Source organism: Paenibacillus sp. 01T443 (genome assembly GCF_056398325.1).
In genome coordinates this window covers 1-115,343 of sequence record NZ_JBFTPE010000012.1, presented here as the reverse complement: position 1 = coordinate 115,343, position 115,343 = coordinate 1, and the positions used below count along the sequence as shown (strand labels likewise).

At 49.2% G+C, this 115,343-nt stretch carries 98 protein-coding genes and 1 pseudogene (1 of these 99 running past the window's edge); 79 read left to right on the top strand and 20 right to left on the bottom strand.

Features of this window, described 5'->3' with window-relative positions; genetic code table 11:
* From AC1DLI_RS22895 to AC1DLI_RS22855, 9 genes are all read left to right on the top strand, one after another.
* Window positions 1–584, top strand: the 3' end of a protein-coding gene (locus AC1DLI_RS22895; protein WP_477606768.1) for a plastocyanin/azurin family copper-binding protein. The gene continues 1,018 nt to the left of window position 1, outside the view; the window shows 584 of its 1,602 coding nt (coding positions 1,019–1,602); its start codon lies beyond the left edge, outside the window; it ends in the stop codon at window positions 582–584.
* 10 nt (window positions 585–594) lie between these two features.
* Window positions 595–1,260 carry a plastocyanin/azurin family copper-binding protein gene (locus tag AC1DLI_RS22890; protein WP_477606766.1) on the top strand — a complete coding sequence of 222 codons (666 nt, stop codon included), beginning with the start codon at window positions 595–597 and terminating at the stop codon, window positions 1,258–1,260.
* A 99-nt stretch (window positions 1,261–1,359) separates the two neighbouring features.
* A complete protein-coding gene (locus AC1DLI_RS22885; protein WP_477606764.1) occupies window positions 1,360–1,929 on the top strand; it encodes an RNA polymerase sigma factor in 570 nt (189 codons plus the stop codon).
* Complete coding sequence (locus AC1DLI_RS22880; protein WP_477606762.1) at window positions 1,930–2,691, top strand: anti-sigma factor; 762 nt, start codon at window positions 1,930–1,932, stop codon at window positions 2,689–2,691.
* 387 nt (window positions 2,692–3,078) lie between these two features.
* The gene (locus AC1DLI_RS22875; RefSeq protein WP_477606759.1) at window positions 3,079–4,140 is read left to right on the top strand and encodes an ABC transporter permease; all 1,062 of its coding nucleotides are present in this window, start codon (window positions 3,079–3,081) and stop codon (window positions 4,138–4,140) included.
* Between the two features lie 17 nt (window positions 4,141–4,157).
* A complete protein-coding gene (locus AC1DLI_RS22870) occupies window positions 4,158–5,066 on the top strand; it encodes a carbohydrate ABC transporter permease (RefSeq protein ID WP_477606757.1) in 909 nt (302 codons plus the stop codon).
* A gap of 139 nt (window positions 5,067–5,205) precedes the next feature.
* A complete protein-coding gene (locus tag AC1DLI_RS22865) occupies window positions 5,206–6,879 on the top strand; it encodes an extracellular solute-binding protein (RefSeq protein WP_477606755.1) in 1,674 nt (557 codons plus the stop codon).
* A 92-nt stretch (window positions 6,880–6,971) separates the two neighbouring features.
* Window positions 6,972–8,666, top strand: coding sequence for a right-handed parallel beta-helix repeat-containing protein (locus AC1DLI_RS22860; protein ID WP_477606753.1), 1,695 nt, complete (start codon window positions 6,972–6,974; stop codon window positions 8,664–8,666).
* Window positions 8,667–9,044: 378 nt separating this feature from the next.
* The gene (locus AC1DLI_RS22855; RefSeq protein WP_477606751.1) at window positions 9,045–13,883 is read left to right on the top strand and encodes a X2-like carbohydrate binding domain-containing protein; all 4,839 of its coding nucleotides are present in this window, start codon (window positions 9,045–9,047) and stop codon (window positions 13,881–13,883) included.
* A 215-nt stretch (window positions 13,884–14,098) separates the two neighbouring features.
* Here AC1DLI_RS22855 and AC1DLI_RS22850 read toward each other — a convergent pair whose 3' ends face one another.
* Entirely contained in the window at window positions 14,099–14,962 is an 864-nt protein-coding gene (locus tag AC1DLI_RS22850) for an AraC family transcriptional regulator (RefSeq protein WP_477606749.1), read from the bottom strand.
* Window positions 14,963–15,167: 205 nt separating this feature from the next.
* On the opposite strand from AC1DLI_RS22850, the gene AC1DLI_RS22845 reads away from it, so the two are divergent.
* From AC1DLI_RS22845 to AC1DLI_RS22810, 8 genes are all read left to right on the top strand, one after another.
* Window positions 15,168–15,947: an SDR family NAD(P)-dependent oxidoreductase gene (locus AC1DLI_RS22845; RefSeq protein WP_477606747.1), complete on the top strand. Its 780-nt coding sequence runs from the start codon at window positions 15,168–15,170 to the stop codon at window positions 15,945–15,947.
* A gap of 23 nt (window positions 15,948–15,970) precedes the next feature.
* On the top strand, window positions 15,971–17,068 hold the full coding sequence (locus AC1DLI_RS22840) for a mandelate racemase/muconate lactonizing enzyme family protein (protein WP_477606745.1): 1,098 nt from the start codon (window positions 15,971–15,973) through the stop codon (window positions 17,066–17,068).
* A gap of 19 nt (window positions 17,069–17,087) precedes the next feature.
* On the top strand, window positions 17,088–17,861 hold the full coding sequence (locus tag AC1DLI_RS22835) for an SDR family NAD(P)-dependent oxidoreductase (protein ID WP_477606743.1): 774 nt from the start codon (window positions 17,088–17,090) through the stop codon (window positions 17,859–17,861).
* A 32-nt stretch (window positions 17,862–17,893) separates the two neighbouring features.
* Window positions 17,894–18,808 carry a fumarylacetoacetate hydrolase family protein gene (locus AC1DLI_RS22830; protein ID WP_477606741.1) on the top strand — a complete coding sequence of 305 codons (915 nt, stop codon included), beginning with the start codon at window positions 17,894–17,896 and terminating at the stop codon, window positions 18,806–18,808.
* 21 nt (window positions 18,809–18,829) lie between these two features.
* Window positions 18,830–21,157, top strand: a complete 2,328-nt coding sequence (locus tag AC1DLI_RS22825; protein ID WP_477606739.1) for a glycoside hydrolase family 95 protein — start codon at window positions 18,830–18,832, stop codon at window positions 21,155–21,157.
* Window positions 21,158–21,314: 157 nt separating this feature from the next.
* Window positions 21,315–23,615, top strand: a complete 2,301-nt coding sequence (locus AC1DLI_RS22820) for a helix-turn-helix domain-containing protein (RefSeq protein WP_477606737.1) — start codon at window positions 21,315–21,317, stop codon at window positions 23,613–23,615.
* A gap of 36 nt (window positions 23,616–23,651) precedes the next feature.
* On the top strand, window positions 23,652–25,295 hold the full coding sequence (locus tag AC1DLI_RS22815) for an extracellular solute-binding protein (protein ID WP_477606735.1): 1,644 nt from the start codon (window positions 23,652–23,654) through the stop codon (window positions 25,293–25,295).
* Window positions 25,296–25,451: 156 nt separating this feature from the next.
* Window positions 25,452–26,597: an SGNH/GDSL hydrolase family protein gene (locus AC1DLI_RS22810; RefSeq protein ID WP_477606733.1), complete on the top strand. Its 1,146-nt coding sequence runs from the start codon at window positions 25,452–25,454 to the stop codon at window positions 26,595–26,597.
* An 80-nt stretch (window positions 26,598–26,677) separates the two neighbouring features.
* Here AC1DLI_RS22810 and AC1DLI_RS22805 read toward each other — a convergent pair whose 3' ends face one another.
* Window positions 26,678–28,654 (bottom strand): beta-galactosidase trimerization domain-containing protein, encoded by a 1,977-nt coding sequence (locus AC1DLI_RS22805; protein WP_477606731.1) that lies wholly within the window; start codon window positions 28,652–28,654, stop codon window positions 26,678–26,680.
* A gap of 137 nt (window positions 28,655–28,791) precedes the next feature.
* Between AC1DLI_RS22805 and AC1DLI_RS22800 the strand changes: the two genes are divergently transcribed.
* From AC1DLI_RS22800 to AC1DLI_RS22790, 3 genes are all read left to right on the top strand, one after another.
* Window positions 28,792–29,547: an AraC family ligand binding domain-containing protein gene (locus tag AC1DLI_RS22800; RefSeq protein ID WP_477606729.1), complete on the top strand. Its 756-nt coding sequence runs from the start codon at window positions 28,792–28,794 to the stop codon at window positions 29,545–29,547.
* Entirely contained in the window at window positions 29,478–29,699 is a 222-nt protein-coding gene (locus AC1DLI_RS22795) for a helix-turn-helix domain-containing protein (RefSeq protein ID WP_477606727.1), read from the top strand. Before AC1DLI_RS22800 ends, AC1DLI_RS22795 begins: the two co-directional genes overlap by 70 nt.
* Window positions 29,700–29,851: 152 nt before the next feature.
* Window positions 29,852–31,066: an MFS transporter gene (locus AC1DLI_RS22790; protein ID WP_477606725.1), complete on the top strand. Its 1,215-nt coding sequence runs from the start codon at window positions 29,852–29,854 to the stop codon at window positions 31,064–31,066.
* A gap of 169 nt (window positions 31,067–31,235) precedes the next feature.
* Here AC1DLI_RS22790 and AC1DLI_RS22785 read toward each other — a convergent pair whose 3' ends face one another.
* The 3 genes from AC1DLI_RS22785 to AC1DLI_RS22775 all read right to left on the bottom strand — a co-directional run bounded on the left by AC1DLI_RS22785 (window position 31,236) and on the right by AC1DLI_RS22775 (window position 33,656).
* A complete protein-coding gene (locus AC1DLI_RS22785) occupies window positions 31,236–32,465 on the bottom strand; it encodes an amidohydrolase family protein (RefSeq protein ID WP_477606858.1) in 1,230 nt (409 codons plus the stop codon).
* A gap of 203 nt (window positions 32,466–32,668) precedes the next feature.
* Entirely contained in the window at window positions 32,669–33,385 is a 717-nt protein-coding gene (tatC, locus tag AC1DLI_RS22780; protein WP_477606723.1) for a twin-arginine translocase subunit TatC, read from the bottom strand.
* Between the two features lie 13 nt (window positions 33,386–33,398).
* Complete coding sequence (locus AC1DLI_RS22775) at window positions 33,399–33,656, bottom strand: MerR family transcriptional regulator (protein WP_308995492.1); 258 nt, start codon at window positions 33,654–33,656, stop codon at window positions 33,399–33,401.
* Between the two features lie 314 nt (window positions 33,657–33,970).
* Between AC1DLI_RS22775 and AC1DLI_RS22770 the strand changes: the two genes are divergently transcribed.
* From AC1DLI_RS22770 to AC1DLI_RS22725, 10 genes are all read left to right on the top strand, one after another.
* Entirely contained in the window at window positions 33,971–34,156 is a 186-nt protein-coding gene (locus AC1DLI_RS22770) for a twin-arginine translocase TatA/TatE family subunit (RefSeq protein ID WP_477606720.1), read from the top strand.
* Between the two features lie 209 nt (window positions 34,157–34,365).
* The gene (locus AC1DLI_RS22765; RefSeq protein ID WP_477606857.1) at window positions 34,366–35,427 is read left to right on the top strand and encodes a LacI family DNA-binding transcriptional regulator; all 1,062 of its coding nucleotides are present in this window, start codon (window positions 34,366–34,368) and stop codon (window positions 35,425–35,427) included.
* A 287-nt stretch (window positions 35,428–35,714) separates the two neighbouring features.
* Window positions 35,715–38,519, top strand: a complete 2,805-nt coding sequence (locus AC1DLI_RS22760) for a beta-galactosidase (protein WP_477606718.1) — start codon at window positions 35,715–35,717, stop codon at window positions 38,517–38,519.
* A gap of 66 nt (window positions 38,520–38,585) precedes the next feature.
* Window positions 38,586–39,506, top strand: a complete 921-nt coding sequence (locus AC1DLI_RS22755) for an ABC transporter permease (RefSeq protein WP_308995573.1) — start codon at window positions 38,586–38,588, stop codon at window positions 39,504–39,506.
* Window positions 39,507–39,518: 12 nt separating this feature from the next.
* Window positions 39,519–40,430 (top strand): carbohydrate ABC transporter permease, encoded by a 912-nt coding sequence (locus tag AC1DLI_RS22750; RefSeq protein WP_477606716.1) that lies wholly within the window; start codon window positions 39,519–39,521, stop codon window positions 40,428–40,430.
* Window positions 40,431–40,507: 77 nt separating this feature from the next.
* A complete protein-coding gene (locus AC1DLI_RS22745; protein ID WP_477606714.1) occupies window positions 40,508–42,112 on the top strand; it encodes a DUF3502 domain-containing protein in 1,605 nt (534 codons plus the stop codon).
* Window positions 42,113–42,338: 226 nt separating this feature from the next.
* Window positions 42,339–43,100, top strand: coding sequence for a sugar phosphate isomerase/epimerase family protein (locus AC1DLI_RS22740; protein WP_477606712.1), 762 nt, complete (start codon window positions 42,339–42,341; stop codon window positions 43,098–43,100).
* A gap of 205 nt (window positions 43,101–43,305) precedes the next feature.
* Complete coding sequence (locus tag AC1DLI_RS22735; protein WP_477606710.1) at window positions 43,306–44,397, top strand: low temperature requirement protein A; 1,092 nt, start codon at window positions 43,306–43,308, stop codon at window positions 44,395–44,397.
* Between the two features lie 90 nt (window positions 44,398–44,487).
* Window positions 44,488–45,129, top strand: coding sequence for a ThuA domain-containing protein (locus AC1DLI_RS22730; RefSeq protein WP_477606708.1), 642 nt, complete (start codon window positions 44,488–44,490; stop codon window positions 45,127–45,129).
* A gap of 309 nt (window positions 45,130–45,438) precedes the next feature.
* Window positions 45,439–46,428, top strand: a complete 990-nt coding sequence (locus tag AC1DLI_RS22725; RefSeq protein WP_477606706.1) for a Gfo/Idh/MocA family protein — start codon at window positions 45,439–45,441, stop codon at window positions 46,426–46,428.
* A gap of 95 nt (window positions 46,429–46,523) precedes the next feature.
* Here AC1DLI_RS22725 and AC1DLI_RS22720 read toward each other — a convergent pair whose 3' ends face one another.
* Both AC1DLI_RS22720 and AC1DLI_RS22715 read right to left on the bottom strand, forming a co-directional pair.
* The gene (locus tag AC1DLI_RS22720; protein ID WP_477606704.1) at window positions 46,524–47,150 is read right to left on the bottom strand and encodes an SGNH/GDSL hydrolase family protein; all 627 of its coding nucleotides are present in this window, start codon (window positions 47,148–47,150) and stop codon (window positions 46,524–46,526) included.
* A 290-nt stretch (window positions 47,151–47,440) separates the two neighbouring features.
* Complete coding sequence (locus AC1DLI_RS22715; RefSeq protein ID WP_477606702.1) at window positions 47,441–47,614, bottom strand: hypothetical protein; 174 nt, start codon at window positions 47,612–47,614, stop codon at window positions 47,441–47,443.
* A 202-nt stretch (window positions 47,615–47,816) separates the two neighbouring features.
* Here AC1DLI_RS22715 and AC1DLI_RS22710 point away from each other — a divergent pair, with 202 nt between their 5' ends.
* The 5 genes and pseudogenes from AC1DLI_RS22710 (at window position 47,817) to AC1DLI_RS22690 (ending at window position 52,323) form a co-directional block, all read left to right on the top strand.
* Entirely contained in the window at window positions 47,817–48,011 is a 195-nt protein-coding gene (locus tag AC1DLI_RS22710; RefSeq protein WP_308995503.1) for a hypothetical protein, read from the top strand.
* Window positions 48,012–48,305: 294 nt separating this feature from the next.
* Window positions 48,306–48,390: pseudogene (locus AC1DLI_RS22705) on the top strand (DUF3934 family protein); the annotation flags it as partial.
* 471 nt (window positions 48,391–48,861) lie between these two features.
* Window positions 48,862–49,833 carry an acetylxylan esterase gene (locus AC1DLI_RS22700; RefSeq protein WP_477606699.1) on the top strand — a complete coding sequence of 324 codons (972 nt, stop codon included), beginning with the start codon at window positions 48,862–48,864 and terminating at the stop codon, window positions 49,831–49,833.
* Between the two features lie 512 nt (window positions 49,834–50,345).
* A complete protein-coding gene (locus AC1DLI_RS22695) occupies window positions 50,346–51,260 on the top strand; it encodes a GGDEF domain-containing protein (protein WP_477606697.1) in 915 nt (304 codons plus the stop codon).
* Window positions 51,232–52,323, top strand: a complete 1,092-nt coding sequence (locus tag AC1DLI_RS22690; protein ID WP_477606695.1) for a GGDEF domain-containing protein — start codon at window positions 51,232–51,234, stop codon at window positions 52,321–52,323. The genes AC1DLI_RS22695 and AC1DLI_RS22690 overlap by 29 nt, the downstream gene beginning before the upstream one ends.
* Window positions 52,324–52,470: 147 nt before the next feature.
* Here AC1DLI_RS22690 and AC1DLI_RS22685 read toward each other — a convergent pair whose 3' ends face one another.
* Window positions 52,471–53,463 (bottom strand): lipoate--protein ligase, encoded by a 993-nt coding sequence (locus AC1DLI_RS22685; protein ID WP_477606693.1) that lies wholly within the window; start codon window positions 53,461–53,463, stop codon window positions 52,471–52,473.
* 193 nt (window positions 53,464–53,656) lie between these two features.
* Between AC1DLI_RS22685 and AC1DLI_RS22680 the strand changes: the two genes are divergently transcribed.
* The gene (locus AC1DLI_RS22680) at window positions 53,657–54,214 is read left to right on the top strand and encodes an NUDIX domain-containing protein (protein WP_477606691.1); all 558 of its coding nucleotides are present in this window, start codon (window positions 53,657–53,659) and stop codon (window positions 54,212–54,214) included.
* Between the two features lie 114 nt (window positions 54,215–54,328).
* On the opposite strand, the gene AC1DLI_RS22675 is transcribed toward AC1DLI_RS22680, so the two are convergent.
* Window positions 54,329–55,246 carry a helix-turn-helix transcriptional regulator gene (locus AC1DLI_RS22675; protein ID WP_477606689.1) on the bottom strand — a complete coding sequence of 306 codons (918 nt, stop codon included), beginning with the start codon at window positions 55,244–55,246 and terminating at the stop codon, window positions 54,329–54,331.
* 133 nt (window positions 55,247–55,379) lie between these two features.
* On the opposite strand from AC1DLI_RS22675, the gene AC1DLI_RS22670 reads away from it, so the two are divergent.
* From AC1DLI_RS22670 to AC1DLI_RS22630, 9 genes are all read left to right on the top strand, one after another.
* Window positions 55,380–56,441 (top strand): Gfo/Idh/MocA family protein, encoded by a 1,062-nt coding sequence (locus AC1DLI_RS22670; protein WP_477606687.1) that lies wholly within the window; start codon window positions 55,380–55,382, stop codon window positions 56,439–56,441.
* Window positions 56,434–57,168 carry a ThuA domain-containing protein gene (locus tag AC1DLI_RS22665; RefSeq protein ID WP_477606685.1) on the top strand — a complete coding sequence of 245 codons (735 nt, stop codon included), beginning with the start codon at window positions 56,434–56,436 and terminating at the stop codon, window positions 57,166–57,168. The genes AC1DLI_RS22670 and AC1DLI_RS22665 overlap by 8 nt, the downstream gene beginning before the upstream one ends.
* A 267-nt stretch (window positions 57,169–57,435) precedes the next feature.
* Window positions 57,436–58,758 carry an extracellular solute-binding protein gene (locus AC1DLI_RS22660; RefSeq protein ID WP_477606683.1) on the top strand — a complete coding sequence of 441 codons (1,323 nt, stop codon included), beginning with the start codon at window positions 57,436–57,438 and terminating at the stop codon, window positions 58,756–58,758.
* Window positions 58,759–58,837: 79 nt separating this feature from the next.
* Window positions 58,838–59,797, top strand: a complete 960-nt coding sequence (locus AC1DLI_RS22655) for a carbohydrate ABC transporter permease (protein ID WP_308995522.1) — start codon at window positions 58,838–58,840, stop codon at window positions 59,795–59,797.
* A gap of 12 nt (window positions 59,798–59,809) precedes the next feature.
* On the top strand, window positions 59,810–60,643 hold the full coding sequence (locus AC1DLI_RS22650) for a carbohydrate ABC transporter permease (protein WP_308995523.1): 834 nt from the start codon (window positions 59,810–59,812) through the stop codon (window positions 60,641–60,643).
* 27 nt (window positions 60,644–60,670) lie between these two features.
* Window positions 60,671–62,452: a glycoside hydrolase family 66 protein gene (locus tag AC1DLI_RS22645; RefSeq protein WP_477606680.1), complete on the top strand. Its 1,782-nt coding sequence runs from the start codon at window positions 60,671–60,673 to the stop codon at window positions 62,450–62,452.
* A gap of 201 nt (window positions 62,453–62,653) precedes the next feature.
* Entirely contained in the window at window positions 62,654–64,423 is a 1,770-nt protein-coding gene (locus tag AC1DLI_RS22640) for a cache domain-containing sensor histidine kinase (RefSeq protein ID WP_477606678.1), read from the top strand.
* A gap of 48 nt (window positions 64,424–64,471) precedes the next feature.
* Window positions 64,472–66,019, top strand: a complete 1,548-nt coding sequence (locus AC1DLI_RS22635) for a response regulator transcription factor (RefSeq protein ID WP_477606676.1) — start codon at window positions 64,472–64,474, stop codon at window positions 66,017–66,019.
* A gap of 24 nt (window positions 66,020–66,043) precedes the next feature.
* Window positions 66,044–67,297, top strand: coding sequence for an extracellular solute-binding protein (locus AC1DLI_RS22630; RefSeq protein ID WP_477606674.1), 1,254 nt, complete (start codon window positions 66,044–66,046; stop codon window positions 67,295–67,297).
* A 65-nt stretch (window positions 67,298–67,362) separates the two neighbouring features.
* Here AC1DLI_RS22630 and AC1DLI_RS22625 read toward each other — a convergent pair whose 3' ends face one another.
* Window positions 67,363–68,382 carry a zinc-dependent alcohol dehydrogenase family protein gene (locus AC1DLI_RS22625; protein ID WP_477606672.1) on the bottom strand — a complete coding sequence of 340 codons (1,020 nt, stop codon included), beginning with the start codon at window positions 68,380–68,382 and terminating at the stop codon, window positions 67,363–67,365.
* 110 nt (window positions 68,383–68,492) lie between these two features.
* On the opposite strand from AC1DLI_RS22625, the gene AC1DLI_RS22620 reads away from it, so the two are divergent.
* Window positions 68,493–68,897 (top strand): winged helix-turn-helix transcriptional regulator, encoded by a 405-nt coding sequence (locus AC1DLI_RS22620; protein ID WP_477606670.1) that lies wholly within the window; start codon window positions 68,493–68,495, stop codon window positions 68,895–68,897.
* Window positions 68,898–68,971: 74 nt separating this feature from the next.
* On the opposite strand, the gene AC1DLI_RS22615 is transcribed toward AC1DLI_RS22620, so the two are convergent.
* Window positions 68,972–72,316, bottom strand: a complete 3,345-nt coding sequence (locus AC1DLI_RS22615) for a DEAD/DEAH box helicase (RefSeq protein WP_477606668.1) — start codon at window positions 72,314–72,316, stop codon at window positions 68,972–68,974.
* Window positions 72,317–72,787: 471 nt separating this feature from the next.
* Here AC1DLI_RS22615 and AC1DLI_RS22610 point away from each other — a divergent pair, with 471 nt between their 5' ends.
* The 3 genes from AC1DLI_RS22610 to AC1DLI_RS22600 all read left to right on the top strand — a co-directional run bounded on the left by AC1DLI_RS22610 (window position 72,788) and on the right by AC1DLI_RS22600 (window position 76,927).
* Window positions 72,788–74,791, top strand: coding sequence for a PrsW family glutamic-type intramembrane protease (locus AC1DLI_RS22610; protein ID WP_477606666.1), 2,004 nt, complete (start codon window positions 72,788–72,790; stop codon window positions 74,789–74,791).
* 1 nt (window position 74,792) lies between these two features.
* Window positions 74,793–75,122: a hypothetical protein gene (locus AC1DLI_RS22605; RefSeq protein WP_477606664.1), complete on the top strand. Its 330-nt coding sequence runs from the start codon at window positions 74,793–74,795 to the stop codon at window positions 75,120–75,122.
* Between the two features lie 827 nt (window positions 75,123–75,949).
* Window positions 75,950–76,927, top strand: a complete 978-nt coding sequence (locus AC1DLI_RS22600; RefSeq protein ID WP_477606662.1) for an aldo/keto reductase — start codon at window positions 75,950–75,952, stop codon at window positions 76,925–76,927.
* Here the strand turns inward: AC1DLI_RS22600 and AC1DLI_RS22595 are convergent.
* On the bottom strand, window positions 76,924–77,319 hold the full coding sequence (locus tag AC1DLI_RS22595) for a DUF2500 domain-containing protein (protein ID WP_477606660.1): 396 nt from the start codon (window positions 77,317–77,319) through the stop codon (window positions 76,924–76,926). The two genes, AC1DLI_RS22600 and AC1DLI_RS22595, sit on opposite strands and share 4 nt — an antisense overlap.
* Window positions 77,320–77,419: 100 nt before the next feature.
* Between AC1DLI_RS22595 and map the strand changes: the two genes are divergently transcribed.
* From map to AC1DLI_RS22570, 5 genes are all read left to right on the top strand, one after another.
* Window positions 77,420–78,163, top strand: a complete 744-nt coding sequence (gene map, locus AC1DLI_RS22590) for a type I methionyl aminopeptidase (RefSeq protein ID WP_477606658.1) — start codon at window positions 77,420–77,422, stop codon at window positions 78,161–78,163.
* Between the two features lie 128 nt (window positions 78,164–78,291).
* Window positions 78,292–79,878, top strand: a complete 1,587-nt coding sequence (locus AC1DLI_RS22585; RefSeq protein WP_477606656.1) for a spore germination protein — start codon at window positions 78,292–78,294, stop codon at window positions 79,876–79,878.
* A gap of 6 nt (window positions 79,879–79,884) precedes the next feature.
* Entirely contained in the window at window positions 79,885–81,030 is a 1,146-nt protein-coding gene (locus AC1DLI_RS22580; RefSeq protein ID WP_477606654.1) for a Ger(x)C family spore germination protein, read from the top strand.
* Between the two features lie 20 nt (window positions 81,031–81,050).
* Window positions 81,051–81,293 (top strand): hypothetical protein, encoded by a 243-nt coding sequence (locus tag AC1DLI_RS22575; RefSeq protein WP_477606652.1) that lies wholly within the window; start codon window positions 81,051–81,053, stop codon window positions 81,291–81,293.
* Between the two features lie 6 nt (window positions 81,294–81,299).
* Entirely contained in the window at window positions 81,300–82,409 is a 1,110-nt protein-coding gene (locus AC1DLI_RS22570) for a GerAB/ArcD/ProY family transporter (RefSeq protein WP_477606856.1), read from the top strand.
* A gap of 23 nt (window positions 82,410–82,432) precedes the next feature.
* Here AC1DLI_RS22570 and thpR read toward each other — a convergent pair whose 3' ends face one another.
* Window positions 82,433–83,011, bottom strand: a complete 579-nt coding sequence (gene thpR / locus AC1DLI_RS22565) for an RNA 2',3'-cyclic phosphodiesterase (protein WP_477606650.1) — start codon at window positions 83,009–83,011, stop codon at window positions 82,433–82,435.
* A gap of 86 nt (window positions 83,012–83,097) precedes the next feature.
* Window positions 83,098–84,885 carry an ABC transporter substrate-binding protein gene (locus AC1DLI_RS22560; RefSeq protein ID WP_477606648.1) on the bottom strand — a complete coding sequence of 596 codons (1,788 nt, stop codon included), beginning with the start codon at window positions 84,883–84,885 and terminating at the stop codon, window positions 83,098–83,100.
* Between the two features lie 124 nt (window positions 84,886–85,009).
* On the opposite strand from AC1DLI_RS22560, the gene AC1DLI_RS22555 reads away from it, so the two are divergent.
* The 6 genes from AC1DLI_RS22555 (at window position 85,010) to AC1DLI_RS22530 (ending at window position 90,577) form a co-directional block, all read left to right on the top strand.
* Entirely contained in the window at window positions 85,010–86,527 is a 1,518-nt protein-coding gene (locus AC1DLI_RS22555) for a DUF4153 domain-containing protein (protein WP_477606646.1), read from the top strand.
* Between the two features lie 117 nt (window positions 86,528–86,644).
* Complete coding sequence (locus tag AC1DLI_RS22550; RefSeq protein WP_477606854.1) at window positions 86,645–87,517, top strand: metallophosphoesterase; 873 nt, start codon at window positions 86,645–86,647, stop codon at window positions 87,515–87,517.
* 64 nt (window positions 87,518–87,581) lie between these two features.
* A complete protein-coding gene (locus AC1DLI_RS22545) occupies window positions 87,582–87,938 on the top strand; it encodes a nucleotide excision repair endonuclease (protein WP_308995576.1) in 357 nt (118 codons plus the stop codon).
* A 167-nt stretch (window positions 87,939–88,105) separates the two neighbouring features.
* Window positions 88,106–88,684, top strand: coding sequence for a signal peptidase I (lepB, locus tag AC1DLI_RS22540; protein ID WP_477606644.1), 579 nt, complete (start codon window positions 88,106–88,108; stop codon window positions 88,682–88,684).
* Between the two features lie 16 nt (window positions 88,685–88,700).
* Complete coding sequence (locus AC1DLI_RS22535) at window positions 88,701–89,123, top strand: GNAT family N-acetyltransferase (protein WP_477606852.1); 423 nt, start codon at window positions 88,701–88,703, stop codon at window positions 89,121–89,123.
* A 275-nt stretch (window positions 89,124–89,398) separates the two neighbouring features.
* The gene (locus AC1DLI_RS22530) at window positions 89,399–90,577 is read left to right on the top strand and encodes a metallophosphoesterase family protein (protein WP_477606642.1); all 1,179 of its coding nucleotides are present in this window, start codon (window positions 89,399–89,401) and stop codon (window positions 90,575–90,577) included.
* 82 nt (window positions 90,578–90,659) lie between these two features.
* On the opposite strand, the gene AC1DLI_RS22525 is transcribed toward AC1DLI_RS22530, so the two are convergent.
* Window positions 90,660–91,127, bottom strand: a complete 468-nt coding sequence (locus AC1DLI_RS22525; RefSeq protein WP_477606640.1) for a GyrI-like domain-containing protein — start codon at window positions 91,125–91,127, stop codon at window positions 90,660–90,662.
* A 197-nt stretch (window positions 91,128–91,324) separates the two neighbouring features.
* Between AC1DLI_RS22525 and AC1DLI_RS22520 the strand changes: the two genes are divergently transcribed.
* From AC1DLI_RS22520 to AC1DLI_RS22475, 10 genes are all read left to right on the top strand, one after another.
* Window positions 91,325–92,497, top strand: coding sequence for an epoxide hydrolase family protein (locus tag AC1DLI_RS22520; RefSeq protein ID WP_477606638.1), 1,173 nt, complete (start codon window positions 91,325–91,327; stop codon window positions 92,495–92,497).
* 84 nt (window positions 92,498–92,581) lie between these two features.
* Window positions 92,582–93,505 (top strand): helix-turn-helix transcriptional regulator, encoded by a 924-nt coding sequence (locus AC1DLI_RS22515; RefSeq protein ID WP_477606636.1) that lies wholly within the window; start codon window positions 92,582–92,584, stop codon window positions 93,503–93,505.
* A gap of 254 nt (window positions 93,506–93,759) precedes the next feature.
* Window positions 93,760–94,914: a type III polyketide synthase gene (locus AC1DLI_RS22510; protein ID WP_477606634.1), complete on the top strand. Its 1,155-nt coding sequence runs from the start codon at window positions 93,760–93,762 to the stop codon at window positions 94,912–94,914.
* Window positions 94,907–95,659, top strand: a complete 753-nt coding sequence (locus AC1DLI_RS22505) for a methyltransferase domain-containing protein (protein ID WP_477606849.1) — start codon at window positions 94,907–94,909, stop codon at window positions 95,657–95,659. Before AC1DLI_RS22510 ends, AC1DLI_RS22505 begins: the two co-directional genes overlap by 8 nt.
* Window positions 95,643–96,788 carry an NAD(P)/FAD-dependent oxidoreductase gene (locus tag AC1DLI_RS22500; RefSeq protein ID WP_477606632.1) on the top strand — a complete coding sequence of 382 codons (1,146 nt, stop codon included), beginning with the start codon at window positions 95,643–95,645 and terminating at the stop codon, window positions 96,786–96,788. Before AC1DLI_RS22505 ends, AC1DLI_RS22500 begins: the two co-directional genes overlap by 17 nt.
* Window positions 96,789–96,821: 33 nt before the next feature.
* Complete coding sequence (locus AC1DLI_RS22495; RefSeq protein WP_477606630.1) at window positions 96,822–98,972, top strand: MMPL family transporter; 2,151 nt, start codon at window positions 96,822–96,824, stop codon at window positions 98,970–98,972.
* A gap of 67 nt (window positions 98,973–99,039) precedes the next feature.
* Window positions 99,040–99,483 carry a hypothetical protein gene (locus tag AC1DLI_RS22490; RefSeq protein WP_477606628.1) on the top strand — a complete coding sequence of 148 codons (444 nt, stop codon included), beginning with the start codon at window positions 99,040–99,042 and terminating at the stop codon, window positions 99,481–99,483.
* Window positions 99,462–99,941, top strand: a complete 480-nt coding sequence (locus AC1DLI_RS22485) for a DUF4362 domain-containing protein (RefSeq protein WP_477606626.1) — start codon at window positions 99,462–99,464, stop codon at window positions 99,939–99,941. The genes AC1DLI_RS22490 and AC1DLI_RS22485 overlap by 22 nt, the downstream gene beginning before the upstream one ends.
* A gap of 30 nt (window positions 99,942–99,971) precedes the next feature.
* Window positions 99,972–100,637: an HAD family hydrolase gene (locus AC1DLI_RS22480; protein ID WP_477606847.1), complete on the top strand. Its 666-nt coding sequence runs from the start codon at window positions 99,972–99,974 to the stop codon at window positions 100,635–100,637.
* A 53-nt stretch (window positions 100,638–100,690) separates the two neighbouring features.
* Window positions 100,691–101,212 (top strand): GNAT family N-acetyltransferase, encoded by a 522-nt coding sequence (locus AC1DLI_RS22475; protein WP_477606624.1) that lies wholly within the window; start codon window positions 100,691–100,693, stop codon window positions 101,210–101,212.
* A gap of 319 nt (window positions 101,213–101,531) precedes the next feature.
* Here the strand turns inward: AC1DLI_RS22475 and AC1DLI_RS22470 are convergent, their stop codons facing one another.
* Complete coding sequence (locus tag AC1DLI_RS22470; protein ID WP_477606622.1) at window positions 101,532–102,581, bottom strand: ParB/RepB/Spo0J family partition protein; 1,050 nt, start codon at window positions 102,579–102,581, stop codon at window positions 101,532–101,534.
* 189 nt (window positions 102,582–102,770) lie between these two features.
* Here AC1DLI_RS22470 and AC1DLI_RS22465 point away from each other — a divergent pair, with 189 nt between their 5' ends.
* The 3 genes from AC1DLI_RS22465 to AC1DLI_RS22455 all read left to right on the top strand — a co-directional run bounded on the left by AC1DLI_RS22465 (window position 102,771) and on the right by AC1DLI_RS22455 (window position 105,641).
* Complete coding sequence (locus AC1DLI_RS22465; protein ID WP_477606620.1) at window positions 102,771–103,451, top strand: hypothetical protein; 681 nt, start codon at window positions 102,771–102,773, stop codon at window positions 103,449–103,451.
* Window positions 103,452–104,323: 872 nt separating this feature from the next.
* Entirely contained in the window at window positions 104,324–105,148 is an 825-nt protein-coding gene (locus AC1DLI_RS22460) for an AAC(3) family N-acetyltransferase (RefSeq protein WP_477606618.1), read from the top strand.
* On the top strand, window positions 105,141–105,641 hold the full coding sequence (locus AC1DLI_RS22455) for an N-acetyltransferase family protein (RefSeq protein ID WP_477606616.1): 501 nt from the start codon (window positions 105,141–105,143) through the stop codon (window positions 105,639–105,641). The genes AC1DLI_RS22460 and AC1DLI_RS22455 overlap by 8 nt, the downstream gene beginning before the upstream one ends.
* A gap of 63 nt (window positions 105,642–105,704) precedes the next feature.
* On the opposite strand, the gene AC1DLI_RS22450 is transcribed toward AC1DLI_RS22455, so the two are convergent.
* The gene (locus AC1DLI_RS22450) at window positions 105,705–106,373 is read right to left on the bottom strand and encodes an AlkZ-related protein (protein ID WP_477606614.1); all 669 of its coding nucleotides are present in this window, start codon (window positions 106,371–106,373) and stop codon (window positions 105,705–105,707) included.
* A 172-nt stretch (window positions 106,374–106,545) separates the two neighbouring features.
* Between AC1DLI_RS22450 and AC1DLI_RS22445 the strand changes: the two genes are divergently transcribed.
* The 4 genes from AC1DLI_RS22445 to AC1DLI_RS22430 are packed head-to-tail and all read left to right on the top strand — an operon-like array spanning window position 106,546 to window position 109,347.
* Window positions 106,546–107,145, top strand: a complete 600-nt coding sequence (locus AC1DLI_RS22445) for a YhfM domain-containing protein (RefSeq protein ID WP_477606612.1) — start codon at window positions 106,546–106,548, stop codon at window positions 107,143–107,145.
* A gap of 28 nt (window positions 107,146–107,173) precedes the next feature.
* Window positions 107,174–108,079 carry a copper amine oxidase N-terminal domain-containing protein gene (locus AC1DLI_RS22440; RefSeq protein ID WP_477606610.1) on the top strand — a complete coding sequence of 302 codons (906 nt, stop codon included), beginning with the start codon at window positions 107,174–107,176 and terminating at the stop codon, window positions 108,077–108,079.
* A 26-nt stretch (window positions 108,080–108,105) separates the two neighbouring features.
* Window positions 108,106–108,561 (top strand): GNAT family N-acetyltransferase, encoded by a 456-nt coding sequence (locus tag AC1DLI_RS22435; RefSeq protein ID WP_477606608.1) that lies wholly within the window; start codon window positions 108,106–108,108, stop codon window positions 108,559–108,561.
* 36 nt (window positions 108,562–108,597) lie between these two features.
* Window positions 108,598–109,347, top strand: a complete 750-nt coding sequence (locus AC1DLI_RS22430; RefSeq protein WP_477606606.1) for a spermidine synthase — start codon at window positions 108,598–108,600, stop codon at window positions 109,345–109,347.
* Window positions 109,348–109,367: 20 nt separating this feature from the next.
* Here the strand turns inward: AC1DLI_RS22430 and AC1DLI_RS22425 are convergent, their stop codons facing one another.
* The gene (locus tag AC1DLI_RS22425) at window positions 109,368–110,261 is read right to left on the bottom strand and encodes a helix-turn-helix domain-containing protein (RefSeq protein WP_477606604.1); all 894 of its coding nucleotides are present in this window, start codon (window positions 110,259–110,261) and stop codon (window positions 109,368–109,370) included.
* A gap of 147 nt (window positions 110,262–110,408) precedes the next feature.
* Here AC1DLI_RS22425 and AC1DLI_RS22420 point away from each other — a divergent pair, with 147 nt between their 5' ends.
* On the top strand, window positions 110,409–113,333 hold the full coding sequence (locus AC1DLI_RS22420; RefSeq protein ID WP_477606602.1) for a family 78 glycoside hydrolase catalytic domain: 2,925 nt from the start codon (window positions 110,409–110,411) through the stop codon (window positions 113,331–113,333).
* Window positions 113,334–113,448: 115 nt separating this feature from the next.
* Here AC1DLI_RS22420 and AC1DLI_RS22415 read toward each other — a convergent pair whose 3' ends face one another.
* Window positions 113,449–113,934: a DinB family protein gene (locus AC1DLI_RS22415; RefSeq protein WP_477606600.1), complete on the bottom strand. Its 486-nt coding sequence runs from the start codon at window positions 113,932–113,934 to the stop codon at window positions 113,449–113,451.
* Window positions 113,935–114,055: 121 nt separating this feature from the next.
* On the opposite strand from AC1DLI_RS22415, the gene AC1DLI_RS22410 reads away from it, so the two are divergent.
* Window positions 114,056–115,003, top strand: coding sequence for a helix-turn-helix transcriptional regulator (locus tag AC1DLI_RS22410; RefSeq protein WP_477606598.1), 948 nt, complete (start codon window positions 114,056–114,058; stop codon window positions 115,001–115,003).
* Window positions 115,004–115,048: 45 nt separating this feature from the next.
* Here AC1DLI_RS22410 and AC1DLI_RS22405 read toward each other — a convergent pair.
* Window positions 115,049–115,343 (bottom strand): hypothetical protein (locus AC1DLI_RS22405; protein WP_477606596.1); only part of this gene is annotated, 295 nt, incomplete at its 5' end.

The window sequence follows — 115,343 nt, the reverse complement described above, 5'->3', positions numbered from 1 at the left end:
TGACAGACGATTATGGCAGAGCACTTTATTATTTTGACAAGGATACATCTGGAAAAAGTGTTTGCGAAGGCGATTGTCTCGTCAATTGGCCTGCTTATTCATCATCAAGCGTTAGTGTCCCATCTACGATCAAAGGAAGCGAGATTGGAACCATTACCCGCTCGGATGGAAGCAAGCAAGCTTCATTCAAAGGGTTCCCGCTCTATTATTTTATAAAAGACAAAGCACATGGGGAATTGAATGGACAAGGTGTCAACGATGTCTGGTATATCGTAGATCCAGCCAAATTTGATGGAACGACTGCATCGAAACAGCCAGTCACACCGGCGGTTAAGACGTACAATATTGACATTAAAGAGTACTCCTTTGGCAAGGGAGCTCTTACCGTGGAAGCAGGCTCCAAGGTTGTCTTCACTAATTACGACGAAATGAAGCATAATGCGGTTGCTTTGGATGGCTCCTTCACCACGCCTTTGCTCGCTAAAGGCGAAACCTATACGGTAACTTTCGATAAGCCAGGCACTTATAATTATTTCTGCGAGCCGCACAAGTCTTTCATGACGGGTCAAATCATCGTAAAGTGAGCGTGAAGACATGCTAAAAATAACTTATGGATGTTTGACGCTAATCCTGCTTCTCCTCTTCTTATCGGGCTGCGGGGCTCAGGAGGCAAACGAAGCTGCTGCCCGAAATACAACGGATGTGTCAGCTGCTACCGCAAGCTCTGAAGCTGCTGATGAGAATGCGCATGATGATGGCCATGGGGCGGAAAGTGCGACTCCAATCGCTAGTCCAACGGATGTAGTCACCCCCGAGCAGGAGCCGGTTGAAACGGAAAAGCCGAAGGAGACGGAAAAGGTTGAAGCAACGCAGAAGCCGAAGCCGGCTGCAACGGAGAAAGCGACAGAAGCGACGCCGAAGGCTACTGCGGCTCAGCCTAAGCCAACACCTAAAACACCGGTCAAAACGGAGGTGCCGATAAAAGACAAGCCTTCCGACGCGGTAACCGTTCATACGGTTGAGATAACGAACTTCGCCTTCTCACCGGAAAAGCTCGAAATCTCGCAAGGCGATATCGTTACCTTTATCAATAAGGATGAAGTAAAACATTCTGCGACTGCTGATAATGGAGAATTCGATACGGAACTGCTCGCCCAGAATGAAAGCATGAAGGTTACCTTCTCAGACGCTGGCGAGTTCGGCTACTATTGTATTCCCCATCCTGGCATGAGAGGGTCCATCGTAGTGAAGGGGAAATAATTTATCTTTTATTAAAAAGATCAGGAGCAGCTGTTTATAGCTGCTCCTGTTCCTGATAACATAAAGAAAATAACGAGCCTGTTGTGGAGGCGCAAATTGATGCTTAATCTTACCGATCAAGAACTCATGCAGCTAATTAGAAACGGTAAAAATAAAGCGCTGTCCGTTCTTTATGACCGGTACGGCGCTTTGGTGTATTCTTTCGCAATCAAGGCAGTTCGGGATGAACCAACCGCAAGAGATATTTCACAGGCGGTATTTATGCGTTTATGGACGACAGAATCGGAATATGACCCGGATAAGGGACGGTTTACAAGCTGGCTCCTTACCATTACCCGCAATATAACGATGGACCATATTCGCAAACAAAGAAGAGACGCTTCCGGTCTTGTACAACTAACAGAGGAACGATTTAATGAATTGCCTGATCAATCGGGCCTGTCACCCGAGGAGCATGTTGTCCGGCATTCCTTGAGGGAACAGATTCAGCAGGCATGCAAGCATTTATCTAAATCACAGAAAACGCTGATCGAGCATTTTTATTGGCAGGGCTTTAGCTTAACAGAGCTGGCACAGCTGTATGATCAGCCGCTCGGAACGGTAAAAAACAGGCTTCATCAGACTTTAAAAATATTGCGAAGGCATCTTGCGGCTAAGGGGGATCTTTAAATGAATGACGACACATACAGCAGCGATTGCGATTTCATACTCGATTATCTTTCTGGTGCTTGCTCCGAAGAGCAAAAGAAAGCATTCGAACGTCATTTGACTTATTGTGATTCTTGCAGGCAAGAGCTGGCCGAATTGCAGATCGTATGGGAGGAGCTTCCCTTGGACATGGAACGAATCGAACCTCCAGAGGATTTGAAGAAGCAAATAATGGCTGCTGCCAAAGCAGCGCCTAAACGTCATAAAGCACGAAGTGTAAGAAAGCTATGGAAGCCAGCAATTGGCGCAGCAGCGGCAGCGCTAATTTTTGTCAGCGGCTCGTTATGGGATAATCCTTTCATTAAAAATAAGGATTCACAATTAGAAACCATCGAAAATGCTTTATTTGCTCCAGCATCCGAGATTGTACAGATTATGATGCTAAAGGCGGAAGCCACGGAGAAGGAGCATGCTTATGGCGTCGCATGCATCGTTGACAATGGAAAGAGCAAGCAGTTTGTCGTCTATGTGTTCGGAGCTGAGGAAACAAAAAACGAGGAAGCTTATCAGGTTTGGCTTCTCCGAGAAGGCATTCGAACGAGCGCAGGCACGTTCCGCGTTGACGAGAAAGGGGTAGGGCTGCTCGCGATGGGAATAGAGTCGGAACAATTAACCTTTGACAGCATTGGCATAACCCTGGAGCCTGATGCGAAGGGCGATCAGCCGCGCGGGACTAAAGCCTTCGGATCGGATACCGGTCCCTATTCGGTAAATACACTATAGCTTTAGAATGAATGAGCTGTCTCACAAGGTTATCGGCCTTGAAGGACAGCTTTTTTTATAATATAAGAAAGTATAAATTTTAACCTTATACAATGCTTATATTTCATCGCGAAACGAGCTTCTGCCGCTAAAGACGGCGTCAGCCGTTTACGCTTGTTTGCGCGCAATCCGTTAACTGAGCACCTGGTGCCGTAATACCCAATTCGATAGCTGCGGCGAGTTAAACTTGTAAGACCGGGAGCAAGGATAGGGGAGTTGCCGATTAAGCACGAGCAGAAGGACACGGTCCTTTCCTAAGAAAGCGTGGATCAACGCGGGGGCACCCCGTGAATACTGGACGTACGGCGAAAAAATGTCCCCCTGCAAGAGGGAGAATTGTACGTAAAAATGACCAATTGTACCTACACAACGGCACAAGGAGTGGATTATGATTGGCAACAAGAAAGCGCTACCACAGAAATAAGGGGAGGGATCGTTCTGCAGCTACAAACAACAAGAAAAGATCAACCGATTAAGAGCATTAATTCGCTCAAGAATGGGTATGGGAGGCAAGCGGCCAAGAGTTTGCGGTCGCATTGGCAGCTTTATTTGCTCGTCATCCCGCCGCTGCTGTTTTTCATAATTTTTAAATACTATCCGATGATTAATGCGGTTCTGGCATTTAAGGATTACAACGTTGTAAAGGGCATCTGGGGCAGTCCTTGGGTCGGATTTAAGTATTTTAGATTGTTTTTCGAGAATCCTATTTTCTTGACGTTGGTCAAAAACACGCTGCTGCTGAGCTTCTATCAGTTGGCGGCTGGTTTTCCGATTCCGATTCTGCTGGCACTCATGCTGAATGAGATCCGAAACGGCCGTTTCAAGCGTTTCATTCAGCTGGTCACGTTCGCCCCGTATTTCATTTCCACTGTCGTTATGGTGTCCATGATTATGCTGTTTTTGGCACCACGGCTTGGTTTTGTTAATATCGCGCTCCAATACTTCGGTTTTGAGCCGGTCAACTTCTTGGGGGAGCCGGACATGTTCCGTTCGATTTATGTATGGTCGGACATTTGGCAGACGGCCGGATATGCTGCGGTTATCTACCTTGCTGCTCTCGCTGGCATAGACCCGACGCTGTATGAGGCAGCGAAAGTGGACGGAGCGTCGCGCTTTCAGAAAATATGGCATGTCGATTTGCCCGGAATCCTTCCGACTGTAACCATCATCCTGATTTTGAACGTGGGCAACATCATGTCGATCGGCTTCGAGAAGATTTATCTGCTGCAAAACTCGCTGAATCTGCCATCGTCAGAGGTCATCGCCACTTACGTGTATGGCATAGGCCTGTTGAATGCAAATTACAGCTTTGCCACGGCAGTCGGCTTGTTGAATTCCGTAATCAATCTCATTCTTCTGGTTGCGGTGAACAGCTTCGCAAAACGCATATCGAATAATAGCATCTGGTAAGTAAGGGGGAATTGTATATGGCTATTTCATCGACGGTACCCAAAAGCAAAATACGGGAGTCGGCCAGCGACAGAATTTTAATTTCTGTGATCTACGTTATTTTGAGCCTCGTGCTCGTTGCCGTTTTGTATCCGCTTATCTACATTGTCAGCAGCTCGATTAGCAGTCCGGCAGCTGTCGTATCTGGAAAAGTTTGGCTTTGGCCGGTAGACATTTCGTTTCAGGGCTTTCAAACGATATTGAAAACACCTCTAATTATGACCGGTTACGGAAATTCCTTGTTATACATGTCGGTGGGAACGATCATCAGCGTAACGCTGACGGTTATGCTGGCTTATCCGCTTTCAAGAAAAACGTTTTTTGGCCGAAAGGGCATCTTGATGATGGTCATGTTTACGATGCTGTTCAGCGGAGGACTCATTCCGACTTATCTTGTCGTTAAGGAGATGGGAATGATCGATTCCCGCCTGGCATTGCTCATTCCGAACGCGATCTGGGTATGGCAGGTCATCATTGCGCGATCCTTCTTCCAATCCACGATTCCAAGCGAGCTGGTCGAAGCGAGCGAGATTGACGGGTGCAGCGATTGGCGTTTTCTAGGCAGCGTTGTGATTCCATTATCAAAGCCAATTTTGGCTGTACTTATTCTGATGTACGCCGTTGGACAATGGAATTCGTATTTCGACGCACTTATCTATTTGAAATCCGATAAGCTATTTCCGCTGCAGCTTGTGCTCAGGAGTATTATCATTCAGAACAACAGCGCGGGAGCCATGGATCTTAGCGTACAGATACAAAGGGCTCAGCTGGCGGAGCTGCTCAAATATTCGTTGATCGTCGTGGCTACGCTGCCGGTTCTGATCATCTATCCGTTCGTGCAGCGCTATTTCGTTCAGGGTATGCTGGTCGGCTCTGTCAAAGGCTGATGCCGGCGTTTCCGAGTAATCGGAAAAAGGAGGTGGGGACTATGTAAGCGTTAGCGAAGAAAGTTCAATCTTCTATGCTGTAAGCCTGAAGGAAGCAGCTACACAATAACTGTTAATATGCAAAGGGGAGCAAAAAAAAATGAAAAAGATTAGCTGGAGTTTGATGTCGCTCATTCTCATACTGGTCATGGTACTTTCTGCCTGCTCGAGTAATAATGGAAAATCCGGTTCGGATAATGTGCCGCCGGAGGGCAACGAGTCCGGATCGACAACGGATACCCCGTCGAAACCGGTGGATATCAGCGTGTTTGCTGTGCAGGAGCAAGGCATAGACCTGCCTACCAACAAGTACACGAAGCATGTAGAAGACATGTTCAAAATTAAATTCAATTTTGAATTGGTTCCTTCGGACGGCGCGAAAGAGAAACGCCAGATTTCTCTCGCGAGCGGTGATTATCCAGATGCGTATATTCTGACTCATTATATCGATCAGTTTTCACAAGCTGACTTGTTGAAATTCGGGAAGCAAGGTGTCATCGTTCCGTTGAACGATCTCATTGATAAGTATGCGCCGAATATCAAAGCCGCCATGGAGTCCAATTCGGATCTGAAGACGCTGAATACGGCTCCGGACGGCAATATTTACGGTCTGGTGGCGTATACGCAGTGCTTCCACTGCTCTTATCCGAGCAAAATGTGGATTAACACGGGATGGCTGGATAAGTTGAATCTCGAAATGCCGAAAACGCCAGAGGAATTCAAAAATGTCCTGAAAGCGTTTAAAACGCAGGATCCGAACGGTAACGGGAAAGCGGATGAAGTGGCGCTGAGCGGTTCGACGGAGGAATTCGGCGTTCGCGTCCTGCCGTTCCTTATGAACGGATTTGTATATAATGACGACAGAAACTATTTGAATATGGCAAACAACAAGGTTGAATCCGCGGCAATCAAACCGGAATGGAAAGAGGGCCTCGCCTACGCCAAGTCGCTGTACGACGAAGGGTTGATCGATCCGGGCGCGTTTACGCAAAACGCTGAGGCGTTCAAGAAAATCGGCGAGAATGCGGATGCTGAAATTTTGGGTGCAGGCGCAGGCATGCATCCGGCAATCTTCATCGATTTGGCCGGTCCGCGTTCTGCCAACTATAATCCGGTACCTCCGCTTCAAGGGCCGAAAGGTGCATTCGCTACGCATGACAACGGCGGCGTTTCTCCAGGCGGGAAGTTTGTCATTACGAACAAAGCAAGTGAAGAGGCACAGATCGCTCTGATCAAGCTTGCGGACTATATGTATACGGCAGAAGGCCAAACCAACGCAGGGTCCGGCATGAAGGGCATCGATTGGGAAGATCCGGCGCCAGGCGACAAAGCTCTCGGTGAAGGCGTTGAGCCTATGGTGAAAACGATTCCAGGCGTTGAAGGCGAAGAGCCGCGAAACGCAGGCTGGTCCGGTATGGGTCACTTCTATATGCCTAAGGAGTACCGGGACAGCTGGGTACAAGGAACGGACATTCTCGATCCGTCTAACTACGAGCGCAGGCTTTACGAAGCGACGTTGCTGTACGAAGGCAGCGAACCGAAGGAGCTGTTCCCGCTCTGGTCGATCTGGGTTGATCCGGCGCAAATCGATGAGATGAGCATGCTGCAAACGAACATCCGCAATTATATCGAGCAAAGCTCGCTTCAATTCGTAACGGGCAACAAGGATTTGGAAAAAGACTGGGATAGCTACGTTCAAGGCTTGAAAAACCTGAAGCTCGACCGCTACCTTGAAATTTTGCAAGCTGCCTACGACGCGTCGTTGAAATCTTAAAAGAATATAACCGAAATCGGGCGCTTCCTAAGGAGCGCCCGATTTCTCATGGATAGATGGCAAATACGAATACAATTCGTGAGGTGAACAGAATGAATGTTCCACATACCGTAATCAGCTTGACCGATTTCGGGGGCAGGCCGGATTCGGGGGAAGACGCAGCTTCAGCGATGCGCAGGGCAATCGAGGAAACGGCCAGAATCGCCGGTCCGGTTGTTTTGACATGCGAGCGGGGACGGTACGATTTTTATCCGGAGCACGCGACAAAGGCAAAATACTATATTTCCAATACGGCCAGCGAAGATGAGATCCCTAATGTGACGAAGACGATCGGAATTCTACTACAAGGAATGCGGAACGTGACCCTCGACGGTAACGGATCGTTGTTTGTCTTCCACGGAAAACAGACGATGATCGTTGTCGACGGCTGCGAGAAGGTGAGCATCCGCAACCTTCGTTTGGATTTCGAGCAGCCAACGGTTGCGGAGATGACTGTTACGGGAATAGGAGATGGCTTTCTTGAAGCAGCTGTCCATAGGGACAGCCGCTACGTGGCGGAGAACGGAACCTTGACGTGGGTGGGGGAAGGGTGGCGATTTCGGGACGGACCGATGCAGGAGTACGATCCGCTGTCCAATACGACTTGGCGGATCGACAACGCCCTGGCCGCAGCAGCCCGCGTCGAAGAGTTGGGCCCTGGAAGGCTGAGGCTGTTCTATGATGCCGGTCTCAAGCCATCGACGGCCATCGGGCGCGTCTTTCAAGCAAGGGACGGCATCCGGGATCAGGTCGGAGCGCTTGTCATCAATAGCCGCAAGGTCGAATGGAGCGACATGGGCGTACATTTCATGCATGGCCTGGGTCTCGTATGCCAATTCAGTGAGGATGTGTCCTTCGAACGCATGGAGCTGGCTCCTCGTCCGGAGACCGGCCGCACAGTGGCGGCTTTTGCGGATTGCATCCATGTGTCAGGCTGCCGCGGGCTTATCCGGGTCGCGGACAGCCGGTTTGCTGGTGCTCACGACGATGTTATTAACGTGCATGGTACCTATTTGCGTGTAGCGGGACAGCCTTTGGCGGACGAGGTGCTTCTTCGGTTTATGCATCCGCAAAGCTACGGGTTTCCTGCGTTTTTTCCAGGGGATTGCATCGAATTTGTTCGTTCCGGCTCACTTGTCTCCTATGCGGATGCCGTCGTTATCGAGGCATCGATGGTCGAACCGCGCGTCATGCGGATTAAGCTGGACAGGAACGTGCCGGAGGAATTGCGCGGCGACGATGTCGTAGAGAATGTCACATGGACGCCTGAGGTGGAGATTGTAAATAACCGGATGGCCCGCATTCCGACCCGAGGTGTACTGGTGACGACACGCAGAAGAGCGCTAATCGAGGGCAATCGGTTCGAGCGGATGGCCATGAGCGCGGTAATGGTTGCAGGCGACGCCAGAAGCTGGTATGAGTCCGGAAAAGTGGATAACCTGACCATACGAGGCAATACGTTCATCGAGTGCGGAAACGTGGATAGCGCAGTTATCTCCATTTCTCCGGAGAATACGGAACCTGCAGAAAAAAGCTATGTTCATGCCCATATCGTTATCGAGGGCAACCGGTTCGAAATGCGGGACGCTCCCTTGCTGGAAGCAAGGAGCACGGAGCATTTGAAATTCGCGGATAACCTGATCGTTCTCCCTGGCAAGTTCCAGGAAGCTGGGGCGGCGATCCGGCTGACAGCCTGCGATGAAGTATCTGTAACCCGTAACCGATATATTAGCGGAAATTCAGAGTGATCGGTTTCATGCCGCAAAACCTCGTTCATCAAGCACCTGTTTGGCGTACGGAATCAAAAATACGACCCGGTCGCTATAGCGATCGGGTTTTTTTGATATATAAGAATTTATAAGTTTTCACTTATAAATGGGCTTATAAATCTCCGCGAAACGACAGCTTTTGCCACAGAGGACGGCGACAGCCGTTTACGCTTGAGCGTTTTCCGTTCCATTCGGTCAAAGGTACGCAGAAGCAGTGATTGCCCCCCTCAAACAGGAGCAAATGTACGTTAAAAGGCACAACTGTACCTATAAGAACCATGGGGATTTCCACTATTATCATTTTGTGGTAAGCGCTATCATTTAATCTTTCAAGTTGCTTAGAGAGGGAGGATAACGATGAACGCAATGAATAACAAAAAGGAGATGAAAAGTTTGGGCAGATGGATGAGGAAGACGCGAATATACTTATTGGCGATGATTGTATTTGCGGCTCAGCTGGGCGTAATCGCGCCGGGAGGCGAAGTAGCGAAGGCAGCCGACAACGGGCTGGGCGCAAAGCCGTACATGGGCTGGAGCAGCTACAGTATGCAGGTATACTCAGGAAATGGGCAGTGGATTACCGCGGAGCAAATCAAGGCGCAATCTGATGCGATGCATGAGAAGCTTCAGCCATACGGCTATGAATACATCAATGTTGATGCGGCCTGGAACGGGGGAATGGACGGATACGGCAGACCGATTCCAAGCACCACGCTGTACCCGGACGGCCTCCAGGATGTGATCGACCACGTCCATGCCAATGGGCAGAAGTTCGGACTATACGGCATACCGGGCCTGTCGCCGCAAGCGTATGAGGACGACCTTCCGATTTATGACGCTCCCGGCTGCTCGATGAGAGACATCGCTGCCCAGCCGTTACGGGACGGGGACTACTGGGGCCTCGGATATAAAATGGATTTCTCGAATCCATGCGCTCAAAAATATATCGATTCGATAGCCAATTTGTACGGAGAATGGGGAGTCGACTTTCTGAAATTCGACAGCGTGACACCGGGCTCCGGCATATCTGACCTTTCCCTTGATGCGCGCGATGACGTCAAAGCCTGGTCGGAGGCGCTTAAGCCGCATAATATTTGGCTGGAGCTTTCGTGGGCGCTGGACATCAAGTATATCGATTATTGGAAGAAATACGCCAATGGCTGGCGGGTGGATTGGGATGTCGAGTGCTACTGCGGAGACGGCGGCTTGACGGCCTGGCCGAGCATTGCCCGTCTGTTCCCGAAGGCTGAGCAATTTTGGCGCCATGCGGGCCCCGGCGGCTGGAACGATTTCGACTCGCTGAACGTCGGCAACGGGGCAATGGATGGCATTACGGAGGACGAACGCCGGACAGCCATGACGTTCTGGTCGATTTCGGCGGCGCAGCTCTACACCGGCAACGATATGACCAAACTGGACAGCTTCGGTATTGAGCTGCTCACGAACGAAGAGGTCATTGCAGTCAATCAAGCCGGCCGGCCGGCGCATCCGGTATCGATGGATACCGAGCAGCAGGTCTGGTATGCAAACAACGGGGACGGCAGCCTAACGGTCGGCTTGTTTAATCTCGGCAGCACCGCGGAAACCGTAACGGTAAATTGGAGTGATATCGGCCTGAACGGACCGGCAACCGTCCGCGACCTGTGGACGCACGAGGAATTGGGAGAGTTAGCCTCCGGCTATAGCTCGGAAGAATTGGCGCCTCATGCCTCAAGGCTCCTGAAGGTAACGGCTAAGGGCGGTACGCTCGCCGTCAATGATGACGATACCGGCATGAAATATACCGGCGATTGGACCAGAAACGGCGGCAGGGAAATGACGGCTGGCGCTCAGAACCTGATTATTGATGTAAGCAATTCAACGGCTGAGCCGAGCACGATTAATCCGGCAACGGCCGCTTTCGACAAGAAGGAGACGGAACAGGCCGATGTCGTCACTACGCTGACGCTAAACGGTAATACGCTCGTAGGCATTTCGAGCGGCGGATCAGCGCTGACGAAGGATACGGATTATACGGTGGATGGCAATCAGGTCACCGTCAAGAAAGAATATTTGGCTGCCAGACCGGTCGGCACCGCAAGCCTGACGTTTGCGTTCAGCGGAGGCGCGGCGCAAAATCTGGCCATGGCCATCACGGATTCGACGACGAGGGACAGCAAGGTGACCCCGACCACAGTAAGCTTTGACAAGAAGGATTCAGCCGGCAGCGATCTGGAGCTGACACTTGCACTGAATGGTAACGCGCTGAGCGGAATCGCGCATGAAGGCACTTCTCTAACTTCCGGCACCGATTATACGGCAACGGATCAAAAGATCGTCCTGAAGAAGTCATTTTTGGAGACATTACCGGCGGGAACGACCAAGCTCACGGTCTCGTTCAACACGGGAGCAGAGCAAGCCGTAAGCCTTGTGATCAGGGACACCTCCGTGGGAGCCTCCATCGCACTGAATAATGACCATGCCGCGATCCATTATGTCGGCGCTTGGAACCGAAGCTATAACCGCGGGCTCGGCGACTACCTGGATGACGTTCATTTCGCAGAGAAAAACGACAGCGACTATTTCGAATACACGTTTACGGGATCAGGCATCGAGCTGATTACGGAATTGGACCCTTCACAGGGCGAAATGGACATTTATGTGGACGGCGAATTCCAGCAAACCGTCAATACGTATAACTTGGGAAGAGCGGCCCAGCAGCCGGTATATCATATTGCAGGCCTTGAGTACGGCGAGCATACGCTTAAGGCGGTGAAAAAATCCGGCATTTTCATGCTCCTGGACATGCTGAGAGTCAACTTGCCTGACTTGATCGGCGAAACCGAAGCGAATTTCAATAAAGCTGACGGACAGCAGACTGACGTAACGATCGAGGTAACCGCGGAGGGAAGCGGTTTCGTGCTGAGCGGCATAAAGAACGGCGCAGCGGCGCTTGCCGCCGGAACGGACTACTCGGTGGCGGACGATGTGGTAACGATCAAGAAGGAATATTTGGCAGCGCAGCAGATTGGGACGACTAGTCTCGTCTTCGCCTTTAACGGCGGCGCGGAGCAGAAGCTAGCCATTAGAGTGCAGGATTCCTCGGCCGCGAACAGCACGATTAATCCTGCCGCAGGCAGCTTTGACAGAAAGACGGACGCACAGTCGGATCTTGCCACGACGATGCAGCTTGCGGGCAATACGTTAGTCGGCATCCTGAACGGAGAGACGGCGCTTGCTTCCGGAGCGGACTATACGGTGGCAGGAAATGAAGTCTTGATCAAAAAGGAGTATCTCGCCGCCCAGCCGGTAGGCATAACGTCCTTGACATTCCGGTTTAGCAATGGGGAAGCGCAAACGCTGTTGATTGCAGTCAGTGATACAACGGCGCAGAACAGCAAGCTTAGCAATGCAGGGGCAAGTTTTGACAAAAATGCGGCAGTCCAAGCCGACGTAACCGTCGGAGTGACCTTGAATGGAAACAGCCTGAGCGCGGTGTCAAACGGAGGAGCGACGCTAACGGAGGGCGATGATTATACCCTGTCCGGCACCCAGTTGACGATTAAACGCTCTTACCTCGCGGAACAGCCGACAGGCATGGCCAATCTGGTCTTTTCCTTCAGCGCGGGAGCCGATCAACAATTGGCAATCGCCGTGATCGACACGTCAAGAGGCCGTTATGTATCCGTCAATAACGATGATAGTGAAATCACCTACATCGGAGCATGGCAGCACGGGCGAAACCGGGGAATCGGCGACTTCAAAGACGATGTCCAATACACGGAAAAGAATAACGACTATTTTGAATATACGTTCAATGGAACGGGCATTGAGCTCATTACGGAGAAGGATTCCTCGCAGGGCGATATGGATATATATGTGGATGGAGAGTTCAAGCAGACGGTCAGCGCGCATAATGAAGGCAGGCTAGTTCAGCAAACCGTCTATGCTATAAACGGTCTCTCTTCCGGCACGCATACGATTAAGGCCGTGAAGAAATCCGGCTATTACATGCTGCTCGACCGATTGAAAATCAAGGCGGCAGACCGCCTGGGACCGGATAGCGCAAGCTTCGATAAAGGCAGCGCATCTCCGGCCGACGTTACGACGACTTTGGCCGTCGACGGCAGCAATCTACAGGGAATCGCAAACGGTTCAACCTCGTTAATCGAAGGCACGGATTATGTGATATCGGGCGATCAGGTTGCGATCAAGAAGGAATACCTCGCGGCGCAGCTGGAAGGAACGCTCGCCCTGTCCTTCTCCTTTAAGGGGGATTGGCACAACGACGTGCATTATACCGAGACTGACGGAGATGAAGTGGAATATACGTTTACAGGGGCCGGGGCTGAATTGATTATGCCGAAAGGCCCGACGCAGGGAGACGTGGATATTTATGTAGACGGCGATTTCAAAGAAACGGTTAGCGCTTATCACGCGAGCAGGCTGACGCAGCAAACGGTATCCGGCATTTCCGGTCTATCAGATGGCGTCCATACGATTAAAGCGGTTAAAAAATCAGGCGCTGAAATGATCGTGGACGGTTTGCAGCTCAGCAAAGCGGCTCCGGTGGCTACACCAACACCAACATCGCCACCGACAGTGCCGACGCCAACACCAACGCCGGTGGTTACGCCTTCACCGTCGTCCACGCCGGAGCAGTCTGCTCCTTACATTAAAGGCTATGATGACGGAACCTTCAGACCGGACAACAAGATGACCCGCGCCGAAATGGCGTCCATTTTGTCGAGAATATCGGAGGTAGAAGCGATTCAGCCGGATAAGGCTTACAGCGATGTATCTTCGACGCATTGGGCTAAGGATGCGATCTCATCCGTGACCCGCATGGGCTTGATGGGCGGCTATGATGACGGCACATTCGGAGTGGATAAACCGATTACCCGCGCCGAAATGGCTAAACTCATCTCCATGCTGGCCGGAGATCTTGAAAAGAGTGGTACGGGGTTCTCCGATATATCCGGCCATTGGGCTGAAGGGTATATTTTGAAAACGCAGGGAGCGGGAATCATAAACGGTTATAGTGACGGAACGTTCAGACCGAATCAAGTGCTAACGAGGGCGGAAGCCGTCACAATGATCAACAGGGCGCTGGGCAAAGACCCGGCAAGCGGAGAAGGACCTTCGCCTTGGAAGGACGTTCCGAGCACGCATTGGGCATATAACGACATTGTGGGTGCTTCCGCTGATCAAGCTTAGCAAAAGCTTCCATCGATTCTGCTTACGTTTATCAATGCGGGGGTTTTAGGCGTTCAGCGAGAGCAGTCCATAGCCGCTGATCATCTGGCGAACGATAAAAAGGTGCATCGCCTCTAATATGAGGACGTAATTCCAGAAAGGGAGCCTCGGACGGGGCTCCCTTTTTATCTAGCCTCACAATCGCACAATCTAGGCAGCCTGCGCTGCATAGGGGCTTACTCTCTGGCTTGGGGCTGCAGCCGGTAATGCTTGGGGCTGACACCGTAGAAGGAGCTGAAATGCCGAGTGAAGGGATGGATAGAGGGATATCCGAGTCTTTCGGCAATAGCGGTTACGCTAAGCTCGCTTTCCTGCAGCAGGTGGGAGGCGCGACGCATGAGCAGCTTATGGTGATAGGCTTTTGGCGTGAGTCCGGTTTCGCGTAAAAACAAAGCATGGAAATAGGTTCGTTTTAAGCCGCAGTATTTCCACCAGGTCTCAACCGACTCGCGCTGCTCAGGCTGGGCATTCAAATGAGCGAGCAAGCGAACGATCCGGTAATCCGTTGGCTGATGCGTATGAACCGTGTTGTACCAATTGAGAAACCAGGCATAAAGAAGACTATTTATCATTTCGGTTCGATAATATTTCGTATCATTAAATAGCTTAGCAAGCATTAAAAAGGAATCATATAGCTCGGGATATGGCTGCAGGGAAAACACGCGGGGCAAGCTATCGAGTTCCTCACATGGAAAGGATGAGGCTACGGTGCTCAGCTCAAACGCCTCTGGTGCAGAGATGAAGGTTCGATTGATGGAGACGGGGTTATGCCGGTCCCACAGATCGAAATAAAGATTATACGAGGACAGCGGATGCTTGGGCGAAATGTGAAAGGCATGTGGCTCAGCCGGCCTTAGAAAAATAAGCGTCCGATTATCAATCGGATACCGCTTGCCATTAACCTCCATTTCACCCGGTCCATCGGTAAAGAGGTGAATGGCGTAAACGCTGCAGACGCGCAGTTTTTCATTTGAGCTGCCGTCGTACAGGTAATACATAGAGTCACCGACATGGGGGGTAATCTCGTTTAGCTGTTTCAAGAGAGCTCCTCTTTCCTGCACCGATCTGCATAAAGTTAGCGGATTATTTGTCAAATCGATGGATCGTTAATCAAATACGAATCCCTATATAGATGATACAATAACTGCATTATTAACGATAGAGCTGATGAATGGTATACGGATAAATAAACAACATTATTAAAGGTGGCAAGCTTGGTGGAAGTCTGCAAAAGGAGGAATGTGCTTGCGGTTTAAAGATAAGGTTGTTCTCATCACCGGCGGCGGCTCCGGGATCGGCGAGGTAAGCGCGCGATTGTTCGCTGCGGAGGGCGCGCGCGTTGTGATTGCGGATTGGAACCAAGCGGAGGGGCAGCGTGCTGCCGACGAGCTGATTAAAAATGACGCTTTTATGAAAGGGCTTCCAAATGCGATTGCGATTCAGGCTGATGTTTCCCGGGAGGAAGCCGTGGCGGAGCTGATAGCCAAAACGATAACGTCCTTCGGACAGTTGGATGTGCTATTTAATAATGCAGCGGTCATTTGCCCGAAGCCGCTTGAGGAAATCGACGAGCGTTCCTTCGATCAGCTGTTTGCCGTAAATGTGAAGGGCGTCTATCTCATGATCAAGCACGCGATACCTCATTTGCGGCAAGCGAAGGGCGCAATTGTCAATATGGCTTCGCTTAACGGCCTTGTGGGTCAAAAGCAAAATCCGATCTATTCCGCTTCAAAGGGGGCCGTCATTGCGATGACCAAATCACTGGCGCTGGACTTTGCGGTTGATGGAATAAGAGTCAACTGCGTTTGCCCGGCAGGCGTGATGACGCCTCTATTAGAACAATGGACGAGAGAGCAGGCGAATCCTGCCGAAGCGGTTCAATCGCTCCAAGCGATGCATCCGCTTGGCCGTCCGGCAAGCCCGGAGGAGGTTGCGCACGCGGTATTGTATCTGGCATCCGAGCAGGCTGCTTTCATTACGGGAATCGCCCTGCCTGTCGAGGGCGGCGCATCGCTCGGTTATTAAACGAAATCAAGGGAGAGCTATCGATGAAAATTACAAAAGTAGAAACGTTTGTGCTCCATGTGCCGATTGATCCGCCAATTACCGACGCGATAAACGTTGCGACGCATTGGGGATTGTCAGGCGTCCGTATTTTTACAGACGAGGGTTATGTCGGATACGGCTACACGGGAACCTGTGCGCATGGCGATGATATGATCGTCGATACGATTGACCGATATTACGCACCGGAGCTGATCGGCAAGGACCCTTTTATGGTAAAGGAAATTTGGGATGATCTGCGGTACGGCAAGATGCACTGGATCGGCCGGGCAGGCATTACGCATATGGCGCTTGCCGCGGTAGATATTGCGCTGTGGGACATTATGGCGAAGGCCTCCAATAAACCGTTATGGCAATATCTTGGCGGACATAAGTCCAAGGGAATCAAAGCATACAACACGAACGGCGGCTGGTTGAACTGGTCGATGGAGCGCCTGCTGAAGGATGTAACGGAAATTGTCGAGCAGGGCTTTACGGGCGTCAAAATCAAGGTCGGCAAACCCAATCCGCACGAGGACTACGAGCGGGTAAAGGCGGTACGCAAAGCGATCGGCGACCAAACCATCTTCATGATTGACGTGAACCAGCAATGGAACATCAATACAGCCATGACTTGGGGCAAGAAGCTGGAGGAGTTTGATCTGTTCTGGCTGGAGGAGCCGCTTAATCCCGATGACATTCTTGGACATAAGAAGCTGGCTGATGCGCTGAACGTTCCGATTGCGCTTGGCGAGCATGTGTATTCGAAATATGCTTTCCGCGATTACATCCATCAAGGCGCAATCGAGTATTGTCAGGTTGACGTTACGCGGGTAGCAGGCATCACGGAATGGCTTCAGGTCGCTGGACTTGCTGCCTCGTACGACATTCCGATTTGTCCGCATGTCGGCGATATGGGCCAAATTCATCAGCATTTGGTAGCGGCAACGCCTGGGGCGATCATGCTGGAATACATCCCATGGATTAGATCGATTTTCGTTGAGCCGGCTACGGTCATTAACGGACAGTACGTGCTGCCGGAGCTGCCGGGAGCATCCACTGAAATTATTCCGCGCTATTTCGATGAATATCGCGTCAGATAGCGAGTGAGGGGGCATTGCGATGAGGCTGCAAGGCAAGATTGCACTCCTGACGGGAGCTGGCTCGGGAATCGGGAGAACGACGGCAGAGCTGTTCGCGAGAGAAGGCGCGACCGTAGTCGTCAACGACATTGATGAAGCGAAGGGGCAGGAAACGGTACGGGCTATTCAGGAAGGCGGGGGGAACGCATTGTTTCTTCATGCTGACGTAACGGACTCGGAATCGGTTCGCGCCATGGTAGAGAAGGCGGTTCAAGCTTACGCGGGAATCGATATTTTGTTCAACAACGCCGGGATCAGCGGAGTAGGGGCAATCCACGAGATTGAGCCGGAGGCTTGGGACCGCGTGGTGCAGGTTAACCTGCGCGGGGTGTTTCTGCCCTCGAAGTATGTGCTCCCTTATATGATGGAGCGAAGGTCGGGCAATATCATTAACATGTCCTCCTGCATAGCGGAGATCGGCTTAGCTCGCCGTGCCTCTTACTCGGCTACGAAAGGCGCCGTGCTGGCGCTGACCAAGTCCATGCAGGTAGATTACGCCAAATATAATATTCGAGTTAACGCGATTTTGCCGGGAACGATCATGACGCCGTTTGTTGAGCAATATTTGCAAAGCTCATATGAAGACCCGGAAGCAGCCATTGCAGCCATTAAGACGAGGCAGCTAAGCGGGAATCTGGGAAGACCCGAGGATGTGGCGAACGGGGTGCTTTTCTTGGCCTCCGACGAATCCTCCTTTATGATGGGTTCCCCGCTTTATATAGACGGCGGCGTCGTATTTGGCAAGGATGCCTGACGAATAAAAAAACGAGAGGATGGTTTGACATTATGAAGCTGGTAAACATAGAGCAGGACGGGCAGTTTAGACTCGGAGTAAAGCTGGACGGCGGTGTCCTTGATATTCAATCGGCGCTGGAGCGGCTTCCGGACCCAAACGTAAAGACGGATGTGATGGCTGTTATTGCAGGCGGCGCTGAGAGCATGGATACGCTGGCAGCCTATGTAGAGCATATTCTGCAATCCGCTGAACATGCCGAAGGCTTGCTTCTGCAGGAGGAGGACATCCGCTTTGGGCCGTGCGTGACGAGACCGAACAAAATCATTTGTGTCGGCTTGAATTACAGGCAGCATGCCATCGAGACGAATGCGCCTATTCCGCAATATCCGATTTTGTTCAATAAGTTTAACAACACGCTTACGGGTCACCACAAGGATATTGCCCTGCCGGAGCGAGTTACCTCGCAGGTCGATTATGAAGCGGAGCTTGTCATTGTCATTGGCAAGACGGCTAAATACGTAAGCAAGGATGAGGCGCTTCAGCATGTTTTCGGTTATTGCAGCGTCAATGATCTGTCGGCGCGGGATCTCCAAATGCGTACCCCGCAATGGCTGCTCGGCAAAAGCTGTGATGATTTCAGCCCGCTTGGGCCATATCTCGTCACGGCAGACGAAGTTCCGAACCCGAATGACTTGGAGATCAAATGCGTCGTGAACGGAGAAGTCCGTCAGCATTCGAATACATCCGATATGATCTTTCCTTGCGATGAGGTAGTCAGCTATATTTCGCAGCATATGACGCTTGTTCCTGGCGATATCATTCTGACGGGGACGCCGGAGGGCGTCGTGCTCGGCTACCCGGAGGAGCAGCGGGTTTACCTGAAGGACGGCGACGTGGTAACGATTGAGATCGAGCGCTTAGGAAGCCTGACCAACCGCCTCGTAAGCGAAACGTATTCTAATTAATAGCGAAAGGATGGGAACAGAATGAAGCAAGCGAAGCTGTGGTATTCAGGGCCTGGAGCGGGCTGGAAGCAAGGACTGCCGATCGGAAACGGGAGGATAGGCGCCGTTATCCATGGGGGAATCGAGCAAGAAATTTGGAGCATGACGGAATTGACCTATTGGTCGGGCAAAGCGGAGCGCATTCCGGGCAGCGGCGGAGGAAAAGCCGAGCTGGAACGGATGAGAGAGGCATTTTTTAAAGGAGATTATAACGAGGGAGATCGGCTTGCCAAGCAGGGGCTGCAGCCTAAAAAGCAGAACTTCGGCACAAACCTAACCGTATGCGATGTGATCCTGCGCTTTGATCAGCAAGGAGAAAGCTTGAAGCGTGAGCTTTGCTTGGAAAAGGCGCTCGCGCAGGTTACCTATACCTGCTCGGACTATACGGTTACTCGGGAGACGTTCGCTACGCATGCCGATGGCATCGTCGTATCGCGCATCGGGAGCGAACGGGCAGGAGCGGTATCTTTCTCGCTAAGCATGCAAGGACGCACAGGCGACTTTGCCGCGGAGACCAAGGATAGCTCTACGATCGCGTTTAACGGCCAAGCGACGGAAGACGTGCACAGTGACGGGAAATGCGGTGTGTTTTGCAGGGGCGAGGTTAAGGTTGTTGTTCAAGGCGGCAGCGTTCATGGCAGGGGTAATGAGATCGTCGTAACGAATGCGGATGAAGCCATTATTTATTTTGCCATCCATACCGATTATGGCAAAACCGATGATCGGTGGACGAAGGAAAGCGAGGCGCAGATTGCGGCGGCCATTGCCAAAGGCTACGCGCGTCTCAAAGAGGATCACATTGCGGATTACCAGGCCTTGTACGCGCGGGTATCCGTGGATTTAGGCGATACCGAAAGCGCCGAGCTTCCGACAGACGAGCGGATGCGGCTGTTTCAAAAAGGGCAGCATGATGATCTGGATTTGGTCGCTTTGTTTTTCCAATACGGCCGCTATTTGACGATTGCCGGCTCGCGCGAGGATTCGCCGCTGCCGCTGCATCTGCAGGGTGTATGGAACGACGGTGAAGCGAACCGCATGGCTTGGAGCTGTGATTACCACCTGGACATCAATACGCAGATGAACTACTATCCGACCGAAATAAGCAATCTAGCAGAATGTCATGTTCCTTTAATGAATTATATTGAACGCTTGTCGGCTGCGGGCAGGCAGGCGGCGGAGGATTTCTACGGCTGCGAGGGCTGGGTGGCGCATGTCTTCTCTAACGCATGGGGCTTCTCGGCACCAGGCTGGGAAACCGGCTGGGGACTTAACGTAACGGGCGGGCTCTGGATCGCTATGCATCTCAAGGAGCATTATGAATACGGGCGGGACCAGACGTTTTTGACGGAGCAGGCTTATCCGGTTATGAAGGAAGCGGCTGCCTTTTTCCTTGATTATATGACGGTGCATCCAAGCAGCGGCTGGCTGGTTACGGGGCCTTCCAACTCGCCCGAGAACAGCTTCTATCCGAGCAACCGCGCGGACGGAGCGCAGCAGCTGTCGATGGGCTCGACGATGGATCAGGTGCTGGTACGAGATCTATTCACCTTTTGCCTAGAGGCGGCTGAGCTGCTGAATACGGATGCCGAGCTTCAGGAAAGGCTTAAGCGAGCGATAGCCTTATTGCCTCCGCTGCAGATTGGCAAAAAGGGGCAGCTGCAGGAATGGCTTGAGGATTATGAGGAGGCGCAGCCGGAGCATCGCCATCTTGCGCATTTGTTCGCTTTATATCCAGGCAATCAAATTACGCCGCTGAAAACGCCCGAGCTGAGCGCTGCCGCAAGGCAAACGCTGCTCGGCAGAATGCAGACCGATGAGCTGGAGGATATCGAATTTACGGCCGTGCTGTTTGCCACAGGCTTCTCGCGTTTGTTTGAGGGTGACCGTGCGCTGAGGCATATCACTCATTTAATTGGGGAGCTGTGCTTCGATAATATGCTGACGTACTCGAAGGCCGGCGTTGCTGGTGCGGAGACGAATATTTTCGTAATAGACGGCAATTATGGCGGTACGGCAGCTGTTGCGGATATTCTCCTCCAAAGCCATGCCGGCGAGATTCATCTGCTGCCTGCGCTGCCGGGCGCATGGTCTGAGGGCTCGTTTAAGGGACTGCGGGCAAAAGGAAATATGGAAGTGGATGCAGCCTGGGCAAACGGCGAGCTGACGGAAGCGGTCATTCATGCGTTCTCGGCGGGGAATACGCTCGTGCGTTTCGGTGATCGGACAGTGCCAATCACGCTGGTACCCGGTCAATCTTATCGATTTGATAAAGACCTGCAAATCATAGAACGACAAGAGGCGGTTCATTAGCCAGTGAGATAAGCGATGAAGACAACTACGCGCTTCTAATAGTAGTTGTCTTTTCGCGTCATTAGGTTATTATGAATGAGCGAACCTTTTTTTGCTGTGCAACGTTCTTCTTGTTTCAATTATGTAAGCGCTATTATTTAGAGGAGGTGGGTTGGCTGTGCCAAAGTACTCAACGATATTCCGTAAATTTCTTATTTCCTATTTGATAATTTTGATCATTCCAAGCATAGCGGGCTATGTTTCCTATCGAACTTCAATCGCGGTAACGCAATCCATCTCTATCGAGAATAGCGTTACGCAGCTTCAGCGAAGCCAGGAAATTTTGGAGAGAAGGATGGTCGAGGTCGAGGGCTTCACCAGGCAGCTCGCCTTGAACCCGGATTTAAATAAATTAATGAACGAGAAGAAAATCGGCGATGAGGTTAACGTATACGGCATTTGGAGCATGGTGAAGCAGGTCACGCCTTTTAGCCAAACGAATGATTTTTTGCAAAATTACTTTATCTACTTAAATAATTACGATGTCATTTTCACGCAGGGCTCAGCGTATTTCCGACCGGAGCATTATTATCAAAACTTCCGGTACACCGATCTTACGCTGGAGGAATGGAAGGCTGAGGTACTGKATAAAACGCATCGCAGCGAAATTATGCCGCTCAGCTCCTTTATGAGCAATTTAAAGAAAACCTCAGTCATTACTTATATGCAGTCGCTTCCGCTCGACAGCTTCAGCGGCTCATCGCCGGCTACCGTGGTTGTCATCATTGATGAGAAAAATATTTCGAATTTACTAGCCGGTTTGGAAGACCGCTACGGCGGCTGGGCTCATATCAGCGATGCGCAGGGGAACACGGTGGGGCTGCGGGGTATAAGCGAGGCAGATGCGAAGAGTCTGTCGTCGGACGCCAAGCTTGTACAGGATAAGACCAGCCAATTTTATAATGACGATCTCGTCATCACGATTCATTCCGAAAAGAACGGCTGGACCTATAGAGCGGGAGTCCCGCGGCAAGTGCTGATGGAAAACGCGAATCAAATCAAGCATATTACTTGGCTTGTGACCGGCATAGCTTTGCTGCTCGGCTTGCTGGCGGGCTTACTGCTTTCTTACCGAAACAGCGCACCGATCAATCGGCTGCTTGGCGTGATGAAGGAGCATTTCGGCAAAGAAGGCATAGCGGAACGAAACGAGTATGACTTTTTGCAAGGCAATATATCCAATATGATAACAAGCAATCGGCAGCTGGAGAATGAATTAAAGCGCCAGCTTCCTTTAGTAAGAGACGGCTTCTTGAAACGATTGATTGCGGGTGAATTTCAAACCTCGGAAGAGATTTCGGCAGCCGCGGCGCAAGCGGGCATGAGCCTTGCTTCGAGCGAAGGATATGTCGGTATTTTGCAAATTAACGGCTATTCGGGGATGGACAGCGTTGAAATCCTTAATGAGCTTTACGCGGCTAGGCTCATCTTGAAGCAAGCCTTATCCGAGCTGGTCAGCGAGCTGCCCGTGACGGATCTGGGCTCGGATCGAATCGTAATGATTTGGACGACACTGGACGAGGATTCTGGCAGCAGCGGATTGAAACAACGAATGACCCATACGCTGGAGATGCTGTCCCATATCGCGTACACCGATTACAAAATTTCAATTACAGCTGCTTTCGGAGAGGCTTTCCAGGCCGTGATTGAAGCGAGCCATTCTTATGAGCAGGCGAAGCAAACGCTGGAGTATGCCGATTTCACGAGCAAGCAAAGCATTCTATGGTTTAGCGATTCCAGGCTTGAAACGGCAACCTATTACTATCCGCTCGATATTGAACAGCGCTTGATCAGCACGATTCGCGCAGGCGATCCGGATGAGGCGAAGCGGATGGTGCTGTCCGTTATGGAGAAAAACACGGAAAACCATCAGCTTTCTCCAGAGATGAAGCAGCAGTTGGTAGGAGAGCTGAAGGGTACGCTGCTGAAGCTGCTGGATCAAAAGGCGTTTATGGAATTAAGCCTGCAGCATACGCTGAAAAATCAAATCATCGCCATTCAGCCCTCCAATGCGCTGGGCGTCATTCAGGATGAAATGATTGAAATTGTAAATTCGTTATGCAGTGTGATCAACAGCAAAAAAAATCATGCCCATATTCAAACGGTAGAGGAAATCAAGCGGTTTATCGCAGAAGCCTACGGCGATTCCGAGCTGACCTTATACCGGATCGCGGAGAAGGTGGAGCGTCCGGAAAAATATATATCGCAATTGTTCAAGGAGGTTACGGATTTCAACGTATCTGATTACCTCGAGATGATTCGGATCGAGCATGCATCCCTTTTGCTGCGGACGGAAGCGTGTACGGTCGATGAGATTGCGGCGCGCGTCGGCTATAACAGCTCACATTCGTTCCGCAGAGCTTTTAAACGGGTGATGGGCATTGCTCCAAGCTCCTATAGACAATCAATTAATATCTAAGCGTTCAGCCGCGCGGCATCTAAGGAGTGAATGATGATGAAAAGAAGCCTGATAATCTTAATCGCGCTTCTATGTGCGGTTACCATGCTGCTGGCGGCATGCTCGCTGGGCGAGGGGGCAGCAGGAGAGGACACGGCTGCCCACCAGCCTGCGCCGGTTGAGATTAATGTGTTCGCTCAGCAGGAAACGGGCATTGATCTGAAAACGAATGATTTTACCAAATTAATCGAAAAGAAATTCAATGTGAAAATCAATTGGGAAAGCATCTCGCCGGACGGCTCCAAGGAGAAGCGGCAAATTTCGCTCGCCGGCGGAGACTATCCGGATGCCTATATTTTAACCGCCTATATTGACCAGTTCTCGCAATCGGATTTGTTGAAGTATGGGAAGGAAGGCGTAATCCTGCCGCTAAACCCGTTAATTGAGCAATATGCACCGAATATCAAAGCGGCGATGGCGAAGGATTTGACTTTAAAAGCATTCAATACGGCGCCTGACGGCAATATATATGGTCTTGCCGCATACAGCCAATGCTTCCACTGCTCCTATCCGAACAAAATGTGGGTGAATACCAAATGGCTCTCGAAGCTCGGACTGGAGCTGCCCAAAACGACGGCTGAATTCAAAGCGATGTTGGAGGCGTTCAAAAAATCCGATCCTAACGGCAACGGCATACCGGACGAGGTGCCGTTAAGCGGATCGATCGAGGATTTTGGCGTCCGCATTATTCCGTATCTCATGAACGGATTTATTTATGATGATGACCGCAATTATTTGGCCATGAACAACGGGAAAGTGGATATGGTAGCGAATAAGCCGCAGTGGAAGGAAGGCCTTGCCTACATTAAAACATTGTACGATGAAGGCTTGATTGATCCAGGAGCGTTCATCCAAAATGCAGAAGCGTTAAAAAGAATCGGTGATAACGCGAATGAACCTATTCTGGGCGCCGCAGCGGGCATGCATCCCGCTATTTTCGTTGGCGAGCGGATGAAGGATTACGCGCCGATTCCGCCGCTTACCGGTCCTTATGCGGCAAACGCTACTTTTGAAGGGAGCGGCATACAGCCGGGGGCGAAATTCGTTATTACCAATAAAGCAAGCAAGGAAGCGCAAATCGCTTTAATCCGAATCATCGATTATATTTATACGCCGGAGGGTCAAACGATCGCGCAATCCGGCCTTGAGGGGGTTGGCTGGAGAAGGCCGACAGCAGGCGAGGCGGCGCTCGGCGAAGGTGTGGAGCCGAAGTTTGCAAGCCTAATCCCGATAAATAATGCGGAGCCTACCAATTCCGGCTGGAGCGGGATGGCGCATTTTTATATGCCGAGAGAATACCGCGACAGCTGGGTGGCAAGCAAGGATATTTATGCGCTCGACGGCTACGAGCGCAGGCTTATTGAAGCGACACAGCTTTATGAGGGTCATGAGCCAGCTGAAATGTTTCCAATCTGGACAATTTGGCTCGATCCGGAAGAAGCGGACGATGTAGGAATATTGCATACGAACCTGACCAACTATATTGATCAAAGCGCGCTTCAGTTCATAACCGGGGATTTGAATTTAGATAAGGATTGGGACAGTTACGTGAATGGCTTAGAGAATATGCAGGCCCAGCGATATATTGAAATGATGCAAAAAGCATATGATCAATCGGGAAAAATAAATAAAATGTGGTAGTGCTGTATTGGGAAGAGGCAAGGCAGGCATGGAGGCGCTTAGGGGGATATTTTAGCAGCAACGGTTGAGCAGCCGAATGGGCCCTCCTGAATGTAGGAGGGCTTTTTTTCTTGCGAGTAAGCTGAAATTGATTACAAGTCGAAAAGGGGATTTACGATGAGCAATTTCGAAGAGCAAACGGACGATTATGTTAAGCTTCGCCGAGGCTTGCCCAACCTGAATAAAAAGCTGGCCGGCAAAGAGCCTATTGTCGTCGCTTTTCTAGGGGGCTCCATCACGGAGGGCTATGGCGCCTCAGTGCCAGATGAGACCAGCTGGCGGGCGTTGACTGAGCATTTATTGAAGGAACGGTTTTCCGCTGCGGGGGTGACATGCATAAATGCAGGAGTTGGCGGGACGAATTCGACGTTTGGTGCTTTTCGCTTAAAAGAGCATGTGTTGCATCAGGGTGGGATTGATTTGTTATTTGTGGAATTCAGTGTTAATGACGGCGGGGATCGCGATGAATCCATTCGGGGAATGGAGGGCATCGTGCGGCAGTGCAGGCGGCTGTCGCCCCATGCAGATATCTGTTTGGTGTACACAGCGGCGGAAAAGAATTTGTCAGCAGAAACGCCTTTTAACATAGCTGTTCATGAGGAGGTTGCCTCACGCTACGATCTTCCTTCCGTTAACCTCGCTGCCCGTATCTATGCGCGGATAGAGGCAGGGCAGGCATGCTGGGAGGAGCTTGCTCCTGACCTCGTCCATCCGAATGATGCGGGCTATGCGCTTTACGCTCAGGATGTAAGGGAGTTTTTGAATACGGCTCTCACGGGTGATGTTCAATCTATCGGGTTGCCATCGAGCTTGGCTCTTCCTTCGCCTCTAGATGATAGAAACTATGAGCACGGTGCCATGTTGAATGTTCGAGAGGTAGCGGCTTCACATGTTGGCTTCACGCTCAAGGAGATGGTGTCAGAGCCGCTTATGAACTGGCGATACGATACCGAGCATCTTTACACGGACAGTGAGCTGGCCTTGCTGTCGTTTATCGCAAGCGGAGAGAGCGCGGGGCTTTTGATATTTTGCGGGCCGGATAGCGGCATATTTGAGTATTCATTAGACGGAATAATATTTCATCAGGTGAATTTATTTGACGAATGGTGCTTGGGAGCATTTCGGCCAGTCATTGCTATGTTTCCTCTCCGGGGGGATGATCGGGATGATCAAATAAGCCATATTACAATAAGGAATACGGGGCTGAAGGATGAACGCAGCTCGGGGACAACACTTCGTATATTGAAGCTGCTTAGCGGCTGATCAATAGAGAATAAAGACGAATACCTTAGGAAACCCTGGGTATTCGTCTTTATGCTGCCTTTTAGCGTAAATATTTGTCCTTAGAACTGGATTACAACCATCTGATGACATGACCATGAGGGAACGCTATAGCTCACCGTACCTTGCTCCTGAGTGAAAGGGAGGGCGGTATTTTGCGGTGCTAAATAAACCTCGCGGACAGGCTCTGAAACCGAGATGGAGACCTTCGTATCCGAAAGGCAAGGCAGATCTTCGATGACCTCCACATTTTGCCCTCTCCGAACCGGCGAAGCGTACAGCAGATGATTAATGAAACGGTTTGATCCAGGCTGGGCCTGCAGCGTTGTAATGCCCTGCGCCGGCAGGCTTGAGCGAAGCGATTTATTGGCAATCAGCCGATCCAGCGCATAACAAATGATCTCTTTGACAGGAAGGCTGCCCTTAACCGCGTAATCCTCAAACATATTCCAGGAAATATAAATGCCGTCAGGTCCTTCCGTCATGCCGGGACCCGCATCCTGCATATCGGACGGCGTATGCTGATGCGAGCAGAACGTAAACAGCTCCCGATTGAAATATGCATTTTCCCGGCTGCCAAGAGCAGTGCCGCTCGGCGTCAGTGCAACCTCCTGTCCCTCGGCATAAAGGACGAAGGAAGCATTTTGGAGGGAGGGCAGCTCAAATGCGGGTTTGAAATAGGAAGGCTTAAAGGCGGAGACCCCTTGCCATTTCGCGCCTAAATCCAATTCAAACCGGGTCCCGTCAAGCGATAGTCCTGAACGTCCGGTTGCCAGCACTTTGCCGCCCTGCGCGAGAAAGGCTGTCAGCTTTTCCTTGATTTGACCGGTTATGACGATAGCGTCGGGTAACAGAATAACCTTATATTTTGCCATGTCAGCTTGAACATCAATGACATCAAAGAGATAATGCCCTTCCAGCAAGATTCTTGCTGCCCCGGTATCGGAATGCTTGTTGTGTTCGTCAATGGGGCTGCCCCCAGGCTGTGTGGATGCTGCTTCGACGGATAATAGAGCGATATCGGCAACGGATGCTGTATCCCGGCACCATTCCTCCTTCTCGGCAACTTCCTTGTAAGCCTCACCGATTAGAACATAGGTTGCGCGGTCCATTAAACCGGCAGGATGAAGCTGGTCGCCTATTGAGCAGCGTGCCCCATTGGCGAGGCTAAGCGCCGCTTCATACCGCAACGCATTCGGATGCTTATATCCCCCGAATTCTCCCCAAGACGTATGAAACTTGCCGGTCATGCCAAGGAAATTTATGCCCAAGGTCTGAGCGTAACGTGCCGAAAGCGGAAAATGGTCATAGCCCCATCCGCCCGTAGGCAGCGATTCAAGCTCCAAATGTGTATTCAATTGGACAAGATCACGACGGCCTCGATCAATGTGTCCGTTATTGTGAAAAACAGGCAAGCCGGGCTTGATGGAATGAACAGTCTCGTTCATTCTCGCAGCATAGTTGAAATACGTCTCTTCCCACATTTTTTTCATGTCGGCCGTATTGCGCGGATGGGAGCCTCGTATGCGAATATCGGCAATGCAATATTGGCAATAACACTCGCGAATGCCCACAATATCAAGGAAGATGCCATCGGCATCATAACGGGTTACTACCTCCTGCACCTGAAGAGCGAGTAAGTCTAAATAGGGTGAATTCATGCAAAATTGATGATAGCCAGGCGTCATGAAATCAGGTGCCCAGTTGGTCCTTTCGTTCTGGTCGCGGATCAGCCATTCGGGATGGCTGCGGGCAAGCTTCTCGTCTAGGCCAGCTGATAAATAAACCGGCGTTTTAACGCCGATCTCATGCGCCGCTTCGATTTGTTCCCCGAGCAAATCGAAGGATAAATGGGGATGGGTTTCATTCGCTTCGGAGGGGTGGTAAGCCCAGCCGTGATGGCATTTGGAGAACACGGTAATGGAATCTACATATCCAGTTCGGAGCATGTCTTGAAATTGCTGCTTGGAAAAAGCATTTCCTATGCCCTTGATCGCTTCTGAGGTATGGAAATCGAGATGAACCTGACGGAAATTCATGTCTTACGTCCCCCTATTAGTAGAATGAAAGAGTAGATGATATCTACCACACTAAAGGAAACAAAGGCAGGATACAGCTGACAATAGCGACTTTATATAGTACAATTTCTGCATCTTTGTTTTGGAGGTGCTTAGGGATGCTCGTACTTGAAATACAAACGCCGCCAATGCCGCTGCTGGCCGCAATCGGTCATGCGTTTTGGCCTCCGGGCGTGATACATGCCCAACGCCAATTCGAAGTATTTGATTTGCTCGTTTGCGCAAAAGGCGCATTATACATAGAAGAGGATGGTATTAGCTACGAGATTGAGGCAGGAATGCTGCTTGTGCTTGAGCCCGGAAAAACGCATCGCGGGTATCGGCCAAATGATATAGAGACCGAAGTATACTGGATTCATTTTGACTATCCGCTGCCCTCGGAGCCGATTTTAAAGGAAAAAACAAATTGGCAGCAGCCGCTGCTGCAGCGAACGGACCAAGATATCATTCCTTATCCCGCAACGCTTCATATTCCTAAATTCGCAGCGATAGATTTACGCACGGTTTTGCCGCTGCTGGACAAGATGCTCAGCTTGCATCAAGTGCTTACACGCCGCAGAGCTTTTGAACTGCAGGTGCTATTCGGGGAGCTTTTGGTCCAATTGCAAAATGGATGGATAAAAAACAGCTCGCAGGCTCGTTCGTATTTTCTTTCCGAAAAGGTTGCATCCTACTTAGAAAGCCAAATAGAACAACCGTTTGACTCTGCGCGGATGGAGCATGACCTGCATTATCATTTCGATTATTTGGCACGCTGCTTAAAGCAATATACGGGGATGAGCCCATGCAGTACCGTCATCATTTACAGATCGAGCGCGCGAAGCGGCTGCTCGCTCATTCCGAGCTGCCGCTGAAGGAGATCAGCGAGCAGTGCGGACTTGCGGACTACACCTATTTCACTCGCCTATTTAAGAGGCAAACGGCGTTAACACCCGGTGAATACCGCAAGCTGAAGCAGGTATTCCGTTTGGATGAAGGAGAGCATTCCAATAAAGACCCGCTATAAGCTCAAAAAACCTTGTTACGCTTAAACAAAATAGGTTTTGTAGGCGTTTTCTTGTGGATACGCCCCTTTGCGGTTTTTGAACAATTGGTAAAGGAGGCGTATAGTGGGTACTAGTGAGTTAGAATCGGATATTGATCAGCAGGGCAAGGAGGATGACCAAGTTGCAATCATGGCAGCGTACAATGTGGATTCTTTGGTTCGGCGTATTGTTTTGCAGCTCAAGCTACACGATGTCGGTTCCTTTCCTGCCGTTGTTTCTCTTTGATTTGGGCGTGCCGGAGAGCTCTGTTAACCTATGGGCAGGTGTTGTACATTCCTCGGCCTTTCTTGTCGGGGCCGTGATGGCGCCTTTGTGGGGATTGCTTGCGGACAAGTATGGGAAGCGGAAAATGGTCATTAGGGCAGGACTCAGCTTAGCCGTTATCTATTCCTTAATTGCATTTGTGCAGACGCCGTGGCAGCTCGTCGGCGTTAGAATGCTGCATGGCTTCGTAGGCGGCTTCGTCCCGGCATCCATGTCGATTGTAGCTACGGTCGCGCCGAAGGAGAAGCTGGGCTGGAGCCTTGGCATGATGCAGGCGGGTACGATGACCGGCGGTATTCTCGGTCCGCTTTTTGGCGGTCTGCTGGCGCAAGCCTTCGGTTTGCGGAGGTCCTTCGTTGTAGCAGCTATCATCATATTGGCTGCGACAGTGGCAGTCATTATTTGGGTGAAAGAAGGTAAAGCGGAGGCGACGGGAGAGAAAAAAGAGAAGCCGGTCACGTACCGTATGGCTTTCCGCAACCGTGCCCTTATGAGCATGCTAATGCTGCTCGCGTTGTTCCAGCTTTCGGTGAATATGATTCAGCCGCTGCTTACCCTGCATATCGCCAAGCTGCAAGGCGGATTGCAAGGAGCGGTATTGTCAGCGGGCTTTGTGCTCTCTCTTATCGGGATCGCCGGCATTTTGGCTTCGCCGATCTGGGGTAGGCTGGGCGAGAGAAAAGGCTATTACCGCATTCTCGTCGTATGCTTGCTCTGTGCCGGACTGGTCGTAAGCACGCAGTTTTTTGTACAGGATTTATGGCTGTTTGCGGTTGTGCAGTTCGTATTCGGCTTGTTTATGGCCGGGATATCTCCAATCGTCAATACGCTTGTTGTGCAGAGCACAGATGAGCAGTTTAGAGGCAGATCGTTTGGCCTGACCACGAGCGCCAATCAATTCGGGTCCATGCTTGGACCTCTAATCGGCGGTTTGCTTGGACTGGCAGTCGGTATCCACTGGATATTCGTCGCCACAGGAATGATCATGTTCGCGGCAGGCATAAGCATTTGGCTGCGGCGCCGGCATGAGCTTGGGCGAGCAAAGACAGCTGCCAAAAGCTAGATTGAAAATACATAAAAAAGCTAGTCGGCTCTTAATGAGAGCGGCTAGCTTTTTTTGAAAATATAAGAGAATATAAATTTCAATCTTATACGATGCTTATATTTCACCGCGAAACGAGCTTTTGCTGCAAGGACGGCGTCAGCCGTTTACGCTTGACGCTTGGAAGCAGTTATCTCTTAGGTTTCACCACTTCTAGTGAGCCGGAGGAAAGTGTGCCTTTGTGCAAAACCGCTTCGCGCTTCGGCAGCCGAGCGACCGTCTCGGCTGAGCAGCTTGCCGCAACAAGCACGGCGGTTGCGGCATCGCCAACCTTTGGCCATACTTGCTTGCCCGACTCGTCTAAAGGTGTAATGCCACCGGTTGCGAGAGAAATAGCTCTAGATAAGTTGTATTCGCTTGACCAGCCGTATAACTGCGCGGCAAGATGCGATTTTTGCAGCGTATCGCCGATGCCGAACGGTGACCAGTGATCGGTGATGCTGTCATTGCCAAGCAGGACGTTAACCTTTTGCTTCTGAAGCAGAGGGATCGGCATGACGCTTTTTCCGATGGGCACGGAGGAAGCGATGGATATGCCGAGCGAAGCCAGGCGATCCGCCATTTCAATATCGGCGCCTGCCGTCAGAGAAGCGAGCGAGAAAGCGTGGCTGACCGTAACCTTCCCTTGAAGGCCAGCCTCCTCGGTCAGTTCGGCCAAGCGGCGGATGGCCTTGATTCCCGTTTCTCCTCCCTCATGGAGATGAATGTCGATGCCAGCTTTATAATCCACCGCGATTTGTACCATCGTATGCAGCGATTTTTCCATATCGACGTCCACTAAGGTAGGATCTAATCCGCCGACATGCGTGACACCGAGCTGCATGGCATCGCGCATAATGCTCTCAACATTGGAGCGGAGCAGGCCATGCTGCGGAAAAGCAACGATTTCATGCGAGATTTTATCCGAATAGTTAGCTAAGGCCAGCTTCAAATTCTCTAAATTTTTGAGGCCTACGGTCGGATCGATGTTACAGTGGCTCCGAACGTAGGTTGACCCGTAGCCCAATATAAGCTCTATGAGTTTTTCGGCCCGTGCCTGAGCGGTTGGCAGCAGCTGCGGGAGCAAGGTTTGTTCCTCGATAATCCGGTCGAAAATGCCATTTTTCGTCGGTCTGACCGCCCGCCATGGCCCTCCGTAAAAGGTCTTATCCAAATGGATGTGCATATCCCGGAAGGAAGGCAGGAGCAGCATGCCCTTTGCGTCGTAACAGTCGATGGTTTTGCCGTAAGCGGCTTTTGTATCGAGTATTTTAGTAATTTTACCTTTGTCGATTTGCAGGTTGCGAAGGACGGTTTCGGTTGCGACAACCTGCCCGTTCTCATATTTATATCCGCTCTCCAGACGTACGTTTAACAGCATATAGGAGCTGTTTTTCCCTGGTTTTTTGGACTTTGAATCCTCTTTCTTCGCTTCGGCGGCTGCGCTGGCGGAATCGGGGGAGAAAAGGCCCATGGTGCCCATAACGCCAATAACGGCAGACGCACCGCCTATTTTGCTGACGTTGCCAATAAACTCTCTGCGGGACAAGCCTTTATTTTCTTGATCCATCTATAATTCCTCCTCTAATCTCTTTTTTTGTTTGCCCATTTTGCAAGGGGGAAGCTCGCTTCGAACAAAATGACTAATGGGATGAGCACGATGAAGGCGGATAAAAAATCGGGTGGTGTCAGTATGGTAGACATGGTAACTAAAATGACATAAGCGAATTTTCTGCATTTCCGAAGACGCTCTGGCGTAACAAGTCCAAGCCTGGCCAAAAAAATAAGCACGATCGGATATTCGAAGGCAAGGGACAACGGTAAAATGATGCGTAAAAGAAATTGAATATATTGCGCGGCTCCGTAAGTTTCAACCAAACCCATGGAGCGGGTAACGGAAGACGCGAACTGGACAGCCATCGGAAAAACGATAAACCAGCTGAAGGCAAGCCCGATAAGAAATAACAGAAACGCGAACGGGATAAGCCAGGGAAGTGATTTACGTTCTTTCAAAGTCAAAGCCGGCTTAACGAACAGCCAAACCTGAAGCAAAATAAACGGAATGCAGGCGCCGACGCCTATCACAACTCCAGTTTGCACGTAGAGCTGCAGCGCGTCAAATGGCGAGAAGGCATTCCATAGAATCGGCTGGGCAGGCGAATAGGATTGCTGCAAATAGGCCAGGACGGGGCGGACCAGCGCAATACCGCCGCATAAGGCAAAGGCAAACATAATCAGGATATAAATGATTCTTCTGCGCAGCTCGGTTAAATGATCAATGAGACTCGGTTGTGTCAGCATGGGGTAAGCCCTCCTAACCATTCGCCGCGGAGCTGGTCCTACGCTTCTTGGCGCTGTGCCTGATCTCCGCAGTCATCCAACCGATCTCCATTTGCTCGCTGATCTCGACCAGCTTCTCAATATCACGGAAGGAATATTTGCGAGTGCCTCCGATGGTTCGTTTAGGGCAAATAAGCTTGCGAATTTCATAGTAACGAATTCGTCTTTCCGATAATCCGGTCAGCTCGCTTACCATTCCGATATTCATGACTTGTTTATCCATAAACGACATGATGACAGCTCCTTTTGCTATGTGTTGGCGTTGCAAAAGCCACTCCCTTCTATTCGTGTAATAATTACTGACGCAAACTAGATGTGTACCTAATGATAATGATGGAGATATAAGCTGTCATTAGATCATGAACCCAACATTTCACAATGGAATTAGACGGATCGTACAACCAGAAATTTGCTTCTATATTATGAAATTTCTCCTTTAAAAAACCGTGTCATATTATCTGACATACTCCGAGACACCCCGAGTGGCTTCTGCTATTGTGAAGACATCGCAGTCGATTCCCATAACTAAGAATGAGGTGATGTGCCATGCTGCAAAGTATTGGATTACCAGGGTTAATCATGATTCTAGTCGTCATTTTAATCGTATTCGGGCCCTCGAAGCTCCCTGAACTCGGGCGGGCGGTTGGCCGTACGCTGCATGAATTCAAAAGCTCCGCGCGCGAGCTCGTAACGGAGAACAAGGATGAACAGGAAAGCAAAGGCAGCGCATAAGAGAGAGGCTGTTCCTTCAGATTCATGTCTGAGGGGGCAGACTTTTTTGCAGGTCAAATGCTTTTTGGGAAAAAAGAATCCATAGGGGGCGGGCATTCGGAATTAGCTTTGGATTAATTTGTAAATGAGATGGGTGTGCTCGTTTCTATTTGATCCAAAGTCTGTTATTCTACTGATTGATGGAACTTTGGACGAAGGAGTGTGCCGCTATCAAGCCGGTAACTGTCTATGATATTGCTAGGGAAGCTAACGTCTCGGTAGCCACTGTGTCGCGTGTAATCAATAACACGGCACCGGTTAAAAAATCGACGAGAGACCGTGTGATGGAGCTGATAACGAAGCATCAGTTTCAGCCGAATGCGCTTGCGAGAAGCTTGTTCAAAAAGGAAACAGGGATGATTGGCGTCATATTGCCGGATATTACAAATCCTTTTTTTCCAGAGGTGTTGGCTGGCCTCGATCAGGAGGCGCGCAGCAAAGGGTATACGTTTTTTTTATGCGATACGGTATCGACGAATGGCGACTCAGCAGAGCAGTATGTGCGGGAATCGCAATATTTGAACATCCTTATGGAGAAACAGGTAGACGGCATTGTGATGATTGGTGGAAGAATCAATCTAGCAAAGCCGAGCAAGGAGCTGGTTAGCGAGGTTGTGGAAGCAAGCAAGCGGGTACCGCTGCTGCTCATTAACGGGAGCCTGCCCGGGGAGGGCATGACCCGCGTGTATACCGATGAGCTTGAGGGAGCAGAGCTTGCGACGCAGCATCTCATCGATCTTGGGCATAAGAATATTGCTTTTGTCGGCGGGTATAGTCATATGTCCAACACGGCGCAGCGAATTCGGGGCTTTGTCAAAACAATGGAAAAAAACGGGCTGCGGACCCGCAAGGAATGGATAATCGGCGGAGGCTTCTCCGTAGAGAACGGCAAGCTGTTCATGAATCAGCTGCTTGAGCTGCCGGAGCTTCCAACCGCTATTTTTTGCGCGAACGATCTATTAGCCATCGGTGTGATGAAGACGGCCCATAAAGCAGGAATCCGAGTGCCGGAGGAACTGTCGCTGATTGGCTTTGATGATATCCCTTACGCCTCGAACAGCATACCGGAGCTGACTACGATTTCTTTGAAATGCTATGATGTTGGGCGGGCTGCAGCCGAGCTGCTCCATCAGATGATTACCAAAAACAAGGTGAGCAAAAGCACGAAATTAAGGCCTGAGCTGGTTGTCAGAGAGTCTACGGCTCCGCCGCGAGAAACGAATAACGCTTAAGAATCAGTTTTAAAATAATGATTGACAACGCTTACATTTGTGAATAAAATCAAGTTGTCGAAAGATTATATGGTGTCGCCGTTAAGAATGTAACCCGTTACATGATCAGCTAGGCCTCTTCCTACAAAACAGTTATCCCATTGATACACTTCAGAGTACCGTGCAGATTCACGTTCTGTTTATACCGGTCATTGAGAGTGTATTTATTTTTCTCTAATAATGTAACCCGTTACATGAAACGGGTTGCATATTTCAAGCTTTTAACCTATTTCATTGGAGGTTATATCATGTTCATGGATATTGAAGCCAGAGCAGCCGTGCAATTTGATGCGGATGCCGTGAAAATTGGGGACACCTCACATATTTTGCTTTGCGCATCCTTGTTTTACTTCCGCATTCCAAGGGAGCTTTGGAAGGAACGGATGGCACAGCTCAAAGCATTCGGTTATAACAGCATCGATGTTTACTTTCCGTGGAACTATCATGAAACAGCGGAAGGGAAATGGAATTTTAGCGGTGAGCGCGATGTAACCGAATTTTTAGCGGCGGCGGCGGAAACGGGCTTATATGTCGTTGCCAGACCGGGACCTTATATTTGCTCCGAATGGGATGGCGGCGCCTTACCGGCTTATCTGCTGACAAAGGAGCTGAAGCTTCGCGATAACGATGAGGGCTTCCTCAGCTATGTTGCGAAATGGTTTGACCGTATATTGCCTTTACTGAAGCAATACCAAGCAGGAGAGGGCGGAACAGTCATTGGCGTTCAGCTCGATAATGAGCTCGATTTCTATGATTGCCATGATCCTAAAGGATATATCAGCGCATTGCGCGATATGGCTTTGAGCCACGGAATTACGGTTCCGCTGTTCGCTTGCGCGGGCCAAGGCGGCATCCTGCAAGCATCGGGGCTGGCCGAGAATGTTGTTCCAACCTGCAACTTTTATCCGGATAATCGTGAACTTGATTTCGAGCAGAAAGTGCTGCATTATAACGGAACCTTAGCGGGACTCGGCTACCCGCTGCTCGTAACGGAGACAAATCGGGCGCATTACTTACTTCGCAGATTGCTTTCCTGCGGGGCGAAGCTGCTCGGTCCTTATCTGCAAGTGTCAGGCACGGATTTCGGGTTTACAAACGCCACGAACAATTGGGGCAAGCCGCTCGCGTTCATGACCTCGGATTATGATTTCGGCGGAATGATCTCGCCGGAAGGACATATTCGCGAGGAGGCCTATGAGGGGCGTTTGCTTAGCAGATTGATCACGGCTTACGGGGCTCCGCTCGCGGAGGCGGCAGCCGGAAATGGACTATCCACCGAATGGGCCTTAGCCGGTGACCACTACCGGGTAGCAGGTCCCTACGCCCTGCAGCTAAAAGGCGGCGGAAGCCTTCTGTTTGTGACGAATTTGGATGAGCGCGATAAAGAAGTAGCCATGATGGCTGCCGATGAAGCGAATGCTCCCGCGGAAGGCGGATTTACGCTTAGAGCGGGGCGGTCGCTGGCGCTTCCTTGCCAGGTTCCGTTAAGCCTGTGGGGCTTTGAGGGGCTGCTCGTGTCTTCGACCGCAGAGCTGTTTCTGGCGGAACAATCAACCGAAGGGACTAATCTTGTCTTTCACTCGGAGGGAAAAGGCGTCATTACGCTTCAGCTCGATTCGAAAGCTGAGCTGAAAACAGATCATGCAAGGGCCGAATGGTCGGAAGGGCGGCTAACGATCGCGTTCGACGGTGAGGAGGACAGTTGCTGCCGGGTTCTTACGGGGGATGGGCGTGAGCTAAAGTTTTTTATAACGGATAGAATGAAAGCGCTTTATATAGAGGGTTTCGACGAGAACGGCGAGATTCAACTTGGGGGGCCGTTCAACTATCCAGACATGCCGGAGACTGCGGCAGGAGAATGGAAGCTCAGCGTCTTGGACGCCGGCGCAGGACCAATGAACGTAAATCCGGCTAACGGGCGAACAATACTGGAGCAGGCGGATTACTTGGAGCAAACAGGGATATACCGCGGGTTTGCCTGGTATGAAGCGGCTGTTCGTCTGCCGAAAGGCAAAGCGGTGCAAGGCTTTTTAGTACGGCAGGGCAGTGATGTTGTATCGCTTTATGCGGACAGTCAATATGCAGGTACGCTAACGCCTGGCGGAGGCAGCGCCTTCATTCCGTTCAGCAATGAGCTGCAAGACGGAAAGCTGCTTGCCCGAGTGGAAATTTGGGGCCATTCAAACTTTGATGACGCGAGGCTTCCAGGCCTTCGACTCCATGCGATGAAGGGCCTCAGAGGGGTATCGGCGATAACGGAGACAAGGAACCTCAGCCGCAGCTGGAGCGTATACCGCGCGGCGGATCGGGCTTTGCGCAAGGAACTCGTCGAATCGCCCGATGACAGCATGTGGCCGATCGTTAATTTCGGAAACTGGATGTCTCCGGACCATCCCGCATTCGAATATTACCGGAAGAGTTTCCAAGCTTCTGCGGACGCGAGCTCGTGGACGCTGCATTTCAAGGGCTTACAATCCCTCGCCCGCCTATTCATAGACGGCAAAGAGATTGGAGCCGTTCATCCCTTCGATTCTTATATCGATATTTCGGGTCATGTAACGGCTGGAGAGAAAGTAGTGCTCACTGTTTATGTTGAGCGGGTGCTTGGCCTTCCTTCCGGGCAGGTTTTCCTCTATGAGGGCCATGAGGCTGAAGGATGGACGGTAAGCGCTTCTGAAGAAACGGAGCTGTTCGAGCATTCGGAAAGCGAGCAGACAAATGCATCAACGCAGGAATTTCCTATCTCGCTGAAGCCGGGCGAGACGGCATGGCTCTTTACTTCCACAGTGAATTCGGAGGACGGCACAGGCTGGCGGGCAAAGGTTGCCGGAACGGGGCTTAAGCTGACCGTATTTCTGGAGGGACGGATCGTCGGACGAATTTGGCTGCCGAGCGATGCGAACAGGCCCGTGTTAACGGGCGGCAGTCCGGATTCCTTTTATTTACCGGGAGCTTGGTATGAGGCGGGCAAGGGAAGCTTGGCGATCATGCTGGAAGCGGTAGACAGGGAGAAGCAGGGATTATTGGAATCGATTCAATTTATATCCGTCTAGTTACGAGGGGGAATTAGCATGGAAACAACCATAGTCGAAAGGGAGCCGCAGAGGAAGCTTCAGCGAATGAGCGGAGGCAAGATGAAACGCTTCTGGAACAACAAAACGCTTCTGCTCATGTGCTTGCCGGCCATTGCCTTTTTTGTCATCTTTGCATACCTGCCGATGCCTGGCCTGTATCTAGCGTTTATTAACTACAATTACTCGGATGGCATTTTCAAAAGCCCGTTCGTTGCCTTCGATAACTTCCGTTTTCTCGTTATTAACGGTGATCTATGGCGGCTTTCGTTCAATACGGTGGCCTACAATCTGGTATTCATTGTTTTGGGGAACGTGCTGCAAATTTTCGTCGCCATACTGCTGAACGAGATCCGCCGCAAATGGTTCAAAAAAGTTACGCAGACGCTCATGTTTCTACCGCATTTCATATCGGCGGTGCTTATCGGCCTAATCGCCTATAACATTTTGAGCTACGATTACGGGATTTTGAACAGCATACTGGAATCATTCGGCATGGAGCCTGTCAAAACGTACTCTGATCCCAAAATATGGCCATTTATTATCGTGTTGACCTTCCTTTGGCAATCAACCGGTTACGGCTCCATCGTTTATTTCGCGGCAATCATGGGACTCGATAATGAGATTATCGAGGCATCGGAAATCGACGGCGCGAACGCGTTCCAGCGCATCATTTACATCGTGCTTCCGTGGCTAAAGCCAACCTTCATCATTCTGATGCTGTTCTCGCTCGGCGGCATTCTTAAAGGGAATTTCGGTTTGTTCTTCAACCTTGTTGGAGCCAACAATACGGCCTTGTATCCGACGACCGATATTATTGAAACGTATGTGTTCCGCTCGCTAATGACGAACTTCAACTTCTCGATCGGCAGCGCTGTGAGCCTCTATCAATCCGTATTCGGTTTTGTGGTTGTCTTGACCGCGAACTGGCTTGTGAAAAAGACTTCGCCCGATAACTCGTTATTTTAGGAGGTGCCAGATATGGAAAACAAGGAAGAATCACGCAGCATTCGTACAGATGTAAGCGGTTTAATTGTAAAGGTATTCGGATATTTGTTCATCTCGTTTTTTTCGCTATGCTGTCTATTGCCTTTCTTGCTCGTTCTCGGCACTTCGCTCACGGCGGAGGGGACGATCAAGAAATACGGCTTCAATTTTTGGCCGCGCGACTTTAGCACCTTTGCTTACAAAATCGTATTTGAGAATCCTGATCTCATTATCGGCTCCTACCTGGTTACTATGGGAATCACGATAGTGGGGACGGCATTTGGGCTCTTCCTCGTAGCGATGACCGGCTACGCGCTGCAGCGTCCGGACTTTGGCTATAGGAACGGCATTTCCTTTTTCATTTATTTTACGACGCTGTTTTCCGGCGGGCTTGTTCCGTTTTACCTGCTCATGACGCAGTATTTGTCGCTAAAAGACAACTATTTGGCCGTGCTGCTGCCGGGACTGCTTAGCCCGTTTCTCATTATTATGATGAAAAGCTTCGTTCGCTCCATCCCGCATGCGATTACCGAATCCGCCAAAATCGACGGAGCAGGCGACTTTACGATTTTCCTAAAGCTCATTCTGCCTATGACGACGCCGGCTCTCGCTACAATCGGTCTGTTTATCGCACTGGGGTATTGGAACGAATGGTACAACTCGATGCTGTTCCTCTCGCCGGATATGAAGTACCGTCCACTCCAGCTGTTCTTGTATAACGTGGTGACGAGCGCCGACTTTATCCGCAATTCCTCTGCAGCGTCCAATGTGCAGCTTCGGGATATGCCGCTGGAATCCATGAAGATGGCTACCGCAGTCGTAGCGACCGGACCGGTTATTCTGTTTTACCCATTCGTGCAGCGTTATTTCATCAAAGGAATTACGGTTGGCGCTGTAAAAGGCTGATGTGCCGAGGGCCGCTAAAAAGGCCACTTCACATAACGGGCAATGCCCGATTTATGAAAACAAAGGGGAGAAGTGCGATGATGGGTTTCAAGAAGGTTTCCGCCTTGCTGATTGCCATGATGATGATCATCAGTCTTGCAGCTTGCTCAGGTAATAACGGGGAGAAAAACGAAGGCGGCAAAAATGCCGGAACAGGCAATAACGGCAGCACGAATACGGCGGATGGAAACAAAGGGGCGGATACGTCCAAGTTCGTCAAAGTCAGCTACGTTGTACTGGGCGACAAGCCCAAAAACGGACAGTTCGAGAAGGTTTTAGCTGAAGTTAACAAAAAAATGAAAGAAAAAATCAATGCCGAGCTCGAGTGGAAATGGGTCGAGTGGGCAGATTGGCAAACCAAATACAACCTGCTGCTGGCGTCCGGCGAAGCGGTCGACCTGATTACGATCGGGACCGACTGGCTGGATACTTGGGGCAATGCGCAGCGCGGCGCATTTATGAACCTGGATGATTTGCTGCCGGAATATGCGCCGCAGACATGGAGCTCTATTCCTGAGGAGGACTGGGCAGAGAGCAAGTATAACGGCAATATCGTACTGATTCCGGAAAACGATTACACGCAATGGGTTAACCACGGCTTCTTCTACCGCGGCGACTGGGCGAAGGAAGCTGGCATTACCGATCCGATCAAGGATTGGGAAGGCATCGGTCAATACCTCCAGTTCGTAAAGGATAACAAAGAAGGCGTCGTTCCATGGGATGCGGTTGCATCAACAAGCACTTTTGGAGGCTACGCACAGTCCTACACGGATAACCTGGAGCTTCCGATCTCAACCGGTTATTTGCCGGTATTCACGACGAAATCCTATGATGAGAAATTTACGGTAGTTAGTCCGGTATTCGAAGATACGTTCCTGAATTTCGCTACGCTGATGAAGGATTGGGCGGATAAAGGCTACTGGCGCGAGGATGTGCTGAATAATAAGAATGATAACCGCTCGGCACTGCGTGCCGGCTTGTCAGGCCTTGATCAGCATCATACTCAAACCTTCGGCGGACTGCGCGTGCAGATGGATAAGGACCAAGCAGGCTCCGAGCTGCAAATGTTCCCATTTAACCGCACGGGAGGCAACAATTTGACTGAGCTTTCCATCACGCATGGCGGAACCTCCGTCGGAGCGCACAGCAAAAACCCTGAACGTGCACTTATGGCTTATGACCTCATCCGCAATGACGAGGAAATTTATCACCTGATCAATTACGGTCTGGAAGGCGTTCAATACGAAGTGAAAGACGGCAAACGCTTGCAGCCTGAAGGCTATGACGAAGCTAAGGATGCTTTCTACGCTGACTTCTGGGGCGGCCGCGTCGATAAATTTGAAATCCCTAGCATAACGACATGGGATCAGTTAGAAGAAACATTGTACGCGGAATACGACAAAATCAAAAAGCCTTATCCTTATGGCCAATTCGTGTTTGATAAAACACCGGTTGAGGCCGAGCTTACAGCGATTACGCAGGTATCGGGCGAGATGGGCCCTGCGATTACGTACGGCAAAGCAGGCGATCCGGCGGAGGCTGTCGAGCAATTCCGCAGCAAGCTGAAAACCGCTGGCTACGACAAAGTGCTTGCCGAGCTTCAGAAACAAATGGATGCCTACAAGAAGCTAATCGAAGGTTAATGATGATTTAAGCGATGCAGCGCAAGGGGAGAGCTTCATGCACGAGTGTGCATGGCTCCTCTTGCGCTGTTTGGCGTTACATTCCTCCCCCACCATTTGGGCAATTATAGTCAAGTGGCAGCCTATGGTTGGTTAACCTCAGTTAAGTAGCGCTTTCAGCTATAATGCTACAATAAACCTAAGAAACGGTAAGCTAATCCCATTAAGATAAGAAGGCGGCGAAGGCATGAATTTATCTAATATTGCAGTACAGCTGTACACATTGCGGGAATACTGCCAGACGGAAGCGGATTTGGAGCAGTCTCTGCGCAAGGTGAAGGATATTGGCTATCAAGCGGTGCAGGTATCGGGAATCGGCCCTATTGCTCCGGAAAAAGTAAAGGAATTGGCAGATGCTGTGGGTCTTCGAATCTGCGCGACGCATGTTAGCCTGGATTCACTGGTTAATGATTTTGAAAATACGGTTAAGAAGCATAAGCTCTGGAATTGCAAATATGTTGGACTCGGGAGCCTGCCTGATGAAAATCGCAGCAGCGCAGAGGGCTATCTAAGCTTTGCCAAAACCGCTACGGAGATCGGGCAAAAGCTCAAGGAGCATGATTTGGAATTTATTTATCATAACCATCAGTTCGAATACCAAAAATTCGAAGGCAGAACGGGCATGGATATTTTGCAGCAGGAAACGGATTCGGCTGCCGTTGGCTTCGAGTTAGATACCTACTGGGTGCATGTAGGCGGAGTAAATCCGGTGGATGCCATTAAACAGGTGAAAGGCCGGATGGGGGTAGTTCATCTCAAGGATTTGGAAATCGTGGATTATCAGCAGGTATTCGCGGAAATCGGCGAAGGTAATTTGAATTTCAAAGCGATTATTGAAGCATGCCGAGAAATAGGCGTGGAATGGTACGTAGTGGAGCAGGATGTTTGCCGGCGTGATCCGTTTGAAAGCTTAGCAATCAGCTTCCGCAATTTACAGCAGTATATTTAATTGAAGCGGCAGAGCCTGCTCTGCTATAATGGGAAAGCCGGATGCAGTCATGTATCTGGTTTTTTTTTCTATAAAAGAGTTGACACAGAGCAATAAATTTATTATCTTTAAATTAAGATATTTAAATTAAAGATTATGACGCGCAGGCAGCAATGTTCATTGAGACATTGTCTCTGCGCAATCTCTGGAAGGAGCCCGTGAACCGATGCATGAAAAAAAGGTAACCTGGCTGGAACTGTTCTATGATTTGTTGTTTGTGGCCGCAATCTCGAAAGCTACGCATGTATTATTGCATGTCGAGCATGGGACTATTTCATTGGAGCATTTGTCCAAATTCATTCTCATTTTCATTCCGATCTGGTGGGCGTGGGTCGGTCAAACGGTATATAATAATCGTTTTGGCCGTGACCTTTCCTCGCATCGGGTATTCATGATCCTCCAATTGTTTTTTGTCTTAATTATGACAGCCAGCTTAAACGTGGATTTTGATGCTTATTATATTCCTTTCTTTGTCGGCTATATCGGCTCTAGAGTGTTGACCGTCGTGCAATATGTGATCACTCAAAAAGTAGAAGTATCCAACAGGAAGGACACTGCTCGTTTCTTTGGAACCTATTTCTGGCTCGGCATTATTATCTCTGCTTTCTCTCTCTTTTTTGATTCGTGGATTCGCTATGCTATTTTGTATGCAGGTATTGCCGTCGATATCCTCGTTCCGTTGATCGGAAGAAAGCATTTGGTGAAAACGCCTGTGCATACGGCTCATCTGTTAGAGAGGTTTGCGCTTTTTACGCTGATTTTGCTTGGAGAATCCGTAATCAGCATGCTCTCGGTGCTGCAATCCGCTGAATTAACGGGATCCTCCATTCTGTTTGCCGCGATGGCGTTTGTATTGGTTATAGGCATATGGTGGCAGTATTTCGAGAACGTGGAGAAGAATGTGGATAAAGCAAAACGGACGGCAGGTCAGACCATCATGTACGGGCATTTGTTCATCTATTTGTCGCTAAGCATGATTGCGGCTTCCATTCAGCTCTTGTTTCTGAACCAGCTCGAATATTTCTTTATGCTTGTGTTTGTCTTCGGATCCGTCCTGCTATATTTCGGGTCGGTTATGTTCGTCCTGTATGCTTATCGTTTCGAGCATCTTAAGCCAAAGCTTAGCATGGTTCTTTCGTTAACGGGATTGCTTGGCGCGTTGTTTTCCTTAAATTTATTTATGACAGCCTCTCCTCATGTCATCCTGGGCGAAATCATGATTTTCTTTATCGTTTTTGCCAAAGCAACGCATCGGTAAGAGGAATAGTAATCGTTATTAAGGGAAGCTATATGCATTAAAAACGTTTATAATTTGAAGAAAGACAACTGTAGAAGCGAGGAAAAGAAAATGATGAAGGTTGGCGTGATTTGCGATGATTATTGGCACCCGGGAACGCTCATTAAAGAAGGGTTGGAGCCTCTAAGCGAGCTTGGATTTAGCTTTCATTATATCCAGCATGCTTCGGAGTGGTCGCTTGCGTGGATGGATCAGCAGGATGTTATTGTGCTTGCCAAATCCAATCAAATTTCGGCCTCGGATAAAACGCCATGGCTGACCGAGGAAATTCAACAGCAGTTCCAGCGCTATGTCGAGGACGGGAAGGGACTGCTCGTTTTGCATGCAGGAACGGTAGGCTATCGGGATCAGCCTGTATTTTTCGAGCTTGTAGGGGGCGTGTTCCAGCATCATCCGGAGGCATGTCCTGTGAAAATTGCCTATACGGATAAGGCATTGGGGCTCGCAGAAGAGCAAGAAGGTTTCTCCATGCATGACGAGCATTATTTTATGGAGGTTATAGAAGACCGCATTAAGGTATTTATGACTTCCGAGTCGGAGCACGGCACGCAGCCGGCGGGCTGGCAGAGAGAGCAGGGCAAAGGCCGTGTATGCGCGCTTACGCCAGGACATTTTCTGCCCGTATTGCAGCAGCGTGAATATCAAACAGCCATTAAGCATGCCCTCAAGTGGGTCGGCGGCGCTCAAAGCTAGAATTGGCATGCTTGCATAACGGCCTTTACATATAATGAATTCGCTTTCTTGCTAGGATCAACTGTATAATTAATGATACAGATAAAGAATGAAAAACAGATCATAAGAAACGAAGGGGAAGTTTGGAACTGGAGGAGCGATAGCGTACGCCTTTGTCTCCAGATTTCAACCGTGTGAGCGGTATAATAAAAGAAATCTGGAGACAACAGCGGCCGTAAGTCCAAACATTCCCCATAGTTACGGAAGGCATCTGAAGTTTTTCTTAATCTGCATTATTTTATTATTTTATTCTGAGGAGTGAATGGAGTAATGTCTCTACAAACGATTAAATGGGGAATTTTGGGCCCAGGTTGGATTTCATCAAAGTTTGCTAAAGATTTGGCTTTTGCCGCAGGTGCCGAGCTCGTTGCCGTAGGCGGAAGAAGCTTGGAGAAATCAGAGCGTTTTGCTAAAGAATTTAACATTCCCCGCGCCTACGGCAGCGTGGACGAACTTGCTCAAGACGCTGATGTTGATATTGTATATGTAGGAACCTTGCATCCGATACATAAAGAAAATGTACTGGCTTTATTGCGCGCCGGCAAAGCTGTACTTTGCGAGAAGCCGTTCACGATGAATGCGGCTGAAGCGAAGGAAATCATTGATTTAGCCCGGGAAAAGAAAGTCTTCCTTATGGAAGCGATGTGGACGCGGTTCCTGCCGCCGATTCGTAAAATAATGGAATGGATCGCGGATGATAAAATTGGCGAGGTAAGATTGGTCAAAGCCGACTTTGGCTTCAATATCGGCTGGGCGCCGCAGAGCCGTCTGCTTGATCCCGCGCTTGGCGGCGGAGCGCTGCTGGATGCGGGTATTTATCCCGTTTCCTTTGCTTCCTTAATTTATGGCGAGGCTCCGGCAAAAATTATGAGCAGTGCCCGAATTGGCGAAACAGGCGTAGACGAGCAATTCTCGCTGTTGTTTGAATATGAGGGCGGACGTACCGCGGCGCTGAATGGAGCGGTACAGCTGGGAATGGTTAACGATGCTTACATTTACGGTACAAAAGGATATATTCACGCTCCGAACTTTTTGTTTGGCAAATCAGCTAGTCTTCATGTGAACAATACGGATGCTGAATCCTTCGTGGATGAACGTGAAGCCGAGGGTTATGCATTCGAAGCCGAAGAAGCGATGAACGCGCTTCGCGAGGGAAGACTCGAGAGCACGGTTATTCCATTAGATGAGACGCTCGAGATCATGACGACACTCGATACAATCAGGAAGCAATGGGGCTTGCGTTACCCCGCTGACCAATAAGGGGATTTATTCCTAAAAGAATAGGAGCTGTCTTTCAAGGTATGGTACCTTTTAAGACAGCTCCTATTTGATGTATAGAGCTTATGTGGCTTTTATTAAGCCTTAACAGCTTTCAGCCACGCATCGGCAATGAGTGCTGCGCCGGCAGGCGATGGATGAACGCCGTCGGGAGCCCAGTAGGCAGGGCCCGTCTGTGTCGCTGCCTGAGCGAATAAGCCGTCGAGCGGCACGTACAGCGTTTTGAACTCTCCTGCAAGCTCGCGAACCGCTTGAATTTTCGGATCTAGATCCTCGCGCCATTGCTTTTGGCTGTTATTTACGGGCAGTACAAAGGGTTCGATCAAAATAAGCTTAGCGTTCAGATGCTCCTTTGCACTCGTGAGCAAGCGGCGGTATGTCGTGTAATATTCCTCGGTAGTCAATGGATTATTGCTGTCGTAACGGCGCCAGGTATCATTAATGCCAACATAGATAGACAGCCAGGCAGGCTTCAAAGCTAGACAATCCTCTTCCCATCTCCGCTCAAGATCTACGACACGGTCACCCGATATGCCTCGATTGAGGAAGGAAGCCTGCTTCTCAGGATACTTGCTCGTGAACAATGCCGCTACCAGGTTTGCGTAGCCCGAGCCTAAGCTTGCTCCGTCATTTCGATTGCGACCAGCATCGGTAATACTGTCACCTTGAAACAAAACAACTGCATTTTGATCGATAAGTGTCATCCGTAAGCCTCCAATAGTATGTAATGATGGTCTTTAAAAGAAAAACGATCATAAATTTCTTGAAGTTTGATGTCTCTAAGAGCCATCATTTCATCTGCAGCTTCATAATACATACGAATAACGTCTATGGTCAATATGGATTCGCAAGAAAAAGAGACGAATTCCCATACTTTCAAATCTTAAGCACTCTATGTAATAAAATAGGAAACATTTACTTCTGAAATTTCTATTTATATTTATTCTTTTTTCCTATTTAATAGAGGTAGGAGAATAGATAAACGGATTCGCGGTTAATCACCGCCTCCGCCGCAGCTCGAATCTCCTCCGCTGTCACTGCTGCAATCTCCAGCTGATGAGTCACCGCCGTGATGACTGTTCCTTCTGCGGTCAACTGGTGTTGTAATCGCTTTAACAGCTGCTAGGATGACGAAAAGGATGAGAATGACCAAAACGATTGCTCCCATTGCGCATGCCCCCATTCCAGTTAGATTACGCACATCATAGCAGAGGATTATTAAGGGTGTGTAAACTATTTATGTAATATTCTGAAAATTAAGAAATATACTTTAAGTAACCAATCTGCTAGATTGTTTTATCTTTTGTTCATAGAATTCTCATAAAAGATTAATGTTCGTGATTTATAATCGAATTAAGGGAGTGATGGGAATGACCTCTTCTTACTTCAATGAATGGCTGGATGAATATAATGATTATATGCGACTGTACATGCTTTTTGGTGATGAGCACTATTTGGTGCATGCAAGAGAAACCCTGGCTGCTTTAAAAGCAATGATTATAAGGGCTGAGCGTCATAAAAGCATTGTATGTAAAATAATGAGTAATACGGTTCATGCTTATTGAGAGTCTATGTAGCTGATGAGAAAATATTGCAAGGATCCTAAATGTGATTAAAACTAATGAGCGTTTAGTTTTAACCACATTTAGGATCCTTTTTTTGTCGCAGTCTGTGCAGTAACGGGAAATTCCATGTACCGCAGTGGGAAGTATTTCAAAATTATAAGCTGTCTAAAGAATCCAAGCGGGAGTTTAATGGTATACTGATAAGTAATGATAACGAGGATCAAGATTCTGATAGATGCTTTAGCTGCATTTTATGAAGTTTAACTCGGATAGAAGACATGATGGAGTGATGATATGAGCAGCACAAAAGGTAAGGGCGGAACGGGAAGAGGAACGGACAAGAAGGGCTGGAACCGCTGGCAAGCGGGGGAAAAGAAGAAGCTAGCGAAGAAGGTATTTGGCAGAAATCAAGGCGCTAAAGGCGCCGAGGGCGAAAAAGGCGAAAAGGGCAAAACCGACACCGGTAATACGGCAAACGCTAGAAGCGCCAACATGACGAAAGGCAGCACTGCATTTAAAGGCGGCAGCGCAGTCAAAGGCCGAAATACAACGAAATGATGACAAGCTTTAAAGCTCTGAACCAATGAGATAGCCCGCACTTCGCTGAAAGGTGAAGCCTGCGGCTTTTTTTATTTAAGAAAGTATAAATTTGGGCTTTATACGATGCTTGTATTTCACCGCGAAACGAGCTTTTGCCATTAAGGCTGGCGCTAGCCGTTTACGCTTGTTTTGGTGAGAAAGCCTGCAATTTGCTATTCCATTATGTCAGCTTTCGTTTAAAATAATAATAACGCTTTCGAACGCGAAAGCAGAGCCCATTATTGTTCGACATTCATAGGAGGTAGTTGAAATGCCGTTAGTTGACATGTCTTTGGAGCAATTAAGTAGCTATGAGGGAATAAGTCCGCGTCCAGCTGACTTCGATGCATACTGGGAGAGAGCGCTTGCTGAGATGAGAGCGGTAGACCCCCAAATCGAGCTGGTGCCAAGCAGCTTTCAGGTACCTTATGCGGAGTGTTTTGACTTATACTTTACAGGAGTACGCGGCGCGCGTATCCACGCAAAATACATAAAACCCAAAAACGTAGCGGAGCCGCATCCTGCGGTATTGCAATTTCACGGTTACTCGGGCCATTCCGGCCAGTGGCAGGATAAGCTGGGGTATGCCGCGCTGGGCTATTCCTTCTTTTCACTGGATTGCCGCGGTCAGGGCGGCTACTCGGAGGACACTGGCGGCGTCAAAGGGACTACGCAGCAAGGGCATATTATTCGCGGTTTGAATGATCATCCCGACCAGCTATTATTCCGGCATATCTTCCTTGATACTGCGCAGCTTGCAGGCATTGCCATGCAAATGCCTGAGGTTGATCCGGAGCGTGTGATGGCAATGGGAGGCTCACAGGGCGGAGCTTTAACGCTGGCTTGTGCGGCGCTTGAGCCGAAAATTAAGAAGCTTGCGCCCGTTTTTCCATTTTTGAGCGACTACCGCCGCGTATGGCAAATGGATTTGGCTAAGGACGCCTATGCGGAGCTGCGCACCTTCTTCCGGCATTTTGATCCACAGCACAAGCGGGAAGAGGAAATTTTTACGAAGCTTGGTTACATCGACATTCAATTCTTGGCATCGCGTATTCGCGGGGAGGTATTGTTTGGAACGGGCTTAATGGATACGATCTGCCCGCCATCCACGCAGTTCGCGGTTTACAATAAAATAACTGCCGCGAAGCACATGGAGATTTATCCGGATTTCGGACATGAGGATTTGCCTGGTTTTTCAGACATGACCATGCAGTTTTTCTTGGAGGATAAAGAGATTTTTTAAGCGGAATCATATAGAAGAATAGGAACAAGGACGGTTAAACAGAGAAATCTCTGCGCAATCGTCCTTTTTTCTTGGCCAAAATGGCAAATGACTGAAGAAACATTCGTGGGGGTTAGGCAAAAAGTCACATCATACTTCTAAAACTGACATTTTTCTTGGGTCTGTAACACTAGATAATATCGGATAATTGATTGTCCTGTCGATATTTAAGAACTATAATAGTCTTAATGCTTGGATAAAAATGTGAATTTAAAAACGAGCAAGACTAACTCGCAAAGTGGTGACTAACGCTGGCGCTAACCCGTTACAAAAAAAATCTATCATGGAACCGTTGGGTTCTCTCTTTTTATTGGCTGCTTTCCATTCTTATTTTGGTATTAGCCGAAAGCATACATCTTATAACATGCGGGTCAGATGCTTGGTCAAAAGGCCCGCTGGTTCCTTCCGGGTATTTGAAGGCAGCAGGCTGCTTGTTTATCGCTCTCTTGCTGGCTGAAGGGTTAATTCGCTATATGAAGCAATATTTCGACTATGTGTTAATAACGATTGGTTACGCGTTTGCGCTGGTGATTATGTTTGCCTTCGGGGAAGAGATTAATGGGCTTTATATGAGTCTCGATATTCCAATCATTGTCTCTTTGTTTTATTTCAGCAAGAAGCGCTTATGGTTCTCGATGCTGCTGACCCTCGGAAGCTATTTCGTTCTTCTATCCTTTATTGACTCGCTAAAGGATCAAGTTAATCTATACGATTTAATAACCGTAACCGGCATGATTTCCGGAAGCGGTGTCATTGGCTTTGCCATTTTGAAGCGCGGAAATGAACTGCAGCAATCACTGGAGCGGGCTTTAAGCTCCGAAATGGACGCATTCGTAGATTCTATTGCCACCCAAAATGCCTCCAAATACGATTATTTAACGAATCTATACAATCATATTACATATCAGGAATACCTAACCGCGCTCACCCGCCAGCATGATGCTTATGCTATGCCGCTGCAGCTCGCTGCGCTTGATATTGATAATTTTAAAAGCATAAATGATAGATTTGGGCATCATGTCGGAGACATCGTGCTGCAGGAAACGGCCTTGCTTCTAAAGTCATCGATTTCCAGCGAGGATGTAGCGGCCAGGTATGGCGGGGAAGAGTTTGTTCTGTTATTAACGGGAAAAACAATCAAGCAGAGCCACGAATTGCTAGAGCGGATCCGAGAGCGGCTGGCAATGACCGTCTTTCCGGAGCTTGATCATGAGAGCGTGACGATTAGCATCGGAATGGCGGAGTATACGACTGAGCTTGGGAAAGAAACCTTGTTTAAGCTGGCAGACGGTTATTTGTACGAAGCGAAGCGTGCCGGCAAAAATCAGGTCGTCTCTCCGATTAGAAGGAGGGATGAGAGTGCTGCGGAAATTACTCAATGCTCCTGATCATCTATCAAGCTGGAACAAGTTAATGAGACGGGCTTACTGGGCGATAAGCATCTTATCCGCACTAGCGGTTTTGACGACATGGGCCGTGGTCGCGAACGATGAGTCCAGCCATACGCAGTCATTTTTTGAGAAGCAAGTCGTTGTTAGAAACATCCTGATCCTCGGGACGCTGCTTGCCGCCGAAATAATATACCGATTAAAAAGCAGGCTCCAGGATTACATCATTATTATGCTGGGTTCCTGCTTTGGCGCGATAACGCTCGCCTTATCCTCACCAGAGGTTCAGGGTACGCAAATCGTTATGATATTGCCGATTCTTGTATCGATTTTACACTTTAACTATGGAAAGGTTTTATTCTCTTGCTTTATAACGATGATAACCTATCTGTTCGTTCTGAACCTTGTGCCGGATTACCGCTACGGGGTTCCCATCTACCAGAAGGCTGTTGGTTTTTCATTCCTCATTATCGTCACGCTTGCCGCGCTGGGTATTGTGAACCGCGGGCTGCAAATGATGAGGGACGAGAAGCATGCCTTCCGGAATGAGAAGAAGCATCGCATACTGCAGCAAGCCGTCCAAGAAGCATCAAGCCTGGATGCTCTTACCGGGTTGGCAAACCATAAGACATTCCAAGAGCGGCTGAGGGTTATGCTTGCCGATGAAGAGGAGCGTCCTCTGTATCTTGCGATTATTGATATTGATAATTTTAAATCGGTTAATGATACGTATGGCCACGCTGTCGGGGATACCGTACTGCGCAAAGTAGGTAAGCTGATAAGGGACCGCACACAGGAGGGCGGCTCGCCGTCACGCTATGGCGGTGAGGAATTTACGATTATTTTTACGAGAATGAATGCAAAAGCGGTTGTCGAATGCTTAGAACGGCTGCGGGCCGAAACGGAGCAGCTTCAGTTTCCGGAAATGGAAGGGCGTAAGGTGACCATAAGCATTGGCTGTCATAAACACCAAGCAAATGAGAGCCACGATATGCTATTTCAATTAGCGGATGAGGCGCTTTATTCGGCCAAACGTAACGGTAAAAATAGAATTTCCTGGTGAATGCGTCTAACCTTTTTCATACATACAAGCGAGGTGGCGACATCATATGAGCTAACTATCTTTTCAAAAGATTCATCGGTTAGGAAAGGGAGGAAGTGAACACAAAGATCCTCCTCGCAGTCTGCTCGGGGGATCTTTGCGCGAAACTTAGATTAGCAGTTCCAGCCAATTTTCTTCCGTTACCGGCCCGAAATAAAACGGTAAATCAATGCCGGAGATCAGCTGCCTCAGCGCGGCGGCTTCATAGCGAGTGCCAATGAGTTTAAGCGCAACCTCATTGCTGTCGCCCCGTCCGAAGAAATCCCCGTATATGGCAGCGCCGACGATCAGCCCTTCTTCAACCTGGAGACGGACATCAAATGTTCCCGCACCCTCGATCCGCTTCTTCTGCTGCACGTTAAAGGCAGGAGACCGGCCATAGTTCCATTCCCAGCTGCGGTATCGCTCGTCCGCAAGCTTCTGTACCTTTGCCCAGTCTTCCGCGGTCAGCTCATAGAACGGAATTTCTTCGGTCTGGCCGAAGATGGATTGAAGCAGCCTCTCCCGAAATTGCTCGATGCTCAGAGGTTCCTTCAAAAATTCAGCGATATTCGCAACGCGGCTGCGAATGGACTTCGTTGATTTCGATACGTACTTCTCGGCGTTGACCTTGAGCGCGGATACGACATTCTCAATCTCGGAATCAAACAGCAGCGTTCCGTGGCTGAACATCTTGCCCCGCGTCGAAAACTGCGCGTTGCCGGATATTTTTCGCTCGCCAACCTGAAGATCATTGCGGCCTGTCATTTCGGCATCGACGCCAAGCTCTTGAAGCGCACGGACTACGGGCTCGGTGAATTTTTTGAAGTTATGAAAGGATTTTCCGTCGTCCTTCATAATAAAGCTGAAATTCAAGTTGCCTAAATCATGATAGACGGCACCGCCCCCCGATAGCCTCCGAACGACGTGAATCCCGCTGTTCTCCACGTATTCCGTATTAATTTCTTCAACGGTGTTCTGATTTTTACCAATGATAATGGACGGCTCATTAATATAGAAAAGCAGATAATCATCGTCGTCAGGCAATGAACGCAATATATATTCCTCTAATGCCAAATTAAGTGACGGGTCGGTAATGCCCTTATTGCTTACAAAGCGCATAAACTTGTTCCTCCTATGTGAATGCTCATATGGGCATTATACCTGCACGTGAAGCTGATTTTCAAACCATGCAAAAGAAGCATTCGAGCGGAATGCTTCGTGATCATCGTAATGGAACGTTTATGCTCTATGCAGCGGATGAAATAATTCGTATAATCTGATGAGACAAACGCTTAATACAGAGGTGAAACAGGTGGAAGCTAAATTTTGCATGGCATGCGGTCATGAGCTTGAAACCCGCGATGTAGACGGGACGATGAGAAGAGCGTGCAGCAGCTGCAGCTTCGTTCATTGGGGCAATTACAGTATCGGTGTCGGAGCGCTTGTCGTCAAGGACGACAAAATTTTGCTCGTTCGCAGAGCACAGGAGCCGGGAAAAGGGAAATGGACCAATCCGGGCGGTTACATCGAGCAGCTTGAGGCGATACAAGATACGGTGCAAAGAGAAGTTTTCGAAGAATGCGGCGTGCAGGCTATTGTCAAAAACGTAGTGGCCCTGCGTGATCAACCTAGAAGCATACATAATCTTTATGTGGCATTTGAAATGGAATATGTGTGCGGAGAGCCTGTTCCGGATCAAGTAGAGGTGGATGCTGCCGGCTTCTTCACCTTGGAGGAGCTGACGTCCATGGACGTCGCAAGCTTTACGCAGTGGCTTGTTGATGTCGCGTTTCATGGACGCTCGGAGGGTCTGCGGGTAGATTCGGCCCCGGTGGTACCGCTTGCTGGTTATGGATTGTTCCGAATATAAAAGAGGATGACATAATGCGCGAGACCTCCCATTTGGAAGGTCTCTTTTCTTTAAATATACCGAGAATGGATATTGGCCTATAAAAAGGCCTCCGAACGTCTTCCGTCCGGAGGCTTATTGCTCATTTTTCCTTACTCTTTTGTAATATTGCGTAGGGGAGATACCGACATATTTTTTGAATACTTTGCTGAAATGATAGGGATCGTTGATACCGATTAAATAGCCGATTTCGCCTATACTCAGCGGGGTTGTCTCGATTAGCTCCTTCGCTTGATTCACACGTACCGTATTGATGTACCTGCTTATGGATTGGCCGGTCACCATCTTGAAGGCGCGATTCAAGTAATCGTAATTGCCCTCAAACGCGAGCTCGATGTCATGCCCGGTTATTTTCTGCTGGTAGTTTTGATGAATATAATCAAGAAGTGAATTCACCTTAACAAACGATTTCGAGTGGAGGCGGTCATTACGCTTCAGCTCATCCATAAAATGCTCGCGTGACAGCTCGATAAGCAGCTGCATAAATCTTAAAGCGGGCAGGCTGCGATTATAATGCCTGCGTTTGTAGAGCTGCTGCATTTCATGCAAGGCATGCTGGACGAGGTTAAATCTTGTTTTGTCCGCAATCGTATGATGCTTGGGAAAATAGCATGCGAAAGGGTTAATCGCTGGAACGGACGGCGTATGCTCGATGAACGGTGACTGCTCATGCTCTACGATAAAATAGTGGGCAAGAGAAAGGATATTCTCCATGTGGACGGATTGGATATCCGGATGCTCGAAATGAATATAGTAATAATCGCATACATGCTTTGCGGTGCCTTCATGGGTCATATTGGGCTCAAGGATAAGCATATCCCCTTTGCGCAGCACATAATGCCGAGCTTCTTCTTTAAGATGAAGCTCTCCGCTTCGGACAAAATAGAGCACGTATTCGTTAATATTGCGCTTAAAATGAATCCACGGGCTTTTGTAAGCAATGAACCCCAAAATTTTAAGGCGAGGCACAATATCCACGTTAATGGCCAGCAATTCCTATCTCTCCTTCCGCAGCATAAAAAGTCGCTTTTGTACAAAAAGAGTCTTGATCCGACATTCCCGTTCATTCTAACACAAACTATACTAGGTTTGTAATTGAAGCGACTTTAGGGATGGGATGATGCGTATGAAGAAGCTGAAAATCGGCGTTATTGGGCTAGGCGGTATTGCGAACTTTCATATTGAGGGAATATTGGCAAGCGAGAGTGCAGAACTATGGGCGATTTGCGACTGTAATCCAGCAGCGCTTTTGGCCAAAGGCGAGGAACTGAATGTTCCTCCTGAACGGCGTTACGAGGATCATTTGGAAATGTTAAAGGATCCGGAGCTGGACGCCGTTACAATCGGCACGCCAAACAGCAATCATTTTCAAATCGCGTTTGATGCCATTACGTATCGCAAGCCGTTTGCGCTCGAGAAACCAATTGCCCTTCATGCCAATGAAGCGAGTATCCTGTGGGAAAAATTAGCGGGTGATCCCATCCCTCATATGGTTTGTTTCACGTATCGCTACAAGTCTGCGGTTCGTTATGCCAAGCATTTGATTGAGCAAGGAGCACTCGGCAAAATCAATCATGTATACAGCCAGTATTTACAAAGCTGGAGCATTAATGAGGAGATTCCGCTCTTCTGGCGTTTCCGTAAGGAACTGTCCGGATCGGGTGCGCTCGGGGATTTGGGCTCTCATATTTTGGATCTCAAACGCTTCCTCGTAGGAGAAACGGTCCGGGTCTTCGCCGATGCGGGAACGATTGTGAAGGAGCGCAGCCTGCTGAGCGGCGAGGGAAAAGGACTTGTGGATGTAGATGATTTCTGTCATGTGCTGGCACGCTTCGAGGATGGCGCCTCCTCCTCCATGAGCATATCCCGGTTTGCTTTTGGCCGCGGAAATTATCAACAGGTTGAGATTTTCGGTACGCGAGGAGCTCTCGTCTATAACCTTGAAGAAGAGGACAGCCTTCACGTTAAGCTTGGCGAGGATCAACAATTCCAAAAAGTTGAAATTCCAGACGCGTTTGCCGCGAATCAAATGCAGTCTTTTTTCGATATGTTGAACGGCAGGGGAGATGGACTCGATGCCAACATCGAGGATGGTTATCGCAATCAAGTAACGCTGGATGCAATTATACAATCCTCTGTAGAAGAACGCTGGATTACGATCGAACGGGAGGCTTCTAAAAATGGCTGATCCTATAAAAGTGACGGTTTGGAACGAATATCGGCATGAAAAGCAAAACGAACAGGTTGCAAGCATTTATCCCGACGGTATTCATAACGCCATAGGCGGATACTTGAAGACAGTGGACGGCTTTGAGGTGAAGACTGCAGTCCTTGATGAGCCTGAGCACGGATTAACTGACGATGTGCTGAGCAATACGGATGTCCTTATCTGGTGGGGACATCTGGCTCACGCGGAGGTGCGGGATGATATTGTCGAGAAGGTACGCGCACGCGTCATGGCAGGCATGGGGCTTATCGTCCTGCACTCCGGCCATGGCTCCAAAATATTCGAGCGTCTGCTCGGAACGAAAACGGGCGATCTCAAATGGCGAGACGACGGCGAGAAAGAGCGGATTTGGGTCATTGAGCACGGCCATCCGATTGCTGACGGCCTTAACGATTATATTGAAATTCCAATGGAAGAAATGTATGGTGAGCGCTTTGATATTCCGGCTCCCGATGAGCTGGTGTTCATCTCGTGGTTCGAGGGCGGGGAAGTATTCCGGAGCGGCTGCTGCTATCGAAGAGGGAAAGGAAAGCTGTTTTATTTCCGTCCTGGACATGAGACGTTCCCGATCTATCACCATCAAGATGTCCTGCGCGTCATTGCGAACAGCGTGAAATGGGCAGCTCCCGTTCAAGGAGCCCAAATATCATTAGGGAGGGTAGCGCCTCTCGAGGCGATTAGAAAGTAAAATAACGGCATAGGCGATTTGCGGAAATCATGAGTAAACTGGATTATCTATTGTGAAGCGAGAGTGTTTATGCTTGCTTAACCGTGCAAAAAGGTGTCTTATTTTTCTGGATTTACAGAAAAATAAGACACCTTTTTTTTCGTTCCAATAGTTTAACAATAAAAAAGGAGTAAAATACGACACCATCATCGCAATGAAAACGGTTTCTTGGCGGATCCGTTATCCGCATAATGAAGGAGCAGCACAAATAAAAGGAGGGTCAAAGCTATGAAATGGTACAAATCAATTTCTTATGGGGTTCTAGCAGCTGTGATGGCTTTCACAATTACGGCTTGCTCAGGCGGCAATAACGCACCTGCAAATAACGGAGGTAATGCTCCGGCAAATGAAAGTGGTAACGCCCCGGCGGCTGACGGCAAGAAAGTGTCGATCGAGTACTGGCATACCTACAGCGATCAAGAGGAGAAGGTACTCACGGAAGAGATTAAGCCACTCTTTGAGAAAGAAAATCCGGGTATTGAGCTGAAGCTGACAAGAATGCCTTACGAGGGACTGAAAGAGCAGGTTATTGCCGGGGTAGCAGGCGATGCAGCACCTGATCTCATGCGTATGGACATTATCTGGGTTCCTGAATTTGCAAAAATGGGAGCGCTTCAAGATGTCAGCAAGAACGATGGCTTTGATGAATTGAAAGCCAATATGTTCGAAGCGCCGATGGAGACGAATGCATATAACGGCGGCTACTATGGCGTACCGGTTAACACGAATACAAAAATCGCGATTTACAACAAAGCGGTATTGGATGAAATCGGAGTAAAAGAAGCTCCAGCGACAATGGATGAGCTTGTAGCAGCTGCGAAGCTAGCCGTCGCAAAAGGCAAGCCGGGCGGCATTAGCATCGGCGGAGCAAACGTATGGGCAGCATCTCCATACTTCTGGAGCCTTGGCGGGTCTTTAACGAACGAGGACTATACAAAAGTAGAAGGCTATCTGAACAGCCCGGAGAGCGTAAAGGCGCTTGAAACAATCGTGCAATGGAACAAAGAAGGAATTGTAACGCCTACAATTCTCGGCGGCGAACCAGGCGCTTGGGATGGCATGAAGAACAATGAGTACATGATGATCGATGACGGGCCTTGGTTCTACAGCATTCTTATGAACGAAGCAGAATCCGCATTCAAGCCGCTTGAGCAAACGGTTCGCGGCTTGATTCCGGCAGGCGCTGGCGGCAGCCGCTCCGTTGTAGGCGGTGAGGATCTTGTTATCTTTACAAATTCGAAGCACCCGCAAGAAGCTTGGACATTCGCGAAATGGATGCTTGGCGACGAGCCGCAGAAGATTATGAGCAAGCTTGGTCTTATCCCTACGAACAAAAATGCAGCAAACGACCCTGCATTCCTTGAGCAACCATTCGTTACCGAGTACGTGAAGCAGCTTGAAACTGCATTGCCGCGTACGCCGATTCCGCAATACGGTGAAATGGAAGGCATCGTAAACCTTGCTTTTGAGAAAGCGATTCGCGGAGAGCTTGAGCCCAAAGCGGCACTTGATGAAGCAGCCAAAAACATTGAAGCCATTTTAACGAAGTAAACATTATACCGAGGCCTTCTTCCTTTTATCTTTATTGGAAGGAGGCCTCCCAAATGATAGATTGGGAAGGAGCATGAACATGTCTATACCAGTGGCGGGACAACCGGAACCCAGGCAGAAGCCTCGGGCGGGTTTGCAGTTAAAAAAGGGCATGCAGCAGTGGATCAAGGTGCTGCCTTTTATCTTCCTCGGCGTTGTGGGTACGGCTGTATTCGTCATTTACCCGATGATTAAAAACATCATCATCAGCTTCCAGGATTACAGTATCATGCCGAATGCGGAAAATCCTTTTGTCGGCTTCGAGAACTACGTTACGGCGTTTACCGATCCAAATAATAAGGTACTGATGGCCATTCGCAATACATTTTTGAACGTCGCGGTAACCGTACCGATCAACTGGTTCCTCGCGATCATCTTTGCCGTACTGATCAATTTGCACTTCGTGAAGCACAAGATCGTGTTCCGGACGGTGTATTACCTGCCGATCATTACTTCTTGGATCGTTGTAGCGTTTCTGTTCCGCTTCTTGTTTGCCGGCGGCGAATATGGCTTAATCAATTTTATTTTCTATAAGCAGCTTGGCCTATTCCATGAACCAATCAACTTTCTCTCGAATTATTGGTCTGCTATGATCGTCATTTGGTTATTTCATATTTGGAAAACGGTAGGCTGGGGCGTCGTGATTTATTTGGCAGCGCTGCAGGGCATTTCGAAGGAATATTACGAAGCGGCATCTATCGACGGCGCGAACGGCACGAGACAGTTTTGGAGCATCACGGTACCAATGCTGGGACCGGTAACTGCATTCGTCATCATTAACCTGGTAAACGGCGCATTTAACTTTTTCCCGCAGGTTTACTTCATTACACGCGGCGGTCCGATGGATCAGACGCAAACACTTCCGAGCCTTATGTATTTGCAGGCATTTAAGAACTTTAACTTTGGTTATGCATCCGCGGTCGCTGTCATGATGGGAATTGCAGTGTTTCTGCTAACTTATTCCCAGATGAAAAAATTCGGCAACCAGCGGTTTTTGTAGGAGGGGGACGCAATGAAAACGAAATGGCATCTTCAGCTTCTGGTCTACAGCATTATCGTGCTTGGAGCATTGGCTTTCCTATTCCCCTTCGTATATATGATTATGACCAGCTTTATCAAGGGAGCGTATTCGCTGCCAAGGCCTAAGGAAGTATTTTCGGTCGTTCCCAATCTTTACAACTATCAGCTCGTATGGGGCAAAAACAACTTTGCGAGGTACTTTCTAAACAGCTCGCTCGTTACGCTCGTATCGATGGCGGGAAGCCTGTTCCTTGGCTGCTTGACCGCATACGGCTTTGCCAGGTTCACGTTCCCGGGCAAGGAATTTCTGTTCCGAATGTTTCTGCTTACGATGATGATTCCCGGCGTCATCAACATCATTCCGCAGTTCTTGATTATTAAATCGTTTGGTTTGGTCAACACGTACTGGGGCTTATGGTTGATTTATATTGGCGGCGGCGTGGTCGGGAGCACGTTTTTCCTTCGCGGCTTCTTCCAGAGCATTCCGAAGGAATACGAGGAGTCGGTGCTGATCGACGGCGGCGGCAACTGGCGCATTTTCTGGAATATCTACCTGCCGCAATCGATGCCGGCTATCGCGACGCTTGCGGTTCTATCCTTCCAAGGGACATGGGAAGAGTATTTCACGGCGCTCGTTATTATTAAAGACGAAGCGCTGCGCACACTGCCGGTCGCGCTGCTTATGTTTAACGACAAGTATGCAACAAACTATTCTTGGGTATTTGCGGCATCCATCATCGCGCTTATACCGACCGTGCTGCTCTATATTGTTTTCCAGAAGAGATTCGTACAGGGCGGCTTTAATGAAGGCGGAGTAAAAGGATAACTATACGACTTGGGAAGGAAAGATGTCGTGATACACCAAAAAGTAAAGTCGACTGCGCTTGCGGCGATGAGCTGCCTGCTTATTTTGGCGGCAGGCTGCAGCAAAGAGAAGGAAATAGCGGCAGAGTCAGTGGTCAGCCAAGGCATTATGAGCGGACTGTCCACCGACAAAGCGGCTTATCGTCCCGGCGAGAAGGTTAGCTTTAAGCTCGATTTGAGCAAGGCGGAGCCAAAAGCGAAGGTCATTGTCCAGTATCGCCATCTTGGCGAGATAGTCAGCGAGCAGGAGCTAAAGACCGACGGCGAACAAATCGCTTGGAGCTGGACGCCTCCGCAGGAAGACGGCAAGGGCTACATGGCTGAAGTATTTTTAACGGCTAAAGGCGAGATTAAGGATCATCAGAACATAGCGGTCGATGTGTCCGCCGACTGGAGCAAGTTCCCGCGCTACGGTTATTTAGCCGATTTCCACAAGATGGGCGAGGAAGAATTAGCGGCTGTCATTGAACGGCTGAATCGCTTCCACATTAACGGCATTCAATTTTATGATTGGCAATATAAGCATCATGATCCGCTAAAAATGGATGGAAACAAACCGGCTTCAGTGTGGCCGGATATTGCAAACCGCGAGGTCTCTTACGATACGATTAAAGGTTATATCGACCTCGCGCACAGCAAAAACATGATGGCGATGAACTATAATTTGCTGTTCGGCGCCTATGAGGGCGCGGAAGCGGACGGCGTCAAGAAAGAGTGGGCGCTGTACAAGGACCCCACGCAAACGAATCAGGATAAGCATCCGCTACCAGACAGCTGGGCCAGTGACATTATGCTGTATGACCCAAGCAATACGGAGTGGCAGAACTATTTGATTAATAAAGAAATCGAAGTGTTTAAGCAGCTTCCGTTTGATGGCTGGCATGTCGACCAATTGGGCGATCGCGGCTCGTTGTGGAATGCCAAGGGAGAAAGCGTGAAGCTGGCGCAAGGTTACGTGTCCTTCCTGAAAGCAGCTAAGGAGAAGCTGGATGTCGACTATGTGATGAACGCGGTTGGACAGTATGGGCAGGCCTTTATGGCGCCTCAGGCTCCGCTCGAGTTCCTTTATACAGAAGTATGGGACGGGCATCCGAAGTATGGCAACCTGAAGGACATCATCGACCAGAACAGCAAATATAGCAAAAACAAATTAAATACGGTGCTTGCAGCTTATATGAACTATGATTTGGCTAACGCGAGCGGAGAGTTTAATACGCCGGGCGTCCTGCTTACGGATGCCGTTATTTTTGCCTCCGGCGGCTCTCATTTAGAGCTAGGGGAGAACATGCTTGCCAAAGAATATTTTCCGAATAAAAACCTTGCGATTCCAGCAGAGCTCGAGGAACAGCTTACCCGCTATTACGACTTCCTTGTCGCGTACCAGAACATTTTGCGGGATGGGCTTGAAGAAACGGAAGCCGTCGTCTCCGGCACGGGAGCAACATCCGTTAGCGCAGATCCAGAGCAAGGCAAGATCTGGTCCTTTGCGAAGCAAAAGAACGGAAGCGACATCGTTCATTTCATTAACTTCTCGGATGCGAAGACAATGAATTGGAACGACAGCAAAGGCGAGCAGGCGACGCCGGTGGAGCGCGAGGATGTTGAGATTTCTATTCAAACGGATCGCGAGGCAGCCAGCTTGATGTTCGCTTCGCCCGACTACTATAACGGCTCGCCCGTTAAGCTGAGATTTGAGCAGAAGGACGGCAAGATCACGTTTAAGCTTCCAAGCCTGAAGTACTGGGATCTTCTCATGATCGATTACAAATAGAACAGCAGGCGAAGGACTGGATGGCCGGCAAAGGAAACCGCGCTGCTGCTCTATCGGTTTTTAAAGTATAACTAATGTGGGAGTGATGCAGCGCAGCCGAGTCGGCTGCGCTGCTCGGCTTCCTAATTTACTGTACATTCTATTTAAGACGCGATAAATTAGGTAAACTATTAGTATCTCTTTTAGCAAGGTGGGCATTCTATGGCTCGTTTCGAAAAATGGACCAACCGTTTCGCATCAAAAATGATTTTAGCATTTCTATTGATCATCTTAATTCCGACCACTTTATCGGGGTTTTCTTTCTATTTGGAATCTTCTGCGCTTGTGAAACGGAATGTCAGAGCATCTGCCGTCCAGGTTACGAAACAAACCGCCGATGCGCTGTCTTCTATATTTAATGCCGGAAGCGATACCTCTGATTTAATATACAGCGATTTGAAGGTGCAGAAAGCGGCGATGCAGTACAGCACGAGCCCGCTTAACACGCAAATAGAGATGTCGCAATCGCTCAGCACCCTGCTGAACAACGTCGTGTATTCCAGTTCGTTTGTTCGAATTGTTTATATCATTAAGGACGGCGGAATCGGTTGGGGGAGCGGCACGTTCTCTACGCCCAAGCTTCGAAAGATCGATTTGAACCAGCAAAAATGGGTGACCGATTCCAAAAAACAGGACGGGGGCCTCGTGTGGCAAGCCCTGCGTAAGGATCCATTCAGCGGCGGCGGTGAAAATACCGATCTCGTGCTTCCGATCAGCCGGACGCTAAAAGATTTTGATTCGCTTCAGCAGATTGGACTGCTCGTCGTTAATTTAAACGGCAAGGCGATTATTAATACCATTAACCAGGTTAAGCTTGGTGAGACCGGCCGCTATATGGTCGTCAATCCGGAAGGCCAAATTATGATCGATGCGGATCTTTCGCAAATTGGCCGGGTTGTCGAGGATGCGAAGCTGCATGAGCTGATTGTGCATAACGATGCGGTTGAATTCGAATATTCCAATAATGGTATACGTTATTATGGCGTAAAGCAGCTGCTGAGCAATGGATGGCTTCTGGTCGGCACGGTGCCTACGGTCGAAATAACAGGTGTGCTGGATAAGCTTCATACGCGTATTTTGATCACCTCGGTTTGCTTCGCTTTACTCGCGGTGCTCATTGGCTTTCTTATCGCGAATCGGGTTACCAAACCGATTAAGCAATTAACGCTGGAAATGAGGCGGGTGCAGCAGGGGGACTTATCCGTACGCACGGCATTGACCTCTTCCGATGAAATCGGGCTGATGAGCAAGCATTTTAATAAAATGTTGGATGAAATCGAACAGCTCATGGGACGCGTGGAGCAGGAGCAGAACGAGAAGCTGGAGGCCGAGGTGCGCGCGGTAACTTATCGGATTCACCCGCATTTTCTCTATAATACGCTTAGTACACTGCGGTGGCTTATTCGCGCAGGCGAGATGGAGCGGGCGGATCAAGGCCTAGCGGCGCTGACTCGGCTGCTCCAAGCCAATATGGGCAAGAACGGCCAGATGATTACGCTCGAGGAAGAGCTTGAAATAATTCAGAAATATATCGTTATCTTAGAAATGCGGTACGAGCAAAAGTATGTCCTAACCATCGAAGCGCAGCCGGGTACGGACAAGGTGAAAGTTCCGAGAATGCTGCTTCAGCCGCTTGTGGAGAACGCGGTTTTCCATGGCTTTGTACCGCTTAATCGCGGAGGTGAGATTACGGTAAAGGTGACGGTGCACCAGAGCGAACTCCATATTCTGCTGCAGGATAATGGCCTCGGAATGACGGCCGAGAAGCTGGCGCAATTGAATGCCAAGGAGGGGAAGACCGGAACCGGTATCGGACTTCAGCATATCCATGATTCCTTAAGGCTTTATTTTGGAGCGGGCTCGGGCATGTCCGTAACAAGCGTAAGAGGGAGCGGAACGCAGATTCATATCGTCATACGTCTTCAAACCTGAGCCCTGTCCAACTATAACTAGCCGCTCACTTCTTGAGGAGGGAATAACATGAACGACTATGTGCTGATCGTAGACGACGAGCCGATTATTCGAAATGGACTAAAAAACTTTATCGATTGGGAGAAGGTGGGGCTCACCTTAGCGGGAGGCTGCGCAAATGGCGCAGAAGCCTTAGAGCTGCTGCGCTCCCGTCCGATTGACATTCTGATAACGGATATTAAAATGCCGGTGATGGATGGTTTGGAGCTTACGCGCCATGCTCTTCAGCTCAACCCGCAAATGAAGATCGTTCTAATTAGCAGCTACAATGAGTTTGAATATGTGCGCGAGGGCATGAAGAACGGGGCAGTCGATTATTTGCTCAAACCGTCGCTGGAAGCAGAGGAGCTCCTTGCCGTGTTAGCGAGATGCAAAGAAATGCTCGCGAACAGCCGAAGGCAAGCGCTGCAGAGAAAACAGTATGATCAGCAATTGACTACGATGGAACGCAGACGCTCCGAGCAGGAGATCATCCGGCTGCTCGCAGCCAGCCAGCCGGAATTTACTTTTAATGATATTTTCGGCCCGCAAAATGAAAGGTATTTATGTGCCTTTATCGTATCGGACGGATTAAACGAGTGGCAGGAGCAGTACGGGGATTTGCACATTAGTATTATGTACGAGGATATGCAGACGATATTTTACGAGGAGTTTCAGGAGGGCAGCGCACCGATCTTATCACGAGACGGTCTCTTGCTCATTTATCCCTATGAGGAGGGCGGAGAAGCGAAGCTTCTACGCTTCAAAGCTAGAATTGCCGCTGAATTGTCCATCTCCATTTCAATAGGCTACAGTATAGAGCAGGCAGCGGAGCGGGTTGAAACCGGACTGAAACGAAGCCAAGCAGCGGGGCAAAGGCGGTTTTTTGAAGGCACAGATAAGTTGTTTCCGTGGGAGCAGCGCTCCCATTTGCAAGATGGCGAGCCAGTATACGAGGAACAGAACATGCATGCCATGGTCGAATGGATACGAGCTGAGAACAGCACGAAGAAAGTCATCGATAGCTTCGTCTCGAAATGGTCGAAGGGCAGCATGACTCCCGAGCAGGTGAGGAGAGAGGCGTATGAGCTGCTCTCTGCGCATGCGTATTTGAACGGTGATTCCAAAACGCTGTCGGATTACAGGGATCACATTTGGCGCTGCGATACGGTCGTTCAGCTTGAGGCGGCTTTGCGTCATTTCTTTGAGGAGATGGAGCATCCTAACCAGCTTCGCCTGCAGGACAAGGGGCATGGCGGACAATTAATTACGAAAGCTATTTCGTACATTAAGCTTCATTTCCGCGAGGAGCTTACGCTGCAAGAAGTAGCGGACACCATTCATGTGAGCAAGAGTTATTTATCGAATTTATTCAAAAAACAGTCGGGCCAAAATTTCATCGATTATTTGATCGATTTGAGGCTTCATGAGGCCAAACGGATGCTGGTACAGCATGAATATAAAATTTACGAGGTTGCGGAAAAATCGGGCTTTAACGACGTGAAATATTTTAGCAAGCTGTTCAAGAAAATGACGCAAATGACACCGGTCGAGTACCGGGAGAAGCATCAGCAATAGTTGACGGGGGAGGAGGGTATGCTTGTGAAAAAGCTGCTGATGATCATAGGCTTGCTTCTCATTGCCACGGGCTGCGGACAGCAGTCCATTTTAACGAAAGACAGCAAGGTTGAGAAGATGAGCAATCCGGATGATTATGAGATCGAATTCTGGCATACGTACAGCGATGAGGAGACTCGGATTTTGGAAGACACCCTCATTCCGGCTTTTGAAGAAGCGTATCCCCATATTCATGTTATCCCTATTCGGCAAAGCAATAATGCGGAGCTGAAGTATACGCTTATTTCCAAGGCTTCTGCGAACAAAGCGCCGGATGTGGTTCGGATGGATATCGTATGGGTGCCGGAGTTTTCCCAGAGCGGGCTTTTGCTTCCTCTAAGCGATTACGAGGATTTCGATAAGGTTACGCAGATGCTGCAGAGCAATACAGGCTCGGCAGGTTATTACGCGGGTGCCTACTATTCGCTTCCCGTGAATATGAACACGAAGGTTGCTATCTTTAGCCGCGCGCTGCTGAAGCAGGCGGGTTTATCGGAGCCGCCTGCCACCTTTCAGGAGGTCATTGCGCTTGCTAGGGAGCATCGCTTCAAGATTGGAATGGGCGGGCTGGAGTCTTGGGAAAGCCTGCCTTACATCTATGCGCTTGGCGGACGCGTGACGGATGAGTCGTACACGAGGGCTTCGGGTTATCTAGACGGCGAAGGAACAGTCAAAGCGGTAGAGCAGCTGTTGATGCTTTACAAGGAGCATCTGATCGACCGGACCTTGATTAACGGCGGCGCTGACAACTGGGAAGGCGTGAAATCCGGAAAAATTCTGGTGATGGACGACGGGCCTTGGTTTTACAGCGTCTTTCGAGGCAAGGAGCTAGAGAGAGCCATAAACACGACATGGGCGGTTCCTTTTCCGACCACTTACGGACCTGCATCGATCATGGGCGGAGAACATCTTGTCAGCATGAAAGGCTCCAAGCATCCGCTGCAGGCATGGACCTTCATGAAGTGGATGATCAATACAGAGTCGCAAGTGGCTATGTCGCAGACGGGCTTGATTCCGACTAATTTGGAAGCGAAGGAAATTAAGGTGCAGGGCGAGTCGTTTATTCATCCGTTTGCCGATGCGCTCGATCATACGTTCCTGCGCCCGCCAGTGAAAAACTACAGCCGAATCGATGCCATCTATGTTTCGTATATGATCAAAATTTTTCAAGAGGAGCTGTCCGTGCAAGAGGGCTTAACGGCAGCAGCCGCGCAGATTGATCATCTATTGAAGCCATAAATGCGTTTATCCAGATGAAAAAAAGCTGGCGACAGCCGCCAGCTTTTTTTTTTGCTGCCAATGCCTTACGCGTTAAACGTAATGCACACCTTTCCGAAATGCGTCCCCTTGGATAAGTAACGCAGCGCATCAACGGATTGTTCAAACGGGAAAACGCGGTCAATGACCGGATGCAGCGCATTTTGCGCTATGGCGCGGTTCATGGACTCGAACATGTCGCGGCTGCCCACATTAATGGCTTGCAGCCGCGCCTTTCGGAGAATGGCGGCAATAATATCGAAGTTCTCTACGCTGGCTCCCGACAAGATGCCAATGATACTAATTTGCCCGCCTACCCGAAGAGCCTGGAGCGATCGGTTTAGCGTAGCCGCTCCGCCGAGGTCGACAACCAGATCGGCGCCACGGCCATGGGTAAGCTCAAGCACCGCTTTATCCCATTCCGGTGTCTTTTTGTAATTGATGACCTGATCGGCTCCCAGCGCTTTCGCGCGCTCCAGCTTATCGTCGCTGCTCGATGTTAAAATGACGTTAGCCCCGTGAAGCTTAGCGAATTGGAGGGCGAATAGGGATACGCCGCCTGTACCTTGCACGAGCACCGTGTCGCCGGATTTGACCTTGCCTTCCTCTACGACGGCATGCCATGCCGTAACTCCGGCACAAGCAAGCGCGGCAGCTTCCTCATCGCTCAAATGATCAGGCACGTGAACCAGTCCCTGCTCGGGTAAGACGACATATTCAGCGAGAAGGCCATCCAGCGGATTGCCCAGCGTGCTTACCCAGCCTTCTTGCGTAGGTTCGCCGGAAATCCAGCTCTGCGTAAAGATGCCGCTCACCCGCTGGCCCAGCTTGAAACGGGTCACGTTTTCCCCTAAACCGACCACCTCGCCAACCCCGTCGGATACGGGGATGAAAGGAAGCTTTAGATGGGGATTATAAAAGCCGTCGATAACTCCGAGGTCACGGGAGTTGAGCGAAACGGCACGCATTTTGATCAGCAGCTCGCCTGTGCCGGGAACCGGGATTTGCCTCTCCAATGGTCTTACATGATCCAATCCGAAACCGTCTTGTATTGCATATACTTTCATGGTCATCTCTCCTTTTAGTTGGTGTAGACATACATTAATGCATATACTAATATTTAGTAAGTAGGCACTTTATCGTTCGTTATGAACCTTTAGGTGCGTAAGGAGGAGGAGTGGGAATAGATATGACCGATGACGTTGAAAAGAAGCCAGCCGATATATCAATTGCCGAATGCAGCTACCGCAGGGTGCTTGAAATCATTTCGAGCAAATGGTCTGCGTTAGTCCTCTATGCCTTAGAGGACGGCAGCCTGCGGTACGGAGAAGTAAGGAGGAGAATTGAGGGCATATCGCAAAAAATGCTGACCCAAACGGTGCGGCAGCTGGAGCGGGACGGCTTGGTCAGACGCGAAGTTACGCCGTCTGTACCGCCAGTAGTTGATTATTCGTTAACCCCGCTTGGTGAGACGCTCATCCAAACGATGTGGCATTTAAAGCTGTGGACGGCCGAATATTTTCCGCTAGTCGAGAAGGCTAGACAGGAATATGACCAAAAGAGCGGCGAGCACGTCATATAGCGCGCATATAAAAAAGCGGGAATCGATTCGATTCCCGCTTTGCTTATTTTGCTTACCTTGTACCTTGTATCGAGCTATTGAATCATTAGAATCTCGCGAATGTCTTGCTCGCTGAGGGAAGACAGCTCCTCTTGGCCAGGCTGGATGACCTCATCGATGAGATTTTTCTTTTTTTGCTGGAGCTCGTACATTTTATCCTCAACCGTTCCTTGCGTAACGAGACGGATGACCTGCACGACATTTTTCTGGCCAATCCGGTGAGCGCGGTCCGCGGCTTGCTGCTCAACGGCAGGGTTCCACCATAAGTCATAAAGTATAACCGTGTCGGCGCCCGTCAGGTTTAGCCCCGTACCGCCGGCCTTTAAGGAGAGCAGAAAAAGCTCGCGCTCGCCGTCATTGAATCGGTTGCAGAGCTCGACGCGCTCGGAGGCCTTCGTTTGCCCATCCAAATAGAAGTAGCTGATGCCTCGGTAACCAAGCTCGCGGCCGATTAAACCGAGCATTTCGGTAAACTGGGAAAAAATAAGCAGACGCTTGCCAGCGCTCTGGCATTCCTCGATAATCTCGAGGAGCTGCTCGAATTTGGCAGAGCTGCCCTTATAGTCCTCGACAAAGAGCACGGGATGGCAGCAGAGCTGGCGAAGCCTTGTAATGCCTGCCAAAATCCTGATCCGATTTTGATGGAAGCTTTCCTCGTTCAAATGCTTCACCGTTTCCTGCTGCAGCTTCGCCAAGAAGCCGACATACAGCTGCTTCTGCTCGGGCAACAGCTCGGATGCCTGTATCGATTCGATTTTCTCTGGCAGCTCTTGCAGTACGTCGCTCTTCAGCCTGCGCAGCAGGAAGGGGCGGACACGCTTCGCGACAGTCTCCCGGGTAAGCTCGTTAAACGCTTGCCTGCTCGGGAATAACTCGGGAAATACGGCGCCAAATATCGACCAAAGCTCTTCCAGCTTATTTTCGACGGGCGTTCCGGTCAAAGCAAAGCGATATCCTGCTTCGAGAGCCTTGACCGCTTGCGCGGTCTGGGTCGTATGATTTTTGAAATACTGCGCTTCGTCCATAATCAGCGTATGGAAGCTTTGCTTCGCATACTGCGTGATATCCCTTCGAAGCAAAGGGTAGGAGGTGATGATGACATCCGCCTCCAAGCCGCCAGCCAGCACGCCGCTGCGTTCTGCTTTGGTTCCGTCCGCAATTACGGCGCGAATTTCGGGAGCGAATTTTTTGATCTCGTTCAACCAGTTGTAGACGAGAGAAGCGGGAGAAACGATCAAAGCGGGCTGCTCACGCTTCCGGATCTCAGGCAGAACGGAGACGATAAAAGCGATTGCCTGCACTGTTTTTCCAAGTCCCATATCGTCTGCGAGAATTCCGCCAAAATGATAATGCGCGAGTGTCTTCATCCATTGATAGCCGTACTTCTGATAATCGCGAAGCACGGGGGCAAGGCTGCCAGGAACCGAGAATTCCAGATTATCCGGGTTTCGCATATTTTCGAGCAGCCGCCGGAATGATTTGCCCAGCTTTATCGCTTTACTGTTCTCGCTCGAATCAATGAGATGCAGGCCGCGAACGGCAGGCACGCGGAATTCCGCGCCTTGGATATCACCTTTGCGAAGCCCTACATCATTTAAGAAGCGAATAATTTCTTGAAATTCGGCGCCTTCAAGCGGTAATAACGAGCCGTCCGGCAGACGGTGATATTTGCGCTTTACCTCCAGGGACGTTAAGAGATTGCGGATTTCAGATTCCGGAATACCGTCCATCGCGAATTTGAATTCAAGCCAATCGGTTCGTTCATCCACGTTAACTGTCACCGTGGGAGGAGCATGCTTGGTCACGATCCGTACCTTCACAGCGGAGGTAGCGTATACGGTCAGCAGCTTCTCGAGCAGCGGGATGACGTTGTGAAGAAATTCAAATTCGGTATCCTCGTCGTCCAGAAAATAACCAGCTTCTGTCTTCGCGAAGGGTACCAGCTCCATCAGCTCCAATATTTGACGCTCCTGTTCCCCGTCGCGCATCAGGATCCGGTCGGTGCCGCGGCTCTTATCGCTGCCTTCTAACGGATTAATTATGATATCGCCGTATTGGAATTCAAGTCCGGCAACCAGTCGGTCTCTGATCCGATCCAGATAAAGCTTTGCTTTAAGCTGCGTATGCAGGACGCGGTCGGAGATGGTTTCCGCGATCCTTACGCTCCCAAGCTTCATTAAGCCGGGTATGACCCTCTCCATGAAAGGCTCCATTTGCTCAGGCGCAATTTGGATTTTGGGCTTGCGCGAGGTGTCGATCAGCTGCTTGAGCTCCGCAAGCCGATTACAGGAATCCGGTTTCAGCCGAAGCAGCTTGCCTTCTGTTATAACAAGCTCGTATTCCTCCATTAAGGTCATCTGCTCGAGGCCTTGAATCTCCAATTGATACCCTTCACCCGCCGCTTGATCGAACGCAAAGTGAAGCGGAATCGCTTCATCGCTTACCGTTATTCCATTAAACGTTTGATTGCCAATATGCAGCTGGACCGTTGGAGCGGCCATCAGCAGGGGGAGCAGCTCCCCCCAAGAAAATGGAGGAATAAGCAGCAGCCGTTCGCCGCCAGCAGGCGTTTCTGCTTGGTAGAATCGGTTTGAGGATTGGCGAAACAGCATTTCATGACGATAGATTTGATAGAGCTGCCGAATAACGGCATCGTTCTCGGGCTGGAAGCTGTGAATGCTCGGGTCATACGTAAAATGCTTCGAAAAAACGTACGGTTCCCGGCGCTCCGCCTTCTCCAGAAACTCCCGGATTCGCTGAACGATATATAACCGCTTAGGCCCAATCCTCAGCTCGATGCCAAACATATACTTCCGGTAGCCGTATGGGTGCAGCTTGCACGAAATCTCTACTTCAAGGGGAGTACGTGTGTCAAAAAGCGAACTTCTGCCGCTAGAGCGGGCAGGCCTGCCTCCGAATAGACCCAGCATGCTGGCAGCTAGACGAGTATCGGCTGCTTCGAGCCCTGCGGGATTAGCAAAGCGCGGTTGAAGCTGCAAGGAATCGGATTCCTCCGCGTCTTCGTCATCCTCGTAGGGTCTATCCTCCGGATGCAAGAGGGAGGGGTAGACGCGAGCGGGCTTGTCGCCTTGCTCCTGAGCATCAAGGATTTGGAGAAGCGCAGCAGCCACATGCATGCAATATTTATCGTAGCTGCTGAAAGCGAGGCAGGTGCATGCCGCTTCGACGTCTCCGTTACGCTCTACTTCAATGGTAACCTCATAGCGTTTATTGCCGTGTATGATAGCCGAATAGCTGCCCGCCTGCGGATTGGAGCTTGTTAACGTTACATTTCCATCTCTATTGAATGCTTCCCCTCGCTCATAGAAGGTGTCGCCGCAAAGTAATTTAATGATTCGCCGGGACAAGTGAGTACTCATTGCCTAATTCCTTTCCGCAAACGGAAACGTTTGTTCCGATTTTATAAGTTAGTCCTATCATATCAGAATTAATGGGCAAGGTCATAATCGAAAGCACATAAGCTGTATGTAACAGCCTTTTTTCTCCAGGCCATGGTCCCGATGACTTATGGGGCAGTCCCTTTTACATTCATAGTTCGACTTGGATAGGGATAAAGTCCAATTTTTGTTCAATCTATCCATTTTTATGTGTCTATGACTGAATTATCGGGTATGATTTGGAAAGTCGGAAAGCTGGTTTAAGGAGGGAACAATACGAATAAGATATGGCGGATCCGAAGCGAGGTCAGAGACTACGCTGAAGCTGCGTACCACTTCGTAAGGGAAGTACCCAAGCGCTATCCGTGGCTCAAAACCATTTACACGATATGGTGCTGGCTCTCGCTGCTGCTGTTTATTGTAGGCCTGTTCCTGTACCGGGATTCGAGAACGATGCTGGTGCAGTATTTGTGGTCGTTCTATGTGATGCTGCAGTTCTGGCTGTTATGCCGGAGTAAGACATTTACCTGGAAGCAGACTGCGATATTCATGCTGCTCGGCATCGTCCTCGTGATCCCGCTTACGGCGGGGACGCTTTTGGCGGTACACGGCTTGTTTGGCGGACGGACATCAGATACCTGGTCGACCGCGGTACTCACTCCGATCGTGGAGGAGGTGTGGAAGCTGCTTCCACTGGGGCTGTATCTGCTCTTCTCGCGCCGGGCATCGGCGATGAGCCTAGCTGACTATACTCTGGCGGGAGCAGCCGCAGGAGTCGGTTTCCAGCTCATGGAGGAGCTGAGCCGCAGGTGGCTGAACTCAGGTTTGCTCGGGCGGACTTTCGGTTACAGCACGACGATGCTGGGAGGAGAGACGATCCACTGGGATTTTTGGACTTTATTTCCCGGGCGGTTCGAAGAGAGTTTTTTTCCTACCCTCATGACGGTCAGCCATCCCGTGCACACGGCGTTGATCGCTTTGGGACTGGGGATGGCCATACGCGGCCGCAGGAGGCTGACGAATGCTATCTTCGCCCTGCCTGCCCTGCTGCTGGCTTGGTCAATCCTAGACCATGCCGCGTATAACGGACAGAACTCTCTGCCGGACTGGATCATGAAGTTCCACGAATGGACCGGGAGTGGCTATCAGACGAAGAGCATCTTTCTCTGGATGTTAGTCGCGGGGCTCATCTTGGATTATATCGCACTTAACCGGGTAAGGAGCCAGCTCCCGATGATGGGGGGCGAGCGGTTTATCGACCCGATCACGGAACTGAGGCATATGATGGCAGCTTTTCTGCAAAGGAGGGAGAGGTTCGCAAGCGTAATGGCCTGGACGAGAGAGCGCCGGGAGATGGGTTTCTCTTTGCTGTACGGCAATGCCGAAGCGGCTTCTGTGCAGGAAGATCTGAACGGCCGGATGAATCTGCATTACCGGATGGCAGCTGGACTGATTGCGCTGCTGGTCGGGGCAGGCCTGCTTGCGGGATGCGCAGCTTATTGGCAGTCTGCCGTTCATCCTGCCGACACCGCCTGCTTCTCCTGCATGTTCGACTCACTCCAAAATTGGTGGGACCGTCTTAGCTTCGGGGAAAAGGGAGCAATCGTGCTCGGGGCGTTCGCACTCTCCCTGTTGTTCGTCGGCTTCTGGCCGGCGCTTGGAATCGCATTGACTGCGGCGAGCATTCCGGGCAGCGGACACGAGATCGCACAGAACATCCGGGATCCCAAGCGGCTGCTCACGCCTGAGAATGCCATCGCGGCTTTACTGGCTCTTGCGCTCAGCCGTGTACCGTTTGGGCGTCTGGCAGACCGGTTAGTCAAGAAAGGCGGAGACCGGCTTAAAGATTGGCTGGATAAGCTGCTCAAACGCCGGACCAAGCCGGACCCAGACGTACCCAAAAAACCGGATCCTGATGTACCTAAAAAACCGGACCCAGACGGTCCCCGTAAGCCAGATGGGGAAGATACCAGCAAGAAACCCGATGCCGAAGAGCAGGCCCCACCGAAGGAATCAGACGATTATGTACACTGGAGTCATGCGAAGTACAAAGGCGTAGAGCTTTACGACAGCCGTAATGGAGCACTTGGAGAATTCGACGGTATCGATATCGAGAACGGTATTTTCTATGAAGCAAAGTCAGCCCAAGGATTGGATCGCATTCATCCCAAAACTGGCAAGCCGCAGCAGACGCCGCAGCAGTTTACGGATAAACAGCTCTATCAGAAAACAAGGACGCGGATCAACAATCTGATGGAAAAGGCGGTGGGAACACGGACGACGCCGGATGGAACAACGGAAATTCCGACCCTGGATGAGATCAAAGGGATCCGCGACTTCGAGTTTCAGCTGGATGGAGACTCGCCGGAGCTGCGCGCCGCGGCAGAGAACAGCCTGAACCGTCTGCGTCAGGAATTCCCGGATTATACATTTAAAATTCGATTTGGAGTGAATTAAGATGTCGATTAGTGCCATTATCATTGATCCCGAAGATGAGTTCGAACGCTCATTCATGCTGCCGATCGCGACAGAGGCTTTTTATAAAAAGTATTGGGAGCCGGCGGTTGAAGAGCTGGGTCTCCAGTGGGCCGCTTTATTCCAAGGCGGCACGGATGTGGAGAAAGAGGATGCTCCCGAAGTTCTGAAAGAGATTGCGAAATTGAAGGATTGGGTACGCGCCAACATGAGCGGTGACAATCAGGAGCATATGCTGCACAGGCTGGAGCTGCTGGAGAGCAAGCTGCCGAGCGCGTATCGGCGCGGGGGCGCGGTCGTTTATATCGGTTGACGCGGCACATAGCGGCAGTCTAGGACTTTTTTCTCGTCCAAGGCTGCCGCTTTTATTACATAACAAGCGAGCGATAAATGGTTTATGGAGAGTGCTTGTCCAGTCGATTTATTATGGATATGACATGATGGGGGGATGGTGTGGACCTTTTCATCAGGTTTAGTTCGGGGCTGTAGAGATGTGAGGAGTAGGAGCGCGCTTTGGAGAAGTCGTTTGAAATAACGGTAAAATGTGGCGCTAATTTCATGAATAATCATAATTTAACCTATATAGCGGTAAAAAACGGCGTTATATCGGGCTGAGAGCTTGTTAATTCAAGTTAACGCGAGAAATAGCGCCAAAAATTACTGTTAATTGGTTGGTAGGCCCGAAATCAACGAGATTAACGCCATATTTTACCGCTATTTGGTTAGTAAGTTCGAAATAGGATGATTAACGCCATGTTCTACCGCTATTGTTTATCGGAACATGAAATAGCAGCTGCATAAAAGAATAGAATAAGCGCTTGGAAGAAACAAAGGAGCGGTTTGGTACTGGTAGAGGCGGTTTTGGTTCTGATGGAGGGTTTTCGAACGAATGGAGCGGTCTGGTACTAGTGGAGCGGTTTGGAACTGGAGGACTGGAGGAGTGACAGCGTTCGCTTTTGTCTCCCTATTTCTACCGCAGGCAGCGGTATATTCGAAGAAATAGGGAGACAACAGCGACTGGAAGCCCAAGCCCTCTCCGTAGTAACGGCAAGCGTTATTTGTTTCATTTTTAAGTTCAAACTCTACTGCTATAATATAGGTAATAAACATGATCACAAGAGAAAGAAGGAGCTGAATGATATGCAATATCGCCGCCTTGGCAATAGCGGCCTCAAAGTGTCCGCGCTCGGTTTAGGCACCAATGCTTTCGGTAAACGAGCCGATTATGAGGCTTCGAAGAAAATCATCGATTACGCGATAGATAGCGGAATTAACTTTATGGATACGGCTAATATTTATGCCGGGACGGAATCGGAGAAAATCATTGGACAGGCTTTGCAGGGGAAGCGTCAAAACGTTGTGTTAGCGACGAAGGCGGGATTAGTGCGTGGAGCAGGAGTGAACGAGCGGGGCTCATCCCGGTTTCATTTGCAGACGGAGCTGGAAAACAGTCTGAAGCGATTAAAAACCGATTATGTTGATCTTTATCAGATTCATACTTTTGATCCGGAAACACCGCTGGAGGAGACACTTCGGACGCTTGAGGACATGGTGCGTTCAGGCAAGGTGCGCTATATCGGCGCTTCGAATTATTTTGCATGGGAGCTTATGAAGTCGCTTGGCATTAGTGATCGGTTAGGGCTAAACCGGTTCGTATCGACCCAAGTCAGCTATTCTTTGGCGGATCGTACGCCGGAGCAGGAGCTTATCCCGATGTGCTTGGATCAAGGTGTGGGCATTATCCCTTATTTCCCGCTGGCAGGCGGTATCTTGTCGGGGAAATACAGGTCAGCGGATTTGGCGCCGCAGGGCTCGCGCGCGCAGACCGATCCCAATTTCAAGAGATTTATTAATAGTCAAACGATTGCGTTAGGGGAAAAGGTAACCGATCTTGCGAGCCAGCTCGACACGACGACAAGTGTGTTGTCGCTGTCTTGGCTGATCCAGCAGCCAGTCGTATCCACGGTGATCGTTGGCGCGACAAAGATGGAGCAGCTTGAAGAAAATCTGAAAAGCGTATCCCTCGAGCATACCGCTGAAACCAAAAAGGAGCTGGACCTCATCAGCAGCCCCTATCGGCACGGAGAACCTTTCGCATTATACCGACTGCCCGTTTAAGCACCCGTATTTCGCTCAAAAGCAATGATCCATTCGCCTTGGACAGCAGCGAAGCCGGTATCGCCCTCCACGACCAAGCCGTATAAGTTTTTAACGTCGACATACTCCTTGCGCTCGCCGTTATCGAACTCAAGCGTGATGTAATAATAAGTGCGGGATGAATGGTTTGAATGTCCGATACCATTTTGGTTAGCATGATTCGTATGATGATGACTGACGTCCATACGTTTGGAGACGATGCGGGCGTATGTGGTTTCTTTAGGAGCTTTAGCGTTTCTTGCATAGTTGACGATGCTATAGATAATACCTCCAATAACAATGACGAAAACGATGACCACAAGCACGGGGATAAGCGTAAACATAAAGTTGAACGGGAATCCAAATCCATTCATAAACCTTTTCCTCCAATATTTTCTTTTAATGTAGTTAAGTTTACTATGTATATGAATGAGCGGCTAGTGCTAAATGTAGATGTATGGAGGAGGCTGACAAATGACAGTGGGTTCACAGAAGGACATAGACGGTCTGAAAGAGATTGGACGGATCGTCGCTTTGACGATGAATGAAATGAAGAGGCAAACAAAGGCGGGCATGACGACGAAGGAGCTTGATGAGCTAGGGGGACGTATATTGTCGAGCCATGGAGCGTTTTCTGCGCCTCATATCGCTTTTCAATTCCCTGGACATACATGCATCAGTGTCAATGACGAGGTTGCCCACGGCATTCCCGGCAACCGGGTATTAAAGTCTGGTGATTTAATCAATATCGATGTGTGCGCAGAAAAAGACGGCTTCGTAGCCGATACGGGCCACTCCTTTCAAATCGCTCCTTACAGCGAGACCGTAACCCGGTTGTGCCGTTATACGCACTATACGATGATGAAGGTTATTTCTTCTTTGAAGCATGGCGTGAAAATCAACGAGATCGGCAGGATTATTCAGAGTGAAGCGGAGCGGGGCGGATATAAGGTCATCAATGATTTATGCAGTCACGGCGTAGGGAAATCCGTTCATGAATGGCCGCAAATACCGCCAACGTATAATAAGCATGATAAACGTACGCTGAAGGAAGGCCTGGTTATTACGATTGAGCCGTTTCTCTCCATGGGCGCGGATTACGTTGTCGAGCAGCAGGATGGCTGGACGCTGCGCACGCCGGACAGAAGCTTCGCAGCTCAGCATGAGCATACGATTATTATAACGAAGGATAAGCCAATTATTTTAACGGTAGCTTAGTGCTGCTTATGATTTTCTAGAAGGGCTAAGAGGCGGCAGGACTTTCGACCTGCTGATTCTTGGCTCTTTTTGTATATGGTTACGCTGGTGGGGAATAATGGAACCAACTGAAACAAGGTGGTTTCTTCATGACGAACAGTACTTCAGGAGTAACGCAATCCGGGACAGCAGGTTCCAGTGGAATAATAGCGACGAACAGTAATAGTACGACTAACACGCCGGAAAAAATCATTTCCGAACAGCTGCAGGATAATCTTGATTATTTAGAAAAGACTTTTTCTAATAGCACGGATATTATTTTCAGGCATTGGAACTACGGTCCTGAGCTGAAATTTGCCGCATGTTCGGTATATTATGAATCGCTCGTTCAGGAAGATACCGTTAATTACATGAAAATTTCGCTGCAGGACCTAGCCACGCATGAGATTGGTCCAGGCATGGATGTTACGCCGCAGGATATCCGTTCATTTTTTGAGCATGACGGCGTATCGTCGAAAAAAGCAGTCGTTATAAATGATTTGGAGCTGGTCGTTGAAGAAATCTCGAATGGCCGTCTCATCATTTTGTTTGATCAATGGGATAAAGCGTTAAGCTTTAAAGCGGAATCCGTGGAGACGAGACAAGTCAATGAGTCTGTAAATGAATCCGTCGTACAGGGCCCAAGGGAAAGTACGGTCGAAAATTTACAGAAAAATTTAGGTTTGCTGCGTCTGCGTCTAAAAACGCCAAAATTCAAACTAGAAAGAATTACCTCAGGCGGAGAAACGAAAACGACAGTTGTCTACGGCTATGTTGAAGATGCCGTCGATGCAGAAGTGCTGGCGGAGTTCAAAAAAAGGATCGAGCAAATCAGGGAGCTTGAAATTTTGGAAACCTCCTATATCGAGCAGTTGATCGAGGACTCTACTTATTCGCCATTTCCGCAGCACCGCTACACGGAGAGGACCGATATGGCAGTAGCCGGTCTGCTCGCTGGTAAAATTGCGGTGCTCAGCCAAGGCACGGGAGGCATTTTGTTATGCCCGGGCCTATTTACCGAATTTTTTCAATCCAGCGAGGATTATTACCAGCGCACGCTCATCGCAACTTTGGTGCGTTGGCTTCGAATCGTGGCTTTTATTATTGCGTTAACCTTGCCGAGCATCTACATTGCGCTCTCGACCTTTCACCCGGAGCTGATCCCTACGGTTTTGCTTCTGGCGGTTCTTAACGCACGCGAAGGGATACCGCTGCCAGCATTTTTTGAGGCGCTGCTCATGGAGTTTTTCTTCGAGCTGATGCGCGAGGCGGGCGTAAGGCTGCCTAGGCCGGTAGGCTCCGCCGTTAGTATTGTAGGAGCTCTTGTTATTGGAGATGCAGCGATAAGCGCAGGGATTGCTTCGCCAATCATGGTTATCGTTGTTTCCTTAACGGGCATTGCCTCCTTTGCGATTCCGCAATATAACATTGCAATCGCATTGCGAATTCTGAGGTTTCCGCTCATGGTAAGCGCAGCTCTCTTGGGCGGGTTCGGCATGATGATTTGTTTATTGTTCATTCTGCTCCATGTTTGCAAGCTGCGCACGCTTGGGCAGCCTTACATGGCTCCGCTCGCGCCGTTTCGAATAATGGAGCTGAGGGATGTTATCATGAGAGCGCCGCTCAAGACGCTGCTTCGTTCTCCTCGAAATCATCTTAAGCACAAACCGCTGTATCACCGAAAGAATGAGGATTGAGGAATCATGAAAAAAGGAATTCTTTGTTTAGCTTTGCTGCTTAGCTTATTTATGGTCTCCGGTTGTTGGAGTAAATTTGAGCTGACAGAAAGGGGATTCGTAATGGGTGTCGCTCTGGACCAAGGCGAGGATGGGAAGATTGAGTTAACTACACAAATTTACCGCCCAGCCTCTACGCAGACGATGTCTGCCGTCTCAACCAACGCCTCCAGCATTAACATTAATACCAGAGATGACTCGGTAATGGAAGCAATTCGTGATATTCCCATTCACTTGGGAAGGAAGGCGCAATGGAGCCATCTCCGTGTCATTATTGTGGGGGAGAAGCTGGCTAGGACCCATAATCTCGGCCATCTGCTGGATCTATTTTATCGGGATCATGAGCCAAGAAGCAGTGTATCCCTCATGATCTCGAAGGGAAATGCCGGCAAGCTGTTTGAGAAGAAACCCTTAATTGAGCAGACTACAGCGCAGCAGTATTTAAGAGCGAAAGAATCCTCCTACATCACCTCAGCCAAAACGGTAGATTTTAATATGCTTGATTTGTTGCTCCAGCTGCGAAGCGCCAACGGCGAAGCTATTGTTCCCTTTGTGTATGAGGACAAAAAATTAAAGGATATATTTTCAGCGGCAGGACTTGCCCTCTTAAAAGATGGGAAAATGAAGGCCGTTCTGCCTTCTACCAAAGTGGAAGGGCTGCTTATGCTTCGCAATTCTTATCAAACCGGTGTCATTGAGATCAAATGCCCCGGAAAGAATGGAGAATTTGAAACGGTGGAGGTTCTCTCGCTTAAAGTTAAAACAAAGCCTCGGATCAAAGGGGATCAAATTTCTATCAACAGCACGCTGGTTGGCGATATCGCGATCGGAGAGCTTAAATGCAGCAAGATAATCGATGCCAAAGCTGAAATGGCATTCATTAAGAAAGTGGAGGATAAACTGTCGGAGCAGATTAAAAGCACGATTAAATTCCTTCAGTCGAACAAGATTGAAGTGCTTGGACTTGCAGATGCGATCTATCGCTCGAATCCTCGGAAATGGGAGCAGTTAAAAAAGAATTGGGATACGCAATTCTCTGAACTCCCGTTTACGGTTAAGGTGAAATTGAGACTTGTTACAAGCGGAACGATATCCAGTAAACCGGCGGGTTAGACAAAGAAAGGTGAGTTGGCATGGCGGAGCGAATTCTCGTCATCGTTGTGGCTTTTGGCAGTATGCTGCTGTACGACTTATTGACTTTGAAAAAAGTCAACAAGCGTGAGAAAGGCATATATGCCATTGCCTGCTTCATTTGCTTATACATGGGCATGGACTTTGTCGTAAATAGGGATTGGTTTGATTATTTCGATTTAATGATTCCTACGTATGATGATATATCCAAAGCAATTGATGATTTCTTAAATGTGAATGCATGACAGCGGATAAGGGAGGAGAAAAGCATCGATAAGCAAACGGTAAGTGCATACCAGATGGGCGTACTGTTATTCGTATTTATGACTGGTTCTTCCATTATCAATATTCCAGGTCCGCTGATAAGCAAGGCAAATAACGGAGCTTGGCTCTCACTGCTCCTATCCGGAGGTATAGGTTTTCTTATTTTAGCCTGTATTCTATTCTTGCACAGGCGATATCCAAAAATGACCTTTGTAGAATATAGCCGCCATTTAATGGGGACACCGCTTACGATCCTCTTTTCTGTTTTTACGGTATCCTTTCTCATTCAAATGCAATCGGCCATCGTAACCGACGTTGGCCTGTTTATGGTCAGCTCCATGTTAAGAGAAACACCGATGTATGCTTTTACTTCCCTCATATTCGCCATATCGGCTTTAACGGTACGCGCGGGACTTGAGGTCATGGCGAGAATGTTTACATTGACGATGATTTTGACAGCCCTAAGTATCCTTTTTGTACTAATCATTGCGATCCCAGACTATAATCCTTCTTTATTGCTCCCGATCATGCCGAAAGGGATCAAGCCCGTGCTGCATGGGGCATTTTTCACCTTCGGCTTTCCCTATGTGGAGGTATTCTTGTTCTCCATGCTGCTGCCGTTTGTCAACGAAGGCCCGACCGGCAAGCTATCGAAGACGATGCTGTTTGCACTGGGTACTAATATTTTGGTGCTTTGTTTGTCTACTGTGTGCTCCATCATGATTTATGGAAGCTTCGCTGGTGAGAAGCCTTATGTGCTATTTACGCTGGCTCGGATCGTCGAATTCCAGGAAATCATACAACGAATCGAGTCGATTATAGGAATGTCTCTGATTTTGGGCTCATTCATGAAAACAACCATAACGCTATATGTGCTTAATTTATATTTGAGTCAGCTGTTTCGTTTTCAAAATAATCAGGCCTTAGTTATGCCTTTGGCATTGATCGGTTTCATCATGGGACTGGTTACTATTGATGGGGCGACGGAGTGGGGACGCATCGTTACGACGATCCATCCCGTATGGACATTTGTGGCATTTGTAATTCCCTTGCTGCTGCTGACGGTTATCGCTTTATTCAAAAAAAAGGACAGCTAACAGCAAGCCGTCGGGCGGATACATTAATGGCTAGTCAAAGGAAAGCTGCCGATAATCTCATACATGGGTGATGCATGCATATGAGTGCGCATGAGCACGAAATAATCAGCCACCCAATTGTACACGGCGGGAGCAGAAGGCAGCGCTTCTATGTACTTGCCTTCTCCGCCGCCGGCGAAACCTCTGGCAAGGGTGATATGAGGCGAATAGGGACGATCTTCCGGTTCGAAGCCCGCTTTGCGGGTTTCTGCAATGATCTTGCCGTAAAGCGCGGATAATCCTTCTAGATCTCCGGATACTGCACCCCAAAGCACGCGGGGAGATTTTGGGGGACCGAAGGTGCCTATTCCATCCAAAGCTAACGAAAGCGGCAGCGAACGGACTTCCTTCAATGACGACTGCAGCTCTTGATACTGGGCAGCAGTCGTTTCGCCCAGAAATTGAAGCGTAATGTGATAATCACGCGGGTGGGCCCATTTTCGAAAGGGGAGCTTGTCCTTATGGTCTAAAGTCCATCTCTCCAGCTCCTCTGCAATGGGGCGAGGGACGGGGATGGCGACGAACAAGCGCATCGTATTTCCATTTAATGATTGTTCCTTCATAGGAAGAACCTCCGTTCTTTTTCACAGATTCGCAGACAATATAGCTTTAGCACAAAGCAGAATCTTATGCGATCCGCTGTGAATGCTCAAGTAAACCAGATGTCGCGGAACCTGACCCAGCCCAGCGATTCAAGCGAAATCCCTCGTACCGAAGGGTGGAAAGCGGTTTTTAAATGCTTGCGGTAAAGGAAAATCAGGCTGTTCTTTGCTTTGAGCTCCGCTTCAATATCTTTGAATATGGCTGCCCGCAGCGTTCGGTCGGGCTCGCTCAAAATCGATTGAATGCTGCGCTCCAGCATATCATGCACCTCTGGCAGCGCATGCTGCTGCATGCTTTTGTACAAGTCGATAAGCCTGAGCTCGCGGTGCTCATCCAGCATGACGGCGAAGAGCAGCAGATCGGCCGACATGCGCGCGGTCCCCTTGAATTGCTCGGCAGGGATAAGGCTGATTTGCAGCGCAATGCCGGATCTCTCACATACCTGCCGGATCATTTCCGCGTCGGATGCGTACTGCGGAATCGTAGCCAGTACAAGGGTTTCCCCTTGATAACCGGAGCGTGCAAGGCTGTTTTTGATGGCGGCCCAATCCGGCTCAGCTGCCTCATCCTGCTGTGTAGCCTCCAAATCCGGCCAAAAGCTGTTCACGCCTTCTATAACATCCCCAGACAGCAGCTTCAGAAGCTCCGTCCGCTCGATAGCGAAATCAATGGCCGCTCGAATGGATGGATTTCCTAGCAGCCCTTCCTTTAGTTCGTTTACCGTAATGAACTTGCAAGTCATGCCTGATTGCCGGACCTGCTGCCACCGTTCGGCTGCCATATCGGAGAGTCTCGCATTATGCATAATCTGGAACGATTGCAGCTCTGCTTGATTCTCCTGCGTTGCCTCCTCCGCGAGCGTCCATACCTCGACCCGGTCCAGAAAGGCCCTGCCCTGAAAATAAGGCGCAAAAGCCTCCAAAATCCAAACCCCTTGCTCATTGCCGCCGAATCGAAACGGCCCGGTGCCGATTGGCTTCGTGCCAAAAAGCGCACCTGCCGCAGCGCAAGCATCTTGCGGGACGATGGAGGCGCGATTCGTCGTAAGAAAAGCGAGGAACGCTTCGTTAGGCTCGGATAATTGAATGCGGATGGTGGTGTCATCGGGTGTATCCATCGCGATGATAGCGGAGTACACCCAGCTGTAGAGCCCTTGCGGCGCGAGCCGTTTGAGCCGCTCCAACGAATATTTGACGTCGGAGGAATCCAGCTCTCGTCCATGATGAAAGAGAACGCCTTTACGTAAATAAAACGTCCAGCGCGTACGCGATTCATCAACCTCCCACGCATGCGCAAGCTGCGGCAAAATCTGCTCGCCCCTCGGGTCGATGCGGACGAGCCCGTCGAAGAGCTGATTGACGAGATGAGACTCCCCCGTATAATGAATCGCTGCCGGATCGAGCGAGTAGATCGTCTGCGGAAGCGGAAACCGCAAAATATCGGTGCGCCGTTTGCCCTGCACCTCGGAATGAAAGCCGAATTGGCCGGAGAGCCAGTCCTGAAATTGATCGCGCAGCTGAGGAGACTCTTCGATCTGCTGCAGCAGCTCAAGCGCGGAATGCAGATCCTGCCTTTGCATCATTTCCTGTGCTTCCTGCAGCGCGATCTGCTCCTTGCTCACAAGGAAAGAGAGCGCGGAGCGATTACCGCGCCCTCGCTTCGGTTCCCAGATCAGCCATTCTTCTTGCTGCATTCGCTTAAGCAGAAGTACCATATTCCGATGTGTGCAATCCAGCAAATCTGCAAGCTCCTGCGTGGTCACTTCAAAGGGGATATTCTCTTGAATACTCGGGTAAGAGCGCCTAAGCGCTAAATAATGCCGACGTATTTTCATGCAAAAGACTCCTTTTGTAAAACATGAAATTTTCCAATTATAACTTACACTTTTTGTTCTTGTTTTCTAGGTTACAATAAAAGGAGGAAATTAACAAATTAAGTTTGAAAATGGAGTGTGTAACATGGGAGATCCGGCGCCATGGCAAAAAAGGTATGAAAAAATGTTTATCCTTGCCCTTTTGTTCGGTCTAGTTAGTCAGTATTTGTTTGTAGGCGCGTCTGCCGGCATTTCGGTTATGGTGTTCGTGCTTGGTTTTTACGGCTTGTTTTTCTATTCCATTAAGGGGAGAATGGGCGGATTTGAGAAATGGCAGGGGCAGGTAAGCTCGGGCTGGCTGCTGTTCATTCCTATTTTTCTGCTTACGCTAACCTATTCGTTATATAATAACCAGCTGTTTCGGCAGCTTAATCTATTCGCGTTGTTTGCTTTAATCGTTTCTCAAACGGTGCTTATGACGAGCAGCAGCGTGAAGCCCTGGTACAGGGGAGTTTTTTACACAGAGCTGTTATTTCTAGCCCTCATTAAGCCTTTTGCATTTATAGGCGTACCTTTCAGCCTGCTTAACGAGCGCTGGAAAGGGAAAGAGGATGGAGAAACCGGGACGAGAAGCAAGCTTCGCAAAATATCACTGGGGCTTTTGCTCTCGGCGCCCATCCTGATTGTCGTCATCGCTTTGCTGGCGTCAGCGGATGAAATTTTTCTGTCGTGGCTGCTAGAAATCCCAAATGTGATGGCACGGTTCTCCTTAGGAAACGGGCTCTGGCGGATTATCGTAGCTTTGTTTTTCGCTTTTTATGCTTTTTGCTACATATGGGGCTTGCTGTTCAATAAAGCCGCTTCCGCAGTTAATAAGGGAGCCGAAGATTCGACTTCGACGCAGGGCACAGGCGCAATTCAGCCAATCGGTCGAATTGAGCTTGATCCCATTACGGCAGGTACGCTGCTGATAAGCATAAATTTGGTTTACGTTCTTTTTGTTGTCATCCAGTTCTCGTATTTATTCGGTGCAGCGAACGGGCTGCTTCCGGATGGGGCTGCATATGCCGAATATGCGCGCAGAGGGTTTGCAGAGTTAATTATGGTTGCGCTCATCAATCTGGTATTGCTCATGTGCGGGCTGCATCTGATTCGGCGAACCGGCGCAGCGGCGGAGCGGATTCGCAAGCTGTCGCTTACCGTGCTGATTGGCTGTACGATCGTTATGCTTGTGTCGGCGTACAGCAGGCTCTCATTATATGAAGAAGCCTACGGATTCACGCAAACGAGATTGCTGGTGCACGGGTTTATGCTGTACCTGGGCGTACTGCTCGTCATTGCGATGATTCGGATATGGAAAGATCGTTTCTCTATGGGCAAGGCTTATATCTGCGTCTCCATCATTGCATTCGTCCTCATGAACTACGTCAACTTGGATGCCCGGATTGCCGCAAACAACAGCGAACGGTACGAGCGGACGCAGAAAATCGATGTCGCTTATCTCGGCACGTTATCAACGGATGCGATGCCGGCGCTGCGTAAGCTGCACGCGGAACATCCGAAGCTAGCAGGACTTCAAGAAGTGATTGAACAACTGCAGGATCAGGCGCACCGGCATACAAAGTGGCAATCCTGGAATTTATCGAAGCAGAGAGCGAAGTAAGATGATGAAGAGAGGTTATTCATTATGCTGTGGCAGCTTGCTGCCACTAAAAGTTTATTATATAAAATAGAATAGAAGCTTAATAGATGAACAGCAAGGAGCTATGAACTCATGCGTATGACCAAAAAACGACGGCTGATCCTTATACCGGTGATTATTTTAGCCGTTATTGCTTTTCTCTATTATGAGAACAACGCTATTGGCATTACGAGATATCAGCTGAGCTCGGATAAGCTGCCGGGCGGATTTGACTCCTACCGCATCGTACAGTTGACGGATTTGCACAGCAAGTCCTTCGGCAAGGAGCAGAGCGTAATTACAAGTAAGGTCAAAAAGCTGAAGCCAGATCTTATCGTAATGACCGGCGATTTGGTGGACAGCAGAAGATACAACGCGGAGATCAGCCTTACGCTCATGCGCAAAATGACCGAGCTTGCGCCTGTGTATTACGTGACAGGAAATCATGAATGGGGCTCCAGGTTTCCGGCATTAGCGAAAGGGCTCAAGGAGCTAGGCGTCCATATCATGCGCAACACAAGCGAGCTCGTGAAGCTCGGAGACGGGGAAATTCGCATCACAGGCGTAGATGATCCGACCTTTAATCATGAGGCAGATGGGGATGTAGAAAGAATAAATGAGCATATTGCGGCAGCTCTTGACGGAACGGACCGATCCAAAGAGCGGTACACGATTTTATTGTCCCATCGTCCAGAGCTATTTTCGGAATATGTGCGTAACCAATTCGATTTGACCTTCTCCGGCCATGCCCACGGCGGACAGGTTCGCCTGCCGTTCTTCGGGGGATTGGTTGCGCCGGGCCAAGGCTTCCTGCCGAGATATGACGGTGGCAAATATAAAGAGGGTGAAACCACGATGATCGTTAGCCGCGGACTCGGCAACAGTATCATTCCGCAGCGTTTGTTTAACCGGCCGGAGGTCGTGCTGGTTGAGCTCACAGCTGAGAGCAGCGCTGCTTCTATTACCCAATAGATTGGTTTTAACTTGTCCGATGTGTTAAGATTTAGTCCTATATCGAAAGAGGACGTGAATGACAGTGATCAATATTACGATTCCGGAACCGGATGTAACCATTACCAAGCAGAGAAATCCCCAGCTAAGCCATATTTATGGTTTTACTGATTTTATCCTGATTTCCAGAGATAAGGGCGGTTTCTTTATGTTTTACAATGACAAGGACGAACTGCTCTTTGTCGGCAAAGCGAGAAAGCTGAGACCAAGAATCAAGAAGCATTTTGAGGACAGCGTTTCGGTCATGAAGAACTACCGGGATGAGGTTGCCAAAATTGAGATTTATCTCAATGAGGATCCTGTCGAACGGGAGATTTACGAAACCTACATCATCAATAAATTCAGAGCGAAGTACAATGTGGAAAAGGTTTTATACAAATAACAAACAGTGGCAAAACAGAACATTCGTTGAGCGGTGAGGAAGCCTAGTGCTAAATTACCGCTCAACGAATGTTTTTTTTCGTTATTTTGCATCAGATGATTTCATATTCAACAATCCTTTGGTTGTGATATATTTTTTGGGTAAGCGGTGGCTAAGGAGGTGCAGGGATGAACAACAGATTGGTTATTTTTATTCTCATTCTGGCCGGTGCCATGCTCCTGAACGGATGTACGGCAAAGATCGTTGATACGAATACGGAACAAAAAATATCTGAGCTGGAGAACCCTGACCCATCATACATAAAAGAAGAAATAAAAACAGACGGCATGCTGGCCGATATCGATTATGGCGGGCAGCATCCTTTTAGCATGGGAAATGAAGTATGGGTGGATACGGAGTATTACGTCAGCAATGAGATTTCTCGCGGAGATATCGTCGTGTTCAAAACAAAAAACAAAATCGGTTTTCCTTCCGATATCGCTAGGATCGTAGGTTTGCCAGGTGAAACCGTCCAGGTCAAAAAAGGAACGGTGTATATTGACGGGAAAAAGCTGGACGCCTTCTATGGAGAGGATTCCACTTCCGTGAAAAATGATTCTATGGCTAAGCCGTTACACTTAAGCGATGAGGAGTACTTTATTTTGGCGGATGTGCGCTGGAGAGGGTTTAATGACAGTCAATCGGAGTCGGCTGCATTTGTTAAAGATGAAATCGTCGGAAAAGTAATTGGCTACGAGAAAAAGTGAATAGGATGTGATTGGAATCGAGCATCTTTATGGGGACTATTTCATTAGCGATAATAAAGAACTTTTAAAGCTGGATTCGATATCCGCTTTTCTTTCCCGCAGCTATTGGGCCAACCAAAGATCTGTAGAGACCATAGTTAAGTCCATTAATCATTCGGTTACCTATGGTGTTTATCATGGGGATAAGCAGATTGGCTATGCCCGTGTCGTAACGGATTGGGCAACGGTTTATTACTTATGCGATGTTTTTATAGATGAGGAATATCGGGGCACAGGCGTCGGGAAGAAGTTAATCCAATTAATAACCGAAGAATATGAAGGGATTTTGGGCTTGCTCGGCACGCTGGATGCTCACGGCTTGTATGAAAAATACGGATTTAAGCATAATGCGGAGCGTTTTATGGTAAGAAGGCCGAGTGGTATCAGCCGGAAATCATAAACAGTGAGCCTATTAAGACAAAAAAGCCGCGGCCTATTCCAATTTGGTAAGGCTGCGGCTTTATTGCTGTGCTATTGATTTTTGTTCAGTGTACGTTAGGGCAACCAAGCAAGTTCATAGAAGATCATAGGACCGGTGTGTTTTTGCGTCTCGGGACCTGCGGCCTTCGACTCATTTTTGGCGATTTACACGAACTTATCACGACGAAAACATTTTCATAGATTTTAACGACTAAGATGGAATGGTGGTGAACAACTTTTTCGGGAGGTATTCATTTGAGCAGCGGTAATGAACAGAAGGGCATGAATCGGAAGGAATTTTTGAAAATCGGCGGTTTGAGCGCGCTGGCACTAACGGCTGGGGCGGCAGGAGTTCCAGGGGATCTATTTTCCGGAACGGTTTTCGCGAAAGAGAATGACAAACCGAATGCTAAGCCGAATGGGGAAGCCAAGCTTCATTTTAATTCTGACGGCACGTTCAAAATTGTTCAGTTCAACGACACGCAGGACGACGAGGATATTGACCCGCGTACGGTGCAGCTTATGGAACGGGTGCTGGATGAGGAAAAACCGGGGTTTGTCGTTTTAAACGGGGATAACATTACCGGCGGAACCGATACACCAGCCGAAGTAAAGAAAGCTATTAATAATATAGCGGTGCCAATGGAGGAACGCGGAATCCCTTGGGCAATCACCTTTGGTAACCATGATGAGGATTCCACGCCAAACAGCGGCATAAATGAAGAAGCGATGCTTCAAATTTACCGCGCCTATAAATACAATCGGAATGAGATCGGTGAGAAAGGCCTCACCGGTACGGGCAATATGAATCTGCTGATCGGCGGACATGGCAGTAAAAACCCCGTATTTAACATGTGGCTGCTGGACAGCGGCCGATACGCGCCGAAGGAGATTGCCGGTCAAGATTTTGAAGGATATCCAACCTGGGATTGGCTGAAACAAAACCAAGTCAACTGGTACTACGAAACGTCCGAGGCACTCGAGAAGCAGTACGGCCGGAAAATTCCGTCACTCATGTTCATCCATATCCCGCTGTGGGAATACCGTTTTATGTGGTTCGCCAGCGTAGATGGCAGAACGGAAGCCGATCATGCCAGAGCCGTAGCCAAGCATGGCATCGTAGGCGAGCGGAACGAGGAGGAATGCCCGGGCCCGATTAACAGCGGCATGTTCTCCGCGATTCTCGAACGCGGCGACGTCAAAGGCGTATTTTGCGGACATGACCATGTTAACACGTATTACGGCAATTATTACGGCGTTATGCTCGGTTACTGCGGAAGTACAGGTTTCGGTGCTTACGGACTTGAAGGGGCTGAGCGCAATAGACTGCGCGGTGCCCGGGTGTACAATTTGCAGGCTGCCGGTAACGATGTCAAGGTCGATACCCATTTGGTATTCGCGAAAGATTACGGCATTGATTTAACAGCGAATTAATACATGCATCGAATCTAGGGACTGCTTAACTCGATCGAGACAATAAATAAAAACCCGCCGGAGCATCGGCGGGTCTTTTTATTTATTGCGCGGGTATATAGATATCAATTTGGCCTTCTTCACTTTCAAGCGTATGAATATCGTTCCAATATTCGATATCAATCGGTCTGCCGCCATACGTATTATTTATAAAATCATAAGTAGCAGCAATCTGTGATTCTAAGCCTTTATGTACAATTTTGATGAAACGGCCGGATGGTACGGTATGAGTGATCATGCCAGTAGGAATTTTATCAATCGAGGACACTTCGAAGGCGATTACATGCTGATAGGGCACATCGGGAGTCCATTGGCCGTCTTGCGGATAAATTTGAATTAAATAAATGCCTGTTCCTATTCTATTTTCAATTTCAGTCATTCGCTGCTCCAAGCCTTCGCGTAAAGCTCCTACGATTTTCGATTGCAAAACATGGTTTAAGCTTTCAGTTATCGAAAAACCAATCAGCTTGAGCTCTTCTCTTTCCATTACATCGGTTTGGTAAGCATTCAACTTTATACGCCTCCTTGTTATATGGAAAATATACCCATGTTTATAATAGCGAATATATGTTCGCTTGTAAAGAAATGATTTTTTAAATATTTCGCATGCCTTTGGAACCCTGACATAATGCTGTCAGGGTGGATGTTTTATTATAAGAAATGTAGAGAAGAACAACGAAGCAACCCAAAATCGAGGAGGCTATTTAAATGAAAACCTTTAAAACAATCCCATCCGCTAACGCTATAGATACAGAAATCCGCCCCTTTCGCATCGACATTCCTCAGACGGAGCTAGATGACCTGCAATATCGCTTAACGCATACCCGCTGGCCGGATGCGTTACAGGAAGCTGGCTGGAAATACGGGACATCTTCCGCATATGTGAAAGAGCTGACTAACTATTGGATAAACGAATATGACTGGCGCAAGCATGAAGCTCGCTTGAATGAATTCCCGCAGTTTGCTACGACCATTGACGGAGCTAATATTCATTTCATGCATGTTCGTTCACCTGAGCCTGATGCTTTTCCGCTTTTACTTACGCATGGCTGGCCGAGCTCGATCGTAGAGTTCTGGGATCTCATTGGTCCGCTTACCGATCCGCGCGCTCACGGAGGCGATCCGGCAAACGCCTTTAGTCTCGTCATTCCTTCTGTTCCGGGCTTCGGGTTCTCAGGCTCAGCGCTTGAGCCGGGCTGGAATATTAGCCGCATCGCTAAAGCTTGGGCAGAACTTATGAGCCGACTAGGCTATGACAAATACGGCGCCCACGGCAGCGATTGCGGCGCCCTGGTATCCCGTGAGATGGGCATTCAAAAGCCGGAGGGGCTTCTCGCCATTCAAGTACTGCAATTGTTCTCCTTCCCATCCGGCGATCCGGCAGAAATGGCAGACCTGTCTGAAGATGATCAAAGCCGTCTACAATTTCTAGCTAATTTCCATGAGCGCGCGGGCTTCAACGCCATACAGCAAACGCGTCCGCAGACGCTCTCTTACGGTCTTGCTGATTCCCCGACAGGCCAGCTCGCTTGGATTGCCGAGCTGTTTAATGGTTTTGGCGACCATATCGATCATATCGACCGTGATGCTCTGCTCACGAATGTGATGATTTACTGGCTGACCAATACGGCAGAATCATCTGCCCGCCTCTATTATGAGAATGTCCATAATCAGGAGCAAGCTTCGCAAGACGTGAATGGGACGGCGACGGGAGTAGCGGTGTTTGGCCATGATTTTAAATCCATGAAGCGTTTTGCCAATCGTGATAACACGAATATTGTGCAGTGGTCGGAGTTTGAGCGAGGCACCCATTTTGCTGCTTTGGACGCGCCGGATCTACTTGCTTCCGAGCTGCAAGCTTTCTTCCGCCGCTTCCGATAAGAATCAGCGAAAAAGGATTCAGACAGCTAAGCGTAGAAAGTATTGGAACAAAGAGCAGAATATTTTGGCAGGGAGGAACCTCGAGTGAAGCTGGATCGGCTGCTTTCCATTACCATGACATTACTGAATCAACCCCGCGTCAGTGCGACCGAGCTGGCTGAGCGCTTCGAGGTTTCCCTGCGAACCATCTATCGGGATATGGAATCGATCAACCAAGCAGGCATTCCGATCGTTTCGTTTCCCGGCTCAGACGGAGGGTATGAGATTATGTCGGGCTACCGCATAGACAAACAAATCTTGTCCCTTGATGATTTTTCATCCATTATTACAGCGCTGAGGGGAGCACAATCGGCTACGGACAGCTCGGATATTAATGGGCTGCTGGAGCGAATAGGCGCTTTAATGCCAGCTTCGTCAAGTACAAACGGCACGGGGAATGTGGATTTGGACTTTACTCCTGTTCCTAATGACAAGGAAAAGATTGAACCGCTGCAAAAGGCGATTAAGGAACTGTATTTGGTTCGCTTTGACTATCTAGACAACAAGGGAAATGAAACAGAGCGGATGATTGAGCCGATGGGGCTTTTTCTAAAAGGTTATGTATGGTATCTATACGGCTATTGCCTTACTCGGTCCGACATTCGCGTGTTCAGGCTCTCGCGTATGCTCAATCTGGGCAGCTTGCCTCATACGTTTGTTAGACGCCCCTACACGCTTCAGGATGTCGAACAGCAGTTCATGGGGAAGGCTAATTTTACAAAGGTGAGGGCAGTGCTGCGTTTTGATCCAGAGGTGAAGACAAGGGTAAGAGATGAATTCGGCTATGACAAAGTGATTGATAATCCGGATGGCACCATGTCGGTCATCACTCATTATTCCTCTACGGAGCGGGCGGTTCGGAATATTTTAAGCTATAGCAGCTTTGTCACGGTTATAGAGCCTTCCGATTTAATTGAAGAGCTGACCCGTCATATTAAAAATATGGCTAGGCTCTACGGCATAAAGTAACCGTCCATTTGGACAAAAAGAGACCCACAGCATTCGGTGCTGTGGGTCTTCATTATATATATTACAAAAGGGGGTTGTTTTTATTATAGGCGGTCTTCATTAAAACGAGATGAAAATTAGATTTCATGTTTATTACAAATGATTGGAAATACCTGTAAAATTCGCATGCATATCACGAAGAGGCGCGGAATAGACTTGTTAAAAGCAGAAAACTTGTCCGAACACGCTTATCAGAGAGGATGAAGGATGACGATATGAAAAATACACAATCGGGAATTGCGATTTTGGGAATAGGCACCGCGGTGCCGCCTTATTTGGTCGATCAAGCCGATACGGCGCGGAGGCTGGTCGATGCGCTGAGTGATAAGCCGGATTCCGCCCGCTGGGGCAGAAGGATTTTTAAGCAATGCGGCGTGCAAAGCCGCTATACCTGTGAGCCGAACCTGCTGGCGGAAGCCGCCGAATGCCGCTATCTGCCAAGCGCTTCGGCCGAGGCAGCTCCTTCGACGGCCGAACGAATGGGCGTCTATAAGCGGGAATCCGTTCCGCTCGGTCTGCATGCGGCGAGACAAGCTTTGTCTGATGGCGAGGTTGAGCCGGCTGACGTGACGCATCTCATAACGGTCAGCTGCACGGGACAGTTTTTGCCTGGAATGGATGCAGCGATTATCCGCGAATTGGGGTTATCGCCTGTGATAACGCGTATTCCGCTTAACTTTCTCGGCTGCGCTGCCGGTCTCAAAGCCATCGGCTTATCCCGCCAAATCGTGGCAAACGACAGCGCCGCCCATGTATTAATTGTTTGCGTCGAGCTGTGTACGCTGCATATCCAGCCTTCAGGCGACAGAGAGTCGTTATTTGCCGCCTCCTTCTTTGGAGACGGGGCATCTGCCTGTGTCATAGGAGCGTCCAAGCCTTTCCATAAGCCTATGTTCACCCTCGGGCAGGAACGGTCTGTCCTGCTGCCTGATTGTGCCGAAGAGATGGTATGGGAGGTAGGCAATCATGGCTTTGACCTCTATCTATCCCAGAATATTCCGAAGCTGATCGGCGATTTCATTCCTGCCGAGGTGGAGCGGCTATGCAGCGAGGAAGATTTAGAGCTGTGGGCGATCCATCCGGGCGGTAAGGGCATTATTGATATTTTGCAAAAAAAATTCGGGCTTACGGATGAGCAAACGGCGCACAGCCTTGGGGTGCTGCGCGATTATGGCAACGTATCCTCGGCAACGATTCTTTTTGTGCTACACGCCATGAGGCTTCATCTTGAGGAGACAGGCTCAGGACCGGCAAGCGGCATCGCTTTGGCATTTGGTCCAGGCCTCACGGCGGAGATGATCAAGATTGCTTACGTCCCCGCCGTTCTTGAGAAAGGGCAGGAGCAGGCTGCGGATGGGGCGTATGTCTAGCGGGCTGCGTAATAGGGCAGCGGACGCGGAATTAATGGATGATTTTTCAGAAGGAGGCCCAGAGCTTCGGGAAGCGCTGCGGCATCTTCGCCGGCTAAATCGAATATTTGCAGCTTCTGCACCGACGGTGCATGGCGTAAAAAAGTTATGGATACAAGCGGGTAAGCCGGGAGGCTTAACCATCTTGGATATCGGCGCCGGCTCCGGCGATGTGAACAAGCAGCTGTTAAAGTGGGCGGATGAGCAGCGGATTGAGCTCACGATTCGGCTCGTGGATGTAACCGAAGAGGCTTGCGAGGAAGCGAGGCTCATTTTTCAGGATGAGCCGCGAGTACAGGTAAAGCAGGGAGACTTGTTTGCTATGCCAGGGGAAAGTTCGGATATCGTGACAGGAACACAGTTTCTCCATCATTTTGACGAAGCGGAGCTGCCGATTGCCGTCCGAAGCATGTTGAATGCTTCGAGGCTGGGCGTTGTCATTAATGATATCCACCGCCACTGGATCGCGTGGGCGGCAGTATGGCTGACGACTCGGCTAATTTCTTCCAATCGTTATATTCTAAACGACGGCCCGCTTTCGGTGGCCAAAGGCTTTCGCGCGCAGGATTGGCAGAAACTTGGCCGTACGCTCGGAATTCCCGATCTTTCTTACAAGTGGAGACCTTTGTTTCGTTATGCAGTCGTCATTAGCAAGGAGCAGGCAAACAGAGCCGATGGAGTTGAGCGGAATGTCAACGATTCATGACGCAGCTGTACTCGGCGCGGGCCTGGCTGGGAGCAGCATAGCGAAGTCGCTCGCTGATAAGGGATGGGACACGCTGCTGCTTGACCGTCAGCATTTCCCAAGGCATAAAGTATGCGGCGAGTTTCTGTCTCCGGAGTCACAAAGCACGCTGCAAGCGCTGGGCTTAAGCGACTCTATTAAGGCATTGGGGCCGAGCAGAATAGAGCGGATACGGTTAATTTTTGAAAATGGGGCCGAGGTGGAAATACCGCTGCCCGGGAAAGCGTCGGGACTGAGCCGCTTCGCCCTGGATTCCGCTATTCACTTGGCTGCCCAGCAAGCAGGCGCGAGGCTGGAAACGGGGACAACGGTAACGGCAGTTCGTCCCGCAAAGCATGGATTTAGCATCGATATCAAGAAGAATGGGCAGATTGGCACGGTTGAGGCAAGGACTGTTATTGCTGCATGGGGAGCGAGCCAGCGGGCGGGACTGCCTGGCTATCGGCAAGTAGAATCGGCCAAGCCTTCATACATGGGGGTGAAAACCCATTTTCAGGGTTTGGTTATGGAGCCTGTCATTGAGCTGTATTTTTTTCGGGGCGGATATTTAGGGTTATGTCCGATCGAAGGAGGGCTGGTAAATGCGTCGGCGCTGCTGCAACGGGATGCTTTTGTCAATGCGGGCAAAACGATTCTAACGATTATTCAAGYCGCGGCGAGGCGTAACCCGAAGCTGCAGCGGAAGCTGGTGCATGCGCAGCCTGTATCCGGGTCACAGGCAGCTGTCTCGCCGATCTATTTGAACCGCAAGCCGCTGTCATGGGATCAGCTGCCGCTGCTCGGCGATGCGGCTTCGATGATTCCGCCGCTTTGCGGCGATGGAATGTCGATGGCGCTGCGGTCGGCTGTCCTATGTGCGCCGCTTGGGGACCGCTTCCTGCGCGGTGAGCTGTCTATGTCTGGGTGGCAGCAGGCTTACACGAAGCTCGTTAATCGGGAGTTTGCTGGTGTGCTGCGCTGGGGCGGTCTTCTGCAATGGCTGTTCAGCATGCCGAATGCAGAAAGCTGGATGCCGCATGCCGCAAGGCTTTCTCCCGGAATAGCGCAGGCGCTTGTACGGGCAACCAGACTAAAACCATACCGACTATAAAGGGATATGATTAACGCCGGAAGGAGCAGGTTTATGGGGATGCATCGCTTAGCGCTACTTTCCTTCCGGTTTCCGAGGTTGTTCATTTTCATCTGGGCGGCCGTACTTTTGTTCATGGGCACTTTTGCATTGAAGCTGGATGCTGTCGTTAAGGATCACGGCTTATATCCGCAGGATGGCTCCTATGCGCAGGTGCAGCAGGTGCTGGCAGCTGACTTCAAAATCCCCAATGCTCCAGTCCTRCTGCTCTTCGAGAAGGAAAACGGCATTTCCAAGTCTCGTTTTCTTCGGTTTATCGAGCAAGCGCTGCTGCGGGTTGAAGGGCTTGAAGGGTTAAAGGAGCTGGTGTCTCCGCTAGAGCAGCACGGGATGCTGGAAGAAAACCATGCGTACGCGCTCCTTTCTTTCTCATATCCTGCTTATCGGATGAATGCCGCACTGAAGCAGCTGGAGGAGCGTCTGCCGACATATAGCGGAATTTCAGTCAAGATTACCGGAAAGTCCGTCATCCAAGCGGATGTGAATGAAGCAAGCCATAAAGACCTGGCTAAAGCTGAGCTTGTCGGCATACCGCTGGCATTTCTGGTTTTGTGGTTCGTATTTCGAAGAATCGCGACAGCGCTGCTCCCTATTGCGATTGGAGTGACGGGTGTGCCCATTGCGATGGGGCTCCTATACGGAATGGGTACGAAGCTGGCATTATCTAACTTTGTCTTAAATGTCATTCCGATGGTAGGTCTCGCTTTGAGCATTGATTTTGCGCTTATGCTTGTCAGCCGGTTCCGCTCGGAGCTGCAAGGAAACGCTGCCCCGGTCGAGGCGCTAACGGTAACGATGAAGACTGCGGGAAGGGCGGTTTTCGTATCGGCGGTCAGCGTGTTATTGGGTCTGCTTAGCTTCATCTGGATTCCGCTGCCGATGTTTTCTTCCATTGCGCTCAGTGCGATGACCGTGGTTGCCGTATCTCTGCTGCTGGCATTTTCACTGCTGCCGGCTCTTTTTGCCGTATGCCTGCCCGCTTTGTATAAAGTAAATAGAAGCAAGAAAAAATCCATCCAAATTGGATTTTGGGAGGGGTTTGCACGCTTTGTCATGAAACGGCCAGCTGTTACGGGCTTGTTTGCAGTAGGCTTGCTTATGCTATGCTTACTGCCTTTGAGCAGCATGAATGCCTCTATTCCTAATGAGACCTCTTTGCCTCAAAGCTACGAATCACGGTTGGCCGCGGAAGCCTACGCGGCCATCTTTGAGCAGCCGTCCCATTCGAAGGTTTGGGTTGTCGTCGAGGGAGACGCTATGTTTCTGAAACAATCGGATTGGACGGAAGCCTTTGCCCTAACGGAAAGATTTCAGCGTGACCCGGAAGTGCTAAAGGTCAACTCCGTATTCTCGGAGCTTAAGCTCTCCCCGGAGCAGTTATCGACAATTGTCCAGAGGCCGCTGCAGAAGAGGAAATACGATGCGGAGCTCCAGCCTTTTCTTAGCGGGAACCTGCTGCTGATGCAGGTTGTCCTTGCGGACGAGCCGTCCTCGGATGCAGCCATGAAGTGGGTGAGGGAATGGGAGCAAAGAGCGCCGTCATCACCGCTGGATTTTACGCTGGGCGGCGAAGCGAAATACCAGCAGGAGGTTAACGACCTTGTTTTTGGCAGCTTGGGCAGCGTACTTCTATTTTTGCTGCTTTCAAATTTCATTGTCCTTTTCTTCGCCTTTCGTTCCGTGTTGATTGCGGTTAAGACGGTTCTGCTGAATCTTCTAAGCATAGGGGCTTCCTTCGGTATATTGACGTGGATTTTCACCGATGGACGATGGGGGATGGAGCCGAGCAGTATCGCGATTATGATTCCGGTGTTTATTTTTGGCCTAGTATTTGGCATCAGTATGGATTACGGCGTGTTCCTCTTCTCGCGGATTAGAGAGGAATATGACAGAACGGGCAATAATGAACAGGCTGTTCGTAAGGGACTGGCTTCCGTAAGCAGCATTATTACAGCAGCCGCAGCCATCATGATAGCCGTTACCGCGCCCTTCGCATTCGGTGAGGTAGTTGGGGTGAAGCAGCTGGGTATCGGCATAGCAGCTGCTATCTTCATTGATGCGACCATTGTCCGAATGGTACTCGTGCCGTCCTTAATGATGCTGTTCGGAAAATGGAACTGGTGGGCGCCGGGGTGGTTGAAGTAGCAGCCTAGTGAAACATATAGGAAGAAACACCGTCTAATAGGTTATCTAACCTTAAGGCGGTGTTATTTTGCTCGTAGTCAGGTACTCGATCTTGTGGATTCCCTTTATCCTTTTATTTACTGCTGCGGCATGGGGCTTGGAATTATGGGAGGGCAATAAAATAACGACAACCGAATATTACGGCCTCCGCAATTTAGGCTTTGCTTTCATTGCTATGATGTTTCTAGGCGCAGCTGCTGTATACCCCATTGCGGTGGCGCCTTTTTCAATGCTTGTTTATAAATTTGTATCCTCTTTACTTGTCCGCATTTTTATTTATTCCGTTGCTGGGGGAGCGAGCGGCATTTGGATTTTCGACCGTCTATATGATGATTACTTCGTCCGGGGGTACGGTCTTCAACTAAGCAGTTCAGTCCTGATCTTCGCGTCGGCCGGACTGCTCTATGCTCTGATTGATCATTTCTTTGATGTGAAAAAGGAGGCGGGCCGATGGAGAATAGGACGAGGGTAAAAAGCGTTATCATTGGAATAGCGATTGCTTTGGTGCTATCATGCGCCTACATTTATGCATCGAAAAACGAAAAAAGCCTTGAAACATCCAAAGAAGGCGATATTACTACCGAGGATCCAGGCATGGCTCTCTCGAATGTCAATCAACTAGACCGCTTTATCGATGATATAAATGCTAAGAGGGAGAGCGAGTTAAGATTGCTATCCAACACGGACGAGGGTGATCTCCTTATTACGGAGCTAATCTATGACGGCCATAAAATCATTCATCGCTACGATAATTCACGAGACGACTTAGCGGGCGGTTTTAGGGGTGTGAGGGATACCGTTTGTACGGGATTCGGCAAAGAGGAAATAGAAACAGATATTCGCTATTATATCGAGGGCTGTAAATGGAAGGATGCAGGATCTGAGGGCACAGGGCAGAAATATTATTTATTAGCCTTCCCGAAGAGCTGAGTAGAGTCGTTCATGAAAGGGCTGAGCATGATGGCAATAAAAGCGATACTCTTTGATTTAGACGGTACATTGTTAGACAGGGATGCTTCACTTGCCTTATTTGTTAGCGATCAATATGAGCGGATTCCTCAGCTGCAAGCCGTAAGAAAAGAAATTTTTGTTCAGCGCTTTATCGAGCTCGATGATCACGGATATGTCTGGAAAGACAAGGTTTACCAGCAGCTTATCGAAGAGTTCTCTATTACGGGACTGGAATGGCAGACGCTTTTAAATGATTATTTGAATGGCTTCAAAAGGTTTTGCATCGGTTTTCCGAATCTAATGCGTATGCTTACAGAGCTAAAAAGCCGCGAGCTAAAGATCGCGCTAATCTCCAACGGCTATGGACAATTTCAATTTGATAATTTCGAGTCGCTGGGCATCAACCATTTATTTGACGAGGTGCTGATATCGGAGTGGGAGGAGCTGCGAAAGCCCGACCCGGCGATTTTTTTGCGGGCCCTATCCAGACTCGGAGTGGAAGCCGAAGAAGCTATTTTTGTTGGCGACCATCTAGATAATGACATCAAAGCCAGCCGTGCCGTAGGAATGAAAGCCGTATGGAAACGGAATTCGCCTATTGATTCTTTTGATGCTGCTGTAGCAGATGGAATCATCGATGATTTAGGAGAACTTGCTAAAATTGCGTTAAGCTAACCGGATACGTCAATCCATCCGTGGCAGCAAATAACCGATGAAGGAGAACGAAAATGAACGATCTCATGCAAATCCGTCAAATGATTCAATCGGATGTCGAATTGGTTTTTCAGGCTCTTGAGGCGCACGGAATTGGAAAACCGCTGGAGTACATAAAGCGCTGCTGGGAGCAGAACATAACCGGTGAGCGAATTACGCTAATCGCTTCATACGATAGCCAGTTTGCCGGTTGGCTGCATCTTTTATCCAATTCCAGCTATCCTTATTTTGCAGAGCAGGCGATACCCGAGATTAACAATTTCGATGTTGTGCCTACGCTTCGCCGGCGCGGTATCGGAAACGCGCTGATGGATGCCGTGGAACAAATTGCGTTGGATAAGCACGGAATTGTCGGAATCGGTGTGGGGCTGTTTTATGATTACGGCAACGCGCAGCGGCTCTATGCGAAAAGGGGCTACATACCAGACGGTAGAGGAGTTATGTATGAGGATAAGCAGGTCGAGCCCGGCAGCTATGTGCGGGTTGGTCATGATTTAGTTTTGTATTTGACGAAAGAGCGAGCGGGAAGTGACTAGGCCATTGAACCGGTATTTAAACAGGGAGAGAAAGGTGTGTTTATTTTTTATGCCGCTGCCGATGGTACATAACCCTCCATTGGTTTGGCGATAGCGCCAAAGAACCAGGTATTGAACCTAGGTACATTACAGAACAGCAGGTTCGTCAATTTGTTCAAGACACTTCATGCCGGCTCGTAAACTTGTATGAACATGCCTCATTCCTATAATAAAGCCATATCAGCTGCCTATGAACGTTAAAAGACCAGTCCACTGCGGCATGCCCGCGTTGAACTGGTCTTACTAATTTGGTGCAATGAATCTTTAACCGGTCATTCGTTTATTCGGACGAGGCGACCGTTTGCAAGCGGCTGCTTGCAAATTCGCGAACGCTTCGCCACTCGGCCAAATGGCTCTCGAGCTGCTGGATTAATCCATTTACGCCTTGGATAAAAGGAACCTGTCCGCCCGCTTGGATTAAAGCAACGGATTGAAGTGTATCCGCTGTTAGCGCATTGTGAGCAGGAAGAGCGGCAGCGAGCCGATAAAGAGCATCCTCAACGGGAGTAGCTGGAGCGGCAGACGGGCTTAGCTTCTGCGTTTCGGCAGCTTCCGGCTTAACGGGTTTCTCAACCTTCGGGGCAGCAGGTTTGGGTTCAGCGGCTGGTTTGGCACGCTCCGCTTTGTTCTGCTCATGGGTCGACCAGGTCTCTATGAGTCCGCTTCCTGTTTTGAAGAGCAGCTTGTCCTTGGTGCTGTCAGAAATGGTTTTGTCTTTAAACAGCTTGGCTATTTTTTTCACGTCGCTTACAGGCAGCTCATCCCGCGCTGCAATCAGCGCAAGCGGATCGCGATGCTCCATCGGCAGATCCTTCAGCGGAAGCAATTGGTCCTCGGTCAGCTTATCTTTCTTAATCTCTGTGCCGCTGACAATCAGTTTCTTCACCGCATTGCTGAATTTCAGCAGCTCGCATTTGTTCTTGATATAGGATTCGGGCTTGCCGAGCTTGCCGGATAAAAATTTGGTTGAGCTTCTGAACTTCGAATCATTCAGCAGTTTATTGAATGCTTCGGCTTCCTCAATCGGCGAGAAGCCCTCGCGCGTCAAATTTTCTGCTATCTGCTCCAAATAAATCTCCATCTCGTCCGTCACGGTGGAGACGATACAAGGGATGGTCGGCTTTCCAAGCATTTTGCTAGCTTTATAGCGGCGGTTGCCGTAAATGATTTTATAGCGTCCGTTGCTCGTCGTTCTTACTTTAATGGGGGAGAGCAGGCCGATTTCGTCGATGCTTTTCATTAATTCCTGCAGTGCTTCCTCGTCGAACTGGTACCTGGGCTGATCGGTATCCTCGTCTATTAAATCCGTTACAATTTCAATAATATCCATATGATTTCTCCTTAAAGTTTTGCTGCATTTTCATTGTTCAAGGTCGGTTGCTGACTTCCTCTATTATATAGCAAGGGCGGAAATGAGGAAACGATTGGCGCAGGATGCGAAATGTTTTGCATTTTTGGAAGAGATTGAAACAAATGCTGGGCGCTAAACGTTTTTAGTAGTAATAAGGGGAGATGGAAAATGATACGAATGAGGAGAGCCGCGTTCATCCTTTTACTGACTGCTGGAATGCTTCTAACCGCCTGCAGCAATAAGCCGTACGGTCATTATCGGGATGATCAAATGATCGGTTTCATAGACACTTTGAACGAGCAGGAGCAGACAGTCGGCTTTAATATCTCGGAATGGTCGAAACGCGATGAACCGGGTCCGGATATAGCTGATTGGGGAGCGGGTTACGAGGCGCGCGTGCTCCCAAGCACGAAAATTACTAATGAAGCAGGCGAGAAGCTGAGCTGGGGGGATTTGAGGCAAGGGCAGAAGGTGCAAATCAATCCTTCGATAACCGAGAAGAAAACGGAAACGCCTGATGAGCTTATTATTTTGACTATGCCGAATGAAGAGCTGCTTGCGAGAGCGGGATTGCTTGCCAGCAAAAAGGGCAGCTACAAAACGACGGTTGTATACGAGAAAGGCAAGCCTCAGCCGTATCCCGTGGAGGAGATCGAGAAGGACGCTAAGATTGTTCTTAATGGGGGCTGCGGCTGGATGGAGCATAACCCGCGCTACGTGATGGATGTGAAAAAAGCATTTAGTCTCGAAGCCCTCCCTGTGTTTCTCGTATTCGACACAGAGAAGCTTGTGCTGAAGACGGAGCGTTTGGAAGAAGCAGCGGCGTTCATCAGCTCGATGGAAAAATAGTTCTGTTATAGTTGTCTATTGCACAAACGGCGGTGTAGAGTGTAAAGAAGAAGCCCCGGTTTGCAGAGCGCTGATACCAGCCCATATTTGTGTGTTTTTCAATGCTGGCGCTCATGGTTGTTAAGTCCCTTAACTACCTCGTGTTCCGTGCTGCCGCAATGGTAGTTAAATCTATTAACTACCATTATGTGTTTCAAGCCTACACTGCATATTGTACAACGGACACCTTACATATGAGGTCCAATGGTGGGCTAGATTGCAGTTTGTACAATGGGATAGCTCCATGAGCGCCATCGGAGCCCATTAGCTGCTGATTCTATTGCACAAATTATGTGTTCCGTGCTGTCGCTCCGGGTAGTTAAACCCATTAACTTCCATTCGGTTTTTCAAGCCTACGTTGCAGATTATACAACGGAAACCTTACATAAGAGTTCCAATGGTGAGCCAGATTGCAGTTTATACAATGGGATAGCCCAATGAGCGCCGTAGGAGCCCATTAGCTGCTGATTCTATTGCACAAATTATGTGTTCCGTGCTGTCGCTCCGGGTAGTTAAACCCATTAACTTCCATTCGGTTTTTCAAGCCTACGTTGCAGATTATACAACAGAAACCTTACATAAGAGCACCAATGGTGAGCCAGATTGCAGTTTATACAATGGGATAGCCCAATAAGCGCCGTAGGAGCTCATTAGCTGCTGATTCTATTGCACAAACTGCAGCGTAGCGCGGTACTTTTCGCTCAATATGGCATTCTATTGCACAAACTGCAGTGTAGGATGAGGACAGCGGTTTTTATGATAAAATGATTTGTTAAATGAACTGTTAAATGAATGGTTAAACGAATAAGAACGAATATAAAGGTGTGATACCTATGGAAGAAATACAGGGAGAGCTTTGGACGCCCGAATCATTGAAGGAAGATTTCAAAAAGCTGGGCATCAAGCCAGAGATGACGGTCATCATGCACAGCTCGATGAAGTCGATCGGCGGCTATGTTGCTGGAGGGCCGGTTGCCGTCATTTTGGCGATAGAAGAGTGCCTGGGCGAGAGCGGAACCCTCGTTATGCCGACCCATACGGGAGATTTATCCGACCCGGAGCACTGGCGCTATCCTCCCGTCCGGGAGTCATGGTGGCAACCCCTAAGAGATTCGATGCCGGCCTTTTCCGCCGACCTTACTCCGTGCAGAGGCATGGGGATTATAAACGAAAGCTTTAGAAAACAAAACGGGGTTGTGCGCAGCAACCATCCCCAGGTATCCTTTGCTGCTTGGGGCGCCAAAAAAGAGAGCATTACAGCGAATCATAGTCTGGCATACAGCCTGAGTGAACAATCTCCCATCGCTAGACTATATGAGGAGGAGGGCTGGGTGCTCTTGCTCGGCGTGGGCCATAACCGCAATACATCCCTGCATTTGGCGGAATATCGCTCGCAGTATGTGGGTAAGTCCGAAATGACAAACCATGCCCCTATACTTGAAGAAGGCGTGCGAAAATGGGCTGATTTTCAAGACATTGATTTTAACTCGGATGATTTTGAACAGCTGGGCGAAGCATTTGAACGGGATACGGGAAAAGTACGGAGAGGTACGGTTGGCCATGCTGCCGCGCTGCTCATGCCGGTAAAGGAATTAGTCGATTACGCGGTAAGTTGGATGGAACGGCATAGAGGGCACAAAGGAGAGCATGATGATTGAAACGTTAGTTTTCGAAGAAATTCAGGAACAGCATCTGCCTGCGATTATGCGCACCTACAATTATTACGTTGAACATACAACGATCTCTTTTCATACGGRACCGCTAACCCTTGAGGAGATTAGGAACAATGTGATACATCAAAGTCCCAAATACAAATCCTTCGTTATTTTAGACGGGGGCATGTTCAAGGGGTATGTTCTCATCACCCAGCATAAAAATAAGCAAGCTTACGATGTCACAGCCGAGGTAACGATCTATTTGGACCCGGAACAGCTAGGCCACGGCATTGGGAGCAAGGCAATCGCCTTTCTCGAAAAACAAGGAAGAGCGGGCGGCTTTCGCGTATTGATCGCAACCGTCTGCACCGAGAACGAAAGAAGCATCCGTTTGTTCGAGAGACACGGCTATACGAAATGTGCGCATTTCAAAGAGATTGGCTTTAAGTTCGGAAGAAGATTGGATATTGCCAGCTATCAGAAAATAATCGAATAACACATAAAAGGGGAGATGCCCGTTAGCCTGCGCTAACCTGGTGCATCTCCCTTTATAGTTAATCTAAAGCGAAAACCGCAGCTTCTTATCCAAATATTTCAGCGCTTTTTCCGTACATATCGCGCTTAGCTCCGCTTTGGCGACCGTTTTTGCTTCTGCTAAATGGCGAGGCGCTTCCGGTGCTTCGCTGAGCGTTTCATAAAGCCAATGGTCGGAGCTCTCAAAGCACATGCTGCTCCAGCCGCCCTCGAAATCACTCTCTTGCGCGCCAGTAATGACAATATCAGCGTAGTTTTGAAGGTCAACGAGCGCCCGCTCGTAATCCTTTTTTTGTTCCTTGGCCGTTAATTGGGATTCTTTGCGCAAGTTCCGCGAATCGATATTGCCGGCTTCCTTAATGATTCGATAAATGTTTCGAGCGTCCTGAGACAGCAAACCGCTGCTGTATCTCTCTTCTACGCTTTTGCCTTGGGAAAGCAGCATCGGAATAAACGGAAACAAGTCTACATGAATGAAGGAAGCTTTGGTTCCGAAAAACTTTCCGTATGCCGCATGCTCATCCTTTACGATCTTGACGCGCCACAGCCAAGGGTCCAGTTCGGTATCGGTATGCCAGCTGTCGCTCGGCACGACGGAGGTAAGCGAAGGATGCTCGGGAATCAGATCGGAAAATGGAAAAATCTTATATTGATCAACAAGCTGTACGAACTCCGGATACGTTGTAATACTCATGTTTTCACTCCTAAAGTAGGTTACTCTATTATTCTAGTAATTCCCATGTTTATCCTGCTTTACACGAAAGATATGAAATAAACCGAGGCGAAACTTTTTTGTCAGAGATGACGTCTTATACGTGAGGATTGCCATAAGATATGGTTTTATTAGGAGAGGACTGGTATGAAATATGAAGAGTATGCTCGCATTAGCGGCACTGACAGCGCTTCTTCTCACTGGCTGCACTGCTGAAACGACGAGGATCAAGGGTACGAGTGGACAGGAGCCGATCGTTGTTCAAGTTAGTCAAACAGAGTCGTTTAACAAAAAGCATGCCAGTTCATTGCAAATAAATGGAGTACAAGAAATTTCCCTATCCAAAATATCGGGAGAACGAAACGATGCCGTCGTATTTTCGGAAAATGATAAGCTGGACATCATAGAACGCGCCATTCAAACAGCAGAAGCGCTGCCTGGATTATTGAACGTGACGGCGCCCCGTTACGAGCTTACTGTAAAGCGTCAGCTGCAAAAACAAGATTTTCATCTTTGGATTGAACCAGGCAGTGAACAAGGCATGATTATGGATGTCATGGACACTCATCAAGGGTATGTCCTTACAAAGGCTGCAACAGCTGAGCTGCTGCAAATCATCGAGGCGGATGAACGCCTTCGTAACTACGAGCCAAAGGAAAGAGAAATCGTTACGCACGGAACTCCACTCACCGAGATGGTCTACAAAAGGGGAAACGGTGTTTTTTTCATGGGGAAAAGCGAGAATTCACAATAACATGCGATGATTAGGGGAGGAATTCATAATGAAAAAATGGATGAAAACGGCGGCGGCTGCACTAACCGTAGCGGGAGTGTTAAGTGCTGGCTCTGCGGTTATGGCTGCACCTATCTCACCGATACCCGTCAAAATGTTTATTAACGGTTTATACCAGGACGATGTTTTAAATGTGAATGGCAGAACGATGGTCCAATTGAAAGCTTTTCATGATCCTGCTAAAATTAGCTATTCCTACGAGTCGGCTACGAAGACCGTTATTATCAAAAATCCGGTTAACAAAATAACGGTACGTTTGAAGGACGGCTTGAAAACGGCTGACATCAATGGCAAGAAAATCGCATTAGATGCGCCGGTTACGGTGAAGCGGGGGCGGACCTACGTGCCTGTCCGCTTTGTAACGGAGACGCTTGGCGGTACGGTCGCCTATAATAACGCTGCAAAGCAAGTTATTGTCCGGACACCTACGGGTGAAGAGCAGTTCAAAACACTTATGAGCGGTGAACTCGATAAAGCGCGCGTCGCTGCACTCGGTCTTCCGGAGTTAAACTACGGAAAAGAAATTCAACCCTATGGGGAAGGCTTTACGACCATTTACACGTTCCCGATAGGAGAAGCACTCCGTTATATAATGGAATATAGAGGTTTAGTGACTTATGTGGAAGTCAACGAAAATGGCATAGCCGAGATCAAATGGCAAAAAGATACGATAGGGAAAAATGGCGAAACGGGCCAAGAACCGAAAGCATTTGGCGAATCCGTTTATTTTATGAATAATCTAATGGCGGATTTGCTGCATTACGGAACGGTCGACAGCACCGGAAAAAGTACGGAGTTGGCCATCGTTGACCGCTATAAGAATCCAGAGTTTGCGCATGTTCTTATCATGCCGATTGAGGGCGAAGTGAGGACAGATGCAAAATTGACTGAATAAGCTCAGAAGGAAGCGTGCTTGCCATCATGATTGAAAAAATCGATATAACTGATCCGCGCATCGCAAAGGAAGTGCTTGGCATTCAAATACCTTCTTACAAGATAGAGGCCGAGCTGATTCGTTTTGAGGAGCTGCCCCCTCTAAAAGATACCGTGGAAACGCTGTGCGATTGCGAAGAAACCTTCTACGGCTATTACTTTGGCGGTGAGCTATGCGGGGCCATAGCGATAATAAGGGAAGCCGGCACTATCGATATTCATCGCTTGATGGTTCACCCGAAGCATTTCCGAAAAGGAATAGCTAAGGAGCTGCTGCAGTATGTAGAAGGTCTTGCGGGCAGCGGAGGTACAATTGTGGTTGCAACGGGATCACAAAACGCCCCGGCCGTAAGCTTTTATAAGCAAAGCGGTTTTGCGGAAACGGAAGTTTTTCTGGTGGAAGACCGCCTGTCRATTACTTCTTTCAAAAAGATGATACGATAAGCTATATATTTACTTGGGCAGAAGGAGAACGAATCATTGCAGCTATTAGTGAAGGCAATCAGCGGCTCTCAAGAGATTTCCGTGTACGAAGCCAATCAGTTATATGGGGAGATCGGGAAATATCGTTTCTTGCAATTTTCGGATCATGCGATTCAGGGGGCGATTGACTTGAAGAACCCCAAGCGAATCGTGCTGGAATATCCCAGGGCGGTTATACACTTGATGGAGAGGAACAATCCAGCCTTCGAAAATGTTTTTATGATCGGTCACGGAATCGGAACCATCCCCGCGAATTACCCGGATAAACGATTTATCGTAGCGGAAATCGACGAGACGGTAGTAGAGCTAAGCAGAGCGTACTTCCATTACCGCACGGATAATGTTCGGATCGGAGACGGTCGCCGGCTGCTATGCGAGCAGGAGCGGAGTGAGTTCGATTTTATTATTTTGGACGCCTTCACGGAGGCAGGCACACCTTATCATTTAACGACCTTGGGCTTTTTCGAATTGGCCAAAGATAAGCTGAACGCCAATGGCTCGATTATTTTGAATCTGATGGGCAAAGTGAAAAATGACAAAATAATGAATGCCATTTATACGACGCTGGGAGCAGCCTATGCTTATGTCAAAGTGTTTTCGCTGCCTGCTGAGCATATCGCGGATATAAGAAATATTATTATAGTAGGAAGCTGCAAAGCTATCGATTTTGATCATAAGGAAATGGCAGGCTTTTATGAAATTGAGCTGGAAGAAGGCCATATCCTGATGGACAAACGAGAAGCGTGAGCGGGACTGGGACGAATTGGCTATTGTTTCTGTTCTTGTATCACCCGGCGATATTCGCGAGGCGTCATACCGGCAATTCGTTTGAAATGGGTGAGAAAGGCATCGATATTTTTGTAACCTACCTCTTCCGCAATAGCGCTGATTTTCTGCTGCGAGCTTCTTAATAGCTCGCAGCTTTTTTTGATGCGCAGATGCTGAAGATAATGGAGAAAGGACTGTCCGGTATGCTGCTTGAACACGCGGCTGAAATGCCGCTCGCTCCACTCGCACCGGGCAGCAAGCTGCCCTACTGTCATGCTTTCGTGCGCATGCAGCTCCAATTCGCTGAGTATCTGTTGAAAGGGGACAGCAGCTTTTCCTTCTAATAAAGGTTTGTTCGTTTCTCGCATCAAGCGATAGATAGATACGAGCAGCTGTACGAGCAGCGCCTGAAGATAAGCGGGCGATCCGTTTTGCGGCTGCTCATATTCGCGCAGCATGCTTCGAATCAAACTATCGATTTGGCCGTTGGAGTCAAATACGGATTGAAACGCCGATGGCAGGGTCAGCTGTTTTTCGAGAAAATCGACAATCGGCGGCTCACCGCCAATCCATTCTTTAAGAGAGACGAGCAGAGACGGCAGGAAGATGCAATTATATACAATTAACGGAGGACTGGTTCGAGAAGGCGTTGAAGGCCGGAAGACATGCGAGACTCCGGGAGGCAAAATAAACAATAAGCCTTTGTATACCGGGACCACCTCTTCTCCGATATGATGGAAGCCTTTGCCCTCAGCTACATAGGCGAGTTCGATGAAATCATGATTATGCAGCGGAAGCTGAAAGTTTTCGGTGGCGCGGTTTACAAAGATAACGTCGTCGTTTTTTTGAAAATATTGCTCGACCTTGTGCAACTGCGTAGGCTTGCTCGGCATGATGTGATCGACCCTTTCACTGAATGTCGCTTTTCAGGGATTAAATGTCCGAAATAGGGGTAAATGAGTACCTTGATTTTACTATAATAAGAGATAGAATGCACGGGCAAGCACACTATAGCTGGCATAAAAGGAGCAGAATGACACATGGTGAATAACGATTGGAATGCGAGCTGGATTTGGGGCGGAGAAGCTGTAAGCCCACGCAATGAATGGCGCTGCTTTAGGAAAAGCTTTGTTGTTGATCAATCGACTGACGGTATAACCTCGACTTCAAATACTACCTTGCGAATCAGTGCGGATTCTCGTTACGTTCTTTATATCAACGGCAAGCAAGTTGGAAGAGGGCCTGTGCGTTCTTGGACCGTCGAGCAATTTTATGATGTGTATGAGGTGGGCCATCTGCTGGTGCCGGGACAAGTAAACACGATTGCAGTGCTGGTGCTTCATTTTGGAGTATCTACCTTCTATTATCTACGCGGCCGCGGCGGCTTGCTCGTTCAATTAGACAACGGCAACGAAACCGGTACGGAATCGAAAACACTTCTAGCTACGGATGAAACCTGGAATACCTCCGTACATGAGGGATATCATACACGCTCGCCGCGTATGTCCTGTCAGCAAGGCTTCTCCGAATATGTGGATGCTGGCTTGTGGGGGGAAGACTGGATTGAAACTGCATATCAAGATGCGCGATGGGAGAAGTCGAAGATCATAGGGCCTGTCGGTACGGGGCCGTGGACGACGTTATTAGAGCGGGATATTCCTCTTTTGGCTGAGTACCCWGTATATCCATCACGCATTTTAACCTTGAACAGCGTTCAATCCTTCACGTACTCCACAGCCATTGATATGCGGAATCAAATGGTTGAAGGCAGCGAGGAGCATGCCAATGTTGTAGGGTTTACCGGGTATGCGGCAACGGTTTTGAGTGTAAGTGAGGAGACCGAAATCATTCTTGGATTCCCAAATGCCGGAGAATGTGTGGGTTCGGTATCGTTGAACGGAGTTAAGCTGGGCGAGGATCGATTTACGGGTGTCCTGCCTGAGCGCTATGCGGCAGTTACGCTAAGCAAAGGCGACAATTTATTGTTAATCGATGTAAGCGGACAAATGCATACGGGTAAGCTGCATTTGGGTATTTTCAGCGATGCGCCAGTCGAGCTTCGAGCTCCGCTAATCGAAGCGGCTGAGCAGCAGGGGGCTTCTGCTTTCATTACGATTGGTCCCTTTGAATGCACCTATTATTTGGATCATCAGCAGTCGAGAGAAATTGATTTTGAAGACCAACGATATAGAGAAGTGATAGACAAGGTAGCTTCAATTGATGACTTGATAGCGTATTCATCTTATATTCGTGCAATCGACGAGAGCTACGTGAGTGAAGCGGATGTATTCGGTCTGTCCATCTGGAAGAAAGAAAGTATCTCCCGCACGATTCCGACAGCTCTGCAAAATGCATTGATTCCAAATGCCTCGGCTGGCGTTATTCCAGTTTATCCGGGTTTCGACACCGAAATCGTTATCGATTTCAGCAAGGAGCTTACAGGCTATCTGTCCTTCGAGGTTGAGGCAGAAGCGGGAACGATTTTAGATTTTTACGGCTTCGAGTATCTGACGGAGGATTATAGGCAGGATACGTTCGGACTCGACAATACGCTTCGTTATGTTTGCAGGGAAGGCAGGCAGCGGTATGTGTCCCCCGTTCGGAGAGGACTGCGTTATTTGATGTTGACTGTCCGCAATGCGGTGAAACCGGTTAAGCTGATCAACGTTCATTATATGGCAAATCATTATCCGGTGGCCGAAATCGGCAGGTTCCAGTGCTCTGATCCGCTCCTCAATGATATTTGGGAGATCAGCCGCCATACAACGAAGCTCTGCATGGAGGATACGTTTGTGGATTGTCCAGCCTATGAGCAGGTGTTCTGGGTGGGCGATAGCCGCAATGAGGCGCTGGTCAGCAATTATTTGTTCGGCGTAAATGATATCGTGAAGCGCTGCCTCCGTCTTGTGCCGGGTTCAAAGGATCAAACGCCGTTGTATGCCGACCAGGTTCCGAGCGGGTGGAGCAGCGTAATACCGAACTGGACATTTTTCTGGGCGATAGCTTGCCGTGAGTATGTGGAGCAGACGGCGGATTTAAGCTTTGCCAAAGAAATGTATCCGCATATCCGCTTTACGCTCGAGCATTACTTAAAGGAGATCAATGAGGATGGCCTGCTGGCGATTAAAGGCTGGAACCTGCTCGATTGGTCGCCGATTGATCAGCCGAATGACGGCATTGTAACTCATCAGAACTGCTTTTTGGTGAAAACCTTGCGAGTCGCCTCCGAGATGGCGGTCTTCTCGGGCGATACGGAAGGGCAGCGGAAGTTTGCACAGGCGGCAGATGACCTTCAAGTTGCTATCAATGCGCATCTGTGGTCAGAGGAGCAATCCGCTTATCTCGATTGTATTCACGTGGATAGCCGAAGGTCAGATATCTTCTCCGTGCAAACGCAGGTTGTCGCTTATTTGACTGGTGTTGCGCAAGGCGGACGGAGAAGCGTGATGGAGCGTTATTTGCTGGATTCGCCTGCTCATTTTGTGCAAATCGGCAGTCCGTTCATGTCCTTCTTCTATTATGAAGCCTTGTCTGAGTCCGGGCAGATCTCAACGATCGTCGATGACATCCGCCATAATTACGGGCAAATGATTGAGCATGATGCTACAACCTGCTGGGAGATGTATCCGAATTTCACGGAGAACCGGGCGAACCCCAATATGCTGACGAGAAGCCATTGCCATGCTTGGTCCTCTGCGCCTGCCTATTTCCTCGGGCGTGAGGTGCTTGGGATTCGCAGTGCGGCAATCGGATGGAGCGAGGTGGACATCATGCCTAATCCATGTGGATTGACTTGGGCGAAGGGGAGCGTGCCGCTTTCGGATTCAGGACGAATCGATGTATCGTGGAAGCTCCTCGCAGAGCAGGTTATCGAAATTTCCGTTCACTACCCAGAATCAGTTAAAGTAAATATCAAGATACCTGAGGGGTATCAAGGGATTATTCGGGAAAAGAAAAGCGTGTAGCATAGGTGTAAAGGAATAGGATCATAGCTTGCTCTTTATTGAAGCAAAAAAATAAGCTCTCACTGTCCGCTGGCAGTGGAGAGCTTATTTCTATGTGCTGCGCATGCTGCGTTGCTTAGTACAGATCGAACATGTTGACGGCATAGCCTTGCATTTTCAAGTAAGTAAACAGCTGTGCGCGGTGGTGCTGGGCATGCGTTGTTATTTCAATCAGCCATTTTGCCTGAACTGAGCCCTGCTCCAAATAAAAGGGCTTTGTTTTCTTGTGCAGGAAATCTTCCTCATGGAGTCCTTCCATATACGCTTTTACTTCATTAAATCCCGCAGTCATCCATTCGATTAGACGTTCCTTGTCGCGATTAGCTGCAATATCAGCTTCGAGCTTGCGAATCACCGGTTCGCTATTTTCTTGAAGAATAAGCAGATCAGAGGACGGGACCGATACAAGATGCTCCACAAGCTCCAGCAATGACCTCATATTGTCATGGGGCTTGAAATCCCAGTGTTCCGGTGAAATTTTGAGAATGAGATTCGAGGATGTTTTGACGATATGCTCCAATTCCTCAAGAAGCAAATCTTTGACTTCGTTAACAGCAGGCATGTTTGTTCACTCCGTTCATCAAATGTAGTGATGTTGATTGCTTAATTAGGCTCAACACCAATAGTAGCCTATAATAGTGACAATAGTTGTCATAATTATAAAAAAGAATTGGAGCATAGCGATGTCTAAATCGAAGCGGCTTATCGAATTGATGATGACAGTCAATAGAATGCGGAAGTTCACCGTCAGGGAGCTTGCCCATGAGTTTGGAGTATCAACACGAACGATATTGCGAGATTTACAGGAATTAAGCGAGCTTGGCGTTCCTTTATATTCCGAGGTCGGGCCTCACGGCGGCTATCAGGTACTGAAGGAAAGAATTTTACCGCCTATCGCTTTTACGGAGGAAGAGGCAGTAGCGATATTTTTTGCAAGCCATGCCCTCAGGCACTATTTATATCTTCCCTTTGAGACAGAAGCCTCTTCGGCACTCAGCAAGTTTTACTTTTATATGCCTGGCGATGTCCGCGATCGCATCGATCAAATGAAGAACCGTGTTGATATTTTCACACCCGAGAGGCAATCAAAGGTTTCTTATTTATCTATCCTGCTGGAAGCGTCTATTCATCAGAAAGTATTGCTCATTGAATATGAATCGCGGGAAGGCAAATCTAGCCGGCAAATTCAACCGATCGGCATATATGCCAGCAACGGTTTATGGTATTGTCCAGCTTACTGTTTTCTGCGGGCGGAGCTGCGGTTGTTCCGCTGTGACAGAATGAAATCGGCTGAGTATGATACATCCGATTTAAAGCCGATGGATTTGCGGGATGTGAATCTTGAAAATCGAGATGCGTTTTTTCAAACGAAGGAGGAGTATATCGGCATAAATGTGGATTTGAGCAGAGAAGGTGTTCAGCGCTGCGAATCTGAGCTGTGGCCAACGCCTAAGCTACATATTTATGAGGACGGCACAGGCCGTTTGGATGGACAGGTTCGTAAGGTTGATCTGCCGTTTTTTGCAAAGTTCTTTATGGGATTAGGAGATGAAGCTACTGTTAAAGAGCCCACCGAGCTGATTGAACGTATGAAGCAGATTGTGGCTGCGATTATGGCTAAATACAAATAACAGGCAAGCTAAGAGATTTGAATGTTTGAAGGAATCCACATTCGGTTATTCTGATGAGGAATAGAAGGGGCAATCCCCTTTATTATGGGGGAAAGGAGTCTTATTGAAATTAATTTTAAAAAACACTTGCATTACTAGTCTTGTCCATGGTATATTCTTATTCTGGCCAAGAAACACACCGGAACGAAAGAAAAAGATTGCTCTTTGAAAACTGAACAACGAGTAATAACTGCCTCGCAAATCCTTCGGGATAAGCGAAAAAGCGATAAAAAGTAATGAGCATTTCAAACACCAATTTGGAGAGTTTGATCCTGGCTCAGGACGAACGCTGGCGGCGTGC

What these genes read in the sequence shown, in the direction of transcription:
- AC1DLI_RS22585 (WP_477606656.1), top strand. Translation starts at nt 78,292, where the DNA reads ATGACGAACAGTACTTCAGGAGTAACGCAATCCGGGACAGCAGGTTCC.
- AC1DLI_RS22625 (WP_477606672.1), bottom strand. Translation starts at nt 68,382, where the DNA reads ATGAAAGTATATGCAATACAAGACGGTTTCGGATTGGATCATGTAAGA.
- AC1DLI_RS22550 (WP_477606854.1), top strand. Translation starts at nt 86,645, where the DNA reads ATGACCAAAAAACGACGGCTGATCCTTATACCGGTGATTATTTTAGCC.
- AC1DLI_RS22575 (WP_477606652.1), top strand. Translation starts at nt 81,051, where the DNA reads ATGGCGGAGCGAATTCTCGTCATCGTTGTGGCTTTTGGCAGTATGCTG.
- AC1DLI_RS22810 (WP_477606733.1), top strand. Translation starts at nt 25,452, where the DNA reads ATGAGCAATTTCGAAGAGCAAACGGACGATTATGTTAAGCTTCGCCGA.
- AC1DLI_RS22825 (WP_477606739.1), top strand. Translation starts at nt 18,830, where the DNA reads ATGAAGCAAGCGAAGCTGTGGTATTCAGGGCCTGGAGCGGGCTGGAAG.
- AC1DLI_RS22425 (WP_477606604.1), bottom strand. Translation starts at nt 110,261, where the DNA reads ATGCCGAGCAAGCCTACGCAGTTGCACAAGGTCGAGCAATATTTTCAA.
- AC1DLI_RS22875 (WP_477606759.1), top strand. Translation starts at nt 3,079, where the DNA reads ATGACCAATTGTACCTACACAACGGCACAAGGAGTGGATTATGATTGG.
- AC1DLI_RS22885 (WP_477606764.1), top strand. Translation starts at nt 1,360, where the DNA reads ATGCTTAATCTTACCGATCAAGAACTCATGCAGCTAATTAGAAACGGT.
- AC1DLI_RS22685 (WP_477606693.1), bottom strand. Translation starts at nt 53,463, where the DNA reads ATGCGCTTTGTAAGCAATAAGGGCATTACCGACCCGTCACTTAATTTG.
- AC1DLI_RS22785 (WP_477606858.1), bottom strand. Translation starts at nt 32,465, where the DNA reads ATGCTGTTAAACGTACGTCTGGAGAGCGGATATAAATATGAGAACGGG.
- AC1DLI_RS22830 (WP_477606741.1), top strand. Translation starts at nt 17,894, where the DNA reads ATGAAGCTGGTAAACATAGAGCAGGACGGGCAGTTTAGACTCGGAGTA.
- AC1DLI_RS22520 (WP_477606638.1), top strand. Translation starts at nt 91,325, where the DNA reads ATGAAAACCTTTAAAACAATCCCATCCGCTAACGCTATAGATACAGAA.
- AC1DLI_RS22715 (WP_477606702.1), bottom strand. Translation starts at nt 47,614, where the DNA reads ATGGGAGCAATCGTTTTGGTCATTCTCATCCTTTTCGTCATCCTAGCA.
- AC1DLI_RS22855 (WP_477606751.1), top strand. Translation starts at nt 9,045, where the DNA reads ATGAACGCAATGAATAACAAAAAGGAGATGAAAAGTTTGGGCAGATGG.
- AC1DLI_RS22755 (WP_308995573.1), top strand. Translation starts at nt 38,586, where the DNA reads ATGAGCGGAGGCAAGATGAAACGCTTCTGGAACAACAAAACGCTTCTG.
- AC1DLI_RS22460 (WP_477606618.1), top strand. Translation starts at nt 104,324, where the DNA reads ATGGAAGAAATACAGGGAGAGCTTTGGACGCCCGAATCATTGAAGGAA.
- AC1DLI_RS22595 (WP_477606660.1), bottom strand. Translation starts at nt 77,319, where the DNA reads ATGAATGGATTTGGATTCCCGTTCAACTTTATGTTTACGCTTATCCCC.
- AC1DLI_RS22485 (WP_477606626.1), top strand. Translation starts at nt 99,462, where the DNA reads ATGGAGAATAGGACGAGGGTAAAAAGCGTTATCATTGGAATAGCGATT.
- AC1DLI_RS22410 (WP_477606598.1), top strand. Translation starts at nt 114,056, where the DNA reads ATGTCTAAATCGAAGCGGCTTATCGAATTGATGATGACAGTCAATAGA.
- AC1DLI_RS22610 (WP_477606666.1), top strand. Translation starts at nt 72,788, where the DNA reads ATGCTGGTGCAGTATTTGTGGTCGTTCTATGTGATGCTGCAGTTCTGG.
- AC1DLI_RS22655 (WP_308995522.1), top strand. Translation starts at nt 58,838, where the DNA reads ATGTCTATACCAGTGGCGGGACAACCGGAACCCAGGCAGAAGCCTCGG.
- AC1DLI_RS22805 (WP_477606731.1), bottom strand. Translation starts at nt 28,654, where the DNA reads ATGAATTTCCGTCAGGTTCATCTCGATTTCCATACCTCAGAAGCGATC.
- AC1DLI_RS22730 (WP_477606708.1), top strand. Translation starts at nt 44,488, where the DNA reads ATGATGAAGGTTGGCGTGATTTGCGATGATTATTGGCACCCGGGAACG.
- AC1DLI_RS22835 (WP_477606743.1), top strand. Translation starts at nt 17,088, where the DNA reads ATGAGGCTGCAAGGCAAGATTGCACTCCTGACGGGAGCTGGCTCGGGA.
- AC1DLI_RS22865 (WP_477606755.1), top strand. Translation starts at nt 5,206, where the DNA reads ATGAAAAAGATTAGCTGGAGTTTGATGTCGCTCATTCTCATACTGGTC.
- AC1DLI_RS22450 (WP_477606614.1), bottom strand. Translation starts at nt 106,373, where the DNA reads ATGAGTATTACAACGTATCCGGAGTTCGTACAGCTTGTTGATCAATAT.
- AC1DLI_RS22745 (WP_477606714.1), top strand. Translation starts at nt 40,508, where the DNA reads ATGATGGGTTTCAAGAAGGTTTCCGCCTTGCTGATTGCCATGATGATG.
- AC1DLI_RS22775 (WP_308995492.1), bottom strand. Translation starts at nt 33,656, where the DNA reads ATGTCGTTTATGGATAAACAAGTCATGAATATCGGAATGGTAAGCGAG.
- AC1DLI_RS22880 (WP_477606762.1), top strand. Translation starts at nt 1,930, where the DNA reads ATGAATGACGACACATACAGCAGCGATTGCGATTTCATACTCGATTAT.
- thpR (WP_477606650.1), bottom strand. Translation starts at nt 83,011, where the DNA reads ATGAAGGAACAATCATTAAATGGAAATACGATGCGCTTGTTCGTCGCC.
- AC1DLI_RS22790 (WP_477606725.1), top strand. Translation starts at nt 29,852, where the DNA reads ATGACCAAGTTGCAATCATGGCAGCGTACAATGTGGATTCTTTGGTTC.
- AC1DLI_RS22600 (WP_477606662.1), top strand. Translation starts at nt 75,950, where the DNA reads ATGCAATATCGCCGCCTTGGCAATAGCGGCCTCAAAGTGTCCGCGCTC.
- AC1DLI_RS22475 (WP_477606624.1), top strand. Translation starts at nt 100,691, where the DNA reads ATGAACGATCTCATGCAAATCCGTCAAATGATTCAATCGGATGTCGAA.
- AC1DLI_RS22860 (WP_477606753.1), top strand. Translation starts at nt 6,972, where the DNA reads ATGAATGTTCCACATACCGTAATCAGCTTGACCGATTTCGGGGGCAGG.
- AC1DLI_RS22710 (WP_308995503.1), top strand. Translation starts at nt 47,817, where the DNA reads ATGACCTCTTCTTACTTCAATGAATGGCTGGATGAATATAATGATTAT.
- AC1DLI_RS22665 (WP_477606685.1), top strand. Translation starts at nt 56,434, where the DNA reads ATGGCTGATCCTATAAAAGTGACGGTTTGGAACGAATATCGGCATGAA.
- AC1DLI_RS22660 (WP_477606683.1), top strand. Translation starts at nt 57,436, where the DNA reads ATGAAATGGTACAAATCAATTTCTTATGGGGTTCTAGCAGCTGTGATG.
- AC1DLI_RS22480 (WP_477606847.1), top strand. Translation starts at nt 99,972, where the DNA reads ATGGCAATAAAAGCGATACTCTTTGATTTAGACGGTACATTGTTAGAC.
- tatC (WP_477606723.1), bottom strand. Translation starts at nt 33,385, where the DNA reads ATGCTGACACAACCGAGTCTCATTGATCATTTAACCGAGCTGCGCAGA.
- AC1DLI_RS22650 (WP_308995523.1), top strand. Translation starts at nt 59,810, where the DNA reads ATGAAAACGAAATGGCATCTTCAGCTTCTGGTCTACAGCATTATCGTG.
- AC1DLI_RS22890 (WP_477606766.1), top strand. Translation starts at nt 595, where the DNA reads ATGCTAAAAATAACTTATGGATGTTTGACGCTAATCCTGCTTCTCCTC.
- AC1DLI_RS22700 (WP_477606699.1), top strand. Translation starts at nt 48,862, where the DNA reads ATGCCGTTAGTTGACATGTCTTTGGAGCAATTAAGTAGCTATGAGGGA.
- AC1DLI_RS22445 (WP_477606612.1), top strand. Translation starts at nt 106,546, where the DNA reads ATGAAGAGTATGCTCGCATTAGCGGCACTGACAGCGCTTCTTCTCACT.
- AC1DLI_RS22555 (WP_477606646.1), top strand. Translation starts at nt 85,010, where the DNA reads ATGGGAGATCCGGCGCCATGGCAAAAAAGGTATGAAAAAATGTTTATC.
- AC1DLI_RS22735 (WP_477606710.1), top strand. Translation starts at nt 43,306, where the DNA reads ATGCATGAAAAAAAGGTAACCTGGCTGGAACTGTTCTATGATTTGTTG.
- AC1DLI_RS22720 (WP_477606704.1), bottom strand. Translation starts at nt 47,150, where the DNA reads ATGACACTTATCGATCAAAATGCAGTTGTTTTGTTTCAAGGTGACAGT.
- AC1DLI_RS22440 (WP_477606610.1), top strand. Translation starts at nt 107,174, where the DNA reads ATGAAAAAATGGATGAAAACGGCGGCGGCTGCACTAACCGTAGCGGGA.
- AC1DLI_RS22725 (WP_477606706.1), top strand. Translation starts at nt 45,439, where the DNA reads ATGTCTCTACAAACGATTAAATGGGGAATTTTGGGCCCAGGTTGGATT.
- AC1DLI_RS22505 (WP_477606849.1), top strand. Translation starts at nt 94,907, where the DNA reads ATGTCTAGCGGGCTGCGTAATAGGGCAGCGGACGCGGAATTAATGGAT.
- AC1DLI_RS22760 (WP_477606718.1), top strand. Translation starts at nt 35,715, where the DNA reads ATGTTCATGGATATTGAAGCCAGAGCAGCCGTGCAATTTGATGCGGAT.
- AC1DLI_RS22795 (WP_477606727.1), top strand. Translation starts at nt 29,478, where the DNA reads ATGCAGTACCGTCATCATTTACAGATCGAGCGCGCGAAGCGGCTGCTC.
- AC1DLI_RS22670 (WP_477606687.1), top strand. Translation starts at nt 55,380, where the DNA reads ATGAAGAAGCTGAAAATCGGCGTTATTGGGCTAGGCGGTATTGCGAAC.
- AC1DLI_RS22800 (WP_477606729.1), top strand. Translation starts at nt 28,792, where the DNA reads ATGCTCGTACTTGAAATACAAACGCCGCCAATGCCGCTGCTGGCCGCA.
- AC1DLI_RS22740 (WP_477606712.1), top strand. Translation starts at nt 42,339, where the DNA reads ATGAATTTATCTAATATTGCAGTACAGCTGTACACATTGCGGGAATAC.
- AC1DLI_RS22615 (WP_477606668.1), bottom strand. Translation starts at nt 72,316, where the DNA reads ATGAGTACTCACTTGTCCCGGCGAATCATTAAATTACTTTGCGGCGAC.
- AC1DLI_RS22415 (WP_477606600.1), bottom strand. Translation starts at nt 113,934, where the DNA reads ATGCCTGCTGTTAACGAAGTCAAAGATTTGCTTCTTGAGGAATTGGAG.
- AC1DLI_RS22815 (WP_477606735.1), top strand. Translation starts at nt 23,652, where the DNA reads ATGAAAAGAAGCCTGATAATCTTAATCGCGCTTCTATGTGCGGTTACC.
- AC1DLI_RS22560 (WP_477606648.1), bottom strand. Translation starts at nt 84,885, where the DNA reads ATGAAAATACGTCGGCATTATTTAGCGCTTAGGCGCTCTTACCCGAGT.
- AC1DLI_RS22470 (WP_477606622.1), bottom strand. Translation starts at nt 102,581, where the DNA reads ATGGATATTATTGAAATTGTAACGGATTTAATAGACGAGGATACCGAT.
- AC1DLI_RS22840 (WP_477606745.1), top strand. Translation starts at nt 15,971, where the DNA reads ATGAAAATTACAAAAGTAGAAACGTTTGTGCTCCATGTGCCGATTGAT.
- AC1DLI_RS22770 (WP_477606720.1), top strand. Translation starts at nt 33,971, where the DNA reads ATGCTGCAAAGTATTGGATTACCAGGGTTAATCATGATTCTAGTCGTC.
- AC1DLI_RS22605 (WP_477606664.1), top strand. Translation starts at nt 74,793, where the DNA reads ATGTCGATTAGTGCCATTATCATTGATCCCGAAGATGAGTTCGAACGC.
- AC1DLI_RS22510 (WP_477606634.1), top strand. Translation starts at nt 93,760, where the DNA reads ATGAAAAATACACAATCGGGAATTGCGATTTTGGGAATAGGCACCGCG.
- AC1DLI_RS22750 (WP_477606716.1), top strand. Translation starts at nt 39,519, where the DNA reads ATGGAAAACAAGGAAGAATCACGCAGCATTCGTACAGATGTAAGCGGT.
- AC1DLI_RS22580 (WP_477606654.1), top strand. Translation starts at nt 79,885, where the DNA reads ATGAAAAAAGGAATTCTTTGTTTAGCTTTGCTGCTTAGCTTATTTATG.
- map (WP_477606658.1), top strand. Translation starts at nt 77,420, where the DNA reads ATGACAGTGGGTTCACAGAAGGACATAGACGGTCTGAAAGAGATTGGA.
- AC1DLI_RS22870 (WP_477606757.1), top strand. Translation starts at nt 4,158, where the DNA reads ATGGCTATTTCATCGACGGTACCCAAAAGCAAAATACGGGAGTCGGCC.
- AC1DLI_RS22635 (WP_477606676.1), top strand. Translation starts at nt 64,472, where the DNA reads ATGAACGACTATGTGCTGATCGTAGACGACGAGCCGATTATTCGAAAT.
- lepB (WP_477606644.1), top strand. Translation starts at nt 88,106, where the DNA reads ATGAACAACAGATTGGTTATTTTTATTCTCATTCTGGCCGGTGCCATG.
- AC1DLI_RS22465 (WP_477606620.1), top strand. Translation starts at nt 102,771, where the DNA reads ATGATACGAATGAGGAGAGCCGCGTTCATCCTTTTACTGACTGCTGGA.
- AC1DLI_RS22695 (WP_477606697.1), top strand. Translation starts at nt 50,346, where the DNA reads ATGAAGCAATATTTCGACTATGTGTTAATAACGATTGGTTACGCGTTT.
- AC1DLI_RS22640 (WP_477606678.1), top strand. Translation starts at nt 62,654, where the DNA reads ATGGCTCGTTTCGAAAAATGGACCAACCGTTTCGCATCAAAAATGATT.